Source organism: Streptosporangium jomthongense, assembly GCF_042650425.1.
In the GTDB taxonomy this organism is placed as follows: Bacteria; Actinomycetota; Actinomycetes; order Streptosporangiales; family Streptosporangiaceae; genus Streptosporangium.
In genome coordinates this window covers 120353-235695 of sequence record NZ_JBHSBC010000012.1, presented here as the reverse complement: position 1 = coordinate 235695, position 115343 = coordinate 120353, and the positions used below count along the sequence as shown (strand labels likewise).

The 115343-nt window shown below is 71.9% G+C and carries 101 protein-coding genes and 2 riboswitches (1 of these 103 cut by a window edge); of the genes, 49 read left to right on the top strand and 52 right to left on the bottom strand.

Going from position 1 to position 115343, the window contains the following annotated elements; translation table 11 throughout:
* Window positions 1-218: the beginning of a hypothetical protein gene (locus tag ACFOYY_RS12805; RefSeq protein ID WP_386189894.1), read on the bottom strand. The gene continues 340 nt to the left of window position 1, outside the view; 218 of the gene's 558 nt are visible here — the first part of the coding sequence; its start codon is at window positions 216-218; its stop codon lies beyond the left edge, outside the window.
* A gap of 146 nt (window positions 219-364) precedes the next feature.
* Here ACFOYY_RS12805 and ACFOYY_RS12800 point away from each other — a divergent pair, with 146 nt between their 5' ends.
* Entirely contained in the window at window positions 365-799 is a 435-nt protein-coding gene (locus tag ACFOYY_RS12800; RefSeq protein WP_352009170.1) for a CBS domain-containing protein, read from the top strand.
* Between the two features lie 67 nt (window positions 800-866).
* On the opposite strand, the gene ACFOYY_RS12795 is transcribed toward ACFOYY_RS12800, so the two are convergent.
* Together ACFOYY_RS12795 and ACFOYY_RS12790 are read right to left on the bottom strand one after the other, a co-directional pair.
* Entirely contained in the window at window positions 867-1124 is a 258-nt protein-coding gene (locus tag ACFOYY_RS12795; protein WP_352009171.1) for a dsRBD fold-containing protein, read from the bottom strand.
* Between the two features lie 448 nt (window positions 1125-1572).
* Window positions 1573-2001: a hypothetical protein gene (locus tag ACFOYY_RS12790; RefSeq protein WP_362771692.1), complete on the bottom strand. Its 429-nt coding sequence runs from the start codon at window positions 1999-2001 to the stop codon at window positions 1573-1575.
* Between the two features lie 349 nt (window positions 2002-2350).
* Window positions 2351-2580: riboswitch (cobalamin riboswitch) on the top strand.
* Between the two features lie 129 nt (window positions 2581-2709).
* Here ACFOYY_RS12790 and metE point away from each other — a divergent pair.
* Window positions 2710-5010, top strand: a complete 2301-nt coding sequence (gene metE, locus ACFOYY_RS12785; RefSeq protein WP_386189893.1) for a 5-methyltetrahydropteroyltriglutamate--homocysteine S-methyltransferase — start codon at window positions 2710-2712, stop codon at window positions 5008-5010.
* 44 nt (window positions 5011-5054) lie between these two features.
* Here metE and ACFOYY_RS12780 read toward each other — a convergent pair whose 3' ends face one another.
* Window positions 5055-6878 (bottom strand): AMP-binding protein, encoded by a 1824-nt coding sequence (locus ACFOYY_RS12780; RefSeq protein ID WP_386189892.1) that lies wholly within the window; start codon window positions 6876-6878, stop codon window positions 5055-5057.
* Between the two features lie 969 nt (window positions 6879-7847).
* On the opposite strand from ACFOYY_RS12780, the gene ACFOYY_RS12775 reads away from it, so the two are divergent.
* From ACFOYY_RS12775 to ACFOYY_RS12710, 14 genes are all read left to right on the top strand, one after another.
* Entirely contained in the window at window positions 7848-8495 is a 648-nt protein-coding gene (locus tag ACFOYY_RS12775) for a Phenylacetic acid catabolic protein (protein ID WP_362916860.1), read from the top strand.
* A gap of 2 nt (window positions 8496-8497) precedes the next feature.
* Window positions 8498-9646, top strand: a complete 1149-nt coding sequence (locus ACFOYY_RS12770) for a radical SAM protein (protein WP_352009176.1) — start codon at window positions 8498-8500, stop codon at window positions 9644-9646.
* 34 nt (window positions 9647-9680) lie between these two features.
* Window positions 9681-9956, top strand: coding sequence for an acyl carrier protein (locus ACFOYY_RS12765; protein WP_352009177.1), 276 nt, complete (start codon window positions 9681-9683; stop codon window positions 9954-9956).
* 65 nt (window positions 9957-10021) lie between these two features.
* Window positions 10022-10840 carry an enoyl-ACP reductase FabI gene (gene fabI, locus ACFOYY_RS12760; protein ID WP_352009178.1) on the top strand — a complete coding sequence of 273 codons (819 nt, stop codon included), beginning with the start codon at window positions 10022-10024 and terminating at the stop codon, window positions 10838-10840.
* 76 nt (window positions 10841-10916) lie between these two features.
* A complete protein-coding gene (gene aroA, locus ACFOYY_RS12755) occupies window positions 10917-13907 on the top strand; it encodes a 3-phosphoshikimate 1-carboxyvinyltransferase (RefSeq protein WP_386189891.1) in 2991 nt (996 codons plus the stop codon).
* Entirely contained in the window at window positions 13907-15052 is a 1146-nt protein-coding gene (locus ACFOYY_RS12750; protein ID WP_386189890.1) for an acyl-CoA dehydrogenase family protein, read from the top strand. Before aroA ends, ACFOYY_RS12750 begins: the two co-directional genes overlap by 1 nt.
* Window positions 15049-15852, top strand: a complete 804-nt coding sequence (locus ACFOYY_RS12745; protein ID WP_362771703.1) for an SDR family oxidoreductase — start codon at window positions 15049-15051, stop codon at window positions 15850-15852. Before ACFOYY_RS12750 ends, ACFOYY_RS12745 begins: the two co-directional genes overlap by 4 nt.
* A complete protein-coding gene (locus ACFOYY_RS12740; RefSeq protein WP_386189889.1) occupies window positions 15845-17923 on the top strand; it encodes an oxidoreductase in 2079 nt (692 codons plus the stop codon). Before ACFOYY_RS12745 ends, ACFOYY_RS12740 begins: the two co-directional genes overlap by 8 nt.
* A complete protein-coding gene (locus ACFOYY_RS12735; RefSeq protein ID WP_362771707.1) occupies window positions 17916-19160 on the top strand; it encodes a beta-ketoacyl-[acyl-carrier-protein] synthase family protein in 1245 nt (414 codons plus the stop codon). The genes ACFOYY_RS12740 and ACFOYY_RS12735 overlap by 8 nt, the downstream gene beginning before the upstream one ends.
* A gap of 24 nt (window positions 19161-19184) precedes the next feature.
* Window positions 19185-20270: a branched-chain amino acid aminotransferase gene (locus tag ACFOYY_RS12730; RefSeq protein WP_386189888.1), complete on the top strand. Its 1086-nt coding sequence runs from the start codon at window positions 19185-19187 to the stop codon at window positions 20268-20270.
* Between the two features lie 2 nt (window positions 20271-20272).
* Window positions 20273-21949, top strand: a complete 1677-nt coding sequence (locus ACFOYY_RS12725; RefSeq protein ID WP_386189887.1) for a beta-ketoacyl [acyl carrier protein] synthase domain-containing protein — start codon at window positions 20273-20275, stop codon at window positions 21947-21949.
* Window positions 21946-22413 carry a PaaI family thioesterase gene (locus ACFOYY_RS12720; RefSeq protein WP_386189886.1) on the top strand — a complete coding sequence of 156 codons (468 nt, stop codon included), beginning with the start codon at window positions 21946-21948 and terminating at the stop codon, window positions 22411-22413. The genes ACFOYY_RS12725 and ACFOYY_RS12720 overlap by 4 nt, the downstream gene beginning before the upstream one ends.
* A gap of 214 nt (window positions 22414-22627) precedes the next feature.
* Window positions 22628-24979 (top strand): phosphoketolase family protein, encoded by a 2352-nt coding sequence (locus ACFOYY_RS12715; protein ID WP_386189885.1) that lies wholly within the window; start codon window positions 22628-22630, stop codon window positions 24977-24979.
* Window positions 24980-25081: 102 nt separating this feature from the next.
* The gene (locus ACFOYY_RS12710) at window positions 25082-25522 is read left to right on the top strand and encodes an Hsp20/alpha crystallin family protein (RefSeq protein WP_352009188.1); all 441 of its coding nucleotides are present in this window, start codon (window positions 25082-25084) and stop codon (window positions 25520-25522) included.
* A 69-nt stretch (window positions 25523-25591) separates the two neighbouring features.
* Here the strand turns inward: ACFOYY_RS12710 and ftsH are convergent, their stop codons facing one another.
* The 12 genes from ftsH to ACFOYY_RS12650 all read right to left on the bottom strand — a co-directional run bounded on the left by ftsH (window position 25592) and on the right by ACFOYY_RS12650 (window position 41949).
* The gene (gene ftsH / locus ACFOYY_RS12705; protein WP_362916844.1) at window positions 25592-27523 is read right to left on the bottom strand and encodes an ATP-dependent zinc metalloprotease FtsH; all 1932 of its coding nucleotides are present in this window, start codon (window positions 27521-27523) and stop codon (window positions 25592-25594) included.
* An 81-nt stretch (window positions 27524-27604) separates the two neighbouring features.
* Entirely contained in the window at window positions 27605-28201 is a 597-nt protein-coding gene (locus tag ACFOYY_RS12700; RefSeq protein ID WP_352009467.1) for a CBS domain-containing protein, read from the bottom strand.
* Between the two features lie 92 nt (window positions 28202-28293).
* The gene (locus tag ACFOYY_RS12695; protein WP_386189884.1) at window positions 28294-29913 is read right to left on the bottom strand and encodes an alpha/beta fold hydrolase; all 1620 of its coding nucleotides are present in this window, start codon (window positions 29911-29913) and stop codon (window positions 28294-28296) included.
* Window positions 29914-30174: 261 nt separating this feature from the next.
* Complete coding sequence (locus ACFOYY_RS12690) at window positions 30175-31233, bottom strand: tellurite resistance/C4-dicarboxylate transporter family protein (RefSeq protein WP_386189883.1); 1059 nt, start codon at window positions 31231-31233, stop codon at window positions 30175-30177.
* Window position 31234: 1 nt separating this feature from the next.
* Complete coding sequence (gene narI / locus ACFOYY_RS12685) at window positions 31235-31987, bottom strand: respiratory nitrate reductase subunit gamma (RefSeq protein ID WP_386189882.1); 753 nt, start codon at window positions 31985-31987, stop codon at window positions 31235-31237.
* Window positions 31984-32613 carry a nitrate reductase molybdenum cofactor assembly chaperone gene (gene narJ / locus ACFOYY_RS12680; protein ID WP_362916836.1) on the bottom strand — a complete coding sequence of 210 codons (630 nt, stop codon included), beginning with the start codon at window positions 32611-32613 and terminating at the stop codon, window positions 31984-31986. The genes narI and narJ overlap by 4 nt, the downstream gene beginning before the upstream one ends.
* A complete protein-coding gene (gene narH, locus ACFOYY_RS12675) occupies window positions 32610-34253 on the bottom strand; it encodes a nitrate reductase subunit beta (protein ID WP_386189881.1) in 1644 nt (547 codons plus the stop codon). Before narH ends, narJ begins: the two co-directional genes overlap by 4 nt.
* Window positions 34253-37948 (bottom strand): nitrate reductase subunit alpha, encoded by a 3696-nt coding sequence (locus ACFOYY_RS12670; protein ID WP_352009195.1) that lies wholly within the window; start codon window positions 37946-37948, stop codon window positions 34253-34255. Before ACFOYY_RS12670 ends, narH begins: the two co-directional genes overlap by 1 nt.
* Window positions 37949-38249: 301 nt before the next feature.
* Window positions 38250-38765 (bottom strand): lytic polysaccharide monooxygenase auxiliary activity family 9 protein, encoded by a 516-nt coding sequence (locus ACFOYY_RS12665; RefSeq protein WP_352009196.1) that lies wholly within the window; start codon window positions 38763-38765, stop codon window positions 38250-38252.
* Between the two features lie 247 nt (window positions 38766-39012).
* Window positions 39013-40482 carry a SulP family inorganic anion transporter gene (locus tag ACFOYY_RS12660; RefSeq protein WP_352009197.1) on the bottom strand — a complete coding sequence of 490 codons (1470 nt, stop codon included), beginning with the start codon at window positions 40480-40482 and terminating at the stop codon, window positions 39013-39015.
* 11 nt (window positions 40483-40493) lie between these two features.
* Window positions 40494-41078, bottom strand: a complete 585-nt coding sequence (locus tag ACFOYY_RS12655) for a carbonic anhydrase (RefSeq protein WP_386189880.1) — start codon at window positions 41076-41078, stop codon at window positions 40494-40496.
* A 397-nt stretch (window positions 41079-41475) separates the two neighbouring features.
* Window positions 41476-41949: a hypothetical protein gene (locus ACFOYY_RS12650; protein WP_386189879.1), complete on the bottom strand. Its 474-nt coding sequence runs from the start codon at window positions 41947-41949 to the stop codon at window positions 41476-41478.
* 581 nt (window positions 41950-42530) lie between these two features.
* Here ACFOYY_RS12650 and ACFOYY_RS12645 point away from each other — a divergent pair.
* The gene (locus ACFOYY_RS12645; protein WP_386189878.1) at window positions 42531-45119 is read left to right on the top strand and encodes a DUF7824 domain-containing protein; all 2589 of its coding nucleotides are present in this window, start codon (window positions 42531-42533) and stop codon (window positions 45117-45119) included.
* 2 nt (window positions 45120-45121) lie between these two features.
* Complete coding sequence (locus ACFOYY_RS12640) at window positions 45122-46012, top strand: hypothetical protein (protein WP_362916822.1); 891 nt, start codon at window positions 45122-45124, stop codon at window positions 46010-46012.
* A gap of 3 nt (window positions 46013-46015) precedes the next feature.
* Here ACFOYY_RS12640 and ACFOYY_RS12635 read toward each other — a convergent pair whose 3' ends face one another.
* From ACFOYY_RS12635 to ACFOYY_RS12625, 3 genes are all read right to left on the bottom strand, one after another.
* On the bottom strand, window positions 46016-46669 hold the full coding sequence (locus ACFOYY_RS12635; protein WP_386189877.1) for a response regulator: 654 nt from the start codon (window positions 46667-46669) through the stop codon (window positions 46016-46018).
* Window positions 46657-47907 (bottom strand): sensor histidine kinase, encoded by a 1251-nt coding sequence (locus tag ACFOYY_RS12630; protein ID WP_386189876.1) that lies wholly within the window; start codon window positions 47905-47907, stop codon window positions 46657-46659. The genes ACFOYY_RS12635 and ACFOYY_RS12630 overlap by 13 nt, the downstream gene beginning before the upstream one ends.
* A 226-nt stretch (window positions 47908-48133) precedes the next feature.
* Window positions 48134-49411, bottom strand: coding sequence for an alpha/beta hydrolase family protein (locus ACFOYY_RS12625; protein ID WP_386189875.1), 1278 nt, complete (start codon window positions 49409-49411; stop codon window positions 48134-48136).
* 173 nt (window positions 49412-49584) lie between these two features.
* Between ACFOYY_RS12625 and ACFOYY_RS12620 the strand changes: the two genes are divergently transcribed.
* A complete protein-coding gene (locus tag ACFOYY_RS12620) occupies window positions 49585-50766 on the top strand; it encodes a sensor histidine kinase (protein ID WP_386189874.1) in 1182 nt (393 codons plus the stop codon).
* The gene (locus ACFOYY_RS12615) at window positions 50763-51434 is read left to right on the top strand and encodes a response regulator (RefSeq protein ID WP_386189873.1); all 672 of its coding nucleotides are present in this window, start codon (window positions 50763-50765) and stop codon (window positions 51432-51434) included. The genes ACFOYY_RS12620 and ACFOYY_RS12615 overlap by 4 nt, the downstream gene beginning before the upstream one ends.
* Window positions 51435-51444: 10 nt before the next feature.
* Here ACFOYY_RS12615 and ACFOYY_RS12610 read toward each other — a convergent pair whose 3' ends face one another.
* Window positions 51445-52923, bottom strand: coding sequence for an IclR family transcriptional regulator domain-containing protein (locus tag ACFOYY_RS12610; RefSeq protein WP_386189872.1), 1479 nt, complete (start codon window positions 52921-52923; stop codon window positions 51445-51447).
* A gap of 131 nt (window positions 52924-53054) precedes the next feature.
* Here ACFOYY_RS12610 and ACFOYY_RS12605 point away from each other — a divergent pair, with 131 nt between their 5' ends.
* On the top strand, window positions 53055-53804 hold the full coding sequence (locus ACFOYY_RS12605; protein WP_352009208.1) for a CoA transferase subunit A: 750 nt from the start codon (window positions 53055-53057) through the stop codon (window positions 53802-53804).
* Between the two features lie 16 nt (window positions 53805-53820).
* On the top strand, window positions 53821-54450 hold the full coding sequence (locus tag ACFOYY_RS12600; protein WP_352009209.1) for a CoA transferase subunit B: 630 nt from the start codon (window positions 53821-53823) through the stop codon (window positions 54448-54450).
* A gap of 33 nt (window positions 54451-54483) precedes the next feature.
* On the opposite strand, the gene ACFOYY_RS12595 is transcribed toward ACFOYY_RS12600, so the two are convergent.
* From ACFOYY_RS12595 to cobF, 6 genes are all read right to left on the bottom strand, one after another.
* Window positions 54484-55938 (bottom strand): alpha/beta hydrolase family protein, encoded by a 1455-nt coding sequence (locus ACFOYY_RS12595; protein WP_386189871.1) that lies wholly within the window; start codon window positions 55936-55938, stop codon window positions 54484-54486.
* A 420-nt stretch (window positions 55939-56358) separates the two neighbouring features.
* Window positions 56359-56589: a hypothetical protein gene (locus tag ACFOYY_RS12590; protein WP_352009211.1), complete on the bottom strand. Its 231-nt coding sequence runs from the start codon at window positions 56587-56589 to the stop codon at window positions 56359-56361.
* 225 nt (window positions 56590-56814) lie between these two features.
* A complete protein-coding gene (gene crcB, locus ACFOYY_RS12585; protein ID WP_386189870.1) occupies window positions 56815-57189 on the bottom strand; it encodes a fluoride efflux transporter CrcB in 375 nt (124 codons plus the stop codon).
* A gap of 49 nt (window positions 57190-57238) precedes the next feature.
* Window positions 57239-57577 (bottom strand): DUF190 domain-containing protein, encoded by a 339-nt coding sequence (locus ACFOYY_RS12580; protein WP_386189869.1) that lies wholly within the window; start codon window positions 57575-57577, stop codon window positions 57239-57241.
* A gap of 2 nt (window positions 57578-57579) precedes the next feature.
* Entirely contained in the window at window positions 57580-58089 is a 510-nt protein-coding gene (gene crcB / locus ACFOYY_RS12575) for a fluoride efflux transporter CrcB (RefSeq protein ID WP_352009214.1), read from the bottom strand.
* Window positions 58090-58727: 638 nt separating this feature from the next.
* On the bottom strand, window positions 58728-59492 hold the full coding sequence (gene cobF / locus ACFOYY_RS12570; RefSeq protein ID WP_386189868.1) for a precorrin-6A synthase (deacetylating): 765 nt from the start codon (window positions 59490-59492) through the stop codon (window positions 58728-58730).
* Between the two features lie 127 nt (window positions 59493-59619).
* Window positions 59620-59717, top strand: a riboswitch (cobalamin riboswitch).
* Window positions 59718-59781: 64 nt separating this feature from the next.
* Here cobF and ACFOYY_RS12565 point away from each other — a divergent pair.
* Window positions 59782-60567, top strand: coding sequence for a (2Fe-2S)-binding protein (locus tag ACFOYY_RS12565; RefSeq protein WP_362771747.1), 786 nt, complete (start codon window positions 59782-59784; stop codon window positions 60565-60567).
* Between the two features lie 7 nt (window positions 60568-60574).
* On the opposite strand, the gene ACFOYY_RS12560 is transcribed toward ACFOYY_RS12565, so the two are convergent.
* Window positions 60575-61633, bottom strand: a complete 1059-nt coding sequence (locus tag ACFOYY_RS12560; protein WP_386189867.1) for an enoyl-CoA hydratase/isomerase family protein — start codon at window positions 61631-61633, stop codon at window positions 60575-60577.
* Window positions 61634-61796: 163 nt separating this feature from the next.
* Here ACFOYY_RS12560 and tsaD point away from each other — a divergent pair, with 163 nt between their 5' ends.
* A complete protein-coding gene (tsaD, locus tag ACFOYY_RS12555) occupies window positions 61797-62816 on the top strand; it encodes a tRNA (adenosine(37)-N6)-threonylcarbamoyltransferase complex transferase subunit TsaD (RefSeq protein WP_386189866.1) in 1020 nt (339 codons plus the stop codon).
* Between the two features lie 68 nt (window positions 62817-62884).
* Here the strand turns inward: tsaD and ACFOYY_RS12550 are convergent, their stop codons facing one another.
* Together ACFOYY_RS12550 and arfB are read right to left on the bottom strand one after the other, a co-directional pair.
* A complete protein-coding gene (locus tag ACFOYY_RS12550; protein ID WP_352009219.1) occupies window positions 62885-63334 on the bottom strand; it encodes an NUDIX hydrolase in 450 nt (149 codons plus the stop codon).
* Between the two features lie 31 nt (window positions 63335-63365).
* Window positions 63366-63788 carry an alternative ribosome rescue aminoacyl-tRNA hydrolase ArfB gene (gene arfB / locus ACFOYY_RS12545; RefSeq protein WP_386189865.1) on the bottom strand — a complete coding sequence of 141 codons (423 nt, stop codon included), beginning with the start codon at window positions 63786-63788 and terminating at the stop codon, window positions 63366-63368.
* Between the two features lie 204 nt (window positions 63789-63992).
* Between arfB and ACFOYY_RS12540 the strand changes: the two genes are divergently transcribed.
* The 4 genes from ACFOYY_RS12540 (at window position 63993) to ACFOYY_RS12525 (ending at window position 68414) form a co-directional block, all read left to right on the top strand.
* The gene (locus ACFOYY_RS12540) at window positions 63993-64829 is read left to right on the top strand and encodes a hypothetical protein (RefSeq protein WP_352009221.1); all 837 of its coding nucleotides are present in this window, start codon (window positions 63993-63995) and stop codon (window positions 64827-64829) included.
* 142 nt (window positions 64830-64971) lie between these two features.
* Complete coding sequence (locus ACFOYY_RS12535; RefSeq protein WP_386189864.1) at window positions 64972-66540, top strand: alkaline phosphatase D family protein; 1569 nt, start codon at window positions 64972-64974, stop codon at window positions 66538-66540.
* Between the two features lie 41 nt (window positions 66541-66581).
* Window positions 66582-67091 carry a hypothetical protein gene (locus ACFOYY_RS12530; RefSeq protein ID WP_352009223.1) on the top strand — a complete coding sequence of 170 codons (510 nt, stop codon included), beginning with the start codon at window positions 66582-66584 and terminating at the stop codon, window positions 67089-67091.
* Window positions 67092-67184: 93 nt separating this feature from the next.
* Window positions 67185-68414 carry a cytochrome P450 gene (locus ACFOYY_RS12525; protein WP_386189863.1) on the top strand — a complete coding sequence of 410 codons (1230 nt, stop codon included), beginning with the start codon at window positions 67185-67187 and terminating at the stop codon, window positions 68412-68414.
* A gap of 19 nt (window positions 68415-68433) precedes the next feature.
* Here the strand turns inward: ACFOYY_RS12525 and ACFOYY_RS12520 are convergent, their stop codons facing one another.
* Window positions 68434-69864, bottom strand: a complete 1431-nt coding sequence (locus tag ACFOYY_RS12520; protein ID WP_362771761.1) for an MFS transporter — start codon at window positions 69862-69864, stop codon at window positions 68434-68436.
* A 115-nt stretch (window positions 69865-69979) separates the two neighbouring features.
* Here ACFOYY_RS12520 and ACFOYY_RS12515 point away from each other — a divergent pair, with 115 nt between their 5' ends.
* From ACFOYY_RS12515 to ACFOYY_RS12490, 6 genes are all read left to right on the top strand, one after another.
* Window positions 69980-70936, top strand: a complete 957-nt coding sequence (locus ACFOYY_RS12515) for an STM4015 family protein (RefSeq protein WP_352009226.1) — start codon at window positions 69980-69982, stop codon at window positions 70934-70936.
* A gap of 83 nt (window positions 70937-71019) precedes the next feature.
* Window positions 71020-71967: an STM4015 family protein gene (locus tag ACFOYY_RS12510; protein WP_386189862.1), complete on the top strand. Its 948-nt coding sequence runs from the start codon at window positions 71020-71022 to the stop codon at window positions 71965-71967.
* Entirely contained in the window at window positions 71964-73067 is a 1104-nt protein-coding gene (locus ACFOYY_RS12505; RefSeq protein WP_386189861.1) for an STM4014 family protein, read from the top strand. The genes ACFOYY_RS12510 and ACFOYY_RS12505 overlap by 4 nt, the downstream gene beginning before the upstream one ends.
* Before the next feature lies 1 nt (window position 73068).
* Window positions 73069-73872: an STM4013/SEN3800 family hydrolase gene (locus ACFOYY_RS12500; RefSeq protein ID WP_352009229.1), complete on the top strand. Its 804-nt coding sequence runs from the start codon at window positions 73069-73071 to the stop codon at window positions 73870-73872.
* The gene (locus ACFOYY_RS12495; RefSeq protein WP_362771769.1) at window positions 73869-75188 is read left to right on the top strand and encodes an STM4012 family radical SAM protein; all 1320 of its coding nucleotides are present in this window, start codon (window positions 73869-73871) and stop codon (window positions 75186-75188) included. Before ACFOYY_RS12500 ends, ACFOYY_RS12495 begins: the two co-directional genes overlap by 4 nt.
* A gap of 140 nt (window positions 75189-75328) precedes the next feature.
* A complete protein-coding gene (locus ACFOYY_RS12490) occupies window positions 75329-76225 on the top strand; it encodes an STM4011 family radical SAM protein (protein WP_386189860.1) in 897 nt (298 codons plus the stop codon).
* Here ACFOYY_RS12490 and ACFOYY_RS12485 read toward each other — a convergent pair.
* Window positions 76201-77301, bottom strand: a complete 1101-nt coding sequence (locus ACFOYY_RS12485; protein ID WP_386189859.1) for a DUF6745 domain-containing protein — start codon at window positions 77299-77301, stop codon at window positions 76201-76203. The genes ACFOYY_RS12490 and ACFOYY_RS12485 overlap by 25 nt on opposite strands.
* Window positions 77302-77334: 33 nt before the next feature.
* Window positions 77335-77661: a hypothetical protein gene (locus tag ACFOYY_RS12480; RefSeq protein WP_352009233.1), complete on the bottom strand. Its 327-nt coding sequence runs from the start codon at window positions 77659-77661 to the stop codon at window positions 77335-77337.
* A 167-nt stretch (window positions 77662-77828) separates the two neighbouring features.
* Between ACFOYY_RS12480 and ACFOYY_RS12475 the strand changes: the two genes are divergently transcribed.
* Together ACFOYY_RS12475 and ACFOYY_RS12470 are read left to right on the top strand one after the other, a co-directional pair.
* A complete protein-coding gene (locus ACFOYY_RS12475) occupies window positions 77829-78338 on the top strand; it encodes an RNA polymerase sigma factor (RefSeq protein ID WP_352009234.1) in 510 nt (169 codons plus the stop codon).
* Window positions 78335-79372, top strand: coding sequence for a hypothetical protein (locus ACFOYY_RS12470; protein ID WP_386189858.1), 1038 nt, complete (start codon window positions 78335-78337; stop codon window positions 79370-79372). Before ACFOYY_RS12475 ends, ACFOYY_RS12470 begins: the two co-directional genes overlap by 4 nt.
* Window positions 79373-79448: 76 nt before the next feature.
* Here ACFOYY_RS12470 and ACFOYY_RS12465 read toward each other — a convergent pair whose 3' ends face one another.
* The 6 genes from ACFOYY_RS12465 to ACFOYY_RS12440 form a co-directional block, all read right to left on the bottom strand.
* On the bottom strand, window positions 79449-80051 hold the full coding sequence (locus ACFOYY_RS12465; RefSeq protein ID WP_352009236.1) for a TetR/AcrR family transcriptional regulator: 603 nt from the start codon (window positions 80049-80051) through the stop codon (window positions 79449-79451).
* A gap of 31 nt (window positions 80052-80082) precedes the next feature.
* Entirely contained in the window at window positions 80083-80736 is a 654-nt protein-coding gene (locus ACFOYY_RS12460) for a biliverdin-producing heme oxygenase (protein WP_362916777.1), read from the bottom strand.
* Between the two features lie 92 nt (window positions 80737-80828).
* A complete protein-coding gene (locus ACFOYY_RS12455) occupies window positions 80829-80993 on the bottom strand; it encodes a hypothetical protein (RefSeq protein WP_386189857.1) in 165 nt (54 codons plus the stop codon).
* A 44-nt stretch (window positions 80994-81037) separates the two neighbouring features.
* Window positions 81038-81187, bottom strand: coding sequence for a hypothetical protein (locus tag ACFOYY_RS12450; protein ID WP_386189856.1), 150 nt, complete (start codon window positions 81185-81187; stop codon window positions 81038-81040).
* Window positions 81188-81276: 89 nt separating this feature from the next.
* Window positions 81277-81930, bottom strand: coding sequence for a response regulator transcription factor (locus tag ACFOYY_RS12445; RefSeq protein WP_362916773.1), 654 nt, complete (start codon window positions 81928-81930; stop codon window positions 81277-81279).
* Window positions 81927-83243, bottom strand: coding sequence for a sensor histidine kinase (locus tag ACFOYY_RS12440; protein ID WP_386189855.1), 1317 nt, complete (start codon window positions 83241-83243; stop codon window positions 81927-81929). Before ACFOYY_RS12440 ends, ACFOYY_RS12445 begins: the two co-directional genes overlap by 4 nt.
* Before the next feature lie 280 nt (window positions 83244-83523).
* On the opposite strand from ACFOYY_RS12440, the gene lon reads away from it, so the two are divergent.
* The 10 genes from lon to ACFOYY_RS12390 all read left to right on the top strand — a co-directional run bounded on the left by lon (window position 83524) and on the right by ACFOYY_RS12390 (window position 94111).
* A complete protein-coding gene (gene lon, locus ACFOYY_RS12435; protein ID WP_352009242.1) occupies window positions 83524-85893 on the top strand; it encodes an endopeptidase La in 2370 nt (789 codons plus the stop codon).
* A 435-nt stretch (window positions 85894-86328) separates the two neighbouring features.
* Window positions 86329-87324: a methionine ABC transporter ATP-binding protein gene (locus ACFOYY_RS12430; RefSeq protein ID WP_352009243.1), complete on the top strand. Its 996-nt coding sequence runs from the start codon at window positions 86329-86331 to the stop codon at window positions 87322-87324.
* Window positions 87321-87977 carry a methionine ABC transporter permease gene (locus tag ACFOYY_RS12425; RefSeq protein WP_386189854.1) on the top strand — a complete coding sequence of 219 codons (657 nt, stop codon included), beginning with the start codon at window positions 87321-87323 and terminating at the stop codon, window positions 87975-87977. The genes ACFOYY_RS12430 and ACFOYY_RS12425 overlap by 4 nt, the downstream gene beginning before the upstream one ends.
* 71 nt (window positions 87978-88048) lie before the next feature.
* Window positions 88049-88900: a MetQ/NlpA family ABC transporter substrate-binding protein gene (locus ACFOYY_RS12420; RefSeq protein ID WP_386189853.1), complete on the top strand. Its 852-nt coding sequence runs from the start codon at window positions 88049-88051 to the stop codon at window positions 88898-88900.
* A gap of 78 nt (window positions 88901-88978) precedes the next feature.
* Window positions 88979-89197: a hypothetical protein gene (locus tag ACFOYY_RS12415; protein ID WP_352009246.1), complete on the top strand. Its 219-nt coding sequence runs from the start codon at window positions 88979-88981 to the stop codon at window positions 89195-89197.
* Between the two features lie 157 nt (window positions 89198-89354).
* Window positions 89355-89522, top strand: coding sequence for a hypothetical protein (locus tag ACFOYY_RS12410; RefSeq protein ID WP_352009247.1), 168 nt, complete (start codon window positions 89355-89357; stop codon window positions 89520-89522).
* A 93-nt stretch (window positions 89523-89615) separates the two neighbouring features.
* Window positions 89616-90392: a DUF732 domain-containing protein gene (locus tag ACFOYY_RS12405; protein ID WP_386189852.1), complete on the top strand. Its 777-nt coding sequence runs from the start codon at window positions 89616-89618 to the stop codon at window positions 90390-90392.
* 340 nt (window positions 90393-90732) lie between these two features.
* Window positions 90733-91065, top strand: a complete 333-nt coding sequence (locus ACFOYY_RS12400) for a hypothetical protein (protein WP_362916763.1) — start codon at window positions 90733-90735, stop codon at window positions 91063-91065.
* Between the two features lie 515 nt (window positions 91066-91580).
* A complete protein-coding gene (locus ACFOYY_RS12395) occupies window positions 91581-92348 on the top strand; it encodes a DUF6585 family protein (protein ID WP_386189851.1) in 768 nt (255 codons plus the stop codon).
* A gap of 440 nt (window positions 92349-92788) precedes the next feature.
* Window positions 92789-94111, top strand: a complete 1323-nt coding sequence (locus tag ACFOYY_RS12390) for a S1C family serine protease (RefSeq protein WP_386189850.1) — start codon at window positions 92789-92791, stop codon at window positions 94109-94111.
* 173 nt (window positions 94112-94284) lie between these two features.
* Here the strand turns inward: ACFOYY_RS12390 and cydC are convergent, their stop codons facing one another.
* The 4 genes from cydC to ACFOYY_RS12370 are packed head-to-tail and all read right to left on the bottom strand — an operon-like array spanning window position 94285 to window position 99622.
* Window positions 94285-95973, bottom strand: coding sequence for a thiol reductant ABC exporter subunit CydC (gene cydC, locus ACFOYY_RS12385; RefSeq protein WP_386189849.1), 1689 nt, complete (start codon window positions 95971-95973; stop codon window positions 94285-94287).
* Window positions 95970-97640 (bottom strand): thiol reductant ABC exporter subunit CydD, encoded by a 1671-nt coding sequence (gene cydD, locus ACFOYY_RS12380; RefSeq protein ID WP_386189848.1) that lies wholly within the window; start codon window positions 97638-97640, stop codon window positions 95970-95972. Before cydD ends, cydC begins: the two co-directional genes overlap by 4 nt.
* Before the next feature lie 7 nt (window positions 97641-97647).
* Entirely contained in the window at window positions 97648-98415 is a 768-nt protein-coding gene (locus ACFOYY_RS12375) for a cytochrome d ubiquinol oxidase subunit II (RefSeq protein ID WP_386189847.1), read from the bottom strand.
* Between the two features lie 28 nt (window positions 98416-98443).
* On the bottom strand, window positions 98444-99622 hold the full coding sequence (locus tag ACFOYY_RS12370; protein WP_362916751.1) for a cytochrome ubiquinol oxidase subunit I: 1179 nt from the start codon (window positions 99620-99622) through the stop codon (window positions 98444-98446).
* Window positions 99623-99756: 134 nt separating this feature from the next.
* On the opposite strand from ACFOYY_RS12370, the gene ACFOYY_RS12365 reads away from it, so the two are divergent.
* Window positions 99757-100101 (top strand): PadR family transcriptional regulator, encoded by a 345-nt coding sequence (locus ACFOYY_RS12365; protein ID WP_386189846.1) that lies wholly within the window; start codon window positions 99757-99759, stop codon window positions 100099-100101.
* Here ACFOYY_RS12365 and ACFOYY_RS12360 read toward each other — a convergent pair.
* Window positions 100098-100802, bottom strand: a complete 705-nt coding sequence (locus tag ACFOYY_RS12360) for a permease prefix domain 1-containing protein (RefSeq protein ID WP_352009319.1) — start codon at window positions 100800-100802, stop codon at window positions 100098-100100. The two genes, ACFOYY_RS12365 and ACFOYY_RS12360, sit on opposite strands and share 4 nt — an antisense overlap.
* Before the next feature lie 162 nt (window positions 100803-100964).
* A complete protein-coding gene (locus ACFOYY_RS12355; protein ID WP_386189845.1) occupies window positions 100965-102389 on the bottom strand; it encodes a pentapeptide repeat-containing protein in 1425 nt (474 codons plus the stop codon).
* A 161-nt stretch (window positions 102390-102550) separates the two neighbouring features.
* On the opposite strand from ACFOYY_RS12355, the gene ACFOYY_RS12350 reads away from it, so the two are divergent.
* Together ACFOYY_RS12350 and ACFOYY_RS12345 are read left to right on the top strand one after the other, a co-directional pair.
* Window positions 102551-104917, top strand: coding sequence for an ExeM/NucH family extracellular endonuclease (locus ACFOYY_RS12350; protein ID WP_386189844.1), 2367 nt, complete (start codon window positions 102551-102553; stop codon window positions 104915-104917).
* A 353-nt stretch (window positions 104918-105270) separates the two neighbouring features.
* Complete coding sequence (locus ACFOYY_RS12345) at window positions 105271-105642, top strand: thioredoxin family protein (protein WP_352009322.1); 372 nt, start codon at window positions 105271-105273, stop codon at window positions 105640-105642.
* Window positions 105643-105717: 75 nt separating this feature from the next.
* On the opposite strand, the gene ACFOYY_RS12340 is transcribed toward ACFOYY_RS12345, so the two are convergent.
* From ACFOYY_RS12340 to ACFOYY_RS12305, 8 genes are all read right to left on the bottom strand, one after another.
* Window positions 105718-107049, bottom strand: coding sequence for a class II 3-deoxy-7-phosphoheptulonate synthase (locus ACFOYY_RS12340; RefSeq protein ID WP_352009323.1), 1332 nt, complete (start codon window positions 107047-107049; stop codon window positions 105718-105720).
* Between the two features lie 136 nt (window positions 107050-107185).
* Window positions 107186-108388 (bottom strand): FAD-dependent oxidoreductase, encoded by a 1203-nt coding sequence (locus ACFOYY_RS12335; RefSeq protein WP_386189843.1) that lies wholly within the window; start codon window positions 108386-108388, stop codon window positions 107186-107188.
* A 101-nt stretch (window positions 108389-108489) separates the two neighbouring features.
* Window positions 108490-109371 carry an aldose 1-epimerase family protein gene (locus ACFOYY_RS12330; RefSeq protein ID WP_386189842.1) on the bottom strand — a complete coding sequence of 294 codons (882 nt, stop codon included), beginning with the start codon at window positions 109369-109371 and terminating at the stop codon, window positions 108490-108492.
* Between the two features lie 10 nt (window positions 109372-109381).
* Window positions 109382-110389 carry a LacI family DNA-binding transcriptional regulator gene (locus tag ACFOYY_RS12325; RefSeq protein WP_352009468.1) on the bottom strand — a complete coding sequence of 336 codons (1008 nt, stop codon included), beginning with the start codon at window positions 110387-110389 and terminating at the stop codon, window positions 109382-109384.
* 32 nt (window positions 110390-110421) lie between these two features.
* Entirely contained in the window at window positions 110422-111855 is a 1434-nt protein-coding gene (locus ACFOYY_RS12320) for a GH1 family beta-glucosidase (RefSeq protein WP_386189841.1), read from the bottom strand.
* Window positions 111852-112685 (bottom strand): carbohydrate ABC transporter permease, encoded by an 834-nt coding sequence (locus ACFOYY_RS12315; protein ID WP_362916735.1) that lies wholly within the window; start codon window positions 112683-112685, stop codon window positions 111852-111854. The genes ACFOYY_RS12320 and ACFOYY_RS12315 overlap by 4 nt, the downstream gene beginning before the upstream one ends.
* On the bottom strand, window positions 112682-113650 hold the full coding sequence (locus tag ACFOYY_RS12310) for a carbohydrate ABC transporter permease (protein ID WP_386189840.1): 969 nt from the start codon (window positions 113648-113650) through the stop codon (window positions 112682-112684). The genes ACFOYY_RS12315 and ACFOYY_RS12310 overlap by 4 nt, the downstream gene beginning before the upstream one ends.
* An 86-nt stretch (window positions 113651-113736) precedes the next feature.
* A complete protein-coding gene (locus tag ACFOYY_RS12305; protein ID WP_386189839.1) occupies window positions 113737-115071 on the bottom strand; it encodes an ABC transporter substrate-binding protein in 1335 nt (444 codons plus the stop codon).
* Window positions 115072-115343: the final 272 nt, after the last annotated feature.

Genomic DNA, 115343 nt, shown 5'->3' with positions numbered 1-115343 from the left:
TGCACGCCACCGGTGGCCGTGAGCACCACCTCGGGGCCGCGTTCACGACCGCCGAGCGGGTAGGCGACGTAGAAGGAGACGACGACGCCGAGAATCCCGAGGAACGGCGGGACGAGACCGCCTCCGGCCAGGGCGTGGCCGCCCGCGGAGACCACGGTGCACAGCGTCGCGAAGACGATGGCACGTGGCACGCGAAGCGCCGACGCCGCGAGGGTCACACCCGACATCCTGACATCCGGGTGGCCCGCCGAGAAGGCCGTGATCGTGGATCACAGTCTTTCTCTCCAGAATCGCCCCACTGAATCCGAATTTATCGGGCATAGGGCTATAGAGGCCCACAAACCTACCGTCAGGAGGGGTGACGATGACGAGAACGGAGACAGGCAGGACGGTCCGGGACCTGATGCACCCGGACGCGCGGTGCGTCGGTGAACACGACAGTCTGCGTACGGCCGCGCGGATGATGCGCGACCTGGATGTGGGCGCGCTGCCGGTCTGCGGGGACGACGACCGGCTCAAGGGGATCATCACCGACCGTGACATCGTGATCAAGTGCTGCGCAGAGGGCGGGAACCTCGACGAGACGACGGCGAGTGAGCTCGCCCAGGGGCTGATCTGGATCGACGTCGAAGGCAGCGTCGACGAGGCGCTGACCATGATGGAACGGCACCGGATCAAGCGTCTGCCCGTGATCGAGAACCACCGCATCGTCGGCATGATCAGTGAGGCCGACCTGGCCAAGGGCCTGCCCGACGACAAGCTCGCCGAGTTCGTCCACCAGGTCTACGGCCGGCGGTGAACCGGGGCCCGTCCGCCGGAGTCCGTGAGGGCGACGGCGGGCGGGCCGGTCCGTGCGCGGGGCCCCCTCACCACGAGGTAGGGCCGGTCAGCTGGGCGATGTCCGCCGAGGTGACGCTCATCAGCCTGCCGGACAGGTCGGCCAGCGCCCTGGCGGCGGCGAGCTCGTCGCCGATCTCGGCCACCGGATCGTCGGACGGGTTGCGGCGTGCCCGGCCGATCCCCGCCAGTTCCCCGGCGCCCGCGATGGGCAGGACCGCCCTGGCGAAGGTCTCGTCGCCGTCCTCGGTGATGGAGACCCGTACGTCCCACTGCTTGGATCGCATGATCTGAACCCCCGTTCTTCGTGACGGTGGCGGCGCCCGCTCTCCGGGCGCGAAGCCGTCACCTCCAGTGTCGGAGCCGTACGGCGTGACCATCAGGGACGAAGGTCCCGCCCTTGGGGGACGGGCTCCCCTAGGACCTGTTTTGCGGATCTTTCCGCCTGCCGCGGTCGCCCAGGCGGCGCCCCGCCGCGTTGTCGCCCCACCCCACGAAAACGCTCCGCGTTTGCCGCGGGGGCCCGGGGAGAATCTGTCGCCCATAACTCCGTTATGAGCTCCTCCTCCGCCTCGCGGGGCATCCACCTGGACGATCCTCGCCACGGCGAAGATCCACAAAACAGGTCCTGGGCGGGGCGTCGTGCCCTTGGGGAAACGGGAAACGGAGCGATCCCGTTTCCCGTTTCCCGGCACTCGTTCTCCGTGAGCCCGCGACGGGCTCGTCGCGAGTTCTCTAACGCGAGGTGGTGGAAACCGGCAGGCGGGACTCCTCCCGCTGTTCCTCGTGCCCCTCGCGCCGGGGGAGGGTCGCGGCGACGACCAATGTCCCGGCGATCAGGACGACGTTCTTGACGACGAACTCGCCCTCCATTGTGAGCATGAGCGGGTTTCCGTCCTTGAACGCGACACCCGGGTGGAGCACCAGGACCAGGAACGTGCCGACGAGGTGGAGCAGGAGCACGGGCAGGAACGGGCGCAGCCACCGGCCGGTGAACAGCGCCAGGGCCACCGCGACCTCGAACACGCCCAGGGCGGGCACCACGAACGACGCGGGCAGCGGCACGAAGGACAGGGTGTCGGCGACCAGGGCGCCGACCGGGCTGACGTTCGCCACCTTCAGCACGCCGAACCACAGGAACACCAGGCCAAGCGTCCCTCGCATGATGACCGGGAAACGCCGGTGGAGAATGGCGGCGACTCGCGACTTGACATCGGTTAGGGCGCTTGGTATACGCCCTTGATGGAGATGTGACCCTTTAGTCCGATACATGGTTAACTCCGATGGCTGGGGGGTTTGCCGGGTCTAATATAGCCTGCCCTTTTCTTTCGGAAATTGTAGGAAATGGGGTCTTAGGTCACGGTTGTTGAGTCGCGAAAGCGGGGGACGGAGATTTTCCCGCGACCCGCGAATTCCCCCGTACGGTTTCAGGCGGCCCGGGGCGACGGGAGAACGATCCCGCGAACCCGCCGGCGGGCCCGAATATGGTTGTCGCTCCGCCATCGGATGCGCGTAGGGTTGGGGACGCAGTCGGTTCGCCCTGCCCGCCAGGCAGACGCGTCGTAAGAGGGAACCCGGTGTGACTCCGGGACTGCCCCGCAGCGGTGAGTGGGAACGACCGCCGTCAAACGCACTGGATCCGGCAGATTGGGTCCGGGAAGCGACGGCCACTAGGTGTCAGGGCGAGACAACGGCCCGGACGTGCCCGCGAGTCCGAAGACCTGCCACTGCCCGCGTGCGACCACGCACGCGGTGACCTCGGTGACCTCGCGGGTGGGTCGGCGGCATGGGACGGGCCTGGTGCGCCCGCCTCTCCTTCGTCTCTCCCCTCGGGGCACCGGAGTCCTTTCGTGACTCGCGAAGGAGAGTTCCGTGACCGAGACTTCCTCCCCCACCGTGTACGGCTACCCCCGTCAGGGGCCGGACCGTGAGCTGAAGAAGGCGATCGAGGGCCACTGGGCGGGCCGGGTGACCGAGCGTGACCTGCTGGACGTCGCGGCCGGGCTGCGCGCAGGCAACTGGCGGCACCTGACGGAGGCGGGGGTGCGGGAGGTGCCGACCGGCGACTTCTCGCTGTACGACCACGTCCTCGACACCACCGTCATGGTCGGCGCCGTCCCCCCGCGTCACCGAGCCGTCGTGGAGACGGAAGGCCCCCTGGCGGGATACTTCGCCATGGCCCGGGGCACCCAGGAGGTCGCCCCGCTGGAGATGACCAAGTGGTTCGACACCAACTACCACTACCTGGTGCCGGAGCTGGGACCTGACACCGTCTTCGCCGCGGACCCGGCAAAACAGGTCGGCGAACTGCGCGAGGCCGTCGCGCTCGGGCACACCGCGCGCCCCGTGCTCGTCGGCCCCGTCACCTACCTGCTGCTGGCCAAGCCCGCCCCCGGCGCGGACCCGGCCTTCGAACCCATCGGCCTGCTCGACCGGCTGCTGCCCGTCTACGCCGAGGTGCTCGCCGCCCTGCGCGCGGCCGGTGCCGAGTGGGTGCAGCTCGACGAGCCCGCGCTGGCGCAGGACCGCGACCGGGCGGTGCTCGACGCCGCCGCCCACGCCTACCGTGAGCTCGGCGCCCTGACCGACCGGCCGAAGATCCTCGTCGCCGGTTACTTCGACCGGCTCGGAGACGCGCTGCCGGTCCTGGCCAGGGCGCCGATCGAGGGCCTGGGACTGGACTTCACCGGCCCGGCCGCGGCCAACCTGGAGGACCTGGCCCGCGCGGGCGGTCTGCCCGGCAAGCGCCTGATCGCCGGTGTCGTGGACGGCCGCAACGTGTGGATCAACGACCTGGGCGGGTCGCTGGCGACCCTGGCCACCCTGCTCGGCCTGGCCGGCCGGGTGGACGTCGCGCCCTCCTGCTCGCTGCTGCACGTCCCCGTCGACCTCGGGCTCGAACACGGCCTCGACCCGCGGGTCGGCCGCTGGCTCGCCTTCGCCAGGCAGAAGGTCGCCGAGGTCGTCACCCTGGCCACCGGGCTCAGCGAGGGAACCGGGGCCGTCGCCGGACGACTGGCCGCCAACCGGGCCGACCTGGCCTCACGCGAGGCCTCCGCGCTCACCCACGACCCCGGGGTCAGGGCCCGCGCCGCCGCGGTCACCCCCGCCGACACCCGCAGGCCCCAGCCGTACGGTGAGCGGGCGGCGGCCCAGCGCGCCCGCCTCGGCCTGCCGGAGCTGCCCACGACCACCATCGGCTCCTTCCCGCAGACCGGGCGGCTGCGGGCGGCCCGCGCCGACCTGCGCGCCGGGCGGATCGACCAGGACGCCTACGACGAGCTGATCGCCTCGGAGATCCGCTCGGTCCTGGTCTTCCAGGAGCGGGCGGGTATTGACGTCCTGGTGCACGGAGAGCCGGAACGCAACGACATGGTCCAGTACTTCGCCGAGCGGCTCAACGGCTACCTGGCCACCCAGCACGGCTGGGTGCAGTCGTACGGCACCCGCTACGTGCGCCCGCCGATCCTGGCCGGGGACGTCTCCCGCCCCAGGCCGATGACGCTGCGCTGGACGACCTACGCCCAGTCCCAGACGAGGCGTCCGGTCAAGGGCATGCTGACCGGCCCGGTCACCATGCTCGCCTGGTCCTTCGTCCGCGACGACCAGCCGCAGGCCGAGACCGCCCGCCAGGTCGCCCTCGCCCTGCGCGACGAGGTCGCCGACCTGGAGGCCTCGGGCATCGCCGTCATCCAGGTGGACGAGCCCGCGCTGCGGGAGACGCTGCCGCTGCGCGCGGCCGACCGGCCCGCCTACCTGGCCTGGGCGACGGAGGCCTTCCGCCTGGCCACGAGCGGGGTGCGGGCCGACACCCAGATCCACACCCACATGTGCTACGCCGAGTTCGGTGAGATCCTGGCCGCCATCGACGACCTCGACGCCGACGTGATCAGCCTGGAGGCCGCCCGCTCCCACATGCGGGTCGCCGGCGAACTGGCCGGGGCCGGGTATCCCCGCGAGGTGGGGCCGGGCGTCTACGACATCCACTCCCCGAGGGTGCCGGACGTCGAGGAGGTCGCCTCCCTGCTGCGCGAGGGACTCGGCGGCATCCCGGCCGGGCGGCTGTGGGTCAACCCCGACTGCGGCCTGAAGACCCGTGGCTGGGGCGAGGTCCGTGTCTCCCTGGACAACATGGTCGCCGCGGCCCGGGTGGTCAGGGCGGAGGCCGGCTGACCCCTTCTCCGGGCCCGGCGCGCGCCGGGCCCGGAGGCTCCCGGTCACGACAGGCGTCCGCCCGCGAGCCGCCGCACCTCAGACCGCACGATCTTGCCCAGCGGGGTTCTCGGGAAGGCGTCCAGGCCCAGGTCCTCGACGGGGACGAACCTGCGCGGCACCTTGAAGGTGCTGACGAACCTCAGCAGCGTCGCGCGCCAGCCGTCGACGCGGGCGACGGCACCGGGCAGCAGCGTGTAGACGAGCACCGGCTCGGCCCCCGTCACCGGGTGCGGCAGCGCCACCAGGACGGCGTCCTCGACGCCTTCGAGGTGCGGGACGAGGTTTTCGACCTCGGCGGGGTAGAGGTTCTCGCCGTTGACGACGACCATGCCGTCGAGGCGGTCGACGATCGACAGCTCCCCGCGTTCGTCGAGGCGTCCCAGGTCGCCGGTGCGTATCCAGCCGTCGTCGACCCGCTCCCCGGTGAGACCGGGGGCGTCCTGGTAACGGGTGAACACGTTGTCCCCGCTCAGCAGCACCTCGCCGCTCTCACCGGTCGCGACGTTCCGCCCGTCCCGGCCGGCCACGCGGACCCGGGAGCAGTCCAGGGGCAGCCCGGCGCTCCTGGGGTCGCCGCTCTTTCTCCCGCGTGGTTCGACCGTGGCGATCGAGGCCGTCTCGGTCATGCCGTACACCTGGTGGACGGGCAGGCCGAAGGTGGCCTCGAAGCGGTGGATCAGCTCGACGGCGAGAGGGGAGCCTCCGGCGAGGACCCCCTTCAACCGGCCTGTGACCGGTCGTTCCGGCCGTTCGACCAGGTGGGCGAGGTAGGCGTTGACCACAAGCGTCCACGTTGGCTCGTAGCGGTCGACGTAGGTCCAGAACCGCGCCAGCGCCGCCTCCGGGCGCACGCACACGGTACGGCCGCCGCACCACAGCGGGGTCAGCGTCGGGAAGACCTGCCCGCCGGCGTGGAAGAGCGGGCCCACGTTGAGGAAGACGTCGTCCTGGCCCGCCCGCGCCCATCCGGCCAGGGACCGGGAACCCGACAGCAGGCTCCGGTGCGACAGGACGACCCCCTTCGGGGTGCCGGTGGAACCGGAGGTGTAGACGATCTCGGCGTCGGCCGCGCCGTCGCCGCCGGAGAGGATCGGCCGCCTGCCGTACGCCTCACCCCGCGCGAGCAGGCCGGTCAGCAGGGACTCCTCGTCGTCGGTGCCGATCCACTCCGGGCGTCGCCGCAGCTTCACGGCCGTGGCCTCGCGGCCGAGGACGAGCGCGGGCCCGCAGTGCGTCAGGAGCGTTTCGAGTTCGGCGGCGCCCGCCTTCGGGTTCAGCGGCACCAGCACCCGCCCTGAGGCGACGACGCCGAGGAAAAGCAGCGCCGCCAGCGACGAGTTGTGCATGACCGTCACCACCCGCGCCCCGGCGGGGACGCCGCGTTCCTCGAACAGGGTCGCGCATCCCCTGGTGAAGGTCAGGACGTCCGCGAAGGAGAAGACGCGGCTCTCCGGCTCGACGGGCAGCAGGTAGGGGCGCTCGCCGTACCTGGCGGCGGCCGAGGTGACGAGGCCGAGCAGGGTCGTCGCCGCGGGGAGGGACGGCCCGGTCGCGGCCGGCGGGGCGGGTCCGGGCAGGGCGACGCTCCGTGACCCCTCCCGCAGGGCACGTCGTACGGCGGCGCACAGGTGGCTGACCGTGGGCGTCTCGAAGACGACGTCGACGACGTCCGCGCCGAAGGACAGTTCGAGGCGCGTCACGATCTCCACGGCGGCCAGTGAGTCCATCCCGGCCTCCATGAGGTCGTCGTCGGGACCGAGACGGGAACGGTTGAGGGCCTCGGCGCAGATGGAGGTCACCCGCGCCTCAAGATCGGTCGTGGCCACCGAAGAACGCCTCCGTTCAATTCACGGACCGTTCTGCCGCCGCGCCGGTCCCCTTTTCTCTCCCGCGGTGATATTCATCCGTCGCCCCACGGACGGTCAGAAGTGACGTCGCGATGATCCGCGGATAACCGGGATCATGTGCGGTGGTTCTTCGCGGCGGTGTCACACCGCCCTCGGAGAATGCGCCCGAAACGGCCCGCTGTCAACGACGGAACAGTTCCCGCGGTGCTGATTCGGGTTTTCGTTTCTTTCTTTCCGCATGGGGTACGCCGGGCCGGTGAAATCCGGGGAGCAGGGGTACGGGCCGACACGAAGACCATTTCGACCCTGGGGCGGGGTAATGGCCACGGCACCGCTCGGCGGCGATTTCGACCCCTTCTCGCCGGAGATCACGGCGGGTCCTTATCCCGCCTGCGCCGGCCTCCTCTGTTCCGGCGAACCCGATCGCGCGCCCGCCGCGCGCCTGAAACCCCGTCGTACCCGACGCCCGCCGGGTCCGGGTCCGCGGGGCGGGAATTCCGGTCCCGGGGCGGACCGGAAAAGGCGGAGCCGAATATCGGAATAAAAAGCCGCCCGAAACCAGGGGTCCCGGAATCCCCGGCTTTTTGTGTTACCTGTGAAACGTGTGTTACCAGAGTGGCCTGATGGATTCGGTATTCCGTGACGGATCGAGCACCGTACGACGGTTTCGGGCGCTCCCTGGTATCGGTCTTGACCGTGTGTTAGCATTCCTCCGACTAAAGGCCTGTAAGAGAATTTTATGGCCGTTGACCGCGAGGACGCCGGCTGGTCGGTTCGGTTTCCTGTGTTGTAAGAATTACCGCTCGCGTACTTTTTCTGGAGAAAGCATCAGGCCTGTTTCGGCATTGGAGGGTGACGGTGACCCGGAAAGTCGCGGTTCTGGACGACGAATTGCTTGTGGTGCGAACACCCGAAGAATTCCATCGTGCGCCGGGCGACTATCAGAAGATGCTGATCAGCCAGGTCATGATCAACACAGAGGGTGAGCTGTCCGGCGGCGACGACTACACCATGGTCTTCCTCCCGCTGGCGCCGAACGCCGAGGAACGCCAGGTCTGCGCCGAGCGCGCGGTCGAGGAGTACGACCACTACAAGATCGGAAAGCGGATCCTCGCCGAGATCGGCGTCGACACCACCTACATGGAGCAGCAGTCGCTCGACGAGCGCAACCTGTTCGCCGACCAGGGACTGCACACCTGCACCACCTGGGCCGAGCGGGGCGTGTTCTCCTACATCGGCGAGGAGGCGGCGCTGCTGATGATCCGCGAGTTCGCCGAGAGCAGCTACAAACCGTGGGCGGAGGCGGTGCGCACCATCATCCTCGACGAGAAGGTGCACATCGCCCACGGCGCCCGGGTGTGCAGGAACCTCGCCACCACCGAGGAGGGCAGGCAGCAGCTGCAGGCCGCGCTCGACCGGCTGTGGCCCACCTTCATCGGCGTCTTCGGCAACCCCAACTCCAAACGCGCCGACCTGGCCATCAGGTACGGCCTGCGCCAGACCACGAACGCCGAGGCCCGCGACCAGTGGATCAAGACCGTCTCGGCCCGCGCGATCAACCTCGGGTTGCGCGTACCGACGACCCAGGCGGGCTGACCATGGCCACGGTTCCGCTCACCCTCGCTCCCTACAACCCTCCGGAGCCGGAACGGCGCGCCGCCAAGGTACGGCTGCGCGAACTGCTCGCCGACCGGCCGGACCTCGCCGAACGTGTCCAGGCCATCCGTGAGATGGGACGCCGGGTCCGCGCCTGCGAGGTCCACCTGACCACCACCTGCAACATCCGCTGCAAGGGGTGCTGGTACTTCGAGGGCGGCTTCGACGCCGCCGTGCCCGAGACCTCCGACATCGGCCTGATCAGGGCGTTCGTCGAACGGCTCGACGCCTCGGGGGTGACCCAGGCCACGCTGATCGGTGGCGAGCCGACCCTGGTGCTGAACCGGGTCCAGCCGTTCGTCGAGCTGCTGCCGTACATCACCATCTCCACCAACGGGCTGCGCCCGCTGCCGAGGGAGGGCTTCGAGAACGTCGCCGTCGCGATCAGCCTCTTCGGCGGCGGCCCGCTCGACGACGACCTGCGCGCGCACCGGCCCAACGGCTCGACGTTCACCGGCCTCTTCGACAAGGCGCTCGGGCACTACCGGGACGACCCGCGTGTGACGTTCGTCTTCGCGCTGTCGGAGGACGGCCTGCGCCACGTCGAACCGACCGTGCGGGCCATCGCCGACAACGGCAACCAGGTCACCTTCAACTTCTACAGCGCGCACGGCACGGACCATCCGCTGCGCATCGAGAACGAGAAGAGAACCCTGGCCGAGGCGCTGCGGGTCAAGGAGCTGTTCCCGGAGACCGTGGTCTCCCACCCCTACTTCATCGAGACCCTCATCACCGGGCGCACCCACTGGGGAGGCCGGTTCGGCTACGACGTCTGCCCGAGCATCAGCGTCGAACTGCCCGAGCACGCCGCGCGGGTCGGCAACGGCCACCCGGTCATCGACGGGTTCGCGGTCTACGGCGCCGACTACAAGACGCTGCAGTTCTGCTGCACCTCGGGAGACTGCGGCGGCTGCCGCGACAGCCAGGCCGTCTACACCTGGCTGGTCGTCAGCCTCAACCGGTTCCTGGACAGCCCCGAGCGGCTGGAGACGTGGACCGGCCTGGCCGAGGCCTACTGGCGGCAGTGGTACTGGTCGCAGCGTCACTCGCCGAACTTCGCGCGCCGTACCGCATCCGCATCCGCCGAGTGAGACAGGCCCAGTGAGACAGAAGGGAAAGACAGGCATGACGAGTGAGGCCGCCCCGTCCGCCATCCGGGACTTCATCAACAAGGAACTCGTCGACCTCGGGGTCGAGGAGGACGCGCTCGACGCCGACGCCAGGTTCGACGAACTGGACATCGACTCCCTCGACGTCGCCGACCTGATGACGTCGATCAAACGTGACTACGGCGTCGTGATCCCGCGCCGCGACCTGGTCGGGATCACGCTCGGCCAGCTGGTCGACCGCGTCGTCTCCGAGCGGGCCGCGGCCGTGCAGGAGGCCGCCGAGGCGGGGTGACCGGCACCGGGTGAGGACACCGGCGGCGCGCAGGAGAACGAGAACCCCCGAACGGAGACATGCAGGTGTCCGGACTTTTCACGGGCAGGAAGTACCTCATCACCGGAGTGCTCAACGAGGAGTCCATCGCCTGGCACGTCGCCGCCGCGCTGCAGGCGCAGGGCGCGGACGTCGTGCTCACCTCCTTCGGGCGTGCCCTGCGCGTCACCCGCAAGGCGGCGGCCCTGCTGCCGTCGCCCGCGGACGTCCTCGAACTGGACATGACCGACGACACGCACTTCCAGGCGGTCGCCGAGGAGGCCGCGGAGTGGGACCGCCTCGACGGTGTGCTGCACAGCGTCGCCCACGCGCCCGCCGACGCGCTCGGCTCGGGTTTCCTGACCACCCCGGCGGCCAGCGCGCTCGACGGTTTTCGCGTCTCCGCCTACTCCCTGCAGCAGCTCGCCCAGGCCCTGGCCCCCGTGCTCGCACGGGCGGAGAACGGCGGCGCGATCGCCGGGATGACCGTGGACACCGGCAGGGCGCTGCCCGGCTACGATTGGATGGGCGTCTACAAGACGGCCCTTGAGTCCGTCGCCCAGTACCTGGCCCTCTATCTCGGCCCGTCGGGAATCCGGGTGAACCTGGTCGCCGCGGGCCCGGTCGAGACGGTCTCGGCCTCGGGGGTGAGCAGCTTCGGGCGGCTGGCCGACCACTACGAGCGGTGGGCGCCGCTCGGCTGGGACCGCAACGACCCGTCGCGGGTGGTCGGCGCGGTGCTGTTCCTGCTCTCCGACCTCGCCAGGTACACGACCGGACAGGTGCTGTACGCCGACGGCGGGATGCACGCGGTGACCGGCGGCGTCGGCGTCCCCGGCCCCGCGGCCCCCTCCGGGCGGCGGTGAGCGCCGCACACGGGCCGAAGCCACCGACGACCGGTCGCGGGGCGTCGGCCGCCACGACTGGTTGAAGGAGGTCGGCATGCGTCTCCTCGTCAAGGGAACGGCCGGACCGCTCGCCGGGGAGCTGGACATCCCGGTCTCGAAATACCACGCGCACCGCGCCCTCATCCTGGCCTCCCTGGCGCCGGGGACCAGCCGCATCCACGGCCTGACCGACGCCGGGCACGTCCGGCACACCGTCGCCGCGCTGCGGAGCCTCGGCACGTCCATCAGGGTGGAGGGGGACACCTTCGTCGTCGAGGGCGGGCCGTACCGGCCGAGGGACGGCGTGGTCTCGGTCGGCAGTTCGGGCACCACCCTGTACTTCCTGACCCCGCTGGCCTGCCTGGCCGAGGCGCCCGTCACGATCACCGGGCAGCGCTACTTCCGGCGCAGGCCGATCAGGCCGCTGCTCGCCGCGCTCGCCGCACTCGGCGTGACCGTCGAGGCGCCGACGGGCTGCCCGCCCATCTCGGTCCTGCCGCACCGCCCCTCGGGAGGGCGGGTGAGCGTGCCGGGCACGCTGTCGCAGTGGATCTCCGGCCTGCTGCTCCTGGCGCCCTTCGCGACGGGCCCCAGCCTCATCGAGGTCACCGGGCCGTTCAACGAACGCTCCTACGTGGACCTGACCGTGTCGATGATGCGGACCTTCGGCCTGACCGTCGAGGTCGGCGACGACGGCCGCGCCTTCGCCGTCGAACCGGGCCAGCGGGCGCGTCCCGCGACGGTCACCCTGCCGCCGGACATCGGCTCGGCCGCCTTTGGGATCGCGGCCACCGCGCTGCACCCGTCGGACGTGCTGCTGCGCGGTCTGCGCACGACGAGCGCCGCGGAGACCGACCACCCGGAGGCGGACCTGCTGGACATCCTCACCCGCATGGGGGTGCCGTTGCTCCGCGACCCGGACAGCGGGTTCGTGCGGGTGCGTCACGACGGGCTGCGCCTTGCCCCCGTCACGGTCGACTGCCGTACGGTCCCGGACGCGCTGCCGGTGCTGAGCGCCCTCGCCTGCCACGCCGAGGGCACCTCGGTGCTGGAGAACGTGGCCCACGTGCGGCTCAAGGAGTCCGACCGGGTGACCGCGATGCTGCAGCTCAACCGGATGGGGGCACGGCTCGGGCTGCGCGGCGAACGGCTGGTCTGCCACGGGGTGGAGAGCCTCGCCGCGGCCGACCTGTCCTCCTTCAACGACCACCGGGTGCTGATGGCGCTGGCGGTGGCCGCGTCGAGGGCCGACGGGGAGAGCAGGCTGACCTACCCCAACGCCTACCGGATCTCCTACCCGCGCTTCCTCAACGAGATGAACACGGTCGGCATGTCCATGACGGTGCAGGCCCCGGAACGGGGGCCCCGGGCGACACAGGGGACACAGGAGACACGGACTCCGCGGGTCGATCCCGGCAGGACGGCCGCCACGACCGTCGGCGCGCTCGTGCGCCGCAGGGCGGGGGAGCGACCGGACGACGTCGCCGTGGTCGAGACCGCCTCGGAGGGCCGCGGGGAGCGCGTCCTCACCTGGCGGGAGCTCGACGAGCGCGCCGACGCCGCCGCCGCACTGCTGCTCGACCTCGGCGTCGAACCGGGCGAGCCGGTCGCCTGGCAGCTGCCGAACTGGGCGGAGTTCCCCGTCCTGGCCCTGGCGACGGCCCGCGTCGGGGCGCTGTGCTGCCCGCTCATGCCGATCTTCCGTGAGCGGGAGATGTCCTTCATGCTGGGTGCCTCCCGGGCGAGGGTCCTCGTCGTCGCGGAGCGGTTCCGGGGGCGTGACCACGCCGCCGAGATCGCCGGGCTGCTCGCGCTGCCGGGCGCGCCACGGCTCGACCACGTCGTGGTGGCCGGTGGCGAGGGGCCCCTGCCGTACGGCACGGGCACGACCGCGTGGCACCGCTGGGAGGAGGCGACGGCCGGGCGTTCCCCCGGCCGCGCCGTGATCGACGCGCGCGGGCCCGCGCCGACCGTGCTGGCCCAGCTGCTGTTCACCTCGGGCACCTCCGGCACGCCCAAGGGGGTGCTGCACCGGATGGACGCGCTGACCAGGGCCGCCATGATGGAGGTCAGGCACCTTGGCCTCACCCGGCGGGACCGGGTCTTCGTCCCCTCCCCGCTGGCCCACCAGACCGGGTTCCTCTACGGCATGTGGCTGGCGATGGCGCTGGGCGTCCCGCAGGTCCTGCAACCCGTCTGGGACGGCCGGGCCGCGCTGGACGCGCTGCGCCGCTGGGAGTGCACCTTCACCCAGGCGGCGACCCCGTTCCTCGGCGACCTGCTGGGCGCGGTCGAGGAGACCGGACGACGCCCGGAGGCGCTGCGGATCTTCGTGGCGACCGGCGCCGCGGTCCCGCGCGCGCTGGCGGAACGGGCCACCCGGACGCTGGGCGCCGCGGTGTGCGGCGCGTGGGGCACGACCGAGACCGGCCTGGGCACCCTGTCGGCGCCCGGCGACGAGGAGGCCCTGGTGTGGGGGACCGACGGACGGGCCCTGACCGGGGTGCGCGTCCGGGTCACCGACGACGCTGGCCGGGTCCTCGGCCCCGGCCAGGAGGGCAACTTCGAGGTCAGCGGCAAATGCCTGTTCGAGGGCTACCTCGACCAGCCGGAGCAGACCGCGCAGGCCATGACCCCCGACGGGTGGTACCGCAGCGGCGACCTCGCCGTGATCGACGAGGCCGGGTTCGTCCGGATCACCGGGCGGGTCAAGGACGTGATCAACCGGGGCGGGGAGAAGGTGCCCGTCGCCGAGATCGAGCAGCTGCTGCACACCCACCCGGCGATCGGCGACGTGGCGATCGTCGCGATGCCCGACGAACGGCTCGGCGAACGGGCCTGCGCCTACGTCGTGGCGACCGGCGAGATGGACCTCGGCGAGATGCGGCGCTTCCTCGACGAACGCCGGGTGGCCAAGCAGTACTGGCCGGAACGCCTTGAGCTCGTCGGGGAACTGCCCCGCAACCCCGCGGGCAAGGTGCAGAAGTTCCTGCTGCGCGAACGGGCGAGACAGCTTGACGGTGTCGACAGTGAGGTGCATGGGTGATGTGGAGCGGTGAGAGCGCCTTCCCGGCGTTGCTCAGGGAGGCCGAGGCGTTCGTCCGCGGCCCGGGCGAGGAGTACGCGGCCGAGATCGAACGGACCCGCGCCGTCCCCGCGCGGCTCTGGGAGGACCTGCGCGAACGCGGCTTCCTGCGCCTGGCCGCGCCGGTGGAGTACGGCGGGCACGGCGTCCCCTTCTCCCGCTACCTGGAGGTCCTCGAACTGATCTCCATGTCGCACGCCTCGGTGCGGATGATCGTGCACGTGTGCAACGGGGTGTGGCGGTCCATGGACCGTTTCGCCACCGACGAGCAGCGCAAGGAGTTCGTGCTGCCGCAGATCGCCGGGGACATCAGGGTCGCCTTCACACTGACCGAACCGGACGCGGGAACCGGCGCGGACCTGCGCGCCAGCGTGACCAGGCAGGGGGACACCTACTTCCTGTCCGGCAGGAAGCACCTGATCACCTTCGGGGTGAGCTGCGACTACTGGCTGCTGTTCGCGCGCCTTGAGGGCACCGCGGGCAAGGAGGGCACGGTCGCGCTGCTGGTCGAGCGCGGGGCGCCGGGCGTGACGGTCGAGGCCATGCCGGACACCATGGGCGTGCGCGGCACCGACCACGCCAGGCTGACCTTCGACCGCACGCCGGTCCCGGTCGCCAACCGGCTCGGCGAGGAGGGCCAGGGGCTGGAGGTCGCGCTCGGCGGATTCCTCACCCCCAGCAGGATCGCGGTCGCGACGACCTGCGTCGGGCTGGCGAGGAGGGCGCAGGAACTGGCGGCCGAGCACGCGCGGGAACGCCACACCTTCGGCAAGCCCCTCGCCGCCCGGCAGGCGATCGCGTTCGCCCTCGCCGAGAACGCCGCCGACATCGAGGCGGCCCGCCAGCTCACCCTGTACGCGGCCCGCCGGTGGGAGGACGGCGACGAACGGGCGGGCACGCTGTCGTCGATGGCCAAGCTCACCGCGGTCGACATGCTGACCAGGGTCACCGACAAGGCGCTGCAGGTGCACGGCGGCATCGGGTACTGGGAGTCGAGTCCCATCGAACGGGTCTACCGGGACGCCCGGGCCCAGCGGTTCGAGGAGGGCACCAACGAGATCCAGAAGACCGTGATCGCCAGGGACGTACTGAGGGCGGGAAATTGAGCATCTATCAGGACAAGATCGTCGTGATCACGGGAAGCTCGCGCGGCATCGGGCGGGCCCTGGCGCTCACGCTCGCCGCAGGCGGCGCGACCGTCGTGGTCAACTACAAGAAGAACACCGCCCTGGCCGAGCAGACCTGCAAGGAGATCGAGCAGGCGGGCGGCAGGGCGCTGGCCGTGCGGGCCGACGTCGAGCAGCCGGAGGAGATCGACAGGCTCTTCGGCACGGTCGGCGAGACCTTCGGCAGGCTGGACCACTTCGTGTGCAACGCGGCGGCCAGCGCGTTCAAGAACATCGCCGACCTCAGGCAGCACCACCTCGACCGCTCCTACGCGATGAACGTGCGCTCCTTCGTGCTCGGCGCGCAGCACGCCGTACGGCTGATGACCGGCGGCGGGCGGATCGTCGCGCTGTCCAGCTACGGCAGCATCCGCGCCTACCCGACCTACGCCAACCTCGGCGCGGCCAAGGCGGCGATCGAGGCGTGGGTGCGCTACATGGCGGTGGAGTTCGCGCCGAAGGGCGTCAACGTCAACGCGGTCAACGGCGGCATCATCGAGTCCGACTCCTCGGAGTACTTCTACAACATCCCCGGCATGGCGCCGCTGCCCGGAGTGCTGTCCAAGATCCCCAAGGCGCGGATGGGAACCGCGCGGGAGGTCGCCGACTGCGTCGCGTTCCTGCTCTCGCCCGCCTCCGAGTACGTCACCGGGCAGACCCTCGTGGTCGACGGCGGCCTTTCGGTGATCGCGCCGCCCTTCCACGAGGACCTGACACCCCCGCTGGCCTGGGATGACTGACCTGCGGCACGTCCTGTCCCCGGGGCGGATCGGGCGGCTCGAACTCCCGCACCGCGTCGTCATGGGCGCGATGCACCTCGGCTTCGAGGCGCGCGACGACGACGGCGCCGCGCTGGCCGCGTTCTACGCCGAACGGGCCAGGGGCGGCGCCGGGCTGATGGTCACCGGCGGCGCGGCGGTGAGCGCCGAGGGCGCGGGAGGCCCCGGGTACGGCGTGCTCGGCGACGCCGCCTTCCACGCCCGGCTGCGGCGGGTCACCCGGCGGGTGCACCGGGAGGGCGGGCTGATCGCGCTGCAGCTGTTCCACGCGGGCCGTTACGCGCGGCCCGCGCCCTCCGGGCCGCCGCCGGTCGCGCCGTCCGCCGTGCACAGCCGCTTCTCGGGGCGCGAGCCGTACGCCATGACCCCGCAGCGGGTCCGCGGGACCGTCGAGGACTTCGCACGCGGCGCCGCCCTCGCGCGTGACCTCGGGTTCGACGCCGTCGAGGTGATGGGGTCCGAGGGATACCTGGTCGACCAGTTCCTCTCGCCGCTGACCAACCTCCGCGACGACGAGTGGGGCGGCGACGCCGTACGGCGCGGGCGTTTCGGCGCCGAGGTCACCCGGGCGGTCCGCACGGCCGTGGGGGAGGACTTCCCGGTCGTCGTCCGTTTCACCGGGATCGACCTGATGGACGGCGGCACCCCGCAGGAGGACGTCCTGGCCTTCGCCAGGGCGCTCGCCGCGGCCGGGGCGGACGCGCTCAACGTCGGCGTCGGCTGGCACGAGTCCCCGGTGCCCAGCGTGCAGGCCGTCGTGCCGCCCGGGGTGTGGACACCGTTCGCCGTCCGGGTGAAGGAGGTCGTCGGCGACCTTCCGGTCATCGCGGGCAACCGGGTGAACCGCCTGGAGACCGCCGAGGCGATCCTCGCGGGGACCCCGATCGATCTGGTCTCCATGGCCCGCCCCTTCCTCGCCGACGCCGGCCTGGTCTCCGCCGCGCGGCGGGGCCGGCCGGTGAACGTCTGCCTGGCCTGCAACCAGGCGTGCGTCGACCACTCGCTGACCGAGCGCGAGGTGTCGTGCATGGTCAACCCCAGGGCGGGCCGGGAGTCCGTCCCCCGGTGGTCCGTCCGCCCGGTACGGCCCCGCACCGTCGCGGTCGTCGGCGGCGGGCCCGCCGGGCTGCAGGCCGCCAGGAGGGCGGCGCTGGCCGGGCACCGGGTCGAGCTCTACGAGGCGGCCGAGGCCCTCGGCGGCCAGTTCCGCATGGCGCGCCAGGTGCCGGGCAAGGCCGACTACGGCGGGACGATCGCCTACTTCGCCGCGGAACTGGCCCGGCTCGGCGTCCGCGTCCACCTCGGCCGCGCGATCGGGGCCGCCGACCTCGGCCTGCTGCGCTCCCACGACGGTGTGATCGTCGCCAGCGGCACCCGCCCCCGCCGGGTGGACGTCCCCGGCGCCGACCTGCCGAACGTGCTCACCTACCCCGAGGCGTTCGCCCGCCATGCCCGGGAGGGCCTGGAGGGGCGGGTGGCGATCGTCGGCGGTGGCGGCGTCGCCGCCGACCTGGCCCACCTCCTCAGCAGAGGTCACGGCCCGCTGGGGGAGGACGAGCGCTTCCTGCGCCGCCACGGCCTGGCCGCCGGTCCCGTGCCGGTCACCGCGCGGACCGAGGTCACCCTCGTGCAGCGCGGCGCCCGCACCGCCGGGCGCACCGGCAGGTCGACCCGGTGGGCGGTGCTGGCGGAGCTGCGCGAACAGGGCGTGCGCGTCCTGCGTGAGACGGCCTGCCTGCGGATCACCCCGGCCGGGGTGTGGATCGCCGGGCCGGACGGCGCCGAACGGCTCGTCGAGGCCGAGACGGTCGTCGTCGCCGCAGGCCAGGTCACCGACCGGGCGGTCCCCGCGCTCGCCGGGGACGCCGGGGTGTGGCACCGCCTCGCCGGCGGGGCGAGGGACGCCGAAGGGCTCGACGCGGTGCGGGCCTTCGCCGAGGGGTTCGCCGCCGCGGCCGAGTTCGACGAGCGGGGGCCGGGCGCGCTTGAGCCCGCCGGTCCGGGAAACCGTGGAGGGACTGTCAATGGGTAACGGGCACGAGGTGGTGATAACCGGGATCGGCGCGGTCACCCCGGTCGGGATCGGCAGGGAGGAGACCTGGCGCAACCTGCTGGCCGGGCGTTCCGGCGTCGGCCCCGTCACCGCGTTCGACGCGAGCGGGCTGCCGACCAGGATCGCGGCGGAGGTCAAGGGCTTCGACCCGGCCGCCTACCTCGACGCCAAACGGGTCCGCCGCTCGGCCCGCTTCTCCCAGTTCGCGGTCGCCGCGGCGCGCGAGGCCGTCGCCGACGCGAAACTGGAGATCGGCCGGGACAACGCCGCCAGGGTCGGGGTGGTGGTCAACGCCGCCGTCGCCGGGTTCGACACGGTCGAGACGGCGACCAGGGGGTTGCTGTCCCCCTCGCCGGTCACGCCCAACAGCTACTTCGTCCCGTCCTCGCTGACGAACATGCCCGCCTGCGAGACGGCCATCGACCTCGGCGCGCACGGCCCGGTCAACGCCAGCGCGCTGGCCTGCGCCAGCGGCCTGTACGCCCTGCTCGACGCGCGGCGGCTCATCCTCTCCGGTGAGGCGGACGCGGTCGTCTGCGGGGGGACGGACGCCGCGATCACCCCGGTGATGTTCGCGGGCCTGGTCGGCATGGGCGCGATGTCGGAGCGCAACGACGACCCCCGGGGCGCCAGCAGGCCCTTCTCCGCGGACCGGGACGGGTTCGTGTTCGGGGAGGGGGCGGTGATCATGGTCGTCGAGTCGGCCGAGCACGCCGCAGGACGTGGGGTCACACCGTACGCCGCCGTCGCGGGCGGGGCGCTGACCTGCGACGCCTTCCACATCAGCGCGCCCGACCCGTACGGCGGGCACGCGGCGGAGGCGATCGGCCAGGCGCTGCGGCGCGCGGGGGTCCAGCCGGGGGACCTCGACTACGTCTGCGCGCACGGCACCTCGACCGCAGCCAACGACGCGACCGAGACCAGGGCCATCCGCACGGCGCTCGGCTCGGCCGCGGACCGGGTCGCCGTCAGCGCCCCCAAGTCGATGGTCGGCCACCTCATCGGGGCGGCGGGCTCCCTGGGGGCGATGGTGTGCGCGATGGCGATCCGCGACGGGGTCGTGCCGCCGACCATCAACCTGGAGGTGCCCGACCCCGCCTGCGACCTCGACTACGTGCCAGGCGCCGCGCGGCGGACACCGGTCCGCGTCGCGGCCACCAACGCCTTCGGGTTCGGGGGGCAGAACTGCGTGGCCGTGTTCAGCGGCCTAGAATAAGTCGACACCCGACAGGAGGCATTCATGAACGATGGTTTCCAGCTCCTTCGCACAACACATCCCCTTCCCGCGGCCGAACGGGAGGAAATCCTCGCTGCTCCGGGTTTCGGTCGTTTCTTCACCGACCACATGGCCTCCGCGACGTGGACGCAGGAGACCGGCTGGCATGACTTTCGGGTAACCGCTCTCGAACCAATTCCAATGCACCCCGGCGCGGCCGTCCTGCATTACGCCCAGGAGATTTTCGAGGGCCTCAAGGCATTCAGGCACGACGACGGGAGCATCTGGCTCTTCCGGCCCGACCTGAACGCGCGCCGTTTCGTGAACTCGGCCAGGAGGCTGGCCCTGCCCGTGCTGTCCGAGGAGCTCTTCGTCGCCAGCGTCGAGGCGCTGGTGCGCGCGGACGAGGCGTGGGTGCCGCCGTACGAGGGCGGGCGGAGCCTGTACCTCCGGCCGTTCATGTTCGGCTCCGAGGCCTTCCTCGGGGTGCGCCCGGCCGCGCACGTCACCTACGGCGTCATCGCCTGCCCCGCGGCCTCCTACTTCTCCTCCGGTCTCAGCGGCGTCAAGCTGTGGGTCAGCGAGAACTACGCGCGGGCGGGCAAGGGCGGCACCGGCGCCGCCAAGTGCGGCGGCAACTACGCCTCCAGCCTCGCCGCCCAGGTCGAGGCCCAGGAGCAGGGCTGCGACCAGGTGCTCTACCTCAGCGACGACGAGGAGCGCTACCTGGAGGAGTCGGGCACGATGAACCTCTTCCTGGTCACCGCGGACGGCGAGCTGGTCACGCCGGGCCTGGGCACGATCCTCGACGGCGTCACCAGGGACAGCGTGCTCGAACTGGCCGACGAGCACGGCCTGAAGCCGGCGCAGCGGCAGGTCGGCCTGGCCGAGCTGCGTGAGGGCTGCGCGAGCGGGGCGATCACCGAGATGTTCGCCTCGGGAACCGCCGCGGTCATCAACCCGATTCTCGGATTCAAGGGAAGAGAATACGAGCAGACCGTCGGCGGCGGCGTTCCCGGGGAAGTGACGACAAGTATGAGGAATCACATTCTGAACATTCAGTACGGCCTGGCCCCCGACACCCGCAACTGGCTTCGCCGGGTGATTTAAAGGTGGCGTCCGCCTTATCGGGCCGGGAAACGGAGAATACGCCCTCAGGACGTGTCGCCGTCATCGGGATCGGAATACGCGCGCCGGGCGGCGTGACGGACACCGCGTCATATTGGGACGCCATTGTCCGGGCCCGCGACCTGACCGGTGACTTACCGGCCGACCGTCGTGAGGCCTTCGGTGCCGAATGGGATGACGTGGTGACCCGAGGCGGTTACCTGGACAATCCCTTCGATTTCGACGCACGGTTCTTCGGCATGTCGCCGCGTGAGGCCCGCACGGTGGACCCCCAGCACAGGCTGCTGCTCGAAGTCGTCTGGGAGGCGTTCGAGGACGCGGGCACACCGCCGGGCGCCGGGGCGGAGGCGACCGGTGTGTTCGTGGGCATAACCGGCCAGGACTACCGGCACTGGCTGTCCGGGGAGCCCAACTCGTACTGGACGGTCGGCAACGGCCACAGCTTCTCCGCCGGGCGGATCGCGCACACGCTGGGCCTGGGCGGCCCCGCCGTCGCCATGGACACCGCCTGCTCCTCCTCCCTCGTCGCGATCCACACCGCCTGCCGGGCCCTCACCGCGGGCGACTGCGACCTGGCCGTCGCCGCCGGGGTCAACCTGGTCCTGTCCCCCCGCACGACCCGGGAGGTCGGCAGGACCGGGGCGCTGTCCCCGGACGGCGTCTCCCGGCCGTTCGACGCCGCCGCGAACGGGTTCGTGCGCGGTGAGGCGTGCGGGGCGGTCGTCCTCAAACGGCTGGACGACGCGCTCCGCGACCGTGACCGCGTCCACGCGGTGATCGACGGCAGCGCGATCAACCAGGACGGCCGCTCGGCCACCTTCACCGCCCCCAACGGCGACTCCCAGGCCAGGCTCATCGGGTCGCTGCTGGCCAGGATCGGCCTGACCGGCGCGGACATCGGCTACCACGAGGCGCACGGCACCGGGACCCAGCTCGGCGACCCGGTCGAGATGCGGGCCGTGACCACCGCGCTGCGCACCGGCGGAGGCGTTCTCCACGTCGGCTCGGTCAAGGCCAACCTCGGCCACACCGAGTCCGCAGCCGGGGTGATGGGACTGGTCAAGGCCGTCCTGTGCCTGGAGAACCGGTTGATCCCCCCGCAGGCGGGCTTCGAGACGCTCAACCCGCGCATCGACCTGACGGGGACAGGCGTGGTCGTCCCGGGACGGGCCCTGCCCTGGGGCCCGGAGGCGGGCGCGCGGGCCTCGGTCTGCTCGTACGGCATGAGCGGAACCAACGCCTACGCGGTGCTCTCCGCGGCGCCCGCCCCCGACCCGGTCCCCGCCCGGGACACCGGTCCCGTGCCCGGGTTCACGATCTCCGCCCGCACCCCGGCCGCGCTCGGGGAACTCGCCGGCCGGTACGGCGAGCACCTGGCGGGGCTCGCCGAGGACGGCTACCCGGCCTTCGCCCACACCGCGACCCACGGCAGGACACGCCACGCCCGCACGGTGTGGGTCGGCGCGGACTCGGCGGCGGCGGCGTGCGAGGCCGCCGAGGCGTTCGCGCACGGCCTCGACCATCCGGCCGTGCGCCCGCTCGCCGAGGACGAGCCAGCACCGTGGCCCGCCCCGGCCGGCGCGCGCGTCGTCGCGTCGCTGCCGTCCTATCCCTGGCAGCACGTCCGGCACGTCGTCGAGAGAGACGGGGGACAGGCATGACACGGCCACAGGAACGGGTGGGGGAGCACGCGCCCCTGAGCCCGCGCCTCTCCCTCGACGAGGTGCGCGGGCTGGTCACGGAGTTCTGGCCGGACTCCGGGCTGTGGGTGAGCGAGGTCTCGCCGCACCGGGTGGTCGTCACGGCGGGACCGGAGGGGCTGGAGTGCAGGCCGGGCGGCACCCTGTCCGGCCCGGCGATCTTCAAGGCGGCCGACCTGTCGTCCTTCCTGGCGATAAACGCCTACGCGGGCAGGGTGCTGACCGGGGTGCTGACGCACGGCAGCGTCAGCCTGCTCGAAGCGGCGGAACCCGGCCCGCTCACGGTCGTCGTCGAGGTGGTCAGGCTGGGCCGCCGGACGGCGGTGGCGAACGGGCGGATCAGCGACGCCGAGGGCGGGCTGATCGCCGTGACGACCATGCAGTTCGCGCTGCCCTCCCGGCAGGTGCTCAGCCCCGGTCCCTGAGGAGGCGCGGACCGACGTGGTGTCGGCGCTCCGGACGAGCCGCTCCAGCCCTTCCTGACCGGTGTGCGGCCCAGGCCGCCCGGTGTCGTCGTGCGTCCGGCCACGGGGATCTCCCCGCCAGGGCCGTACGACCCGGATGACGGGGTAGGGGCGCGGTACGGAAGAGGACGCAAGAGGGGACCAAGGTCCCTGGCCGACCACGTGAAGGACGGAAATGCTCATGGACATGGACACGCTGCGGGAAGTCGACATGTACTGGCGGGCGGCGAACTATCTGTCGGTCGGGCAGATCTACCTGCTGGACAACCCCCTATTGACCGAGCCCCTGGCTCCGGAGCACATCAAACCCCGGCTGCTTGGGCACTGGGGCACGACCCCCGGCCTGAACTTCTGCTTCGCCCACCTCAACCGGATCATCACCGGCAGGGACCAGGACATGATCTACATCGCCGGACCCGGGCACGGGGGGCCTGCGGCGGTGGCGCACGCCTGGCTTGAGGGCACCTACACCGAGCGCTACCCGGCCGTCACCCGTGACGAGGCCGGGATGCGGCGGCTGTTCCGCCAGTTCTCCTTCCCCGGCGGCATCCCCAGCCACGTCGCCCCGGAGACCCCCGGCTCGATCCACGAGGGCGGCGAACTCGGCTACAGCCTGGCCCACGCCCACGGCGCGGCCTTCGACAACCCGGACCTGGTGGTGGCCTGTGTGATCGGGGACGGCGAGGCCGAGACCGGCCCGCTCGCCGCGAGCTGGCACTCCAACAAGTTCACCGACCCCGTCCGCGACGGGGTGGTGCTGCCGATCCTGCACCTGAACGGCTACAAGATCGCCAACCCCACGGTCCTGGCCAGGATTCCCGAGAGTGACCTGGTCAAGCTGCTCGAAGGGTACGGCTACCGCCCGCACCTGGTCTCCGGGGACGACCCGGCCGCCATGCACGAGCTGATGGCCGCGACCATGGAGACGGTGTTCGACGAGATCGCCGCCTACAAGGAGGACCGGGGCGGCAGGCTGCCGATGATCGTGCTGCGCTCCCCGAAGGGATGGACCGGGCCCGCGGTCGTGGACGGGCTGCCGGTCGAGGGCACCTGGCGGGCGCACCAGGTGCCGCTGGCCGCGGTCCGCGACGACGCCGGGCACCGGGCGATGCTTGAGGAGTGGATGCGCTCCTACCGGCCGGAGGAACTGTTCGACGAGCTGGGCCGTCCGGTGGCCGAGATCACCGTCACCGTGCCGGAGGGCGAGCGGCGGATGAGCGCCAGCCCGCACGCCAACGGCGGTGTGCTGCTGCGCCCGCTGACGCTGCCCGACTTCCGTGACCACGCGGTGCAGGTCAAGTCCCCGGCCGTCGAGTCGTCCGAGCCGACCCGGGTGCTCGGCGGGTGGCTGCGCGACGTGATCGCCGCCAACCCGGAGACCTTCCGGCTGCTCGGGCCGGACGAGACGGCCTCCAACCGGCTGTCGGCGGTGTTCGAGACCACGGCCAAGGCCTGGGAGGCCGAGATCCTGCCGACGGACGAGCACCTGGCCCCCGGCGGACGCGTGATGGAGGTGCTCAGCGAGCACCTGTGCCAGGGCTGGCTCGAAGGGTATCTGCTGACCGGCAGGCACGGCCTCTTCAACTGCTACGAGGCGTTCATCCACATCGTGGACGCCATGTTCAACCAGCACGCCAAGTGGCTTGAGTCGTCCAGGAAGATCGGCTGGCGGGCGCCGGTCGCGTCGCTGAACTACCTGCTGTCCTCGCACGTGTGGCGTCAGGACCACAACGGGTTCAGCCACCAGGACCCGGGCTTCCTCGACGTGGTGGTGAACAAGAAGGCCGAGGTGGTGCGGGTCTACCTGCCGCCGGACGCCAACACGCTGCTGTCGGTCGCCGACCACTGCCTGCGCTCGCGGGACTACGTGAACGTGGTCGTGGCGGGCAAACAGCCGGTGCTCGACCTGTTCCCCATGGGCGAGGCGATCGCGCACTGCACCAGGGGGCTGGGCATCCTGGAGTGGGCGGGCACCGAGCACCGGCCCCAGCAGGACACGGCCGCCGAGGCCGGGCCGGACGTGGTGCTGGCCTGCGCCGGGGACGTGCCGACCCTGGAGACGCTGGCCGCGGCGGCGCTGCTGCGCGAGCACCTGCCCGAGCTGAGGGTCCGGGTGGTCAACGTGGTCGACCTGATGCGCCTGCAGCAGCCGTCGGAGCACCCGCACGGGATGCCGGACGCGGAGTTCGACGCGCTGTTCACCCCGGACAAACCGGTGATCTTCAACTTCCACGGTTACCCCTGGCTGATCCACCGGCTCACCTACCGGCGTACCAACCACGCCGGGCTGCACGTGCGGGGCTACAAGGAGGAGGGCACGACGACCACCCCGTTCGACATGGCGATGCTCAACGACATCGACCGCTACCACCTGGTGATGGACGTGATCGACCGGGTTCCCGGGCTGGCGGTCAGGGCCGCGTGGCTGCGCCAGCGGATGGCCGACACCCGGCTGCGGGCGCGGGCCCACACGCGGGAGTACGGGGAGGACCTGCCGGAGGTGCGTGACTGGGCCTGGCCGTACTGAACCGTAATCCGGAAAGACCCTTGCTTTAGGGATTTTTGCCGCTATGTCCACCTATGTCGGGAAATGAGAGAGGGGGATGGAACCCACAACAGGGAGGAACCCATGAGCACACCGATGCGCCGTGAGCAGAGAGGCCTCGTTCCGGAGCTGTTCGACTGGCTTGAGCTTCCCTTCGCGGCGCTGCGGCCGCCCGCGGCACAGCCCATCAAGTTCGAGGACTACGTCAAGGACGACCGCTACGTCCTGCGGGCCGAGCTGCCGGGGATCGACCCGGGCAAGGACGTGGAGATCACGGTGTCGAACGGGGTCCTGACCGTACACGCGGAACGGCGCGACGAGCACCGCGACCAGCACAGGACGGAGTTCAGCTACGGCTCCTTCACCCGTTCGGTCAGCCTGCCGCCGGGAGCCGACGAGAACGACATCAAGGCCACCTACGACAAGGGGATCCTGGAGGTCAGCGTCAGACGCGCCGGGCGCGAGCGGGAGGGCAAGCGCATCCCCGTCGAGTCCCAGACACGGCAGCAGCAGAAGAAGAGCTGACCGGGCGAGAGGCGGGGGAGGGCACCGGACGCCTCGCCTCCGCCGGGCGCGGCGGGATCCGGACGGGGTTCACGAGGCCCGGGCGTGCGGGCCCGCCGCGCGCTCCGCGCGCAGCACGCCTCCGACGACCTCGCCGTCGACGGTCTCCTGTTCGAGCAGGATCGCCGCCAGCCGGTCGAGGGCGCCGCGGTGGGTGCGCAGCAGGCCGACCGCGCGCCGCTCCGCCTCGGCGAGCAGGCGGGCCACCTCCTCGTCGATGACCTGCTGGGTCCGCTCCGAGTACGGCCTGCGCGCCAGGGTCTCGGCCTCCTCACCCAGATACTGGGGGCTCGACGAGGAGTAGCCGACGGGGCCGAGGGCCGGGGAGAGGCCGAAGTCGCGCACCATGCGGGTGGCGATCTGGGTCGCGCCCGCCAGGTCGTTGGCCGCGCCGGTCGAACCCTCACCGAAGACGACCAGCTCGGCCGCCCGGCCACCGAGCCGTACGGCCAGCAGGTCGGCCAGGTAGCTCTCGCCGTAGAGGTGCCGTTCGGCCTCGGGAAGCTGCTCGGTGACACCGAGGGTCATGCCCGCGGGCAGGATCGTCACCTTGGCGACCGGGTCGGCGTGCTCGCACAGCGCCGCGAGCAGGGCGTGCCCCGACTCGTGGACGGCGACCGCGTGCCGCTCCTGGGGCAGCAGGGCGTTGGAGGTGTCCCTGCGGCCGAGCAGCACGCGGTCACGCGCCGCGCCGAGGTCGCCGGGGGTGATGGTGGTACGGCCCGCCCTGACCGCGTTGATCGCGGCCTCGTTGACGAGGTTGGCCAGGTCGGCGCCGGAGAAGCCGGGGGTGGCGCGGGCGACGACCCCGAGGTCGGCGTCCGGGGCGAGGTGTTTGCCCGTCGAGTGGACGGTCAGGATCGCCGCCCGCTCGGCCTGGTTGGGCAACGGCACGGTCACCTGACGGTCGAAGCGCCCCGGCCGCAGCAGGGCCGGGTCGAGGGTCTCCGGCCGGTTGGTCGCGGCCAGGACGACGATCCCGCTGCCCTGGTCGAAGCCGTCCATCTCCGCGAGCAGCTGGTTGAGGGTCTGCTCACGCTCGTCGTTGCCCCCGGTCACCGTCCCCGAGCCCCGGCGGCCCCCGATCGCGTCGATCTCGTCGATGAACACGATCGAGGGAGCGCGCTTGCGCGCCTCGTCGAACAGGTCGCGCACCCGGGAGGCGCCGACGCCGACGAACATCTCCACGAACCCCGAGCCGGTGACCGACAGGAACGGCACCTCCGCCTCACCGGCGACGGCCCTGGCGATGAGCGTCTTGCCGGTTCCCGGCGGGCCGACCATGATCACGCCCCGGGGTGGCTTGGCGCCCGCGGCGGCGTACCGCTCGGGCGCCCGCAGGAAGTCGATCATCTCGCTGATCTCCTGCTTGACGCCGTCGTACCCGGCGACGTCGGAGAACCTGGTGGTCGGGCGCTCCGCCTCGATGATCTTCGCCTTGGAGCGGCCGAAGCCGCCGATGCCGCCGATGCCTCCGGAGAGGGACTGCTGCGCCTGCCGGCCCGTCCAGGCGAACAGGCCGATGAGCAGCAGCAGCGGCAGGAATCCGATCAGGGCCGACCAGAGGGAGCCTCCCGACTGGGTCGCCGTGGTCTGGACGTCCTTGGCACGCAGCCGGTTCTCCAGCTGGGCGGAGTTGGGCGCGGTGGGGATCTGGCTGGTGAACCTCGTGCCGTCCTTCAGGGTGCCGGTGACCGCGCCCTGGTCGTCGATGGAGACGGTCTTGACCTGCCCGGCGTCCACCCTGGTCAGCAGGTCGCTGTAGGAGTACGGCGCGGGCGGGTTCCCCCCGAGCAACAGCGGGACCAGCAGCCAGACCAGGATGATCAGCGTGCCGATCGGCAGCAGCCAGCTCCGCCAGCCACCGGAGGGCGGCGTCGCGGGAGGCGGCGGGTCCTTCGAGGGACCCGGGTTCGCCTTGCCCGTCAGGTGCCGGCCGAACAGCCGCATCGGGGTGATCATCCGCAGGCCTCCATGTCGGCTCCCCCCTTAGGGCCAGTCTCCGGCCGGGAGACGGGTTCCGGCAGGGCCGAAAGACCCGAATCAGCCCAGGTGCCTGACCCTGACCACCCCGGGGACCGTACGGGCGAGCAGGTCGGCGATGTCGTCCACGCTCGCGGCGTGACGGCCGCGCAGCTCGACCATCCCGTCACGCACCACGACCTCCCAGGACGGTCCCGCGGGGTAGCGCTCACGCAGCGCGGCCAGTACGTCGGCGCGGATGTCCTCGTCGGGACGGGCCAGCAGGGCAAGCAGGTCACGGCGGCTGAGCATGCCGACCACCCGATCCCCCCTGGTCACCGGCAGGCTCTTGACCCGCCTGCAGATCATCAGGTCGATCGCCGCGGTGACGTCGGTCGTCTCCGTCACGGTCGTGACCTCGGAGGTCATGACGTCGGCGACCGTGTACGGCGCGGGCGCCGAGTGCCCGAGCACGATCCTGGCGCTGGAGCGGGGGTCGCGCTCGAACTCACCGCGCAGCAGGTCCATCTCGCTGACGACCCCCGCCAGGCGGCCGTCGCCGTCCAGCACGGGCGCCGCGGTGACGTCGTGCCCGTACAGGACGCGCACCGCCCGCCGTACCGGATCGGAGGGGCCGACCGTGACCACGTCCGTGGTCATCACCTCCCGGACCAGCATGGTCGTCACCCGCCTCTCGTCACTCCCGCGGTCATGTGTCCTCACCGCCATCCCAGCCCGGAACGCCGGCGGGACGGTAGAGGCGGAGGTCCTCACCCGGGCTTCCGCCAGGGGCGCCGGGAGGGAAGCCCTGCCGGAGCGAACCCGCCCACCGGGGGCGGGCACCCGGCCCGGCCGCGGGAGGAGGAACCACGGAGCCCGAACGCCGGACCCTCCTCCCGCGGCCCGCTCCTACCGTCGTCCGTCGCCGGGCAGCGCAGGCCCCGCGACGGCACGGTCAGTGAGATCAGGTAGTCGTCCATGGCCTTCGTGGTGCACTCGGTCATGCCGTAGACGCCGTGTCCCCAGCCCTCGTAGGTGAGCAGCACGGCCCTGGGGCCGAGCTGGCGGGCCGCGTTGGCCGACCACGTGTACGGCGTGTCGGGGTCGTGCAGGGAGTTGGCGAGCAGCAGCGGCGCGGTGCCCGTGTACCGGAGCCGGTGCTGCGGGTTGTTGACGGGATGGCCCTGGCAGATGGGCATGTCCCCCATCGGCATCGGGTTGTAGCGCATGTCGGGGGCCAGGCGGTTGGCGCCGCGCAGCAGCCGCTCGTACTCGGCGTAGCTCCGCACCGACAGGTCGTGGTCCTCACAGAGGATCGCGGTCGGCAGTTCGGCGAGTTCCCCGTCCACGGGCCCGTTGCCGGGCGGGGGCGGCAGGTCGGACGGCACGGGGCCGCCGTCCAGGGCGAGGATCACCTGGGCCAGCGACTGCCAGGCGGGTCCCTCGTTGAGCACCACACCGAGCCAGAGGAGGTTGTGGGCGCTCAGCGGGCGGTCGGTGACGCCGGGGTAGTAGAGCTCCCCGCGCTGGGCCTTGGCGATCAGCCCCTGCCACACCTGCCGGACGTCGCGTCCGTTCAGCGCGCAGGAGGCGTCCCGGTCGCACCAGGCGACGAACTCGTCGAAGGCGTCCTCGACGCCGGCCGCCTCGGTCTCCTGGAACGCCCTGACACCGAGACTGTGGTCCATGTTGCTGTCCAGCACCATGGCCCGGACCCGCCGCGGGAAGAGCTCGGCGTACATCTGCTGGGCGAGCGTGCCGTAGGAGACCCCGTAGGAGGTGAGCCTGCTCTCCCCGAGGGCGGCGCGGATGGCGTCCATGTCGCGCGCCACGTTGACCGAGTCGACGTGGTCGTACACGGGGCCGGTGCGCTGCCTGCAGTCCGCGCGCAGCGTCCTGTTGTAGGCGATCCACCTGTCGTAGTCGGCCTGGCTCTTCATGATCGGGTCCGGCATCCGGTTGTACACCGACGCCGAGCAGACCACCGCGTTGCTGCGGGCGACGCCCCGGGGGTCGTAGCCGACGACGTCGAAGCGCCGACGGATCTCCTCGCTGAAGCCGGGGGCGCGCAGGACGTCGTTCACGCCCGATCCGCCGGGCCCGCCGGGGTTGGTCAGGAGGGAGCCGATCCTGGCCGAGGGGTCGGTGGCCCTGCGCCGGGCGAGGGCCAGGTCGATTGTGTCCCCGTACGGTTTCGACCAGTCGACCGGGACGGTCAGCGTGCCGCACTCGATGGCCGGGTCCTCCTCGCACGAACCCCAGGTGATGCCGTTCCCTCCGGTGGTGTCGGCCGCCTCGGCCGTCGTGAGGGGGCACAGGGCCGTCATGGCGGGGCACAGGGCCGCCACCGCCACGAGGACGACGGCGAGTTTGGAGAGTCCTCTCCGCAACGTTGCTCCAATCGTCGATTGGCAGATCAAGCCGTTCGTGCGGCGGGGGATCGGTCCTGGCCGTGCCGCGCGTGGCCGCATCGGAGGCTCACCGGATGCCGGCCCCCGGACCGTGGGGGCGATCCCGGGCCGCAACGGGGCCGTTGACATCTGTCTCGTGTTGATCTTCTGGCATGCTACCGACCATTACCGCCATGTGCGATAAATCGCATTTGAAGCTGATATATCGCCACAATGGGTGGTCGTCGGGTGGCGCTCAGGTCAACCGGGGGAACGGGTGAGCGAGCGGGCGGCGCGGGCCAGGTGGACCGCCATCGCGCAGAACGTGAGAACCCAGGCCGCCAGCCCGAACCACACCTCGACGTCGCCGAAGGCCGTCACCAGGCCGAGACCGGTCGCCTCGCCCAGACCGTGGGAGGCGGCGGCGTAGGTGCCCAGCGGGAAGACCAGGCTCCACATCCCGGGCCCGTAGCGCAACGGGACGCCGCGCCGTACGTGCCGCCACCAGCCCGCCAGGAGCAGGGCGAAGAAGACCCAGGTCGCGAACCCCCAGAAGACCACGCCCACGTGCAGGGCGAAGTCATGGACCACCTCGGCGGCGGGCGCCTCCCGCATGCCCGCGATCTTCGCCGCCGCGACGACGCTGATCGCGTTGGCGCCCATCGCGACCCAGTAGGGCGGGTTCAGCTCGTCGGCGTCCATCTCGAACAGCATCAGCCGGAAGCACACGACGACGCCGACCAGCAGATAGAGCCACATGGAGATCGACCAGACCGCCACGGCGAACAGCGCCAGGGCGTCGCGGGGACCGGCCCCGGCGCGTTCGAGCGTCGCGGCGAGGATCGCGACGGACTGCCCGCCGACGACCCAGACGAACCAGGTCCCGTTGGCCCGCGCCAGGGCCTTGACGCTCTCGTGCCGCAGCACGCTCGCCCAGGGAACGAGGTAGGCCAGGACGAGCCAGCTGAGCGCGCCGACGACGAGGAACACCGTCGCGACCCCGAGACGGCCGTCCATGGCGATCCGGGTGCCGAGCAGGTCGGTCGCGGCGACGAAGGTGAAGAAACCGAAGGCCTTCGCCGGGTCGCCCAGGTCGCGGGCCGTCTCCGCCCGGCAGCCGAGCAGCCGCCACCCGGACAGGACCAGCAGCACGGCGTAGCCCGCGATCCCCACCCAGAGCAGGACGGCAGAGGGAACCTTCAGGCCCATGGCGCGCGTGTCGACCGAGATGATGCCCGTCGCCATCACCATGGCGAAGTAGGCGGGCTCCAGATTCCGCACCGCGGCCCGCCGTACGTCCCCCGGGGACGGCAGGCGCATCTCAGGCGGGTCCGCCGATCCTGCGCCATCTGCGGCCCGCCGTACCGGGCTCGGGTGGCAGGATGACCCCGCGGCTGCGGTAGACCACGAACGGCCGCCACAGGTACCACAGCGGGAAGCTCCAGGCGTGGACCAGGCGGCTGAACGGCCAGACCGCCCACAGGACCCAGGCGGCCGTCGCGTGCAGCCGGTAGACCGCGGGCGCGTTCGCCACGGCGGCGACGTCGGGCGAGCCGGTGAACAGGCCGCGGAACCACGGGGCCACGGTGAGCCGGTAGTCGTATCCCGGCCCCAGCAGGTTCCACCAGATGGTGGGCACGACCCCGGTGATCACGATGACCAGCAGCAGCACCAGGGCGACGTAGTCGATCTTCGCCGTCGTGGCCCTGACCCGCCGGACGAGCATCCTGCGGCCGGCGAGGATGACGATGCCGACCACCACCACGACCGCGGCCAGCCCGCCGCCGACGGCGGAGAACCACCGGTAGACCTCCTCGGGAATCCCGAGGGCGTGGGTGAAGGAGGCCGGGACGAGGATGCCCATGACGTGCCCGAGGATCGCGGCGAACGCCCCGTAGTGGAACAGCGGCGCCCCCCATTTGAGCAGCCGGCGTTCGAGGAGCTCGGTCGAGTAGCAGTCCCAGCCGAACCTGTCGTAGCGCCACCGCCACACGTGACCGACCACGAAGACGGTCATCGCGACGTAGGGCAGCACGACCCACCAGAACACGTCCAGGGCGCCGGTGCCGTTCATCGTGCCTCCTGTCCGCCGGTCAGGCCGGAGAGGTACTCCGGGGGCGCGAACGGTTCGAGCCCGACCTCCTCACTGGGCGGGCCGCTCTCCCACAGCGCCCGCACCGCCCTCAGCTCCGCGCGCCGCAGCCCGGGAAGCAGTGCGCAGACCGCCTCGACGACATGCGTGTACGGCGTGCCCGCCGCCTCAAGCGACCGCCTGAGCAGGTCGAGGTCGGCACGGCGGCGGCGCAGCAGCGCCATCCCCTCCGGGTGGAGGGCGGCGAACTCAAGCACGAGCGGCAGGAAGTCGGGCAGCTCCTCCTCGCAGGGCAGCAGCCCCGCCCGCCGGTAGGCGGCCTTGTAGGCGAGCATCGCCATCCCGCGCCCGCGCGTGTCGCCGTGCCGGTGGTAACTCAGGTAGAGGGCGCAGCGGTGACGCAGGTCGAAGGTCTCCACGTAGTGCCCGACCACCTCACCGGGCGGTTCGGCCCGCAGCCAGGCCAGGAAGGCGGCGAACCCCGCCCGCGCGGCCCTGGGCGTGGCACGGGCGGCCTCGTCGAGCCGGTCGGCCCCCTCGAACAGGGCCGGTCGAGGGTACTGCAGCAGCACCGAGGCCAGCTTGCACGCCGTCTCGGCCGCGTTCACGTCGCCTCCCCCTGAGCCTCGGGGAACTGAGCTTCGGGGAACTGGGCCCCGGGGAACAGCCGCGACGGGTCGCCGGTGCCGTCCCAGCCGAGCAGGTTGGCGTGCAGCCGCCCGTCCTGCCCGCGGAAGACGGGCGCCTCCCCGGCCGGGGCGGAAGGCGGTCCGTGACCGCCCATGCCGGGCCCGCCCTCACCGTCGAGGCTGCAGAACAGCTCCTGGTGCTGGGCGCTCAGCGCCCCGGCCTCCTCGGCGTGGACCTGCGGGATGACGTAGCGGTCCTCGTACTTGGCGATCGCCAGCAGCCGGTACAGGTCGTCCACGTCGTCGGGGGTCATGCCGACCGAGTGCGGCACCTCCTCCCCGGGGTCCCTGCCGAGCTGTACGGCCCGCATGACCGCCCTGACCGCGGCGAGCCTGCGCAGCACCAGGCGCACGGTCTCCGTCCTGCCCGCGGTGAAGAGGTTGGCCAGATACTCGACGGGCACCCGCAGCGCGTCGATGGCGGCGAAGACCCGGTCGGGGTCGGCCGGGTCGTAGCCCTCGGCGTGCGCGACGTCGGCGACCGGCGACAACGGCGGGATGTACCAGACCATGGGCAGCGTGCGGAACTCGGGATGCAGCGGCAGCGCCACCCGGTGCCGTACGGCCAGCGCGTGCACCGGGGAACGCAGGGCCGCCTCGATCCAGTCGTCCGGGATGCCGCAGCGCGCGGCCTCCGCCCTGACGTGCGGGTCACCCGGGTCGAGGAACACCGACAGCTGCGCCTCGTAGAGGTCCTGCGGGTCCGGCGTCGAGGCGGCGGCGAGCACCGCGTCGGCGTCGTAGAGCAGCAGCCCGAGATAGCGCAGCCGTCCCACGCACGTCTCCGAGCAGATCGTGGGCTGGCCCGACTCGATCCTGGGGAAGCAGAACGTGCACTTCTCGGCCTTGCCGGTCCTGTAGTTGAAGTACACCTTCTTGTACGGGCAGCCGGAGACGCAGAAGCGCCAGCCCCGGCACCGGTTCTGGTCGACCAGGACGATGCCGTCCTCCTGCCGCTTGTACATCGCCCCCGACGGGCACGAGGCCACGCACGAGGGGTTCAGGCAGTGCTCGCAGATGCGCGGCAGGTAGAACATGAAGACCTGCTCGAACTCCATCCGCACCCGCTCCTGGAGCCCTTCGAGGTCGGGGTCGCCCGGGGCGTGCTCGGGCGCGCCCGCCAGGTCGTCGTCGAAGTTGCTGCCCCACCGGATGCGCATGTCCTCACCGGTGAGGGTGGAGACGGAGTGCGCGCTGGGGTTGACCGTGCCCAGCGGCGCGTCGATGACGGTGCGGTAGTCGTAGGTCCACGGCTCGCCGTAGTCGTCGATCGTGGGCAGGTCGGGGTTGTAGAACATCTCCAGCAGGCGGCGCAGCCTGCCGCCCGCCCTGAGGGTGAGCCGCCCCTTTCCGTCCAGTTTCCAGCCGCCCCGCCACTGCCGCTGGTCCTCGTACCGCCTGGGGTAGCCGACCCCCGGCTTGGTCTCGACGTTGTTGAAGTAGACGTACTCCAGGCCCGGCCGGTTGGTCCAGACCTGCTTGCAGGTGACCGAGCAGGTGTGACAGCCGATGCACTTGTCGAGGTTCATCACCATCGCGACCTGCGCCATGACGCGCATCAGAACCGCACCTCCTGTGACCGCCTGCGGATGACGACGAACTCGTCCCGCTGGAACCCCGACGGGCCGTAGTAGTTGAAGGCGAACGTGAGCTGGCCGTACCCGCCGATCATGTGGGTGGGTTTGACGATCACCCTGGTCAGCGAGTTGTCCGCGCCTCCGGGCCAGCCGGAGATCTCCGAGTGGGGGGTCATCAGGTTGCGGTCCTTGGCGTGGTACATGAAGACCGTCCCCTCCGGCATCCGGTGGGTGACCACGGCACGGCAGGCGACCACGCCGTTGCGGTTGTAGGCCTCGATCCAGTCGTTGTCGGCGACCCCGATCCGCTCGGCGTCCTGACGGCTCATCCAGATGACCGGGCCGCCGCGGAACAGCCGCAGCATGTGCAGGTTGTCCTGGTACTCGGAGTGGATCGACCACTTGGAGTGCGGGGTGAGGTAGCGCACCGTCACCTCGGGGCGGCCGTCCTCGCCCAGCCCCTGGGAGCCGAACAGCCGGGCGTAGTTGAGCGGCGGACGGTAGTTCGGCAGCATCTCGCCGTACTCGGCGAGCCAGTCGTGGTCGAGGAGGAAGTGCATGCGCCCGGTCAGCGTGTGCCACGGTTTGCGGCGCTCGACGTTCATCGTGAACGGCGAGTAGCGCCGCCCGCCGTTCTCCAGGCCGGACCACTCGGGGGAGGCGAACACGGTCCTGGGCTGGACCTGGGTGTCGGTGAAGCTGATCCGCCGTCCCGCGTTCTCCTCGGCCAGGTCGGCGAAGCTCACCCCGGTGCGCTCGCCCAGCGCCCGCCACCCCTGGACGCCGACCTGCCCGTTGGTGCTGCAGGAGAGCGCCATGATGGCCTCGGCCATGTTCACGTCGCGTGCCAGCGAGGGACGGCCGTCGCCGGGTCCGCCGCGCACCAGGCCGTTGTCGCGACCGAGCTGACCGACGGCGGCAGAGGGCACCCAGGAGATGCCCTTGCACGCGGTGCCGAGGGTGTCGACGAGCGGGCCGAGCGCCGCCATCTTGCCGGCCACGGCGCCGTAGTCCCGTTCGATCGTGACCAGCTTCGGCATCGTCACACCCGGTACGGGCTCGCACTGCCCCGCCTTCCAGTCGAGCACCCTGCCGCCCGGCTGGGCCAGCTCGTCCGGGGTGTCGTGGGCCAGCGGCGAGGCCACCACGTCGGTGCGGGTGCCCAGGTGCACGGCACCGAGCCGGGACACCTCCTCGGCGATCGTCATGAACGCCTCGAAGTCGCTGCGCGCCTCCCAGGGCGGGGCGATGGCCGGGTTGAAGGAGTGGATGAACGGATGCATGTCCGTGGTGGACAGGTCGTACTTCTCGTACCAGGTCGCCGCGGGCAGCACCACGTCCGAGTAGGTGCAGGTGCCGGTCATCCGGAAGTCGATCGTGACGAGCAGGTCGAGCTTGCCGCGCGGTGCCTCCGCGCGCCAGGTCACCTCCGCGGGCCGTACGGCGGGCGGTGACTCCTCGGCCCTGACCGCGTCGACGGTGCCGAGCAGGTGCCGCATGAAGTACTCCATGCCCTTGCCCGAGGAGCCGAACAGGTTGGCCCGCCAGGCGATCAGGACACGCGGGAAGTTGCGCGGGTCGTCGGGGTCCTCGGCGGCGAAACGCAGCCGTCCCGCCTTCAGCTCCGCCACGACGTGGTCGGCGACGGGCCGTCCCGCCCGCGCGGCCTCGTCGGCGAGGTCGAGCGGGTTGCGGTCGAAGGCGGGGGCCGCGGAGGTCCAGCCGAGCCGCTGGGCCTGCACGACGCAGTCGGCGAAGGAACGGCCCTCGAACAGCCCGGGCCCGAGCGGGCTGGACAGCTCTCCCGCGCCGAACAGCTCGTAGCGCCACTGGTCGGTGTGCAGGTACCAGTACGGCGTCGCGGCCGTCTGCCGGGCGGGCCGCTGCCAGTCGAGCGCGAAGGCGAGCTGCGACCAGCCGGTGAGCGGGCGGATCTTCTCCTGCCCGACGTAGTGGGCCCAGCCGCCGCCGTTGACCCCCTGGCAGCCGCACAGCATGATCAGTGTGAGGAAGGCCCGGTAGGTCTGGTCGGAGTTGCACCACTGGTTGGTGCCGCCGCCCATGCAGATCATCGACCGGCCCCGGGAGACCTCCGCGTTGCGGGCGAACTCCCTGGCCACCCGGGTCGCCGCGGCGGCGGGCACCGAGGTGATCGCCTCCTGCCAGGCGGGGGTGAACGGCTCGGGGTCGTCGTAGCCCGCGGGCCACCGACCGGGCAGGCCGTCGCGCCGTACGGCGTAGTGCGCCATCACCAGGTCGAAGACCGTCGTGACCAGGTGGCCGCCGACCCGCGTCACCGGGACCCCCCGGCGCACGCTCGTGCCGCCCTCGGTCGCCCCGGTGTCGAAGCGGGGCAGGTCGACGGCGAGCGCGTCGGTGTGCCTGCCGTACAGGGTCAGCAGGGGGTCGACCCCGCCCAGGCCGAGGTTCCAGCGGCCCTTTCCCTCCTCGCCGAAGCGGAAGCCGAGCGAGCCGTTGGGCACCTTCGGCGCGCCGTCCGCCGCGTCGAGCAGCACCTGCTTGTGCGCGGCGCCCTCACCGGTCTCGCCGATGTCGGCGGCGGTCAGGAAACGGCCGGGCACGTGGGCGTCACCGCGTTCGGTCAGCGTCACCAGCAGCGGCAGGTCGGTGTAGGACTTGACGTAGTCGGTGAAGTAGGGCACCTGGCGGTCGCGGAAGAACTCCGAGAGCACGACGTGCCCCATGGCCATGGCCAGCGCGCCGTCGGTGCCGGGGCGGGCCGCCAGCCAGTCGTCGGCGAACTTGGTGTGGTCGGAGTAGTCGGGGGAGACCACGACGACCTTCTGCCCCCGGTACCGCGCCTCGGTCATGAAGTGCGCGTCCGGGGTGCGGGTGATGGGCAGGTTCGTCCCCCAGACCATCAGGTAGGAGGAGTTCCACCAGTCACCGGACTCGGGCACGTCCGTCTGGTCGCCGAAGACCTGCGGCGAGGCGATCGGCAGGTCGGCGTACCAGTCGTAGAACGACAGGATGGTGCCGCCGATCAGCGAGAGGAAGCGCGTCCCGGCCGTGTAGGACACCAGCGACATCCCCGGGATGGGGGAGAAGCCCGCCACCCGGTCGGGACCGTACTCCTTGATGGTGTGCACGTGGGCGGCGGCGATCAGCTCGCTCACCTCGGGCCAGGTCGAGCGGACGAACCCGCCCTTGCCCCGCGCCTGCTTGTACCGGGCGGCCCGTTCGGGGTCGCCGGTGATCTCCGCCCAGGCCAGGACCGGGTCGCCGAGCCGCTCGCGCTCCTGCCGCCACATCTCCAGCAGGGGCCCCCGCACGTACGGGTGGCGCACCCGGGAGGGGGAGTAGGTGTACCAGGAGAACGCCGCGCCCCTCGGGCAGCCGCGTGGCTCGTATTCGGGGGAGTCCGTCCCGGTCGAGGGGTAGTCGGTCTGCTGGGTCTCCCAGGTGATGATCCCGTCCTTGACGTAGACCTTCCAGGAGCACGATCCGGTGCAGTTCACCCCGTGGGTCGAACGCACCACCTTGTCGTGGCGCCAGCGCTCGCGGTAGAACTCCTCGGCGCCCCGGCCGTCGACGTGGTACAGGTCGTGCCGATCCCGCGAGGGCGTGCCCGTGGTGAAGAACTGCGCGGCGCGCAGCAGCGCCTCGGCGGGCTTGCCGCCGGGCGGTGGAGGCGGGGAAACCGCCGGTTCTGCCATAAGATCACCCCGATTTAATACGGTATGCCGGAAAGGCAATACCGCTTGATTCTTTGGGTGAAATATGGCGATTAAATTGCTTTAATGGATTTAAGGGGAGATGTTTGGCTTCGGGTTGCTGACCAGGGGAAACGCCGGTTTCCTGGAGGGTGGTTGGCCCTTCCGTGGCCGGTTCCCGCACTGCGGGTTTGCGTTTCCCGCCGGAAGAATTGGCGGCCTCGTTGGGGAGAAGCGGGTGTGGGGGCCGCGATCGGGGAAACGGGAGGGCGGGGCGCACGCCCTCCCGCGGGTCGGGTCCGGGCTAGCGGACCTGGACGTCGACGCAGTTGTAGAAGGCGTTCACGGTGTCGGCGACGTTCCAGACGGCCAGGATCTTGTGGCGGCCGCCGGGAAGCCCGCTGATGGTGTGCGAGATGTTCGACGGCGGCTGGGTGTTGCCCTGGTTGAAGGTCTTGAACAGGGCGCCGTCGACGTAGTACTGCCAGGTGCTGGTGCGGTGGGCGGCGGTCAGCCGCCACTGGAAGGTGACCGTGCTGGAGACGGCCGTCGCGGGCCAGCCCTTGCCCTCGTTGTCAAGGACACGCCATCCGCTGCCGCCGCTGCACAGCCTCGAGCCCTTGGGGGCCTCGACGCTCTGCGGCTCGTACTCGAGTCCACCGCATCCGCTGACCCGCCTGCTGGCGCACATGTCCTGCCTGCTGGGCGGGGAGGTGATCCAGCCGTGGGCGCTGGCCGGGGCCGCGGTGGTGAGAACCACCGTCAGCGGTACGGCCAGCAACACGGACAGGGCGGTGATCAGGCGCTGCCTGATACTCATTGGGGCTCCTTTCAGCCGACGCGCCCGGGGGGTTGTGGCGCGCGCCGTCGGTGCCGTTGGGGGGTGTACGGCGTCACCGGGGGCGGTGACGCCGTCGGCAGCATAACTCGATCCGTGCCTAACTGTTAAGATTCTTGTCAGTTAATTTTGCCTGTTGCCCACTTGCCGGACCCTTCCTGGCGGCCGGTTCCGGAACGGTGCCAGGCCCGTCGAGCCGGTGCCCGGCACCGTTCCGCGCACCGTCCTGTCAGGTGCCGGTCAGGACCGGGGGCACCGAGACCGCGGGGGTTCCCTCCCGGTTGTGCCCGGCGGCCCACGAGGTCAGCGCCGTACGGCAGGCGTGGTCCAGATGCCGCAACCCGGACAGTTCCAGCTCGATGTGCCGGTCACGAGGCAGCGCCTCCAGGGTGTCGAGCATCTTGGGCAGCCGCAGGAAGGTGGCGTTGCCGCTGAGCGTGACCCTGATCGGCCCGTCCGGGGTCTCCTCATCCACCTCCAGATGGATGTGCGAGGTCTCCCAGGCGGTCTTCACCACCGCCATGAGCAACCCGATCAGCACCCCCTCGAACAGGTTGAGGGCGACGACCGCGACCGCGGTGCACACCAGGACCACCGCCTCTCCCCGGTGCCGCCGCCACAGCGAGAGCAGCTGCGTGGTCGGGATGAGCTTCCATCCGGTGTGCACCAGGACGCCCGCGAGCGCGGCCAGCGGGATGACCTCAAGCGCCGCGGGCAGCAGGGCGGCGAACAGCAGCAGCCACAGCCCGTGCAGCACGCGGGACACCTTGGTCCGCGCGCCCGCCCGCACGTTGGCCGAACTGCGCACGATCACCGCCGTCATCGGCAGCGCGCCGAGCGCCCCGCAGACGGCGTTGCCCACTCCCTGGGCCATCAGCTCCTTGTCGTAGTCGGTGCGGGGGCCGTCGTGCATACGGTCGACGGCCGCCGCGCTGAACAGGCTCTCGGCGGAGGAGATCAGGGTGAACGCCACGACAGTGCCGAGGAAGCCGAGCTCGGCGAGCGGTGCCAGATCGTCGAGGCCGGGCGGCCTGATCGCGCCGAGCAGGCCGTTCACCTCAAGCCTGGCCACCGGCAGGCCGAGGAGCGCGACGGCGGCGGTGGCCAGCGCGACCGCGGCGAGCGGCGCGGGGACCATCCGGGCCCGCGCGGGCAGCCGCGGCCACAGCGCCAGCAGCACGACGGTGCCCGTGCCGACGGCGACGGCGGCCAGGACACCGGGTGAGGTGAGGGAGCTCGCGGCCAGCGCGGGCAGGCCCGCCAGCTTGCCGAGACCGGAGCCGGGGGCGGCGACGCCGGCCATCGCGTACAGCTGCCCGGCGATGATGGTCAGCCCGATCCCGGCGAGCATCCCCTCGACGACGGCGATGGAGATGGCACGGAACCAGCGGCCGAACCGCAGCGCCCCGAGCAGCAGTTGCAGGAGCCCGGCCGCCAGGACGAGCGTGCCGAGGGCGGGCAGGCCGTAGAGCCGTACGGCCTCGAAGACCAGGACGGTCAGGCCCGCGGCCGGGCCGCTGACCTGCAGGCTGCTGCCGGGCAGCAGTCCGGTGACCAGGCCGCCGACGATGCCGGTGATCAGCCCGAGCTCGGCGGGCACACCCGAGGCGACGGCGACGCCGACGCACAGCGGCAGGGCGACGAGGAAGACGACGACGGAGGCGGCGACGTCGCCACGCAGGGTCGAGGTTCTCAGCATGGTGGTCACCGTCACAGGGGCAGGAACGTGTCGTGGCCGGGACGGTGGGCGAACACCATGCCCGTGTGCACCTCGTAGAACCAGCCGTGCAGCCGCATCCGGCCCTCCTCGATCCGCCGCCGCACGGCGGGGTAGGCGTGCAGCCGGTCCAGCTGGGCCAGGATGTGCTGCTTCGTCGCCGACCCGAGGTCGGTCCGCTCGTCGCCGAGGGAGTCGGCGGCGTGGGCCAGCCAGCCGCCCATGGCGGGGACGGCGGCCAGGTCGTCGCGGCGGACCACGGCGCCGACCGCGGCGCAGTGCGAGTGACCGCAGACCACGATGTCGCCGATGTCCAGGGCCTCGACCGCGAACTCGACGGTGGCGGCCTCGCCGGAGGGGCGGTCGAGGTCGTAGCGGGGCACGATGCCGCCCGCGGTGCGCAGCTCGAACAGCTCACCGGGGCGCGCGCCGGTGATCAGGGACGGGACGACACGGGAGTCGGAGCAGGTGATGAAGAGCGCGAGCGGGGCCTGACCGGCGGCGTGCCGGTCGAGCCGCTCCCCGGCGACGGCGGCGCGGGCGGGGAAGGAACGGGCGTGCTCGATGAATGCGTGCATGCGAAAGCCCTTCGGACAGTCGTTGCTTCGGACACGTCGGTGAAGCGGAGGTGGTCGTGAGGACCGGGGAGCCGGGCGTGCCCGAGGGCACGCGGGACACGCGGACGTCCGGTGCTCGCGACCGGCGGCGCGGGCCCGTGGGCCGGCTCACTCGCCCGGCCTGGGGGAGGGCCGGGCTCGCTCCCGAGGCGCCTCCGGCCGGTCAGGCGCGGAGGGCGGCAGGGGAGGACGGGCGAGGGGCGGTTACCGCCTTCCTCGCAGGGGGGATTGAGCGGTGCGCGTCGCACCGCGGCGCCGTCTCACGCGGCCCCGGCTCGCGCCTCACACGTCCGCCCGTCCAGCGGGGCGGTGGCGGGGAAGGAGGCCGAGGCGGGCACCCGGGAGACGGCGGGCCCTGTCAGCAGCGGAACACCTGCAGCCGGGACTGTGAGGGAGCCGCGACGGCCGTTTCGCGCCGCCCGGCTCCGGGACGTGAGAGAGACCGCGCCGACGTCTCCGGAGAAGGGAGCGCCGTCGTCGTGTGCTGACCCGGACCGCGCAGCGGGGACAGGCACTGCGGCCCGACCGCCCATCGCGCGGGCGCCTGGTGGCGGCAGCCACGGGTGGGCAGGTCGGTGCCGCCGTGGTCGGGGTTCGGCTCGGCCTCCCGGCCCGGGCCTCTCGGAGTCGCCGAGACTCCCGGGGCGGAGGCGGAGGCGGCCCTGACGGTCCGCGCCGTGCCACCCGTGCCGCCCGAGGTGAAGATCGTCATGAAGGCGGAGACGGCGCTCGGCGGCGCCGTCCTGCGGTCGCCGTCAGGAGCGACGACGACGTTCGTCAACAGGAAGGCGGTCACCACGGCCATGATCCAGGCCGGCACGTGACGCGCCACGACAAACCTCCATGACATTAGCGTTATCGTCGCTGAGACGACTTTCACCGCAAATGCTAATCGACAGAACGGGCCGTTCCCACGATTCATCGCAGGCATAATTCCGTGACCGACTGGTTACGCTGGGCGTAACTATGAATGTCCGGGATGTGCGCGCAAAGCGGGATCGGGGTGGAGAAGTGAAGGGCTGTCCGGGATAAAAGACGAGGTCTGCTCATCTATGCGGCCTCTCCGGGGTTCGGGCCCCGCCGGGAGGGCGCCGCGTTTCCCCGGAGGATGGCGGCCGTTCCCTCTTTGCCCCCGCCTATTTCCACGGCGTTTCCCACCGTCCGGCGCCTCTTTCCTCGGTGTGGTGGGTGTCGTGTGACGGAAATCACACGATATACCACCCCAAAAAGGCGCAGGTATATAGCGATTAGCCAGCACTTATGGCCTTTTAGGTCCCTATCAAGGGGGAAGCGTGTAAAGGGGTATTTGGTGTTTTTGTCAGATGCTTCCCGGGGTCACCCGCGGGCAGAGGCCGTCCCCGGCGGGCCGGCGAAGGTCGAAAGTGTCGGCGTCGCTGGCTAGTGTCCCCAGCCGTGGAGCACTGGGACGAGATCAGGAAACTGATCGAGGAAAGACGCGCCGACCGGCTCGCCGGGCGGATCACGACGCTGGGCGCCGAGGCCCGCAAGGAGGTCGCGACCCGGCTGCCCGGCCTGCTGAAGGAGCTGCGGGGCCGCTCCGACCGGTGGGACGACTCCCTGGTCCGCCACGGCACCGCGCTGCGGGTCGCGGGCGCGGGCACCCTCGGCGGCGCCGCGGCCGTCGCGTCCTGGCTGTACCGGCGCGACTTCGCCCCGCAGTGGGCGGGTCCCGACAACGACGTGCACCTCGTCCTGGCGGTGATCGCCGACCGCCCCGCCGCCTGGCGCGCCGACCTTGCCCGGCGGCTCGCGTTGCGCACCCGCACCCCCGACGACCGGGGAATGACACTCGCCCTGACCCTGCTGCGCGAGACCGGCGTCGAGCCTCCGCCGCACGACCCGCTGGTCGCGGGCTGGGTGAGCCGCAGGCCCACGCGCCTGGCCGCCGACCCGCTGCTCGGTCACCTGCTGCCCAGGTTGTTCGAGGCCCAGGGGGCAGGCCGGGCCCTGCGGGGCGAGAAGGAGCCGGACAGGGGCTGGCTGGCCGCCCTGTCCGGGCTGGCGGAGACGGGCAGGGTGCGGCGCGAGACCCTGGTCGAGGGCTGCCTGCGCCGCTTCCTGCTCGGCGGGACCGCCACCGACCTGCGCTTCTTCGTCCACCTGCACGAGGCGCTCGACCCCTCGCCCGAGGAGGTCGCCTCCCGCACGCGCGACTACCTGCGCCTGTTGGCCGTCTCCCCCGGCCCGGTCGCCACGCTGGCCGTACGGCGCCTGCGCGGGCACGATCTCACCGCGGACGACCTCGCCGAGGCGTGGGACTGCCTGCTGTTCCGCCAGGAACGGGTCCTGGTGCGCGCCGGACTGTCATGGCTCGACCGTTCCGTACGGCGTGACCCCGCCCTGGCCGGGGTGGCGGCCGCGCCACTGGCCAGGGCCTTCGCCGCGGAGTCCGTGGAGCTCCAGGCCAGGGCCGTCGAGCTGGCCCTCGCGCACGCGGGCGCCATGGGTGCGCAGGGACGCTCCCGCGTGCGCGAGTCGGCGGCCCTGCTCGCCCCCCACCTCGCCGACCGGGCCGCCGCCGCCTTCGAGGAGGGCCACGGCACCGGTACGGCTCCGCGTCCCGGGCCCGTGTTCGCTCCGCCGCCGCTGCCCGAGCCCGCGGAAGGTTCCCCCACCCTGCCGCCCCCGCCCGCCTCGGCCGAGGAGCTGGCCGAGCTGCTGGAGCGGCGGGACGACTCCTGGCAGTCGTGGGAACGGCTGCTGGCCGGGTTCGTCACCCTCGCCGTCCGCGACCGGGTGGCGCTGACGGCCGCGCTGCGCCCCTGGCTGCTCGGCGAGCCCGCCTGGCCGTACCGGGAGGAGACCTGGGAGCGGACGGACCAGTGGCTCTGGGGAGCCGTCCGCTCACTGAGCACGACCGGCTCGGGCCGGGGCGCCTGGCGGACCCTCATGCCGTCGAAGGATCTGGCCGCCCCGTACGTCCTGCTGCTGCACCGCGCGGCCGAGGTCCTGCGCGCGGTCGAGGAGGACACCCTGCCGCCGGTACTGCTGGCCACGCCGACCCACGAGACCGGGCACGTGGCGGCGGCCGAGCTGGTCGGGCGGATGGAGGTCGTCGAGGCGGCCGGGGCGCGGCCGCTCGCCGCCGACCTGCAGCAGGCGCTGCTTCGGCTGCCGCGCGTCCCCGACCCCGAGGCGGCGGAGCGGGTGGCCCGGCTGACGTCGGCCGCGGGCGGGATCCTCGCCGGGTGGATCCGCCCCGGGGGCACTGCCGGGGCCGCCACAGGGGCCGCCGTCGAGGCCGAGGTCGAACTCGGCTGGACGACGGAGAACGAGGGCGGGCGGGACGGCACACGCCCGGTCCCGGTGATCACCGCCCCGCCGACCGGCCTGCCACTGGTCGACCTGATGTTCCGCGCCCCCGGGCACGGCGCCGGGGCCGGGCACTCCGGCTGGTGGCCCTCGACCCTGCCCTCGCACCGCGAGGTGGCCGCCGCGCACCTCGTGCCCTACACGCTCAGGCGTTCCTGGGACGCCCCGGCCGCCGGGCCGGAGCAGATCCGCGACCTCGTCAGGGCGGAGGGACCCGCCGGAGCGGCGTTCTCCGCGGTGCTCGCCCGCTTCCTCGCCGACCCGCGGGCACCGGAGGCGGTCGACGCGCTCGTCGAGGCCGCCGCCCGGGACGGGCTGCCCACCGGTGAGATCGGCCGTCAGATCGGGTTCCTGGTGACCGCGGGCGAGGTCAGGGTGACCGACGTGGCCGCCGCGCTCGACACGGCGGCCAGGCGGGGCGCCCACGAGAGCGTGTGGCGGATCGCCGCCGCCGCGCTGCCCGCACTGCTTCCCGCCCCCGGCGAGCGTCCGCGCAACGGGCTGGCCGGGTTCGTCATGCTCGCCGCCACGGTCGCCGGGTGGTGCGGCGCGCGCGGCGAGATCCCCCAGGTGCGCGACATGGCGGCACGCAAGGGCGGCAGCGGGCTGCTCCGCGAGGTCCGGGCGCTGCACGACCTGCTCACCGGCGGCACCGCCAAGAAAGGATGATCATGGAATCCGGATACTGGCGCTCCCGTCACGAGGAGGGGCACGGCATGCGGGCCGCCGTCGGCGACCTCGTCCGCGCCGCGGCGGAGCCCGGCTGGTCACGGCTCACCGTCCGGCACGCCCAGGTCGGCACGCGCACGAGGACCACCGTCCTGCGCGACGGCCACGAGATCACCGTCGAAGGGCTCGCCGAAGACCTCGCGGGGCCGTTCAGGCGGCTGCGTGAGCTGTCACACCGGGCGGGGGAGGGCACCTGGTTCACCTGCGAGCTGTCCTTCTCCCCGGGCGGCAGGGGCTACACCGGTCACGTCGACTCCCGGGCTCAGCCGTTCGAGCGCGTGCCCGCGACGGCGGCGCTGACGGAGCTGACCCTGTTCCCCCGCGACGAACCGCCGGACTGGCTGCTGGCCGCGCTGCCGACCGCCGCGCCCCTCGGGCTCACCGTCGCCTACGGCGGAGACCACGGGCGCCGCAGCCCCGGCGAGCCCCCGCCGCCCTCCCTGCCGGTCACCGGCGAGCTGTCCTACCTCCCCGAGGCCACCATGACCGCCCGCTCCTTCGAGCACACCTGGGAGTACGGCCAGCCGACGGTCTTCCTGCGGGAACGTCCCGGAGACCGGCAGGCCGGGCATCTGCTGGTCTCCCGGCACCGGGACACCTTCTGGATGGCGCGCCACGGCATGCGCGGCAGCGGCGAGGGGCTGCGCGCGGTCACGCTGGACGGCCGGGTGCTCCGGTTCGAGCTGTCCCCCAGGACGGCCGACACCCTGGAGACCGAGACCGTCTTCGAGATCAGCCTCGACCTGCCCCAGGAGACCGTCGGCGAGATGCGCGCCGCCCTGTCCGGCATCCTGCGGGCCGTCACCCGGGCGCCGGAGCTCACCGGGCTGTGATCCTCAGGGCGCCCCCCGTTCCAGATACTGCAGCACCGCGGCCACCCGCCGGTCGGTGCGGTCGCTCGGCGCCAGGTCCAGCTTGGCGAAGATGTTGCGGATGTGCTTGTGCACCGCGCCCTCGGTGACCACCAGCCGCTCGGCGATGGCCGTGTTGCCCAGCCCCTCCGCCATGAGCGCCAGCACGTCCAGCTCACGCGGGCTGAGCCGGTCGAGCCGCCTGCCGGGGCGACTGCGCGACAGCAGCTGCGCGACCACCTCCGGGTCGATGGCCGTCCCGCCGCCCGCCACGCGGCGCAGGGCCGTCATGAACTCCTCGACCCGTCCCACCCGCTCCTTGAGCAGATAGCCGAGGCGGGAGCTGCCGTGGATCAGCAGGTCGGTGGCGAAGGCCTGCTCGACGTAGGCCGACAGCACCAGCACGGCCAGGTCCGGCCTGCGGCGCCTGGCCTCGACGGCGGCGACGATGCCCTCGTCGGTGTGGGTCGGCGGCATGCGCACGTCGACGACGGCCACGTCCGGCTCGTGGGTGTCGACGGCGTCGAGGAAGGCCTTCGGGCCGTCCACGGCGGCCACCACGTCGAGCGACTCGGCGCGCAGCAGTAGCGCGAGGCCCTCGCGCAGCAGGGGGTCGTCCTCGGCGATCACGATCCGCATGGCAGGCTCACCTTCAGCGTGGTCGGTCCCCCCGGGGGGCTGGTCATCATGAACGTCCCGTCGTGGGCCTCGGCCCGGCGGCGGATGCCGACGAGTCCGGACCCGGCGCGCTCGTCGGCGCCGCCGTGACCGTCGTCGGTGATCTGGACGAGCAGCCGGTCGCGCCGCAGGCTCAGGGCGACGGAGACACGGCCCGCCCCGCTGTGCCTGGCGACGTTGGTCAGCGCCTCGGCCACCGTGAAGTAGGCGGTGGCCTCGACCGAGGCGGCGCACCTGCCCGGCAGGTCGGCGGTGACCGTACAGGGCACCGGGCAGGCGGCGGCGAGCCCGGACAGGGCGTCGGCCAGGCTCCTGTCCTCAAGGACCGGTGGCAGGATGGTGCGCACCACGGCGCGCAGCTCGGCCAGGGCCTGCTCGGCGGCGCCCTGGGCGCGTTCGAGGATCTCCCCGGCGCTCGCGGGGTCGCGGGCCACCGCCCGGCGGGCGGCGGCGACCAGGGCGGTGACGGCCACGATCCGGTTCTGGGTGCCGTCGTGCAGGGAACGCTCGATCCTCCGCAGCTCGGCGGCGTGCGCGTCCAGCGCCGCGGCCCGGGTCGCGGTGAGGTGCGCGACCCGCAGGGCGAGGTCGCCGCCGGGAGGCGCGCTCAGCAATCGCCGTCCCGGCCAGGACTGCAGCCGCTCCAGGCCCGGGATGACCAGCAACGAGAGCGCGGTCCAGCCGACGGCGAACACGCACACCGCCAGCGCGCTGCGCTGGTCGCCGACCCGCCAGAGGTTCAACGCCGCGTCCTCCGCCTCACCCGGCGGCAGCAGCCGCCACCACAGCGGGAAGGTGAGGTCGCGCACCGCGGCGAGCGGCAGCGACATGGCGACCACACCGGTCAGCAACCCCAGCGTCGAGTGGCAGACGACCCAGCCCAGCTCTCCCCGGACACCCGGGTCGGCCAGGGCGGCGCGCAGCCCCGGAGGCGGCGGCCCGGGGCCGACCAGCTCGGGATCCCGCTGCGACAGCCGGACCCGTTCCCGGTCGGCGACGACGCGCAGCCCGCGCAGCGCGACGGGCGCCATCGGCAGCCCGACCCCGACCAGGCACAGCAGCGCGACCACGGCGAGCCAGAGCAGCGCGGTCAAGGCCAGGATCCCGGTCCCCACCCCGCCGACGAGGTGATCGAGCGCGTCGACGGTGGCGCGGGACCGGGCGAGCAGGCCTTCCAGGCGCGTACGGCGGGCCGTCACGGGAGGCCTCCTGGAGCACGGCCCGCCGGGACACGGCTCGGGTGGGCCGTCGCCGGGTCACCGGGCGCCAGCACGGCCCGTCATATCCTCGTCCGCCTTCTCGTCCCGTCTCTTCGGCCACGCCCGGTGATCCGTCACCGGGATCTTGCGAACCTACATGTCATGATTTAACCAGTCGGCCACGGCGGCCGGGGCTCCATCGCGACCGGTTACCCCGGACGACGGGTCAGGGGATGAGGGAGACCTCGGGGAAGCGGGCGTCGGGGGCCTCGAACAGTGTGGTCGCCTTCCTCCGCAGGTGCAGGTCGAAGAAGGCCGCGACGTAGGCCCGCTGGGCCGCGACGGACCGGACCGGGTCGATCGTGCCGACGAAGTCGGCGACGGGCACCTTCGGCACCGTCTCCGCGATCTTCGGCAGCAACGCCTGCAGGTCGGTGAACGAGCCGTGCGCCGCCCCCTTGAACCGGAGCTCCCGCTTCCAGCCGGTCGAGGCGTCCCAGAAGGACTTCCAGCTCGGCTCGCTCGCCCGGGTGTGCGCCTCGGCCGCCAGCTGCATGAACGGCTTGGCGACGCCGCTGTCCGCGACCCCGCCGACGTAGCCGCCGTCGAGGTTGACGCCCGCGTCCACACGTGGGTCGTCGTGGACGAGCTGCGCCGCGACCGACCCGCCGAGGGACTGGCCGAGCGCCCCGACCCGGGACAGGTCGGGGGCGCCGCGAAGCCCCGCGGGCTCCCCCGCGCCGAGGGCGTCGCCGCGTCCCAGGGCGGCGATCCGGCCGAGGACGAACCGCATGTCCGCCAGACGGGCCCGCGAATGCCGGTCGAGCAGCTTGGCGATGACGCGCGGGGTCAGCTTCGAGGGCAGCGGCAGCGCGCGCACGACCCGCCCGCCGGGGAACTCCACCTGGTCGGCCTCATAGGTGTGGTCGACGGTGACGACCAGATAGCCGCGGGAGGCCAGATCCTCGACGAGGGAGGTGCCGAGGGTGCGCGGCCCGCCGTCCCCGGAACCGAAGAGCACGACGGGCAGCCTGCCCGCGCCGCGGTCGACCGGCGCGCCGGGGCGGGCGTGGGTCGGGGTGGCGGCCCAGTTCACCGCGCCCGCCGGAACACCCATGGGCGGCGCGGAGTGCCGGTCCCAGTCGGCCGCGGCCAGGGGAGCCATGTGGGGGGCCGTGCGCGGGTTCCCGCCGGTGCCCCTGGCCGGGTACCACAGGCTGACCATCAGCTCCCGGTAGGGCTTCGACCTGACCAGCGGGTCGGGGCGGGACCGGTCGACCAGGCGCACGGCGAAGGTGCCGACGGGGTACGGCCCGCCGGGCGCGGGCAGCGTCATCGTGACGGGGGCACCGTCCGAGGCGTGCGCGGCAGGGACGGCGGAGGCGGCGACGGGCGCAGAGAGGGGCGCAGAAAGGGGCGCGGAGACAGGAGTGGCGAGGGGAGCCGCGGCGACCGCGGTCAGCGCCAGACCGGCGACCGCCGAGGCGATCGTGCCGAGGGACATGTGGGACTCCTTACGAGTGGTGGATTCCTGCGCCGACGAGGCTGGCAGCGGGACACGGCCCCGGGCCAGCGGCATACGGCTGATCCACACCTACGACTTCCGGCTGAGGTGCCCGGACGCTCCTCCCTGAGAAGGATGGGGGGAGAACCAGCAGGACAAGTAGGGTGAGCGGCATGAAAAGAGGCGACCGCCCGGTGGCCTGGCCCACGGATCCGATCCGATGGCCGTCCCTGGCCGCCGACGCGCTGCCGGCCGCCGTGATCTTTCTCGTCACGCTCGGACCCGGCCAGGTGCTGTCCCGGGGAGAGCCGTGGACGTTGTTGCTCCAGGTGGCCCTGACGGCGCCGCTGCTGTGGCGGCGTCGCGCGCCGCTGACGGTCTTCTGCGCGGTCGGCGCCGCCGCCGCGATCCAGTGGGCCGCCGGCGTGCAGCTTCCCGCCGACGTCGCACTGCTGGTCGCCCTCTACACGGTCGTCGCCCACCGTCCGTGGCGGTGGGCGCTCACGGCCGCCCTCGTCCTGGAGGCCGGGGTGGTGCTGGCCGCGGCGCGGTGGGCGCCGCCGGGCCAGTTCCCGTTCTCGGTGGCCGCGCTCGCCGCGATGGCCGCCGTCGCCGTCACCACGGGTCTGTGGGCGCGGGCCCGGCGGGCGTACGTCGCCTCGCTGGAACACGACCGTGAGCAGCGGGCCAGGCTCGCGGTCGCCGAGGAACGCGCCAGGATGACCCGCGACATGCACGACATCGTCACCCACAACCTGTCGGTCATGGTGGCCCTGGCCGACGGCGCCGCCCACGTACGGCACCGCGCGCCGGAGCGGGCGGCCGACGCGATGGAGCGGATCGCCGGCATCGGAAGGCAGGCGCTTGAGGACATGCGCCGCTCTCTCGGCGCCGGCGAACCCGGGGCGGGCGAGTTCGGCGCCGGCCCCGCCGAGCGGGCGGACGCCTCGCGCCACCCGGCGCCCGGGATCGACCAGCTGGGTCCCCTGGCCGACCGGATGCGCGCGGCCGGGCTGCCGACCAGCCTGCGGGTCGCCGGAGACCCCGGGACGATCCCCGCCGCCGCCCAGCTCACCGTCTACCGGCTGACCCAGGAGGCGCTGACGAACACGCTCAGGCACGCGCCGGGCGCGACGGCCGAGGTCCGCGTCCGGCTGACGCCTCGGCGCGCCGAGGTGGAGATCGTCGACGACGGCCGCCCCGGACGGACGGCGGACGGGACGCCGGGGCGGGGCCTGACCGGGATGCGCGAACGGGTCGCCGCCTACGACGGGACCCTGCACGCGGGACCGGTGCCCGGCGGCGGCTGGCGGGTGGCGGCCGACCTGAACCTGACAGGGGAGAGAAGACCGTGACGATCCGGTTGCTGATCGCCGATGACGAGTCGCTGCTGCGGATGGCCTTCCGGATGGTGTTCGAGGCCGAGCCGGACATGGAGGTGGCCGGGGAGGCGGGCGAGGGCGAGGAGGCCGTCAGGATGACCCGGCGGCTGCGCCCCGACGTGGTGCTGATGGACGTGCGCATGCCCGGTCTCGACGGGATCGAGGCCACCCGGAGGATCGTCAGGGACTGCCCACGCTCACGTGTGCTCATCCTGACCACCTTCGACCTGGACGAGTACGCCTTCGCCGGACTGAAGGCAGGGGCGGCCGGCTTCCTGCCGAAGAACACCCGGCCCGCCGAGCTGCTCGGCGCGATCCGCGACGTGGCGGCGGGGGAGGCCGCGCTGTCCCCGAGGGTCACCCGCCGCCTGCTTGAGAGGTTCGCCCCCCAGCTCACACCGTCCGCGTCCGAACGCGACGAGCGGCTCGCGCGGCTGACCTCCCGCGAGTACGAGGTGCTGGTCCAGGTGGCGCGCGGACTGTCCAACGCCGAGGCCGCCGTGGCGCTGAACCTGGCCGAGGCCACCGTGAAGACGCACCTCAGCCACGTTCTGCTGAAACTCGGGCTGCGCAGCCGCGCCCAGGTCGTGGTCTTCGCCTACGAGAGCGGCGTCGTGCGCCCCACGACCCTCCACGACTGACGGCCACCGGTCAGCGCTGCGGCGGAGTCACCCGGGCGCAGGCCAGGTCGGCCGACATCCTGGCCGCGGTCTCGACGAGCGCGGGCAGGACCTTCTCGACCAGGGCGGCAGGGGTGGCGCGGTCGACGTGGGTGGCGACGTTGACGGCGGCGACGACCCGGCCGTCCCGGCCGCGCACCGGGACGGCGATGGACCGCACCCCCTCCTCGAGCTCCTGGTCGACCACGGCGTAGCCGTCAACGGCCGCGCGCCGTACGGCGGACGCGAACTCGGCCGGGGAGGTGACCGTGTCCCGGGTCAGCGGGCGCAGGGCGATCGAGGCCAGCCGCTCCTGAGGCAGGTCCGCCAGGAGCACCCTGCCCATCGACGTGGCGTACGCGGGGAAGCGGGTGCCGACGACGATGTCCACCCGCATGATCTTCGTCGTGGGCACCCGGGCCACGTAGACGACGTCGTCGCCGTCGAGCACCGCGACCGATGTCGACTCGTGGATCCTGGCCGCCAGGTCCGCCAGGTGCGGCTGGACGATCTCGCCGAAGGAGAGTCCCGAGAGGTGGGCGTATCCGAGTTCCAGGACCCGGGGCAGCAGGACGGAGCGGGAGCCCTCGGTGCGGGCGTATCCCAGCCGCTCCAAGGTCTGCAACGCCCGTCCCACGGTGGCCCTCGGCAGAGCGGTCACCCTGGCGACGTCGGCGGGGGACAGCCCGCCGGGAACCGTGCCGAGCGCCACGAGCACGGCCAGGCCACGGGCGAGTGACTGCAGGTAGGCCGCCCCCAGCGCCTCCTTCGCCGGGCGCGAGACGTCCACGGCGGGGGGAGGCGGCACGGGACGGGCGGGCGGCGGGACGGCGGCCAGCGCGGCCTCCATCCGGGCGGCCGTCTCACGCAGCCTGGCCACCGCGTGGGCGCGCAGCCCGGCCATGGTGTGCCTGCTGGTGTGGCTGACCACGCTCAGCGCGCAGAGCGCCTGACCCGCGGCGTCCCTGACGGGGACCGCGACCGCGATCAGACCGGGTTCGACGAGCTGGTCGTCCTCGGCCCACGGCGTGCCCTGGTCGTCGAGGAGGGCCAGGCCCGCCGCGCAGCGGTCCGCGGGCAGCAGGTCCCCGACCCGGAAGGCGACCGAGACGGCGCGCCGCCGGGTGAACTGCCCGAAGAAACGCACCCCGTCCCCGTCGGGCACGGCCAGCGAGACCGACTCGTCCAGCTCGGCGGCGAGCCGTTCGGCGTGCGGGGCGAGGACCTCACGCAGGCCCGCGCAGACGAGGTAGGCCTCACCCAGCTCCATCAGGCGCGGGGCGAGCAGCACCTCGCGCTCCTCCGCCCTGAGGTAGCCCAGGTGGACGAGGGTCGCCAGGACACGGTCGACCGTCGACCTGGCCAGGCCGGTGGCGCGGACCAGGTCGGTCGCGCGTGTCCGCCGCCACGGCTCGGTGGTGAGCGCGCGCAGCACGCCCAGCCCCCGCTCCAGGGTTCCGGCCGGTTCCATTCGGTGTCCCTTCTCGGTCCCTTCTCGTCCGTCGCAGGCACTTTGACAGGAACTACTCCGGACCGCATACTCGACACAACAATAGTGAACTAAAGTTCACTCAACGAACATCTCGGGCGGGTGGAACACACGTGCGGAGAGACAAGGTGGTCGCCACGGCGGCGGACGCGCTGGCCGGGGTCGGCGACGGGGCGTCGTTCGCGGTCGGCGGCTTCGGCCTCAGCGGCATCCCGAACGTGCTGATCCAGGCCCTCTACGAGACCGGGGTGACCGGCGTCTCCGTGGTGTCGAACAACTGCGGGGTGGACGGCGGCGGCCTCGGCCTCCTGCTGGCCGCCCGGCGCATCGCCCGGGTGACCGCCTCCTACATCGGCGAGAACAAGGAGTTCGCCCGGCAGTACCTCGCCGGTGACATCGAGGTCGAACTGACCCCGCAGGGCAGCCTGGCCGAACGGCTGCGCGCGGGCGGCAGCGGCATCCCGGCCTTCTACACCCCGGCGGGCGTCGGCACCCCGGTCGCGGACGGCGGCCTGCCGCTGCGCCACGCCCCCGACGGCTCGGTCGCCGTCGCCTCGCCGCCCAAGGAGGTCCGCGAGTTCGACGGCAGGTCATACGTGCTCGAACGCGGCATCACCACCGACTTCGCGCTGGTCAGGGCGGCGAAGGGGGACAGGCACGGCAACCTGGTCTTCAGCAAGGCCGCCAGGAACTTCAACCCGCTGGCCGCGATGGCCGGGCGTGTCACCGTCGCCGAGGTCGAGGAGCTGACCGAGCTCGACCCCGACGAGGTCCACCTGCCGGGCGTGTTCGTCCAGCGCGTGCTGGTGCTCACCCCCGAGCAGGCGGCGGACAAGGCCATCGAGAAGCGGACCACGTCATGACCTTCGAGGAGTCCCGATGAGCTGGAGCCGTGACGAGATGGTCGCGCGGGCGGCGGCCGAACTGCGCGACGGCGACCACGTCAACCTCGGCATCGGCCTGCCCACCCGCATCCCCTCCTTCCTGCCGCCGGACGTCGAGGTCGTCCTGCACTCGGAGAACGGCATCCTGGGCGTCGGCCCCTACCCCGCCGAGGACGAGGTGGACCCGGACCTGATCAACGCGGGCAAGGAGACGGTCACCGTACGGCCGGGCGCGTCGTTCTTCGACTCCGCGCTGTCGTTCGGCATGATCCGCGGCGGCCACATCGACGTGGCGGTGCTGGGGGCGATGCAGGTCTCCGAAGGCGGCGACCTGGCCAACTGGATGGTCCCCGGCAGGCTGGTCAAGGGCATGGGCGGGGCGATGGACCTGGTTCACGGCGTCCGCAAGGTCATCGTGATCACGGACCACACCGCCAAGGACGGTTCCCCGAAGCTCGTACGGCGGTGCTCGCTGCCGCTCACCGGCAGGGCGTGCGTCAACCGGGTCATCACCGACCTCGGCGTCCTCGACGTCACCCCCGAAGGACTGAGGCTCGTCGAGACCGCCCCCGGCGTGAGCGTCGAAGAACTGCGAAGCCGTACGGACGCGGACGTCCTGATCTGACCGTCCGGAGGACGAGGTGTGTTCCGGCGCCGGTCAGCGGCCGTCACCCGGGCGGTGGACGCTGAGGTCGCCGTAGGCCGACAGGTCGCGGGCCAGGTCACCGGGTTCGTGCCGCAGGGTGGCGTCCAGGAAGGCGAGGGTGGCCGCGGCGACGACGCGCGGGCTCTCGGCACGGCCCAGGGAACCGACGATCGACGGCACAGGCGGCAGGTACAGGGGACCGTCCATGAAGGTGAGGTGCGCGGCGCCGGGAACGGTGAGCCGGTAGTTCGTCGCGGTGCCGGACTTGAGGGCCTCGGTGAGGCGGGGGATGTAACGCGGGTCGGTTCCCGGGGTCACGGCCTGGGTCAGCGCGAGCGCCGGCTGGTTGAGGGCGGGGGAGGCGGGGCCGTGGGGGTAGCCGTCCAGGTCGATGACGGCGTCGAACCGGCTGTCCTGCCGGGCGGCCTGCAGGGCGGCGGCACCACCCATGGAGTGGCCGGTGACCGCGACCCGGCCGGTGTCCAGGCGTCCGGCCAGCGGGTCGGTGATCTCGCCTCGATCCAGTCGCTCCAGCTGTGTGAGGACGAAGCCGAGGTCGGAGGCCCGGACGGCCGTCCAGCCGACCGCCAGCCTGTCGTCCTTGTCCCGGTCTCCGGTGGAGGCGGTCCTGGCGTGAATCGTCCGGCCGTCGGCGAGGACGACGGCGGCGGAGTCGTACGGGTGGTCGAGGGTGGCGACCACGTAGCCGTGGCTGGCCAGTTCCTCGGCCCAGGCGGTGTTCTGGGTGCGCACCCCGCCCGACCCGGGAGAGAACAGCACGACCGGGAACCGTTCGCTCCCCCCGGCCACCGGGGCGTCGAAGATCGAACGGGAGCGGGCACGCGGGACGCCGTCGATCAGGAAGCCGGGCAGGCCGACCTGGCGGGCGAGGGTGCCGGAGACGACACGTGCCTCCTGCTCGGTGCGTCCGAGGTACTGGGCCCGCCGCGCGCCCGCGGGGCTCCTCCGCGCGGGATACCAGAGCTGGACCACGACCGTGCGCCGGTCGTCCGGATCGGCGGTGAAGCTCTCGGGCCGGTGCGGGTCGGTCCACTGCGCCACCCGGGTGCCGACCGCGAAACGGCCTGACGGCTCGGGGAACACGGGAACCGGGAAGGCCCAGGCGGCCACCGGACCCCCGGCGATCAGGCAGGCGCAGACCGCCGACCCCGGCAACGCCAGCCACCACCGGGCCCGCCACGCCGACCGGCCGGTACGGCGTCCCAGCAGGGGAGCGAGGGCGAACGGAAACGCCACGGCGGCGCCCGCCAGCACCGGCAACATCTGCCAGCGGAGCCCCGTCACACCCAGCGCGATCGCGGACAGCACGAAGACCGTCCCCGCCGTGATCGTGACGTACGGGCGGGCGGGCGAGGCAAGCCAGCGCGCCACCACCAGCGCGAGGGCGCCCAGCAGGGAAAGAAGTTCCAGCGGGGACATGTACAGCCCCGCGATGATCTCGGTCACCCGGCCATTCTCAGAGCAGGGCACACGGCGCCACATCGACCCCAAGGCTCCATAACGTGCGACCGGAGTCGCACCCGGCGCCTCGCCCGTGCGACCACGGTCTCAAGCACCGGACGAACGGCCGCCCAGCCGGCATCGCACCACCGCCAACCGGTTGGTCACACACCGCTGACGGAGAAGGCGGCGATCGATGCCCTACCGGCCCTCAGCGTGAGGAGTGTCGGCTTGGGCGCCGTCGGTGCTTGGACTGAGGAACGCAGGAGCGCAGCGACGCAGTGACGAGGGAAAGCGCCGACTCGGAGGCGCCCAAGCCCGCGACGCCGTCAGGCGGAGCAAGGAGACACAGTGACGAGGGAAAGCGCCGACCCGGAGGCGCCCAAGCCCCGCGACGCCGTCAGGCGGAGCAAAGAGACACCGCCGTCATCCCGCGCCGGGTCCGGCCGCGCGGGTCCTTGAGCGCCGGTGGCCGCGTTGCAGGAGGGAGGCGAGACCGAGTGGGGAGAGGACACGGTTCACATGCCGGTGAGGACCTGTGGAGACGGGCCGCTGCGGACGCCTGGCCCGGCTGCCCCTGGTCGCCGACAGGACGACCACGACCAGCAGGACCGAGATGAAGGCTCCCGCGAGTACCGCGACGAGCACCGCGAACATATGAACTACCCCAAAAGTCGGAACCTTGCGTATACGCCGCGTCATATCCGCAGCTCACAGAGGTAACGGTGAGAAAAAGGGTCGTTCTTCCTCAATCAAGGAAGAAGGCCTCTTTCTTTACCCGCGGCCGGACCGCGCGGGGCGGACGCGTGGCACGGCAGAGGCGTCTCCGCCGGGGGATCCGTCCGTGGAGGCCGGTTTGAGGGGCGACGAGAGGCCCCGGCGTCAGGCGAAGAGGACCCGGGCGAGGGTCATGCCGACGAAAACGGCGCCGAGACCCGCGACCACCGAGGCGACGACGTTGACCACCGCGTAGAAACGCGCGCCGTTCTCGGCCAGCTGCAACGTCTCGTAGGAGAACGTCGAGTAGGTGGTCAGCGCCCCGCAGAACCCGGTCCCCACCAGCAACTGGATCTCCGTGCCCACCGCGCCGGACAGCGCGGCCCCGGCCAGCAGGCCGAGGACGATGGAGCCGGACACGTTGACGGTGAAGGTCCCCCACGGGAAGACCGTGTCGTGCCGGGCCTGGACCGTCCGGTCGGTCAGATAACGCAGCGGCGCGCCGACGGCGGCGCCGGCCAGCACCAGCAGCCAGTTCACCGTGCCCCCCTCCGCACCGTGTCTCCCACCGTGTCTCCCACCGTGCCTCTCACCGTTCTGCTCGCCCGCCGCGATGGTGGACGATCTCGACCTGGTCGAGCACGGCCACGCCCTCGATGAGCAGGTCGTCGAGCTGGGGCAGGAAGGCGCGGACGGCCTCCTCGGTGTCGATGATCACCACGGCGACCGGCAGGTCGTCGGCCATCGACAGCAGCCGGGTGGTGTGCACGACCTGTGTGGCGCCGAAGCCCTCAAGGCCGTGGAAGACCGACGCCCCGGCCAGCCCGGCGGCGTGGGCGCGGTGCACGATCTCGGTGTACATCGGACGGTGGTGCCAGGTGTCGGTGTCGTCGAGGAAGACGGTCAGTCTCAGCCCTCGCCCAGACATGATCATCGTGTTCTCCCTGCCTTCCGTCTCACCGCCGCCAGGATCAGGCGGGTGATCCACGCTCCGGCCGTGACCGAGGCCATGGCGGCCACGACCGTGACGGCCATGTAGGTCAGCGCCGGGCCGGGCCGTCCGGCTGCGACCAGGCGTTCGATGTCCACGCAGTAGGTGGAGAAGGTGGTGAACCCGCCGAGCACGCCGGTCGCGAAGAACGGCCGCACCCAGACGGGGGCGGTCCAGGCCTCGGTCAGCGTCACGAGGAAGACGCCGATCACCAGGCAGCCGAGGGCGTTGACGCCCAGCGTGGTCCACGGGAAGGCCGCAGGCGGGGTCGGCCACAGCAGAGACGCCCCGTAACGGGCCGCCGCGCCGATCGAGCCTCCGGCGGCGACCGCGGCGAGCACGCGCAGCTGCGAGCGGCGTGCCTGGCGGCGGCGCCGTACGTCGGCGAGATCGACGTCTGGGTCGACGGGCTCGGTCACCGTTGCGGGCCCCACCTCATCCGGGCGCATGATCCTCCCCACACGTGGCGTGCGCCCCGGGTTCCAGGGCGCGAGCTGTCACGAGCAGGGACCGTTGGCGGCGCGCGTGCCGCGGTTCGGGTACGGCGGGCCCCACCGCCGCGAGACGCCCCGGGCGGGCTCGGCGAGCCTGCGCGAGGGTTCCCCCACAGCCTAGCCCGCCCCGGATCGCCCCTTGGCCGCCCCCCGCCCCGAACCGGGGTGTCTCCGGTCGGCGGCGGTCGGCCCGCCGTACCCGGGCCCGGTCCTGCCTCTCGTCCGGGAGGCGAACGCTCCTCGGGGCCGGTATGCCAGGGCCCCGGCCGCATCGTGGTCTCCCGTAGCGTCGAGACCACGATGCGGCGGACGCCGCGCCCGGGGCCCACGTCCGGGCGGCGGCGAGCTTCAGGTAACTTAGGTAAGCCTAAGCTCAGTTTTTGGATTTCGGCGCGCCCTGTCAAGGTGGCGGCCTGTGACCTGGTTCATACCACTGGCCCGTTTGCCTGGCCGCCCAGGGCCTGCTCGCCCCGACCCGGCTGCCCGTGGGCGTGCTGACCGGCGTCATGGGCGGCTGCTCCCTCATCTGGCTGCCGGCCCACGAGTGGCGCGCGGGCCGTACGGGCACGGGGCGGGCGGCAGGGAGCTGAGCCTCACGCCGGGGGCAGGCGCCTGAGCAGGTAGGTGTCCATGATCCAGCCCTTGCGCTCCCGGGCCTGCGCGCGCAGGTCGCGGATGCGCCCCGCCACCTCGGTCACCGGCCCGGAGACCAGGATCTCGTCCGGGGTGCCCAGGTAGGCGCCCCAGTAGATGTGGAACTCCTCCGCCCGGTCCCCCAGGTCGGCGAAGGCGCAGTGCGCGTCGAGCATGACGAGGACGTCGTCGGCCGTCGGCCCCTCCTGTGCCAGGCGGCGGCCGGTGGTGATGTGCACCGGGCGGCCGACCCGGTTCAGGTTGGTACGGTGCCGGGCGGTCAGCGCGGAGACGCTGGTGATGCCCGGGACGACCTCGTGGTCGAAGACGACCGTCCCCCGCCCGGCGACCTCCTCGATCCCGGCGAGCGTGCTGTCGTAGAGGCCGGGGTCGCCCCAGACGAGGATCGCCCCGGTCTCGTCCTCGCCGAGTTCGTCGCGGACGAACGCCTCGTACAGGTCGGCGCGCCGCGAACGCCACGTCTCGACGGCCGAGGCGTAGGCGGGGGTGGTCCTGTCCCGCTCCGGGTCCTGGGCCTGCACCACCCGGTACGGCCGCCGCCCGTGCGCCTCGATCATGTCCCGGCGCAGATCGGACAGGTCGTGTTTGACCTCTCCCTTGTCCACCAGCAGGAAGGCGTCGGCCCGGCCGATGGCCTTGACCGCCTGGAGGGTGAGATGGTCGGGGTCGCCCGCGCCGATGCCGATGATGAGGATTCGCTTCACGGGGAAGAGTCTGCCCTCCCCGCCGTGGGCGGGTCCCGCCGGGCCGGTCCGCCGGAGGTCGGCACCCGGAGCACAGAGAAGTCTCCATCCCCTGTGAGATGATGCCGCCGCGGGCGACGGCGGTCAGAGGAAGCCGGTGCGAGTCCGGCGCGGTCCCGCCACCGTGACCGGCGAGCCGGTCGTGGGCGGATGGCTCACGACGAGTCTCGCCGGGAGCCGGAGACTCACGCGGTCGCCTCCTCAGGCCAGGCCGGGGCGGACCTCCCCGGGAGAGGATCGGTGATTCGTCATGTCCCCCGTCCGGCGCGCCCCCGTGATCGCGCCCGCCGCCCCGGAGGCCGTCTCTGCGGCGATGGCCGAGGTGTCCTCGGTCGGCGGCTACTTCGAGCTCGACGAGGGCGAGGCGGAGCCGGGCTGGCGGCCGCTCACCGACCTGCTCACCGACCGAGCCCTGCTGGAACGGCGCGTCGCCGAGGTCGCCGTGCGCCTGGGCACCGACCAGCCGCGGGTGGCGGCCTCCATCCAGTTCCAGGGGCTCGCGGCCCGCCTGTGGTCGCCGGTCGTCGGGGCCGTGGCCGCCCACGACCTCCTCCTCGACCTGGCCCCCGCCCGGCTGCACTGGTACCCGGCCCCCGCCGGGCCGCTGCCGCTGCGCGCCGTACGGCCCGCGGGGCGGCGTGTGCCCGGCCCCGTCGAGGCGGCCGGGCCGATGTACCGCGGCGTGGTGACCGGGCTGCTCGAACCGCTGGCGCTGGCCGTACGGGAGGTCGTCGGGATCGCGCCGGGCCTGCTGTGGGGCAACGCCGCCTCGGCCCTGGCGGGAGCCGTGTGCGTCCTCGCGGGCCGGCGCCCCGACCTGGCCACGAGGGCCGTCGCGCTCGGCCGGGAGCTGCTGGGGACGGGGCTGCTGCGCGACACCGGTGAGCTGGATGAACCCGTCCCCGGGCGGCCGGTCTTCACCCGGCGCAGCTGCTGCCTGTACTACCGGCTGCCCGGCGGCGGCAAGTGCGGCGACTGTGTCCTGCTCGCCGGCCGCGCGAGAAGCCGGACGGGAGACCGGGAGGGACGCGCCTGAACGGCCGTCACCCCGGCCCCGCGGACAGCCCGAGCTCGTGTTCGCCCAGGGGTGCGAAGAAGCGGTCCACGTCCCGCTCGCTCACCTCTTCGAGACGGGCGGGGGACCAGCGGGGGGAGCGGTCCTTGTCGATCACCTGGGCGCGGATGCCCTCGACCAGGTCGGGCGCGGACGGCATCGCGCAGGCGACGCGGTACTCCTGGTCGAGCGCCTCCTCAAGGGAGCCGAGCCCCCGGGCCAGGCGCAGGGCGCGCAGGGTGACCTTCAGCGCGGTCGGCGACCTGGCCGAGACCAGTTCCGCCGCCCGCTTCGCCTCCTCGGCGCCGTCGCCGAGCAGCCGCTCCACGATCTCCTCGACCGTTTCGGCGGAGTAGCAGGCGTCGATCCATCCGCGTTCGCCGGTCAGCTTCCCGGGCGGCACCGGGCGGGCGAAGGCGGCGACGACCCCCGCCACGTCCCCCGAGGCCAGTTCGGCGGTGAGGGCGCCGAGATCCGCCGAGGGGACGAAGTGGTCGGCGAGCCCGCAGGCGACGGCGTCGCCCGCCCCGATCGCCGCCGAGGTCAGCGCCATGTGGGTGCCGAGCTCGCCGGGCGCCCGCGACAGCAGGTAGGTGCCTCCCACGTCGGTCAGGAAGCCGATCGTGGTCTCCGGCATGGCCAGGGCGGTGCGTTCGGTGACGATCCGCACACCGCCGTGCGCGGAGACGCCCACCCCGCCGCCCATGACGATGCCGTCCATCAGGGCCACGTACGGCTTGCCGTACCGGGCGATGAGGGCGTTGAGGCGGTACTCGTCCCGCCAGAACGCCGGTGAGGCCCCGCCCCCGGTCCTGACGTCCTCGTGGATGGCGCGGATGTCGCCCCCGGCGCACAGGCCGCGCTCGCCCGTCCCCCTGATGAGCACGGCGGAGACGGAGTCGTCGCAGGCCCAGGCCCGCAGGGCGGTGTCGATCCGGCGGATCATGCCGTGGTTCAGGGCGTTCAGGGCGCGGGGCCGGTTGAGGATGATCTGCCCGAGGCGTCCGGTGACCAGGGTCACGACCTCGGCGTCCGGCTGGAGGTTCATCAGGCGGCCCCCACGAGCCCGCGGGTGACGACGACGCGCATGATCTCGTTCGCTCCTCAATGTAGTCGGACGTCCTACTAAATCCAGAGCGTACGGCGTTCGCCCGAAAGAGTCTTGATGCCTATCATTCGTAGTTGCGAATTACTTGCAACAAGGGGGTGGCATGGCGGTCGTCCTGGGGATCGAGACCTCGTGCGACGAGACCGGCGTCGGCATCGTCTCCGGCGGTCGGCTTCTCGGCGCCGCGCTGTCCTCCTCGATGGAGGAACACGCGCGCTTCGGCGGGGTGGTGCCGGAGATCGCCGCCCGCGCCCACCTGGAGTCGCTCGTCCCCTGCGTGCGGGCCGCCTTCGAGCGGGCCGGGGTCGGTCCTTCCGAGATCGACGCGGTCGCGGTCACCTCGGGGCCCGGCCTGGCCACCGCGCTGCAGACCGGGATCGCCGCCGCCAAGGCCTACGCGCTGGCCTGGGACCTCCCCCTGTACGGCGTGCACCACCTGGCCGGGCACGTGGCCGCCGACACCCTGGAGCACGGCCCGCTGCCGCCGCGCTCGGTCGCGCTGATCGTCTCCGGAGGGCACACCTCGCTGCTCCTGCTCGGGGACCTGGCCCGTGACCCGGTCGTCCACCTCGGCGACACCCGTGACGACGCCGCGGGCGAGGCGTTCGACAAGGTCGCCAGGCTCCTCGGGCTCGCCTACCCCGGCGGTCCCGCCGTCGCCGAGGCCGCCCACGACGGCGACCCCGGGGCGGTCGCCTTCCCCCGGGCGATGCTCGGCGACGGCCACGACTTCTCCTTCTCCGGGCTCAAGAGCGCCGTCGCCAGGCATGTGGCGCGGGCGGGCGACTCCCTCGCCGTGCCCGACGTCGCGGCCTCCTTCCAGGAGGCGGTGGCCGACGTGCTGACCCGCAAGGCTGTCGAGGCCTGCCTGGGCGCCGGAGTGGACACCCTCGTGATCGTCGGCGGGGTCGCCGCGAACCGGAGACTGCGCGAACTCGCCGCCGAGCGCTGCCGCGCGGCGGGCCTCACGCTGCGGATCCCGCCCCCGGGGCTGTGCACCGACAACGGCGCGATGATCGCCGCAGTCGGGGACCTGCTGGTCGCCGCGGGAGCACCGCCCTCCTCACGGCACCTGGCGGCCGACCCCTCGGCCCCGCTGAGCCGGGCCCGCACACGAGACTGACGTGTCGGAGGCCGCTCCGGCGCGGGAGGAGCGGGCGGGAGAAGGCCGGCGGAGCGATCGCCGCGCCCTCAGCGGGCTTTGATCTGAGTGGAGAGGCAGGCGATCTCGGCGGCGAGGTAGGCGCCGAGCTCCGGCGGGACGATGTTGACGGCCGTGATCTCCGCGGGGTCGAGCGGCAGCCGTACGACCTCGTAGACGCCCCTGGCGGGGTCGGAGAACTCGGGGCCGCAGCGCAGGGCGGGGTCCATCGAGACCAGGCGGCAGCCGTACACGTGCTGGATCTTGACGCCGTCGTCGCGCACGCACTCAAGGGTGGTCAGCGGGGTGACGTCGGAGACGACCGCGCCCAGCTCCTCAAGCACCTCGCGGTGGAGGGTGTGCTCAAGGGAGGCGTCCTGCGGCTCGACGTGGCCGCCGGGGATCGACCAGTAGAGGTCCTGTCCGGGGACCGTGCGCCGGAACAGCACGAGCCGGTCGTCGTCGAGGATCACCGCGCGGACGCTGGGGACGAGGGGCATCGGCCCATTCTGCCATCGGCCGTTCAGGCGCTCAGAAGTCGCCCCGGCGTAGCCGCTTGAGGTCGGAGCGGTGCTTCTTGGCGGTGATCCGCCGCTCGACGGAGCCCCTGCTCGGCTTGGTCGGACGGCGCCGCTTCGGTGGAGGGGCCACGGCCTCCCGCAGCAGCCGGGCCAGCCGGTCGCGCGCCGCCTCGCGGTTGCGCAGCTGGGAACGGAACTCCGAGGCGACGACGGTGATGACGCCGCCGACCAGCCGGGGACCGAGACGTTCGAGCGCGCGTTCCCTGAGCGGCGGCGGCAGAGCCTCGGTCGCGGCCAGGTCGAAGCTCAGCTCGACCCGGCTGTCGGTGGTGTTGACCCCCTGCCCGCCCGGCCCCGAGGAGCGGGAGAATCGCCAGCGGAGCTCGGCCTCGGGGACGCAGAGCGAGCCGCTGATCTCAAGCGGATCGGACATGGGAGGACTGCTCCTTCGGAATCTCATGGGCTGTGATCCCAGGATATCCACGGCGTGAACTCCCTGATCAAGCGATTTATCCCCCTGTCTGGACGGGAAGGGCCGGGTGATCCGGTCTTGTGGGGCGGTGCGCCTTCCGCCACAGTGACTCCGGGGAAACCCAGGGGGCCGCACCGTGAAGATCCGTACGAGAGGCGGGGGCGCGTGGACAAGATCGTCGGCGTGCATGGGATAGGCAAGTACCACTACTACCGCGACGCGGGTAACTCGGCCGAGGGCGCGGCCGGGGCCGTACGTGAGAAATGGAACCGCTACCTGCACAAGGGGCTGACCGGCGGTGTGCCGTACGCCCAGGAGCGCTACGTCACCGACATCGCCTACTACGCGCACCTGCTGGGCGAGCGGCCCCAGGAACCGTCCGCGCGCGCGGTCCGCGCCATGGACACCCCCTCCCAGGAGGTCTTCGTCGCCTGGGCGAAGCAGTTCGCCACGGTGGGGGAGGGGCTGACCGGCGCGCTGCACGCGATGACCGGCTGGCTGCTGGACCGCCTGCAGGCCAACGCGGCCGACGTCGCGGGACTCTTCTGCCCCGAGGTCGCCGCCTACATGACGGCCGGAGGCCAGGCCAGGGAGAAGGCGCGCGCGGCGGTGGCGCAGACGATCAGGCGCAACCAGCCGAAGGTGGTCATCGCCCACTCGCTCGGCAGCGTGGTGGCCTACGAGACGCTGTGGTCCAACCCCGACCTGAAGGTCGACCTGCTGCTCACCCTCGGCAGCCCGCTCGGCATGCAGAACGTCATCTTCGAACGCCTGCTGCCCGCCCCGATCAACGGCCAGGGCAGGAAGCCGCCGTCGGTCAGGCGCTGGGTCAACGTCGCCGACAAGGACGACATCGTGGCGATCCCCGCCGAACTGCGCAGAAACTTCACCGGCGTCGACCAGGAGACGCTGGTGAACCTCGACTGGATCGACTTCCACAGCGTGCGCAACTACCTGGGGTGCGGAGCGCTCAACGAACACCTCAAGCCTTACCTCCAGTGACCCGTCCCTTCACCGGACCGTCGCCCGGGGGTAGACGGGTGTTCAATGACGGTGGGTAAGGCCCTTGCCTGTGCAACGGTTGTTCATCCCGCCGTGGACCGCAGGCCACGGCGGGGAAAGACGGGCGGGTTGCACTGGTCGCGTGGAGCAGACACCGTCACGCAGGGTGTTCCTTTCCGTCGCCGCCACGGGTGTGGGCGGCCTGTTGCTCACCGGGGCGGGGCTGACGCCGACCGGGAACCGGACGACCTCGCGAACCCTCCGCCGCGACCCGTTCACCCTGGGGATCGCCTCGGGTGACCCGTCGCCGGACGGGGTCGTGCTGTGGACCAGGCTCGCCCCCGACCCGCTCGGCCCGCAGGGGCTGGGCGGGATGCCCGCCAGGGACGTCGAGGTCGAGTGGCAGGTGGCCGCCGACGAGAACTTCACCAGGGTGCTGCGCAACGGCGTGGAGACCGCCCGGCGGGAACGGGCGCACAGCGTCCACGTCGAGCTGGACGGGCTCGAACCCGGCCGGGAGTACTTCTACCGCTTCCGCGCGGAGGGACACCTCTCGCCCGCGGGCCGTACCCGGACCGCCCCGGCGGCCGAGGCGGCGCCGTCCCCGCTGACACTGGCCGTGGCCGCCTGCGCCCACTACGAGCACGGCTACTACACGGCCTACCGCAGGTTGGCCGAGCAGGAGCCCGATCTGGTCGTCCACCTGGGCGACTACATGTACGAGTACGCCCCCCAGGGCTACACCGCGATGGGCGGCGCCGTACGTGAGCACACCGCGGGCAAGTGCGCCACGCTGGCCGACTACCGGATGCGGCACGCGCAGTACAAGAGCGACGCCGACCTGCGGGCCGCGCACGCGGTCGCGCCGTGGCTGGTCGCCTTCGACGACCACGAGGTCGAGAACAACTGGGCCGGGAAGGTCTCCAGCACCGGGGACCCGGAGTTCACCCGCCGCAGGGCCAACGCGTTCCAGGCCTACTACGAGAACATGCCGCTGCGCGGGACGAGTGTGCCCGACGGCGGTTCGATCCGGATCCACCGGCGGGTCGACTGGGGGCCGCTGGCCCGCTTCCACCTACTCGACACCCGGCAGTTCCGCGACGACCAGGCGTGCCAGGACGGGCTCAGGGCCGGATGCGACGACCGGCTCGCGACCCGGCGCACCCTGCTCGGGGAGGACCAGCGGCGCTGGCTGCTGGACGGGCTCGCCTCCTCCCGGGCGCGCTGGAACCTGGTCGCCCAGCAGATCCTGATGGCCCAGCGCGACTACCGGGCCGGGCCGGGCATCGAGGTCAACATGGACTCCTGGGACGGCTACGCCGCCGAGCGCACCCGCCTGCTGACCGGCTTCCGCGACTCGGGCGCCGCCAACCCGGTCGTGCTGACCGGTGACATGCACATGCACCACGCGGCCGACCTCATGCTCGACTTCGACGATCCCGACTCGCCCAAGGTCGGGGTCGAACTGGTCACCTCCTCGATCGCCAGCGACGGGGACGGCTACCGGGACAAGGCCAGGGTGGCCGAGACGATCGCGGAGAACCCGCACATCTCCTATCTCGACCAGCGGCGCGGCTACATCGTCTGCCGGATCACCCAGGAGGAGCTGCAGGCGGACTTCCGCACGCTGGACTACATCAGCCGCCGCGGTGCCCCGGCCAAGACGGGTGCCCGGTTCACCGTCCCCGCCGGACATTCCACCCTGCTGTAAAAACGTGGGGAATTCCTGAAAGTTGTTAGATGATGCGGCATATGAGTGATCTTCTCCCCAGGAGGCTCGCCGCCGCGGCCCTCGCCGCCGCGCTCGGCGGTGCCCTTCTCGTCCAGCCCTCGACCGCGGCGGCGGCCGAGGCCCGGCCTACCGCGGCCTCGGCCCCCTTCCGGTACGAGGTCTTCTTCCCCAAGTACACCTACCGGGGCGGAAACCTCACCTACACCGTCAAGGTGCGCAACAAGCGGGTCAAGGGCCAGCACTACGTGGCGCTCGTCGGTGACTTCTCCACGCACTTCCGCACGGTCAGGGTGATCTCGAAGCCGCGCAGTGTGAAGTGCTCCGTCAAGCGGCGGTCCGTACTGTGCCTGGTCTCCTCCCTCGACAAGGGCGACGCGACGACCATCAAGCTCAGGGGATGGGTCGGCTCACGCAGGGGCACCGCCGTGGCGCGGTTCGGCGCGGCCGTGACCGACAACCCGAACGTCTCCGCCAAGCGGCTCGCCAAGGAGATCCGCAGCCACCTCAGCGCGAAGTCGAAGGTCCTGTGACCCCCTGACAGCCGACCGGAGGTCCGTCACCGGCGGATCTCCGGCGCCCGGCGCGCCGGGCGAGGCGGGTCACGGGCGTGCCAGGATTGGGTCATGGACATCGATCTGGCCGATCTGGGGTTCTGGCGCCGCCCGATCAAGGAGCGCAACGAGGCGTTCGCACGGCTGCGAGAGCTGGACCGGCCGGTGTTCTTCCCGGAACGGCGAGTGCCGCTGCTGCGCTCGGGCAAGGGCTTCTACGCCCTGGTACGGCACGCGGACGTGGTCGAGGCCAGCCGCAACGCCAAGGTCTTCTCCAGCGAGCCTGCGGTGACCAACCCCGAGCCGCCCGGCTGGGTCAAGCACGTGTTCGGCGAGTCCATGGTGAACATGGACGACCCCCGGCACGCCCGTCTGCGCCGCATCGTCTCGCGGGCGTTCAGCCCCAAGATGCTCGCCGGGCTGCAGGACGGCATCGACAGGGCGTGCGCCGGGATCGTCGACGACGTGATCTCCGAGGGCCCCGGCGACTTCGTCCGCCAGGTCGCCGCCCGGCTGCCCATCCACGTCATCTGCGACATGATGGGCATCCCCGACGAGATGCGGGAGCGGGTCCACCGGCACGTCGACGTCTCGACCGCCTACACCGGGGTACGGCCCAGCCTGCCCCAGACGCTCAGGATGGCCGGGCAGAACATGCTGGCGCTGCTCGCCCTGCAGCGCATGGTGATCCAGCTGGGTAGGCGGCGCGCCACGACGCCCGAGGGCGACCTGGTCTCCGCCCTGGTCACCGCCAACGTGGACGGGGAACGGCTCACCGACCGCGAGCTGGGCTCGTTCTTCGCGCTGCTGCTGGTCGCGGGCAACGAGACGGCCCGCAACACCATGGCGCACGGCGTCAAGCTGCTCACCGACAACCCCGAGCAGCGCCGCCTGCTGACCGAGGACTTCGACGCCCACATCGGCGGGGCGATCGAGGAGATGGTCCGTTACGTCTCGCCCATCATGCAGTTCCGCCGCACCGTCACCCAGGACCACGACCTGCGCGGCCTGCACCTGAAGGCCGGGGACAAGGTCGTGCTGTTCTACGGCTCGGCCAACCGCGACGAGGAGGTCTTCCCCGACCCCGACCGCTTCGACATCACCCGCGAGACCAAGGGCCACGTCGGCTTCGGCGGCCCGGGGCCGCACTTCTGCCTGGGCGCCAACCTGGCCCGTCAGGAGATCAGGACCATGTTCCGCGAGCTGTTCACCCGCCTGCCGGGCGTCCGCTCCGTCGGCGAGCCCGAACTCCTCCCCTCCAACTTCGACAACAGCGTCCGCAGCCAGGCCTTCACCTTCTGAGGGCACCTTCTGGGGACTCTCACCTGTCGCCGAGCTGGGGGGCCTCGACCGGGCAGCTGGGGTGGGGGGTCGAGGCGGCCAGGACGTTGCGCCTGATGGTGAGGAAGGTGGTCACGGCCGCGGCGGCCATCATCGCCGCGGCGACCAGCATCGTGGTGCGGAATCCGGCGGTGAAGACCGCGGGGGAGTGGAAGGCCTCACCGGTCAGTCCGGCCAGCGGCGGGATCGCGGCCACCGCCAGCAGCCCTCCGGTCCTGGCCACGGCGTTGTTGACGCCGCTGGCCACGCCCGCGTAGCGCTCGTCCGCGGTGGCCAGCACCGTGGCGGTGAGCGGCGCGACCGCCGCGGACAGGCCCAGGCCGAACAGGGAGACGGGCAGCAGCACTCCCGTCGCGTACGGCGTGCCCTCGCCGATCCGGGACATCAGCACCAGGGCGACGGCACAGACCAGGATGCCCGCCGACATCGGGATCCTCGGGCCGATCCGTTTGGCCAGCTCACCCGCCCCGGCCGACAGCAGCAGCATCAGCAGAGTGATCGGGATCATCGCCGACCCGGCGAGCACGGGGGAGAAGCCCGAGGAGACCTGCAACTGGACGACCAGGAGGAAGAACACCACACCCATCGCGGCGTACATGATCAGCGTGACCACGTTCACCGCGGTGAACTCCTTCGAGGAGAAGAGGCCGACCGGGACGAGCGCGGCGGGCGAGCGCCTGATCTCCAGCCAGACGAACACCACGCCGAGCACCGCGCCCGCGACCAGCGGGACCACCTGAAGGCCGATCAGCCCGTAGGTGATCCCGGCCAGGGAGAACGCGGCCAGCGCGGCGCCCGCGACGTCGAAGCGGCCGGTCGCCTCGGTGTCCCTGCTCTCCGGCACGTGCCGTACGGCGACCGCGATCACCAGCGCGGCCAGCGGCAGGTTGAGCAGGAACACCCAGCGCCACCCGGCCGTCTCGACCAGCCAGCCGCCCAGCAGCGGCCCGACGGCCGCGGCGACCCCGCCGAGCCCCGACCAGGCCCCGATGGCCCTGGGCCGGTCCTCACGGTCGAAGGAGGCCTGGATGATGGCCAGCGAGCCCGGGGTGAGCAACGCTCCGCCTGCCCCCTGCAGGGCGCGGGCGGCGATCAGCGTCTCGATGTTCGGCGCGAGACCGCACAGGGCGGAGGCGGCGGCGAACCAGACGACGCCGGCCAGGAAGATCCTGCGCCTGCCGTACCGGTCACCGAGTGAGCCGCCCAGCAGGATCAGCCCCGCGAGGGTCAGCGTGTAGGCGTTGACCGTCCACTGCAGCCCCGCCATGTCGGCCTTGAGAGCGGAGCCGAGCGCGGGCAGCGCCACGTTGACGACCGTGCCGTCCAGCATGGCCATTCCCGAGCCGAGCACGGTGGTGAGCAGAACCCAGCGGCCCGTGGCCGAACCGAACCGGATATGGCCGTTGTCCATACCCTCCATGATGACCCACCGCCTGTTTTGTCAGGATTTATCTGACGAGGCATGAAATGTCGGCAAGCTCTGGTAGGAAATGGTCTGCCATATTTCGCCGGACGGGAGCCCTGGAATGGACCACGCCGAGTTCAACGACGCCGTCACCGCGCTCCGGGAGGGCGTTTACGCCGGTCTGCCCATCGTGCAGGCGCCCGGGAGCGACGACGGGGACGTGCAGGGACTGCCCGCCCCGCAGGCGGCGGCCTGGCGGATAGGCCTTGACTGGGACGAGGGCGACCTCGAACTCGACTTCCGGCACTTCGTCGACGTCGTCGACACGACCAGGGTCTCCGCGCTCATCGTCGGCAGCTGGGGGGAGTCCTACGAGGACGACTCCTCAAAGATCGTCGGTCTGCTGACGGAGCACGCGGACCGCTTCCCCGCCCTCCGTTCCCTGTTCCTCGGGGCCATGTCGTACGAGGAGTGCGAGATCTCCTGGATCCAGCAGAGTGACGTCACCCCGCTGCTGGCGGCCTTCCCGCTGCTGGAGCGCCTGGAGGTGCGCGGCGGCGAGGGGCTGCTGTTCCCGCCGGTCAGGCACGAGAACCTCAGGGTGCTCAGGTTCGAGAGCGGAGGGCTTCCCGCGTCCGTGGTCCGCGGGGTCGGGGACAGTGACCTGCCCGCGCTCGAATACCTGGAGCTCTGGCTCGGCGTGAGCAACTACGGCGGCGACGCGACCGTGGCGGACCTCGGGGCGATCCTGGGCGGCGAGCGGCTGCCCGCCCTGCGCCACCTGGGCCTGCAGGACAGTGAGATCCAGGACGAGATCGCGGCGGCGGTGGCCTCCGCGCCGATCGTGGCCCGCCTGGAGACGCTGTCCCTGTCGATGGGCTCCCTCGGCGACGACGGGGCGGAGGCGCTGCTGTCCGGCCAGCCGCTGACCCACCTGAGGCGCCTGGACCTGCACCACCATCACCTCACCGACCCCATGGTCGCCAAGGTCGGGGCCGCCCTGGCGGGCGTCGAGGTCGACCTCTCGGGTCAGCTGATGCCGGACGAGACATGGCGCTACGTGGCGGTCACCGAGTGACCCCGCTGTCCAGATGGACATGAAGTGTCGGCGATCTCTGGTAGGAAGTGGTCTGCCGTATTTCGCCTGACAGGAGCTCTGCAATGGACTACGCCGACGACTCGCTCGGGAACGGCGCCTACGCCGGTCTGCCCATCGTGCACGTGCCCGAGGGCGAGGAGCCACGGGAGCTGCCCGCCCCGGAGGCGGCGGCCTGGCGGATCGGGGTGGACCGGAACGGAGGCGGCAAGAGTTTCGAGGAACTCTTCCTGAGCTTCGTCGGCACGGTCGACACGACGAAGGTCACCACGCTCATCATCGGCGACTGGGGGAACGCCTACGAGAGAGACTCCAGTGAGGTGGTGCGGCTGCTGACCGAGCACGCCGAGCGCCTGCCCGCCCTGCGCATGCTGTACCTCGGCGAGATCTCCCGGGAGGAGGCCGAGATCTCCTGGATCCAGCAGAGCGACGTCACCCCGCTGCTGACGGCCTTCCCGCTGCTGGAGCGGCTTGAGGTGCGCGGCGGCTCCGGGCTGGAGCTGAGCCCGGTCAGGCACGAGCACCTCAGGGACCTCACCGTCGAGTCGGGCGGCCTGCCCGCGAGAGTGGTCCGCGGGGTCGCCGAGAGCACCTTCCCCGCCCTGGAGCACCTGGAGCTCTGGCTCGGCGTGGACGAGTACGGCGGGGACGCGACCCTGGCCGACATGGCGGGCATCCTGAGCGGCGAACGCCTGCCCGCCCTGCGCCACCTGGGCCTGCAGAACAGTGAGATCCAGGACGAGATCGCGGCGGCGGTGGCCTCCGCGCCGGTCGTGGCCCGCCTTGAGTCGCTGGCGCTGTCGATGGGCTCCCTCGGGGACGAGGGCGCCGAGGCGTTGCTGTCCGGCCAGCCGCTGACCCACCTGAAGCACCTCGACCTGTGCCACCACTACCTCACCGACCCCATGGTCGCCAGGGTCGAGGAGGCCTTCGCGGGCTCCGGCGTCGAGGTCGACCTGTCGGAGCAGGAGGAGCCCGAGGACGAGTGGCGCTACGTGGCGGTCTCCGAGTGACCTCGCTGACGGTCGTCGGCACTCCGGGGGAGCGCCGGGTCACCCTGTTCGCGCGCGCCTGCGCCGCCCACGGCCTGCCCGAGCCCCGGGTCACGCCGTGGACTCAGGTGCTCGGGAGCGATCGTGCGATCCGGTTCGAACCGGGCACCCTCGTGCGGATCGAGTCCCCCGGCGAGGACGCCGCCGCCGACGCGCTGCTGCGCGGCCCCGGGGAGCCGTCCAGGGTGGGCGGCGGGGCCGCCTGGTACGCCGCCCTCACCGCCGGGATCGAACGTGTCCGCCAGGCCGTGGCGGACGCCCCGGGCGCCGGGTTGCTCGCCGACCCCGGTGAGATCGCGGTGATGTTCGACAAGCGGCTCTGCCACGCGAGGCTGTCGGCGGCCGGGGTTCCCGTACCGCCCGCGCTGGCGGGACCCGTCGGCGGCTACGCCGAACTGCGCGAACGGATGACCGAGGCCGGATGGAACCGGGTGTTCGTCAAACCCGCCCACGGCTCCTCGGCCTCCGGCGTCGTCGCCCTGCAGACCGCCCCGGGCCGGATCAGGGCGGTCACGTCGGCCGAACTGACCGGCGGCGCGCTGTACAACTCGCTGCGGGTGCGCTCCTACGACGACGAGCGCGACGTGGCGGCGATCGTCGGCCTGCTGGCCCCGGACGGCCTGCACGTCGAGAGGTGGTTCCCCAAGGCAACGCTCGGCGGAAGGGCGATCGACCTGCGGGTGGTCACGGTCGACGGCACGCCGACCCACGCGGTGGTGCGCGCCAGCCGTACGCCCATGACGAACCTGCACCTCGGCGGGGAGCGCGGTGATCTCGGCGCGGTGCGGGCCGGGCTGGGGCCCGAGGGCTGGTCGCGGCTCGTCGACGTCTGCGCGCGGGCGGCGGCGTGCTTCCCCGGCAGCCTGTCCACCGGGGTGGACGTCATGGTCGGCACCGGCTGGAGCGACGTCGCGGTGGCCGAGGTCAACGCCTTCGGCGACCTGCTGCCCGGGCTCACCGGCCTGCCCGGCACCGGAGCAGAGGGGCTGGACACCTACCGGGCCCAGGTCGCGGCCATCTTGCGCCGTCACGTCCCCGCGGGGGTCGGCGCCGGTGCGTGACATGAACGAGATCGTGGGCGGCCACGACCTGCTGCTGGTGACGCTCGACACGCTCAGATACGACGTGGCGCGGCAGGCGCTGGCAGCGGGACGGCTGCCGAACCTGGCGCGGGCCCTGCCCGGCGGCCGGTGGGAACGGCGTCACAGTCCGGGAAGCTTCACCTACGCCGCGCACGCCGCGATCCTCGCCGGGTTCCTGCCGACCCCGGCGGCTCCCGGACCGCATCCCCGGCTGTTCGCCGCGACGTTCCCCGGCAGTGAGACGACGGCGACGGGCACCTGGACGTTCGACGCCCCCGACCTGCCCACCGGGCTGGCCGCGGCGGGTTACCACACGATCTGTGTCGGAGGAGTCGGCTTCTTCAACAAGCTGACCCCGCTCGGCTCCACGCTGCCCGGCCTGTTCGCCGAGAGCCACTGGGAGCCGGAGTTCGGGGTGACCTCGCCGACCTCGTTCGAGGCGCAGATCGCGTGCGCGGAGCGGGCGGTCGCCCGGGTGGACGGGCCGGTGTTCCTGTTCGTCAACGTCTCCGCGCTGCACCAGCCGAACTGGTACCACCTGCCCGGAGCCACCCGCGAGCACGGCGACGACCCGCGCAGTCACGCCGCCGCGCTTGAATACGTCGACCGGCACATCGGCGGGCTCTTCGCGCTGATGAGCGCCAGGCGCCCGGCCTTCGCGATCGTCTGCTCCGACCACGGCACCGCCTATGGGGAGGACGGTCACATCGGGCACAGGATCGGCCACGAGGTCGTCTGGACCGTGCCCTACGGGGAGTTCGTCCTGGAGAGGGGACAGTGGTGACGGCCGGACAGCCGGGCCTTGAGGCGGGCCCCTATCAGGGGTACGTCTACGCCTATCCGCACAAGACGGCCTACCGGCCGCTGGACCCCCGGCCCACGCTGCGCCAGGTGTGGGCGCGGGAACCGAAGGGGAGCCTCTTCCTCTACCTGCACATCCCGTTCTGTGAGATGCGCTGCGGGTTCTGCAACCTGTTCACCAGGACCGGCGCCCCCGAGGAACTCGTCACCGCCTACCTCGACGCGCTGGAACGCCAGGCACGGGCCGTACGGGACGCCCTGGACGGGCCGGAGTTCGTGCTCGCGGCCGTCGGGGGCGGCACGCCGACCTACCTGAGCGCGGCCGAGCTGACCCGGCTGTTCGACCTCACCGAGCGGATCACGGGCGCCGACCTGCGAGCCGTGCCGCTTTCCGTGGAGACCTCGCCCGCGACGGCCACGGCCGACCGGCTCGCCGTCCTGGCCGAGCGGGGCACCACCCGGATCTCCATCGGGGTGCAGAGCTTCCTCGACGCCGAGGCCCGCGCGGCGGTCAGGCCGCAGCGGCGGGCGGAGGTCGAGGCGGCGCTCGGCCGGATCAGGGACACCGGCTTCAAGGCGCTCAACATCGACCTGATCTACGGGATCGACGGGCAGACCGAGGAGACCTGGCGCCACTCGCTGGACGCGGCGCTGGCCTGGCGGCCCGAGGAGATCTACCTGTATCCGCTGTACGTCCGCCCGCTGACCGGCCTCGGCCGCCGCGCGCGCGACTGGGACGACCACCGGCTCGGCCTCTACCGTCAGGGCCGCGACCACCTGCTCGCCGCCGGGTACGAACAGGTGTCGATGCGGATGTTCCAGCTGCCCGGCTCCGGCGGCCTGACCGAGTACAGCTGCCAGAGCGACGGCATGGTCGGCCTCGGCTGCGGGGCCCGTTCCTACACCGAGGGCCTGCACTACTCCCACGAGTACGCGGTGGCCGCCCGGCAGGTGCGCGGGATCATCGACGACTACGTACGGCTGCCCGCGGAGGAGTTCGCCTTCGCCAACGTCGGCTTCCACCTGGACGAGGCGGAACGGCGCCGCCGTCACCTCCTGCAGTCGCTGCCGCGGACGGAGGGGCTGGACCTGGACGCCTACCGGGGACGCTTCGGCACCGAGGCGACGGCGGACTTCTCCGGCGAGCTGGAGGTCCTGGCGGGCAGGGGCTGGCTCGGAGATCCCGAAGGGCGCCGGCTGCGGCTGACCCCAGAGGGGCTGGCCCATTCCGACGCGATCGGCCCGTGGCTGTTCTCCGCGCCGGTGCGTGCGCTGATGTCCGAGTACGAGCAGCGATGACGATTTTTCATGAAAAATCCGCTTATGGCGGGGTCGTCCAGGCCGGGGACCCCGAACAGGACCCTGGACGGGAAAGAGACGAGCCCGTGGGCACAGGAGGCGCCGGACGCGTCCTTCCCGGCGGGAAGGGAGACGACCCCGTGGACACGAGCGTGAACCCCCCGGGCGGTGAGCACGAGCCGGGCCACCTGACGATCCTGTACCGGGGGCCGCTGTCCAGCTGCGACTACGACTGCCCCTACTGCCCCTTCGCCAAGCGCCGCGACAGCCCGGAACGGCTACGGCAGGACCGGGCGGCGCTCGAACGGTTCACGGCCTGGACGGCGGAGTGCGGCCACCCCGTCTCGGTGCTGTTCACCCCCTGGGGGGAGGGGCTGGTCCGCTCGTGGTACCGCCGGGCGATGGTCGAGCTGAGCCGGCTCCCGCACGTCCGCAGGGTCGCCATCCAGACCAACCTCAGCTCCCGCACCGGCTGGCTCGCCGAGGCCGACCTGGACACGCTCGCCCTGTGGGCGACCTACCACCCCGACCAGGTCACCCACGAGCGCTTCCTCGGCAGGTGCCGCGAACTGCACGGACTCGGTGTCCGTTTCAGCGTCGGCGTCGTCGGCCTGCCCGAGCACCTGGAGGCGGCCCGGCGCCTGCGCGCCGACCTGCCCCCCGAGGTGTATCTGTGGGTGAACGCCGCCGAGGGACACCTCTACACCGACGAGGAGGCGGCCGGGTGGGCGGCGCTCGACCCGCTGTTCCACCACAGCAGGACCCCGCACCGCAGCGCCGGGCTGCCGTGCCGTACCGGGGAGAGCGTGATCTCCGTGGCGGGCGACGGCACCGTACGGCGCTGCCACTTCGTGCCCGAGGTCCTGGGCAACCTCTACGACGGCTCCTTCCGCGCGGCCCTGCGCCCCCGGGGCTGCCCGCTGGCGGTGTGCGACTGCCACATCGGCTACGTCCACCTGGAGCCGACGGGACTCTACGACGTGTTCGCCGGGGGAGTCCTCGAACGCATCCCTCATGTCTCCTTGAGCGGCCGGTAGTCCTTCTCCGTCTGGCCGAACGTCCACGCGACCCCCTCGCGGGCGGTGCGGGTCCACGGCGGGACCCGCAGCCAGTAGGTGCGGAACGTGCCGTCGGGCTCGGCGGTCGAGTTGACCACCTCGACCATCGCCACCGCCTCGTCGTCGGGCAGGTCGATGCGCCACAGGACGCCGGTCTCGTCGCGGTGCGTCGGCGTCGCCCCCGACTCGGCGAGGTAGCGGTCGTAGCCGAAGTGCTCCAGCATCACCCGGCGCAACTCGGCGTTCTCCTCGGCGCGGATGCGCGCGGGGGTCAGGCCCGTCATGGAGGCGCCGAAGTCGGCGGGCACCGGCATGCCGTGCCAGGCGTGCAGGGCGAAGCCGTCGGGGAAGGAGAGCGCGGCCCCCTCCGCGCGGTGCGGACGGCCCGCGTCGTCGCGGTGCAGCTCGGCGGGGCGCTCACAGAGCAGCGCCACCCGCTCGAAGGGCCACCACCAGCCCGCGGACTCGGCGACCCGGACCAGGCCCTCGACCTCCGGCGCGCCCAGCGCGTCGAACAGCGACAGCCAGGGCGCGTCGTGCTGGCCGAGCACGGCGTCCAGCGTCGAGGCGCGCAGCAGCGCCCCGGCCTCCTCCGAGCCCGCGGACGCGGCGATGCCGCCGCGGATGCGGGTGACCAGGCGGTTCACCTCGTCCCACAACGCGCCCCCGGTCAGCGACCAGGCCAGCGGCCAGCCCTCGGCGCCGAGCCGGGCCAGGGCGTCGGCCCTGGCCCGCTCCCACGGCCGGGTACGGACCTGGTCGCGGACGCACCGGCCCGCGTCGAACTCCGCGGCCCTCTCTCCGGGATCGCCGCCGGGGCCGTCCTGCTCGCCGCCGCCCCTGTTGGCGGCGAGCTTCGCGGCGATCACGGCGCCCTCGGCGGGCGAGGCCGCCCAGATGATCCGCTCGGGCTCGGCCAGGCCGCCGAGCCGGTAGGCGAGCCGTACCCCCTCCTCGGCGCGGGCGCGGTCGGCGGGGCCCGTCCTGAGGGCCACCTCCTCCCAGCGGAGCGCGGCCACGCTCAACGTGTCGGAGAGTTCACTGGTCACGGTCATGTTCGGGTGCTCCTGGGACGTGCGGGGAATCGTTCAGTCGGCGACGACGCGGAAGGCGCCGGGGACGTACTCGCGCTGGCGCAGCACGCGGTACCACCCCTTGGGCAGGGAGATCGCGGCGTGCTCCTCGTGAACCACCCGCCCGCCGGAGGGGAGGTTGAGGAAGGAGGGGTCGGCCGGACGCGCCCCGCGGACCAGGGTGCCCTGGCCGACCACGGCGTGGGCGTGCCCGGTGGCCTCGCCGAGGGCCAGCACCAGGCGGCCCCGCGCGTCACGCGGCACGGACGGCGAGGTGACGACGGAGGCGGGAACGGCCTCCTCCTCGACGGGCACGATCAGGATGTCTCCCTGGCGGTACATCTCACAACTCCTCGGATCGGGATGATCGAAAGTTAGCGGCCGCCACCGACAATCCCGGGCGGGATCATCGCCGCAGCCGGTGAGGGCACGCAGAACCGGCCGCCAAGGCGGATCGTGATTCGTCCCTCTAGCGTGTAATCCACGCCCTCCTCCTGGGACTACTGACCGTGGACCATCCCCAACAACGCTTCACCGAGCTCTACGACCGGCACTACCGGAACGTCCTCGGCTACGCGCTGCTGCGCGCCGACAGGCAGGCAGCGGAGGACGTGGTGAGCGAGACCTTTCTGATCACGTGGCGACGGCTGCGCGAGGTCCCCGACCCGGCGCTGCCGTGGCTGCTCGGCGTGGCCCGCAACCTCCTGCGCAAGCAGCAGGACTCCGGGCTGCGCGGGCGGGCCCTCGCCGCGCGGCTGGCGGATCTCGCCCCCGCGCCCGAGGACGACGTCGCCGAACGTGTCGCCCGGCGGGAGGCCGCCCTCGCGGCCCTCGCCGAACTCGGCGAAAACGACGTCGAGGCCCTGGTTCTGGCGAGTTGGTACGGGCTGACCCCCGCCGAGGCCGCCCGCGTCGCGGGCTGCACCGCCAGGACCTTCAACGTCCGCCTGCACCGCGCTCGCCGCCGCCTGGCGGAGGCGCTCGACCATGACGCACTCACCCTGGAGGAACGACGATGACCCCCGACGACTTCATGCTCGGCCTGCGGCCCGACGCCGTGACCGAGGAGAGCCACCGGCTCAGGCGCGAGCGCGACCTGTCGGCCGCCTTCGCCTCCTCCGGGCGGCCACGCTCGTTGCCGCCCGCGCGGCTGCTCAAGATCGCGCTCGGGCTCGCGGCGGCGGCCGCGGTCGGCGTGCCGTACGTGATCGGCAGCGCCCCCGCCGCGGCGCCCCCGACGGCGGCGAGGAACGTCGTCCCGACCGGGCACGGCACGGTCGACGCCCCCGTCGAGACGGTGGACGCGCGCTCGTTCCTGCTCGCCGGCGCCGAGACCGTGGCCCGAACCCCGGAGCGCAAGGCCCGCTACTGGTTCTCCAGCACCCGCACCTTCGACCCGGTCAAGGGGGGAGGCGTCCTCGCGGTCACCGCCGAGGCCTGGAGCGCCCCGACCGGCGGCCGTCTCGTGACCGGCAAGGACGCCGCCTACGTCCCGGCCCGCCCCGGCGCGCCGCTCCCCGAGGAGAAGTCCGTCGACCACGGGCCCATGGTCCTCAAGACCGCGATCGGCGGCACGCTCGTCTCCGACGAGGACGTGGCCGATCTGCCCGGCGAGGAGAAGGCGCTCGACGCGTGGCTGCGCGAGGCCTACCGCGGCGCGGGCAAGGGCCTGCCCGCCGAGGCGGCGAAGGAGGAGCGGGCGCGGTCCTATCCCGCCTTCGTGCTCGGCGCGGCCCGCTACCTGCTCGACTCCCCGGCGACCCCCGCGACCCGCGCCGCGGTCCTGCGGGTTCTCGCGGCCCAGCCGGGCCTGGCCATGAAGGAGGGCGTCACCGACCCGGCCGGGCGGACCGGCGTGGAGATCGGGCTGACGGGCGGCGACACCCGGCTCGTCATCGACCGGACCGGGGCCAGGCTGCTGTCCTTCGCCTACACCGGGCCGGACAGGGCGGAGAGGCGTGTGGGCGCCTCGGTGCGCTCGGCCGAGGTGAGCGGACGCGAGGTCGCGGTCCTCTCCTCCGGCTGGGTGGACTCCCTGGGCGCCCGTCCCTAGTCCGGTCGGAGGCCCCGTCTCCCGGCGCGGGGGCCGTCGCCGGTCGTGGTCCTGACGGCCGGGCTCGGTCGCCGCGTCAGGGCGTGAGGGCGTCCAGCGCGCGCAGGACGAAGTCGCAGACGACGGCCTCGGCGTCCTCGGCCGTGGTCTCCCCGCTGAGCAGCGGCACCCGCTCCGAGCCGATGACGGCGAGGATGAAGCGGGCGGCGGAGGCCACGTCCGAGGTGCGGAAGGCCCCCGAGGCGACCCCGCCCTCGATGATGCCGGTCAGGATGCGCTGCATCGGCTCGACGTGGTCGGCCAGGCGCTGGTAGGCGTCGGGGCCGAGCGCGGCCGACAGGTCGGCGGGGCCGGGGTGGGGGTGGGCGAGCAGCCCGGCCAGCTGCAGGCGGACGAACACCCGCAGGCGTTCCGCGGGGGAGGCGTCCGGCGGCAGCTCCCGCTCGTAGCCGTCGATGAAGTAGCCCGTCACCCGCTCGGTGAAGGCCAGCAGCAGGGTCGCCTTGTCGGGGAAGTAGTTGTACAGGACGGTGCGGGTGATTCCCGCCTCACCCGCCACTTCCGTCATCGAGATGGCGTCGATGCCCTGGTTCCTGGACAGACGGGAGACCGCCTGCAGAATCCGGTCCCGCGTCTGGGCGCGGTGCTCGCCGATCGTCGCGGCCGAAATGCGAGGCATGCCCCCATCGTCGCACAGGCCGGGGCGGTTCTCAGGCGGGTTGCCCGGCCGGGACCAGCCTGCCGAGGTCGGCCAGCACCTCGGTGTTGAGCCGGTAGGCGAGCCTGGTCTCCTCGATGATCAGCGCCTTCTCCGCCTCGTCGGCCGGAAGCGCGTCGAGCCGGGCGCGGTAGTCGTTCTTGAACCGGGGCAGGCTGCCGATCCCGTCGAAGCGGTAGAAGTCGACGCCGCCGTCCGTCTGGTAGCCGTAGATCTTCTGCAGCTCCATCCGGATGAACTGGCCGCCGGACAGGTCGCCCATGTAGCGGGTGTAGTGGTGGGCGACGTAGCCGCCCGGCCAGGAGGCGGTCCGCTCGATCCTGGCCACCAGCTCCTCGGTCGGCTTCGAGGGCTCGATCCTGGTTCTCCAGCCGGAGCCGTAGATCGTCTCCAGGTCACGGACCAGCGCCTCCTCCCGGTAGAGCTCGGGAAAGACGAAGGGACCCGCGACCGGGTCGCCGGCGAGTGAGCGGGAGACGCCGTCGAGGGCGACGTAGGCGAAGTAGTGCTGGGCGACCATCTCGCCGTAGGCCTCCGCGCTGAGCCGCCCCGCCATGAGGGCCTTGAGGTAGCCCTCGCCCTCCGCGGACTCGTGGTCGCTCCAGGTGGCGTTCCTGAGCGCTTCGGAGAAAGACGGCTCACTCATGATCACTCCGCGATGAAGGGGTCTTATATGACACAGTGTCACAAAGCCTGCCGTTCCCCGTCAACCCGATGATGACACCATGTCATAAAAAATCACTTCTTATTGGGTTGGGCGGCCAGTGCCAGGCAGAGGGCGGCGAACACCGGAGGCCAGGCCGGCCGGAACAGCACCCAGGAGGGCCCGTCCACCGGACCGGGCAGCCAGGGAATCTCCCCAGGGCCGAGCGGCAGCGCGGCCAGGACCGCCACGGTCGGCACGGCCTGGCGTCACAGGAAGACCGCCATGGCGCCCAGGTTGACCGTCACGACCACCGCCCGGAGCCGGGGCCGCCGTCCGCCCGCACCCGCACGCCGCCCAGTTCGGCGGCCGAGGACCGGTGGCCGTGCGGGGCCGGGACGAGCAGGTGGCCGAGGGCTGCGGCGACGGCGAGAACGGACGTGCGGTGTGGCATGCGGGCCTCCTGACCGGTTGGGAACCGGCAAGAGGCTAAAAATCATGGTTTGTCGCTTATATCGCCCTGGAGAGGTCCCCCCACGGGGTTCACTCGCCCGGCCTGACCAGACCCGTCTCGTAGGCGTACACGATCGCCTGGGCCCGGTCGCGCAGGTCCAGCTTGGCCAGGATGCGTCCCAGGTGCGTCTTGACCGTCTGCTCGGACAGCACGAGCTCGGCGGCGATCTCCTGGTTGGAACGGCCCTGGGCGACGAGGACGAGCACCTCGGTCTCGCGTTCGGTGATGCCGTCCGGCCTGATCCGGGGACGGCGCGGGCCGACCCGGGCGAACTCCGCGATCAGCCGTCTGGTCACCGAGGGGGCCAGCAGCGCCTCACCGGAGGCGACCACCCTGACCGCCTCGGCCAGCTGCCGCGCGGAGGCGTCCTTGAGCAGGAACCCGCTGGCCCCGGCGCGCAGCGCCTCGTAGACGTAGTCGTCGAGGTCGAAGGTGGTCAGGATCAGTACCTTCGGCGGGTCCGCCGCGGCCATGATCTCCCTGGTCGCGGCCAGGCCGTCCATGACCGGCATCCGTACGTCCATCAGCACCACGTCGGGACGCAGCCGCATGGCCTCCGTCACGGCCTCACGGCCGTCGGCAGCCTCGCCGACGACCTCGATGTCCGGCTGTGAGCCGAGGAACACGGTGAAACCGGTCCTGACCATGCCCTGGTCGTCGGCGATGAGCACCCGGATCGTCATGTCTCCTCCACTACCGGCAGTATGGCGGTGATCGCGAATCCCGTCCCGGCCGGTCCGGCCCACAGCCTCCCGCCGAGCATGGCGGCCCGCTCCCGCATCCCGACCAGGCCGTGCCCGGGACCCTCCGCGCGCTGCGCCGTACCGGGGGAGGGGCGTCCTGCGTCGTTGGTCACGTTGATGTTCAGCGCGCCGCCGGAACGGGAGATCCGCACCGAGACGTCCGAGCCGGGCGCGTGCCGCATGGCGTTGCTCAGCGCCTCCTGGGCGATCCGGTAGGCCGACAGGCTCACCGCCTCGGGCAGCCCGGTCAGGTCGCCGCTGAGGGAGAGCGCCACGGTGAGACCGGCCGAGCGCGCGTTGCCGACCAGCTCGTCGAGGCGGCCGAGTCCTGGCTGAGGGGCGGTGTCCACCCGTCCCTCGGCGTCCCTGAGCACCCCGATCACCCGGCGCATCTCGGTCATGGCGGACAGCGAGAGCACACGGATCTCCTGCAGCCCCTCCTCAAGGCGCCCGACGTCCCCGGCCGCCTGGAGGGGTACGGCCTCGGCCTGGATGGCGATCACCGACATGTGGTGGGCGACGACGTCGTGCAGCTCCCTGGCGATCCTGGCCCGTTCCTCCAGTGCGGCCTGCGCGGCCAGGGCTCGCTCGCTGCGCTGCTCCTCCTCGGCCAGGCGCCTGGAGGCCAGCCGTCTGGTCCGGACGTTGTAGCCGAGGAGCGCGGTGACGGCCAGCAGGACCGCGGCGGGCAGCGCATCGTTGACGCCGGGGCCGTAGACGACCAGGACGAGCACCGAGACGGCCCACACGCCCAGGGTGGTCCTGCGCTCGCAGCGGACCGCGACGGAGTAGACGACGAGCAGGTGGAGCATCGCCTCGGGGGCCTGCACGGGTCGTCCGCCGTCCTCGAAGGAGGGCATGACGATCACGCTCGCCAGGGCGATCCGCCAGGCGGCCAGCGGCCAGCGCTCGCGCAGCAGCACCGGGACGCAGGAGGTGATGGCGGCCAGGTGGAGCCACCACTCGGGGTAGAGGGGGCGCAGGAGGGCCCGGTCTTCCGGGGAGCCCACCGTGCCCGCGGTCATGTCGTTGGAGTGGACGAGCCGGGACAGGACGCCGCTGTAGACGATCCAGAAGGCCACCACGTTGGCCACCGTCACCAGGTCGACGGCGCGGAACGGCAGCAGCCGCAGGGCCTCGGGCAGCCGGAACCGAAGCCGGGGGGAGCGGGGGAAGGGCGGATCGGCCTGTCCCCTGACCAGCGCCAGGGCCGGCGGCCGCAGGAGCCGTTCCAGACCGGCGGGCAGATTCACCCGGCCAGCCTAGACAACGGGGGCGCGCACGGCGTCACCCTCGGGAGTGATCCACACCGTCACCTCCCAGGGGTACGGCGGTACCGGTGAGCCGTCGTCCCCGGGCCGGCGGGACCGGCGGGCAGGGCGCGCGGGGCACAGCAGGGGGAGCAGCGGGGGGGAGGAGGTACGGCCCGGCGAATTACACGATTACGATCGCTCACAGCGAACACGCTCAACTCCGGGAACAATCACGGGCTCCCATTAATTGAGTCGGTATAACTCAACCTTTGGAGCGCAGATGAGTGAGAGCCTGATCCTCCCGGTCCTGCCCCTCGACGACGAGGTCGTGCTGCCGGGCATGGTCGTCCCGCTTGACCTTTCGGAGGGCGAGGTCCGGGCGGCGATCGATGCCGCTCGGGCACTCGCTGACAACAAGCCCGAGGTGCTGCTCGTTCCCCGGATCGACGGCAAGTACGGTGCCGTGGGCGTCAGGGCCGTCGTCGAGCAGGTCGGCAGACTGCCCGGCGGTGAGCCCGCCGCCGTGGTCCGCGGTGTCGGCCGGGTCCGCGTCGGCTCCGGCACCACGGGCCCTGGCGCGGCCCTGTGGGTGCAGGCGAGCGTGATGGACGTCCCCGAGGCGGGGGAGCGCGCCGAGGAGCTGGCCAGGGAGTACAAGGCGCTGACCACGACCATCCTGCAGAAGCGGGGCGCCTGGCAGGTCGTCGACGCGGTCAACAAGATGGACGACCCGTCGCTGCTGGCCGACAACTCCGGCTACGCCCCCTGGCTGACCACCCAGCGCAAGGTCGAGATCCTGCAGACCGCCGACCCCGCCGACCGGCTCGAACGGCTGGTCGAGTGGGCCCGTGAGCACCTCGCCGAGCTCGACGTGGCCGAGACGATCCGTAAGGACGTCCAGGAGGGCATGGAGAAGCAGCAGCGCGAGTTCCTGCTCCGCCAGCAGCTGGCCGCGGTCCGCAAGGAGCTGGCCGAGCTCAACGGCTCCTCCCCGGAGACCGAGGAGGAGGACTACCGGGCCCGCGTCGAGGCGGCCGACCTGCCGGAGAAGGTGCGCGAGGCCGCGCTCAAGGAGGTCGACAAGCTGGAGCGGACCTCCGACCAGTCTCCCGAGGTCGGCTGGATCCGCACCTGGCTGGACACCGTCCTCGACATCCCGTGGAACGAGCGGACCGAGGACTCCTACGACATCGCCGCGGCCCGCGCCGTCCTCGACGCCGACCACACCGGCCTCGACGACGTCAAGGACCGCATCATCGAGTACCTCGCGGTGCGCGGCCGCAGGGCCGAGAAGGGCCTGGGCGTGGTCGGCGGGCGCCGCAGCGGCGCGGTGCTCGCGCTGGCCGGGCCTCCCGGAGTCGGCAAGACCTCCCTGGGCGAGTCCGTGGCCAGGGCGATGGGCCGCAAGTTCGTCCGTGTCGCCCTCGGCGGCGTCCGCGACGAGGCCGAGATCCGCGGCCACCGGCGCACCTACGTCGGCGCCCAGTCGGGCCGGATCGTGCGCGCGATCCGCGAGGCGGGCTCGATGAACCCGGTCGTGCTGCTCGACGAGGTGGACAAGGTCGGCTCCGACTACCGGGGCGACCCGACCGCGGCCCTGCTCGAGGTGCTCGACCCGGCGCAGAACCACACCTTCCGCGACCACTACCTGGAGGTCGAGCTCGACCTGAGCGACGTGCTCTTCCTGGCCACGGCCAACGTCCTCGAAGCCGTCCCCGGGCCGCTGCTCGACCGGATGGAGGTCGTGACGCTCGACGGCTACACCGAGGACGAGAAGGTCGCGATCGCCCGTGACCACCTGCTGCCGCGCCAGCTCGACAAGGCGGGCCTCACCGCCGAGGACGTCACCCTCGGCGAGGACGCCCTGCGCGCCCTCGCGGGCGAGTACACCCGCGAGGCGGGCGTGCGCTCCCTGGAGCGCTCGATCGCCAGGGTCCTGCGCAAGGTGACCGCGAACGTCGCCCTCGGCGAGGCCGAGCTGCCGGTGACGGTGGAGGACCTGGTCCCCTACCTCGGCCGCCCGCGCCACGTGCCGGAGTCGTCGCTTCCCGAGTCCAGCCGGCGTACGGCGGTGCCCGGCGTGGCCACCGGCCTGGCGGTCACCGGGGCGGGCGGGGACGTGCTGTACGTCGAGGCGTCACTGGCCGACCCGGAGACCGGTGACACCGGGCTGACCCTGACCGGCCAGCTCGGCGACGTCATGAAGGAGTCGGCCAGGATCGCGCTGTCCTACCTGCGCTCGCGGGGCGCGGAGCTCGAACTGCCGGTGACGGCGCTGAAGGACCGTTCGGTGCACATCCACTTCCCCGCGGGGGCGGTGCCCAAGGACGGCCCCTCCGCCGGCGTCACCCTGACCACCGCGCTGGCCTCGCTGCTGTCCGGCCGTACGGTCAGGAACGACGTGGCCATGACCGGTGAGATCTCCCTGACCGGCAGGGTGCTCCCGATCGGCGGGGTCAAGCAGAAGCTGCTGGCCGCCCACCGGGCGGGCATCACCACGGTGCTGATCCCGGCCCGCAACGAGCCCGACCTGGACGACGTCCCCCAGGCGGTCCGCGACGAGCTCACCGTCCACACGGTCAGCGACGTGCGGGAGGTGCTGGAGATCGCGCTCACCCCGGCCAAGGTCGCGGAGAAGGCCGTGGCCTGACCTGGGCGATCCCTCGCACGGCCCGTCCCTCCTCACCGGAGGGGCGGGCCGTTCGCCGTGTCCGGACGGCGAATTCCCCTATGGGGGTGATAGGGATCACATGAAATACCGGGAATCCGGGTAGGCCGACCCCGTGTTGAGGCAGACGTGAACGTGGCGAACCAGGCAGACGCGACCCCGCAGGGCCGGGCCGTCTCCCTCGGCGAGCACATGTGCGGGATGCCCCACATGTGTGTTCCGAGCTGTATGCGCTTCAAGCACTAGCTTCGCCCGCCCGTCCTCACGAAGGCCCGAGACCATGACCTGCCCCGCGGACCATCTCGTCCTGCGCCGCCTGTGCCACCTGCCCTTCGACCCCGGCACGCGCTAGCTCCCTCCCCGCCGTGGAACCCGTCGTAGAACCTTTCGAGGACCCGTTCATGTTGGGGAACAGCTGTGATTGATGTGTCAGGCCTGCGCAAGGTCTACCGCGACCGGGGCCGTGAGGTGACCGCCGTGGAGCGCGTCGACCTCCACGTCCGCGAGGGCGAGATCTTCGGCGTGCTCGGCCAGAGCGGTGCGGGCAAGAGCACCCTGCTGCGCTGCGTCAACCTCCTCGAACGCCCGACCGAGGGCACCGTGACCGTGGCGGGGCAGGAGCTGACCGCGCTCGGGGAGGCCCGGCTGCGCCGGGCCAGGCAGCGGATCGGCATGGTCCACCAGCACTTCGCCCTGCTGTCCTCCCGCACGGTCGCGGGCAACGTGGCCTTCCCGCTTGAGGTCATGGGCACCGGCAGGGCCGAACGAGCCAGGCGGGTGACCGAACTGCTCGAACTGGTCGGGCTCGCGGACAAGGCGAAGGCCCATCCCGCCCAGCTCTCCGGCGGCCAGAAACAGCGCGTCGGGATCGCCAGGGCACTGGCGGGCAACCCCGCCGTGCTGCTGTCCGACGAGGCGACCTCCGCGCTCGACCCGGGCACGACCCAGTCGATCCTGGCCCTGCTCAAGAGCCTCAACCGGGAACTCGGCCTGACGATCCTGCTGATCACCCACGAGATGAACGTCGTCAAGACGATCTGCGACTCGGCCGCCATCATGCGCCACGGCAGGATCGAGGAGTCGGGGACCATCCCCGAACTGTTGGCCACGCCGGGGTCCCGGCTCGCCGCCGAACTGTTCCCCCTGCCCCCCGCGGAGCCGGGCGACGTCACGATCACCTTCACCGGGCAGGCCGACGAGCCCGTGGTCTCCCAGGTGGCGCGCACGTTCGACGTGGACGTCAACATCCTCGGCGGAGCGCTGGAGCAGGTCGCCGGGCTGTCCACGGGGCGCCTGCGCCTGCGCCTGGGCGGCGCCCAGCGCGCCGAGGCCCTGGCCTACCTGACCGGTCGCGGCCTGCTGGTCGAGGAGAGCCCGGTGAACGCGCCCGTAACGCTGGAGGAGAAGGCATGACCTGGGACGAGATGGCCCCCCTGCTGTGGGAGAACACCTGGCAGACCGTCCAGATGGTCCTGTGGTCGACCCTGTTCACCGCGCTGCTCGGCCTGCCGCTCGGTGTCGCCCTCGTCGTCAGCGACCGAGGCGGGCTGTTGCCCTCCTGGCCGCTGAACCGGGTGCTCGCGCTGGTCGTCAACGTCGGGCGCTCACTGCCGTTCATCATCCTGATGATCGCGGTGATCCCGCTGACCCGGATGATCGTGGGCACGACCATCGGCACCGCCGCGACCGTCGTCCCCCTCACCCTGGGCGCGGCGCCGTTCTTCGCCAGGCTGGTGGAGACCTCGCTGCGTGAGGTGGGCTCCGACAAGGTGCAGGCGGCCCACGCGATGGGCGCCAGCCGTACGACGATCATCGGCAAGGTCCTGCTTCCCGAGGCGATGCCGGGCCTGGTCGCGGGGCTCACGGTGACCGTGGTCGCATTGATCTCCTACTCGGCGATGGCCGGGGCGATCGGCGGCGGCGGGCTCGGCGACCTGGCGATCCGCTACGGCTACCAGCGTTTCGAGACCACCCTCATGGTGATCACCGTCGTGGTGCTGGTCGTCATCGTCCAGCTCGTGCAGACCCTGGGCGACACCGTCGCCCGCCGCCTGCAACGCGGCTGATCCCTCCCACTCCCCCCGGGACCCCGTCACAAGCGGGAGCCCTGGTTTTCCACACCCAAAAGGAGCGCACAATGCGTAAATTCCTAGGAATCGCCTCCGCCGTCACGGCCCTGGTCGTCTCGCTGGCGGCCTGCGGCTCCTCCGGGCCCGCCGCGGACGCCGGAGCCGCCGGGGCCAAGGATCCGTCCGGTCCCGCGGCCGAGGTGCTCAAGGTCGGCGCCAGCCCCGTCCCGCACGCGCAGATCCTGAAGTTCGTCAAGGACAAGCTCGCCGCCAAGGAGGGCCTGAACCTGGAGATCGTCGAGTTCACCGACTACGTCCAGCCGAACGTGCAGCTCAGCGAGGGGCGGCTCGGCGCCAACTTCTTCCAGCACAAGCCCTACCTGGACGACTTCAACGCCTCCAAGGGCACCAAGCTGGTCTTCCTGCAGCCGGTCCACCTGGAGCCGCTCGGCCTCTACTCCAAGAAGATCACCAAGGTCGGCGACCTGCCGCAGAACGGGACCGTGGCCGTGCCCAACGACGCGACCAACCTCGGCCGGGCGCTGAAGCTGCTCGCCGACAACGGCGTGATCACCCTCAAGGAGGGGGCGGGAACCGCCGCGACGGAGCGCGACGTCACCGGCAACCCCAAGAGCCTGAAGTTCCAGCCGCTTGAGGCCGCGCAGCTGCCCCGCTCCCTTGAGGACGTGGACGCCGCCGTCATCAACGGCAACTACGCCCTTGAGGCGGGCCTCAACCCCGCGCAGAACGCGCTGGTGCTGGAGAAGGCCCAGGACAACCCCTACGTCAACGGCCTGGTGGTCGCCGAGGGACACGAGCACGACCCGCAGGTGGTCAAGCTCGCCAAGCTGCTGGCCGGTCCCGAGGTGAAGCAGTTCATCGAGCAGACCTACAAGGGGGCGGTCATCCCCGCGAACTGACCCGGGTGACGGCGGGAGCCCACGGGCTCCCGCCTGGGTATGGACCCCGGTAGGGACGAGACTGCAGCGGGGGACGCCATGACCACATACACCCTGTCGATCGTCGAGGGGGACGCCGGGGAGAAGGGGGAGGACATCTTCTCGCCGGACTCCCCGGTCACCTTCGACGACCTGGGGATCGGCATCCTGATGTGGCTGACCGAGCACGGGTACGAGGAGCCGGGCAGGAAGGTCGTGGTGACCCCGGCCGGTGAGGTGCCGCTCGGCGCGCTCGCCTCCCGGGACGTCGACCTCTGAAGCCCTCGAAGTCCCGGTGACCTCTGCGGCCCTGTGAGCTCACGGTCGCGACGCCGTACGGCACGGCGCGGGCGATCGGCGGGACACGGTTCCGGATCGCTCTGCCGGGGCAGGTGACGGGTCCGAGGTGCCGGACGTCTACCGGAGGGATCTCGACATGACGCAATCCCAGCCCCCTGCCTGCAGGACATGCGGCGCGCTGGTGGAACACCCGGGCCGCCACCGTGAGTGGCACGAGGTCCTCGAACGTCTCGTGCCCGGCCTGGGCGCCGAGCTGGACAGGGCGCACGGACCGGGAAGGACCGGCGAGGGCTTCACCTTCTGACCGTCCCCGGCGGCTGTCTCTTTTGTGCATCTATCGCCGGTATTCCGGGGCATTCTCCGGCGAAATGTCAGGGGTACGCCGTATGGTGCGCACGTGCATCCTCCGCAGCAGCCGTATCCACAGGACGGGCCCCAGCCGTATCCGCAGGGTGGGCCCCAGCAGTGGCCGCCGGCGCCGCCCCAACCGCCGTACCAGCCGCAGCAGGGTCCCTACCAGCAGGGGCCGCAGCAGGGCTCACCGTACGGCCAGCAGCCGACGACGCCGTACCCCCAGCAGGGGCCGCCCCAGGGCTGGCAGCAACCTCCTCCCATGGGGCCTCCTCCCGGCTGGCAGCCGGGCCCGCCCCCGCCGCCCTCGGGGGGCGGCGGCAAGGGGGTCGTGATCGCCGTGGTCGCCGTGGTGGCGGTCCTGATCGTCGCGGCCGGTGGCGCGGTCTACCTCTTCAACCGCAACAGCGGCTCCTCGGTCGCGCTGGTCACGAACGCCCCCGAGACCCCCCGGCCGACCGAGTCGTCCCTGTCCACGGACGAGCCGTCCCCCGACCCCACGGACGAGTCCTCCTCCGACGACCCCGACGAGGACGAGCCGGCCCCGACCGCCTCCTCCTCCTTCTCCTTCTCCCAGGACGAGAAGGAGGACCTGTTCCTGAAGACCGTGCGGCAGCGCAAGGAGCTGAGCGGCGTCGCCTCCAGCAGGCTGGTGCAGCTCGGCAAGGACGTCTGCGGCGCGCTCGACACCGGCAAGAACCTCATCCAGGTCACGCTGAGCAGCCCGGTCACCGACGAGTTCGGCGCCGAGACGTCCGGCTACATCGCGGGCGCGGCCGTCGTCCTGCTGTGCCCCGAGCACCGGGCCAAACTCCCGAAGTAACACGACGACCGTCCGCCAGCGCCTCGGCCGTCCGGAGACCGGTACGGCGAACGGCGAGGCGGTGCGGACATGACGCCGGGCACCGATCGCGGTGCCCGGCGTCGCGTTTGCGGCCTGTCCGGGCCATTTCGTGACCAGGGCCTCTCCGGGCGGCCTTTTCGCAGGGGAAAGGCGTGGCCGCGCATCGACACCCATTGCATAGGAAAGTTTCCTATTCAATACTGTGATCAACGCAGCGTGTCCCCGTCGCGCGGAACCTCCCTCGTCCGGCGATGTGTTCCCCCATGCTTCGCCGGCTCCTCCCCGTTCCGCCCGGCTTTCCCGGACTCTGGAGGTCCTCATGCCCCGCCGTTTCGTCGCGCTCGCCACCGCCGCGCTCGCCTGCTTCGGCGCGCTCGCCGTCTCCGCCACCCCCGCCCAGGCGGCGGTCCTCGAAGTCGTCTACAGCCCGCTCTCGCTCGGGGAGTACTGCGCGGCCCAGGTCAACCCCTACTCCACCATCGGCTTCTACAACGGCGGTCTTGGCTGCTACCGCTGGAACAACACCGGCGGCACGACCTACACGGGGAGCGGGAGCGCCTCCGCCGCGTGCGCCCACTTCCACCCCACCTACGTCTCCGCCGGTTACGCCCAGGGCGGCAGCCAGGCGCTGATCTGCAGGTACACGGTCTGACCCGCCCTCCCTCCGGCGTCCCCGCCCGGCCGTGCCACGGCGACGCCGGAGGGATCCGTTCCTCCCGCCCACGGCGCTACCTGTTTGGGAACCGTCGTTCCGGCTGATGGCCGGGGCGGTCGGAGTGGCGCGTTGGTGAGTCCCGGCAAGGCCGGCGGGCCTTCGGGAGATCTCCGCCGGAGCCGCCGCCAATTTTCCACGTGGTTGAGCGTCTCCCGGGCCGTCGACAGGAGGGCGCGGGAAAGGGCCGGTCGTTTCCGCCGGTCTTCGTCAATGCGATTGGGCGTCCGTAAAGGGCTCCGGGTCCGCGGTGTTCACGGATTCGTCATTCCTGGGGCTTCTCCTGTCCGGTCACCTGGATTTTCGTTCTCGTCAGAGCGGGCCACGAGCGGCACCTGGGCGCCCAGGCCACAGGGTCGGCGTCGTTTTCTTTCTCCCAAATACGCGAACCCGGTGAATTCGTGGCCAAATAGAAGGGGAAGTGTCGATGGCATGATTTCGGGAGGCGAATTCTGGTGCCGGATTACCCGCCGAAAATCATCGAGATCGTCGATGAGACCGGCCTGGGTGAGATCGTTGACTGTTTCCGTCAGTCGGTCCTGGCGGAAGCGGGAATTGTCGTCGTTCTCACGCTCCTCGGAGCACCGGGGATTCTGTTCGGTGACGATGTCGGCAGGGTGATGGGTGCCGTGGCCCTCGGGCTGGCCCTGCTCTGCGTCCCGCCCCTCTGGCTGAAGGCCCGCAGGCGGTTGTACCTGTGCTCCAACGGGTTGCTGCTCACGACGGGGGACGCCGTCCTGAAGCGTCTGATCGCCTGGGAGGACGTGGCCTACGTACGAAAGTGGACGACCCGGGTCTATCAACGCGGCGGTTCCCAGGACGTCGAGCGGTGCATCCTGATGCTGAAGAACGGCGGGAAGCTGAACCTGGCCAGACCCCCCTACGCCCGGGACGAGGAGCTCACGGCGGCCATCGAGCACTACATGTCGGAGATCAGCTATCCGCGCAGAGCGATGGAAATCGCCGAAACAGGCAGCTCCACCTTCGGTCCGATCACTGTCACCGCCGAGGGCGTGCGTGACGGCGACCGGCTCGTACGCTGGTCGGAGATCACCGGCCTCGAACGTGCACGAGTGCGATTACGTATTTGGACCGGCTTCGGCAGACCGGCCATTTCCCGTCAGGTCAGGACGATCCCCGATGTGGCGGTGCTGGTGGCTCTCGTGGCGGAGGGCGTGGAACGGCATCGACTCCACCGGCAGGAGCCTTCGGCGGACGTCTAGGACGGCGGACGCCTCGCGCGGGCACCGGCTTCCTGGGCGCGTTCGCAGGAGCCCGCCGACGGTTTCCGGCCCGCCCCGGAGCCCTCACCCGGGGCGGGCCGATGCGATTCGTCCGGGGCGCGGCCGGGCCGGGCTCGATCACGTTCCGGCCGCCGGGAGCCTTCCTGGCGGCCGGAAGGACAACAAAAGGGGTCAAGCCTGGGGCGGCCTGTCATTCGGCCGGTCCCCTGCACGGGCCCGGTCCGGATGTTTTTTCCATGATCCTTCCTCCGGCCGACCGCCTCTGAGCACGGCGGATAAAGGGGGCGTGAGAGAAGGGAAGGGGCTCCGATCATCCTCTTAAGCTGCGCTTACGTCCTGTCAGGCATCGTTCTGGTGTACCGGAACCGCCGGTCGCCGCTCCGACAGTCCACGAGCGGATGCAGGACGTGGGGGAAGACATGGACCCGAACAAGAATGAGCAGGAAAGCACCCCGGCCGAGGCGACCCACGAGAACGAAGGATGGAGCCAGTTCGGCAAGGTGCCGCCGCGTGTCGGAGGTTACTCGGAGGGCCGGGACACCGGGCTGCAGCCGACGCTGATCCACCCGGTTCCGGACGCGGCGGAGTCCCTGCAGATTCCCGCCCAGCGGGGGTCGCTCACCGGCAGGCAGAAGCTGGGGGCCGGTCTGGCGCTGGCCGCGATGGCCGTGGGAGGTGGAGTCGCGGGGGCCTTCATCGCGACCTCGATCGCCGGGGCCGGCACGGTCACGGCCTCGTCCGTCTCCCCCTCGGCCGAGGTGCGCCAGGTCGGCAGCTTCGCCACGGTCGCCGACGTGGCCAAGGCGGTCCAGCCCTCGGTGGTCTCCATCGAGGTCAAGAGCGCCAACGGCAGCGGCGACGGATCGGGCGTGCTGCTCTCGGCCGACGGCCTCATCCTGACCAACAACCACGTGGTCACGCTGGGCGGCCAGGTGGGGACGAACGGCTCGATGACCGTCAAGTTCAGCGACGGCAAGACCGCCTCCGCCAGGGTCGTCGGGACCGACCCGGCGACCGACCTCGCCGTCATCCGGGCGGAGAACGTCTCCAACCTGACCAAGGCCACGATCGGTGACAGCGACAAGGTCAGGGTGGGCGACTCGGTGCTCGCCATCGGCAGTCCGCTGGGCCTGTCCGGCTCGGTCACCGCGGGCATCGTCAGCGCCCTGAACCGTACGGTGACCGTCGGCGGCGAGCAGCGACAGCAGCTCCCGCCGGGCTGGGGCGGCATGCAGCAGCAACAGCAGGGCGGCGGAACGACGACCATCGGCGGGGCCATCCAGACCGACGCGGCGATCAACCCCGGCAACTCGGGCGGTGCCCTGGTCAACGCGGCCGGAGAGGTGGTCGGCATCAACAGCGCCATCGCCACCAACGGCGGCGAGGGCAACATCGGTGTCGGCTTCGCCATCCCGATCAACACCGCCAAGCAGGTCGCCAAGCAGCTCATCGACACCGGCAAGGTCAGCCACGCCTTCCTGGGCGTCAGCCTCGCCGACGCGACCGGCGACGTGGCCGGGGCCCTGGTCAACCAGGTCACCGACGGCAGCCCGGCCGCCCAGGCGGGGATCAGGCAGGGCGACCTGATCACCAAGATCAACGAGACGCCGGTCGACGACGGCGCGACGGTGGTCGGCGCGATCAGGGGGCTCAAGCCGGGGGACAAGGTGACCATCACCTACCTCCGCGACGGCAAGCCCCAGACCGCCACCGCGACCCTCGTCGAGAAGACCGGGCAGTAGCCTCGCCCAGAGCCGATGCGCCGCCGGGGACGCTGCGGACCCCGGCGGCGCATCCGTTTCCCGCCCGCCCGCCTCGGACGGCTTCCGGCATCCCGGGAGCCCCTGTGCTCCTGATCGGGAAATCCGGGCCGCGGCCTCGTGCCCCGGACGAGAGCCCGGCCGGGGAACACGGGTCAGCGCCCGGCGGTCAGCGCCTCGGAGCGCCACAGGTCACGGTAGTAGCCGGGCGCCCCGACCAGCTCCTCGTGGGTTCCCCGCTGCGCGACCGCCCCGTTCTCCAGCACGACGATCTCGTCGACCCCTTCGAGCCCGCGCAGCCGATGGGTGACCAGCAGTGTCGTACGGCCCCGCGTGGCGTCGAGCAGGTCGGCCATGAGCGCGTCCGCGGTGGCCTCGTCCAGTGATTCGGCGGGCTCGTCCAGCAGCAGCACAGGAGGGTCGTTCAGCAGCGCCCTGGCCAGCGCAAGCCGCTGGAGCTGGCCGCCGGAGACCGTCCGCCCGTCCTCCCCGAGCATGGTGTCCCAGCCGGTCCGCTCGACCCACCGGTCGAGCCTGGCCCGCCGTACGGCCTCGGCCAGCTCGTCCTGGTCCGCCTCCGGCCCGGCCAGGCGCAGGTTGTCCCGCAGCGTCGTCCGGAACACGTAGGGGTCCTGGGTCAGTCCCGTCATGACCCGCCTGGCGTCGTCGGAGGTCATCTTCCCGAGGTCGGTCCCGTTCAGCAGGATCGTGCCGGACTCGGGTTCCACCAGCCGCATCAGGGCCGAAAGCAGGGTGCTCTTGCCCGCGCCGCTCGGGCCGACCAGGGCGACCCGCCTGCCCGGGGTGAGGGTCAGGCTGACGCCGTCGAGCGCCACGGGCAGACCGGGGCCGTGCCGGACCACGAGGTCGCGGATCTCCACGGTCGGCGGCTCCTCGGGCACGGGGGCGGGGCTCACCGGCTCGGCGACGGCGGGCGGGGTCGCGCGGACCTCCCGCAACCGGCGCAGGGCGGCGAGCACCCCGGTCAGCCGCTCCGCCGCCGCGGCCATCGGCAGCACCGGCTCGAAGGCGACCAGCGAGACCAGCGCGAGAACCGTCGTGGCGACCCGGCCCGCCTGCGAGCCTCCGGCGATCCAGACGACCGCCAGCACGGTCAGGCCCTGCGTGAGCGTGCCGAGGGCGGCGGCGACCGCGTTGGCCCTGGCCTGGCGGCGTTCCAGCGCGCCCAGCCGGGCGTCGGCCTCGGCGCAGGCGGCCAGCGCGCGCCCTCCCGCCCCGTAGGCGGCCAGGTCGGCCGCGCCGTGGACCAGGTCGGCGACCCGGGCCGCCAGCTCCGCCCGCGCGGGCGCGATCCGCGCCGACCAGCGCCGGGCGGCGGCGGCCGTACCCGCCGGGATCAGCACCCCGGCGACCAGCAGCCCGGCCAGCAGAGCCGACGCCGCGGCGGGCAACAGGAACAGCCCCAGCACGACCGCGGCGACCCCGGTCACCACAGCGGCCGCCGCAGGCAGCAGGCAGCGGACCAGCAGGTCCTGCGCCGCGTCGGTGTCGTCGACCATCCGGCTGAGCAGGTCGGCTCCCCGCCGGTCACGCGGCCCCGCCGGGATGAGCGCCCGGTAGAGCCGCTGCCTGGTCGCCGCCTGCGCCCGCAGCGCGACGTCGTGCCCGGCCAGGCGCTCGCCGTACCTGAAGACGCCCTTGGTGGTCGCGAAGGCCCTGACGCCGACGATCGCCACGCTCAGCGCGGCCAGCGGGGGGTGCTCGGCGGCCCTGGTGATCAGCCAGGCCGCGGACCCGATCAGCCCGAGCCCGGCCAGTTCGGCCGCCGCGCCCGAGGAGATCGCCAGGGCCGTGCGGCCCCTCATGTCCTTGACGCCCGTCATCGGGACCCTCCGATCAGTTCGGCGGAGACCACACGCCCCTCGGCCAGCCGGATCACCCGGTCGGCCAGGTCGATCATCGCGGGCCGGTGCGCCACGATCACCGCGGTTCGTCCCTCGGCCAGCTCACCGGTCGCGGCCACGATCGCCGCCTCGCTGCGGCCGTCGAGCCGCGCGGTCGGTTCGTCGAGGAGCAGCAGGTCGGTGCCGGGGCGGCAGAAGGCGCGGGCGAGCGCGACCCGCTGCCGCTGCCCGGCGGACAGGTTCGCGCCGCGTTCGCCGAGCACCGTCTCGTAGCCCTCGGGCAGCGCCGTCACGAACTCGTCGGCGTGCGCGGCCCCGGCCGCCCGCCGTACCTCCTCGATCGTGGCGCCGGGGAAGCCGAGGCGGACGTTGTCGGCGACCGAGACGGCGAACAGGTGGGGGCGCTGCGGCACGAACGCCAGCCGTTCCCGCCAGGCGTCGTCGGCGGTGAGGGCCACGCCGTCGATCAGGACGCGCCCGCTGTCCGGGACGACGAAGCCGAGCAGCAGGTGCAGCAGGGTGCTCTTGCCCGCCCCGCTCTCGCCGACCAGCGCGACCCGCTCACCCGGTGCGATGGTCAGCGAGACGTTCTCCAGCGCCGCCTCCTGCCGGCCCGGGTAGCGCACGGTGACGTTCTCCAGGCGGATCTCCGGCGCGCGGCCCCCGGCCCGGTCCGCCGCCCCGGCCGGGGCGTCCCGTACGGCGGGGGCGGACGCCTGGCCGTCCAGGACGGCGAACGCCTCGTCGGCGGCGGCGACCCCCTCCATCGCGGCGTGGAACCTGTTGCCCATGGTGCGCAGCGGCAGGTACGCCTCCGGGGCGAGCAGCAGCACCAGCAGCGCCGTGGGCAGTTCCATCGACCCGGACAGCAGCCGCAGCCCGACCGGGACGGCGACCAGCGCCAGGGAGAGCGACGCGGCCAGTTCGAGCACCAGCGACGACAGGAAGGCCACCCGCAGGGTGCGCATCGTGGCCTCCCGGTGCTCCTGGGCCACCCGGCCGATCACCTCGGCCTGGTAGCGGGCCCTGCCGAAGGCGCGCAGCGTGGGCAGGCCCCTGACCACGTCGAGGAAGTGCCCGCCGAGATGGGCCAGCGCCCGCCACTGCCGTTCGGTGACCTCCTTGGTGCGCATCCCCACCAGCGCGCCGAACAGCGGGATGAGGGGCAGCGTGACGAGCACGATCACCGCGCTGGTCAGGTCGGCCGCGAACAGCCGTACCAGCACGGCGACCGGCACGGCGGCCGCGACCGCGGCCGCGGGCAGGTAACCGGACAGGTAGGGGTCGAGGGCGTCCAGGCCGCGACCGGCCAGCGTGACCAGCTCGCCCGAGCGGCGTGAGGCGAGACCGGCCGGGCCGAGCTCCCGCAGCCGCGACAGCAGCCGGTGGCGCAGCGCCGTCTTCACACCGGTGCTCGTGTGCCCCGCGGCCACCCCCTGAACCAGGCCGAGCAGGGCGCGGGCGCCGACGACGAGCGCGAGCACGGTCAGCGCGGCGGGGGCGAAGCGGCCGGAGAGCACCCCGGACAGCACCTCCGCCTGGACCAGCACGAGCAGCCCGGCCACGACCGCGGCGGCCAGGCAGACCGCCAGGTGGCGGCGGACCGCCCGCTCGCCGCGGACCAGCCGAAGGAGATCCTTGTGCATGTGAACCCTAGAAGAACGACGGCAACCGACCGGCCGCACGCTTGGGACCGAACGTGCGCCATGTCCATACTTGCGCACCCGCCATGACCGGCGTCAAAGGCGCGATTATGAGACTGAGCACACCCAGCGTGCCCTCGGGCGCGGCGTGTTCGAGCAGCCACGGCGCCAGTGCGGCCAGCGGCACCGCGGCGGGCAGGGCGGCGGCGCACGCCGAGACCAACAGTGCCCCGCCGCGGCGGCTCCTCCCGGTGACCCGTCCCGGCAGCGCCCAGGAGGCGAAGGTCCAGCCGTGGAAGGCGAACGCCCCGGCGACGACGGCGACGCAGGCGATCCCGGCGAGCGGGGAGGGCGACTCCGGCAGGCCCTGGGCGATCGAGGCCAGGATCATGCCCCAGCTCAGCGCCAGGCCGTACGATCCGGCGCAGACGGCCCAGTCCCAGGCGGCCCGCCAGCCCGTCCCGTCGAGACGGCGGCGGAACCACAGGCCCGCGTCGCGCAGGATCCACGAGATCAGCAGGGTGACGACCAGCGGGTAGAGACCGTACAGCACCCGTCCCTCGACCTCGGGGAAGGCGCCGAAGAGCACGCCCGCGACGGCGACCAGCCACACCTCGTTGGCCAGCACGAACGGGGCCATGGCCGAGACGATCGTGTCACGGTCCCGCTGGGTACGGCCGAGCACGGGCAGTAGCATGCCGAGGCCGATGTCGAACCCCTCCAGGGCGAAGTAGCCGATCAGCAGCAGGGCGAGCACGCCCAGCCAGAGGACGTCCATGGATTCCTCACCTTCCGTGGCGGGATGTCTAGTGGCTGAGCGCGTGTTCGAGAACGGCGGGGGCGGGTTCGTCGTCCGCGCCGAGGGCGACGGTGCCGGGGCCGCGCCGTACGGTTCCGGCGATCAGGAGGTAGTCGGTGACGGCCAGCAGGCCGAGCACCCCGGTGAACCCGACGAGGGAGACGGTGACCATGCCCGGTGTGAGGCCGTGGGACATGGCGTCGGCGACGGTGAGCCTGCCGTTGATCAGCCACGGCTGGCGGCCGACCTCCCGGGCCAGCCAGCCGCAGATCGCGGCCAGGAACGGCGCCGGGGTGAGGATCACCAGCAGCGGCTGCGCCCAGCGCCAGCGCGGCAGCCAGTAGGTCAGGGGCGCCAGCAGGAGCAGGAGGAACTGCACCAGCTGTCCGATCCCCATCATGGCCGCCAGGGCGACCCCGGCCAGCGGGACGCGGAACTTGTCCGGCTGGTAGAGGCCGATCGAGCCGAACTGGGCGTAGCCGAAGGCGACCGTGACCAGCGACCCGCAGAAGGCGACGAGCAGGCCCGTGCGGAGGGCGGAGGTGAAGAACTCCCGCTCGGGGGTCCGGCGGAACAGCTGGTAGGCGGAGGCCCCCATGACCACGGAGCCCGCGGCCCACAGACCGGCGCCGACCACGTGGGGGAGCGAGTTGACCAGCGCCGGGTTGCTCAGCAGCGCGCCGAAGTCGGTCAGCACCAGACGGCCGCCGCGCTCGACGGCCCCCACCGGGTTCTGCAGGAACGAGTTCGCGGCCATGATCCAGAAGGCGGAGACGTAGGCGGTCAGCGTCACCATCCAGATGCACGCCAGGTGCGCCCACCGGTTCAGCCTGTTCCAGCCGAAGATCCACAGGCCGAGGAAGGTGGACTCGATGAAGAAGGCGCCGAGCGTCTCGATCGCCAGGGGGGCGCCGAAGACGTCTCCCGCGTACTCGGACAGGCCACTCCAGCTCAGCCCGAACTGGAACTCCATCACCAGGCCGGTGAAGATGCCGAGCGCGTAGTTGGTCACGTAGATCTGACCCCAGAAGCGGGTGGCGCGCTCGTGCTCGGGCCTGCCGGTCACGGCGTGCCGGGTGTGCATGATCGCGATGATCGGGGCCAGGCCCAGCGTCAGCACGACGAACAGGAAGTGGATGCTTCCCGTAACCGCGAACTGTGTCCGCGCCAGGTCGAGCACGCCCACGGTTCACCTCCATTGTTGTGTCTGTCTACCTATAGGCACTCTACATGTAGAACGGCTACATGTAGCCTGTCTGCGGAAGGGTAAGGTGAGGGCGTGAACGATCGAGGCGCCGTAGGGCGGGCGGAGGGCGCGAGGTGAACGCCGACACGCTTCGCGGGCACATGGACGCCCTGCTGTTGTCCGTGCTTGAGGAGGAACCTCTGCACGGTTACGCGATCATCGAGGCCCTGCAGGCACGCAGCGGCGGCTCACTGAACGTGCCGACCGGCACGGTCTATCCGGCGCTGCGACGGCTCGAACAGGCGGGATACCTCGCCAGCGAGTGGGCGACGGTCAGCGGGCGCAGGCGGCGCACCTACCGGCTGACCTCCTCGGGCCACCGGGCCCTGGCGGGGGAGCGCGCGGCCTGGCGGGAGTTCACCGGTGTGATCGGCGGTGTGCTCGACCCCGGTGGCTCCGGGGAGCGGCTGGGCCGCTAGGACCGGCCGAGGGCCGGGACGCGGCGCCTGCGGGTGATCATCAGGCAGCGGGTGGCGCCGTACAGCTGCAGCAGCGACAGCCCGAGGCTCAGCGTCTCGACGCCGAGGTTCAGCGGGTGGTCGAAGAAGTCGTCACGCTGCGCGCCGTAGGTCAGCAGCAGCCCGAGGGCACCCGTGAGCGGCAGCACGATCAGCACCAGCACTCCCAGCGACCGGGTGACGAGCCTGGGCCGCCTGATCCTGCGCAGCCCCCGGCCGAGCGCGAACAGCCCGGCCCCGCCGAGCAGGGCGACCGCCAGCTGCAGATAGTCCAGGCCGCGGGAGACCGGCATGAACCACGCGGGCCACCGCTCGTAGGCGATCGGGTCCTGGGCGGAGAAGCGCCACACCAGGCTCCAGGCCATGATGGTCAGCGGCACGCTGATGAACAGCAGCGCCGCGAGCCTGCGCCCCGCCGAGATCGACAGCCCCTCCTGGTAGCCCGGCGCGATCTCCTCGACCGGGCCGAACTCCTCGACCGCGACCCGCTCGGCCTCGGCCCTGCCGAGCCCGTCGAGCTCCAGAGCCTCCGCGGTGTCGAGCAGGCTGTCGCGGGCCTCGGTGACCATGTCGAGTTTCGGTCCTCGCGGCCCGCTGAGCGTACGGCTGAGCCTGGCCACGTAGTCGTCGATCACCCCGGCTCCGGCCACGCCCACCTCCACCCCCGTACTCCCTGTGCGGTCATCACCGTACATCGTCGGGGTGGAGGTGGGTTCGGCGCATCCGGGATAACCCGGACACAACCCGGAGTCACCGTCTCGCGCCCCCGCGGACGCCTTCTCCGAGCCCGGGAAATCGCCGATTCCGGGAAAACGGACAGGCCGTTACGGCGACAACTGGATGGAGGGATGCGGCGTCCTCGGCGCGCTCGCCCGGCGGGCCGAGTGCGAGGCCGAACCCATCAGCAGGCTGCCCACGGTGATCGCCGCCAGCAGGGCGAACCAGCCGACGACCCGTCCCATCCGCAGGCCGTACCCGCTGATGATCCAGTGCAGCGACAGCAGCCAGCGGCCGGAGGAACGGCTGGTCGCACGGCGCATCTCCATGGCGCCGAAGGCGAAGTCGGCAGCGGTCGCCTTGTCGTCGATCCCGGCGCGCAGCCGTGAGTACAGGACGGCGAGGCGGTGCGGCGCGGGCACGTCCTGCTCCTCGTCCGACCAGCCGCGCCAGGCGTGCTCGTCGGCCAGCGTCCGCCGGAGGGTCCACCAGCGCAGTGGCGGCCAGTGTGGCGTGATCCGCACGCCGCGCGGGGTCGTGGCGAACACGCAACCGGTCAGCCTGAGCCGTTCCGGGGTGCGGATGCCGGTGAAACGGCAGGTGCTGAGATCGACGGCGCTCAGCTGGAGCGCCTCCGCCTCAAGCCCGCGCACGGAGGTCACCGCGGCCGCGCCGTTCCCGCTGACCGTGGCCTGGCCGCGCAGCGTCGCCTCTTCGAGGTCGGCGACCGCGCCGTCCAGCCGCACGCTCAGACGGCCCGTCACCCGGATACGCCGCAGGTCGACCGGGCAGTCGCGGACCGCCAGGTCGAGGCCGTTGCCCGCCCACGCCCCGGCGAGGGTGAGACGGCGGCCGACCGAGACGGGGGCCAGGTAGCCACCCGCCCAGAACCGTGTCGCCTCGAACCCGGCCAGACCGCCGAACTCCGTCCTCCTGAAGGAGACCGCCCTGCCGAACCGGCAGCCGCGGAAGGTCACATCCCCCTGGAAGAGGGTGCCGTCGAAGGTGGCGAAGTCGTGGAACTCGGCCCCCTCGAAGGAGACGGTCCGGGCGAACCTCGCCGAGCCGAACAGGGCGTCCCGGCCCGCGGACACCCGGTCGAAAGCGGCGTGCCCGGCGACGTGAACGCCGTGCAGGGAGACCTCCCTGACGAACTTGACCTCCCTGAAAGAGACGTTTCCGGCGAACCTTGCGCCGACGAACGAGGCCAGGCGATGGAAGCGAGCCTGGTCGAAGGAGACGTCCCCGCTGAAGACGACGTCGCAGAACCTGACGTCCTCGGGGAAGACGGCCAGGTCGAACCTGGCCCTGCCGAGACGCCCACGGGTCGGGGCGAGGACTCGTTCCAGCAGGTCCTTGCCGATGACGGTGCCCCGCAGATCGATCGCGGAGCCGGGGGAGAGGCCGCGGAGGACCTCGTCGAGCTCGTGATGCTCCAGATGGGCCAGGCAGCGCCCGTACGGCTGCCGGGCCGATCCCGCGCACTCAGGGGAGGCGGCGCAGGTCATCCAACCCACGTCCAGAGTTCTCATAAAACAGTGATACCCCAGACGAAGCCTTACGTGAGATCTACGTCATAGCAAGCTATAACTGATGCCTTTAGTCAGCACTTAGTGTCAAGATTCGTTGATTTCACCATCTGGCCATTTCTAAGTAAGTGTCGGCAGATCAAACCGGTTCTACGCTCCGCCTCATGCGTGCCTTATCCCGAGTCATCTCCGCTCTGGCCGTCCTCGGCACCGCCGCGGCCACGGTCACCGCCCTCCCCCCGGCACCCGCACTGGCCGAACCGGGAACCGTCGTCATCAGCCAGGTCTACGGCGCGGGCGGCAACAGCGGCGCACCACTCGCCAACGACTTCGTCGAACTGTTCAACCGGAGCTCCACGCCGGTCGCACTGGACGGCTGGTCCGTCCAGTACGGCAGCGCGACCGGCACGGGGAACTTCGCCGCCAACCCCGTCGTGCCGCTGTCCGGCACGCTGGAACCCGGCCGCTACCACCTGGTCAAGCTCGCCGGGGGAGGCGCGGGCGCCCCGCTGCCCGCCCCGGACACGACCGGGACGGCCAACATGAGCGCGACCTCGGGCAAGGTCGTCCTGGCCCGCTCCGCGCAGGGACTGGCCTGCAACGGCGGCTCGACCCCCTGCTCACCCGAGCAGAGCGCCCTCATCGCCGATCTCGTCGGGTACGGCACCGCCGACTACGCCGAGGGCGCTCCGGCCCCCGCCCTGTCCACGACCACCGCGGCCCTGCGTGCCGGCCACGGCTGCGCCGACACCGACGTCAACGGCACCGACCTGGTGAGCGCGTCCCCCGCGCCGCGCAACGGGACCACGGCCGCCGCGCCGTGCGGCACCCCGGAGCCCACCCCCACCCCCACGCCGACTCCCACCCCCACGGCCAGTCCCACAGCCAGTCCCACGGTCACGCCGACCGGGGAGCCGTGCCAGACGCCCGCGACCCACCCGATCGCCCAGGTACAGGGCAGCGGGGACACCAGCCCGCTGGCGGGCCGGACCGTACGCGTCCAGGGCGTGGTGACCGGCGACTTCCAGCGGGCCGACCAGCTCGGCGGGTTCTTCCTGCAGGACCCCACCCCCGACGCCGACCCCGCCACCTCGGAAGGCCTGTTCGCCTACGCCCGTGACACGTTCAAGGACGTCAAGGCCGGCGACCGGGTGCTGGTCACCGGCAAGGTCGTGGAGTACAACGGCTGGACCGAGCTCTCACCGGTCACCGCCGTCGACGTCTGCGGCACCGGCACCGTCACTCCGGCCAGGCTGAGCCTGCCGCGCGCCGAGGGCTCGACCCTCGAACCCGTCGAGAGCATGCTCGTCACCGTCACCGGGCCGCTGACCGTCACCGACCACTACAACCTGGGCCGTTTCGGCGAACTCACCCTCTCCTCGGGAGGACGCCTGTTCCAGGCCACCGACAGGACCGGCGTGGACGAGGCCGCCGACCGGCGCCGCAGCCTGCTCCTCGACGACGGCTCGACCAGGGAGAACCCGCAGACCATCCCCTACACCGACCCGCGCGTCGTCCGCCTCGGCGACACCACGCTCGGCGCCACCGGCGTCCTGGGGTACGGCTTCGGCGTCTACCGCCTCCAGCCGACCAAACCGGTCACCTTCCTGCGGACCAACCCCCGCCTGCCCGCGCCGCCGCCGGTGTTCGGCAACGTCAGGGTGGCCAGTCTCAACACCCTCAACTGGTTCACCACCCTGGGTTCACGCGGTGCGGACACCACCGAGGAACAGCAGCGGCAGCTGACCAAACTGGTCGCCACGCTCAAGGGCCTGAACGCCGACGCGGTCGGCCTCATGGAGGTCCAGAACAACGGCCAGACCGCCGTCCAGGCACTGGTCGACGCGCTCAACGCCGAAGTGGGCGCGGGCACCTACGCCGCGCTGACCCACCCCAACCCGGGCACCGACCTGATCCACGTCGCGGTGATCTACAAGCCCGCCAGGCTCAAGCCCGTCGGCCCGGCCCGCTCCTCGGCCGACCCCGTCTTCAGGCGGCCTCCGCTGATCCAGACCTTCCGCCGGGTCCGGGGCGGCCAGCCGTTCACGATGGTCGTCAACCACTTCAAGTCGAAGGGCTGCGACGCGGCCGCCACCGGTCCCGACGCCGACCTGGGCGACGGTCAGGGCTGCTACAACGGTGAACGCGTCCGCCAGGCCAAGGCGACACTGGCCCTCGTCGAGAGCCTCAGGCTGCCCAACGCGCTGGTGCTCGGCGACCTCAACGCCTACGGCGAGGAGGACCCGATCGACACGCTGGAGGCGAGCGGGCTGACCAGCCTCAGCAAGCGGTTCGTCCCCGCGCCGCTGCGCTACAGCTACCTCTTCGAGGGCCGCAGCGGAGAACTCGACCACGCCCTGGCGGGCCGGGGCCTGCTCAGGAAGGTGACCGGCACGACCATCTGGCACGTCAACGCCGACGAGAGCCGCATCCTCGACTACAACACCGAGTACAACCCGCCTCGGCTCTACCGGCCTGACGCGTTCCGGTCCTCGGACCATGATCCTTTGGTGGTCGGGCTGATGTTGTGATTCTTTGCGCCGCCTGGCTGTGTTTCCTTGCGCCGCCTGGCGGCGTCGCGGGGCTTGGGCGCTCCGAGTCGATGTCTTCCCTCGTCGTTCGTCCGCTCCGCTCCCTCACTCCTCAGTCCAGACACCGACGCGTCCAAGCCGACACCCCTCACACACGGCACCGGAAAACCCAAGATCAAAACCCTTCACACCTGAGGCGGGGGATCCCTCGTATCCGGTACGGCGGCGTTCGGATCGGCACCCTTGAACGGGGGCGGTCCGGGCGTCGCCGGGGTGGTCGCCGGGATGGAATGTCCGGGGGAGGGAAGTGGTTATGCGAGCCATACAAGACGTGACGACAAGAGGAGCCACAGGTGGCGACCATTGAGGTAACCGAGAAGAACTTCAACGAAATCGCCGACGAGGGGATCGTCCTGCTGGACTTCTGGGCGTCCTGGTGCGCGCCGTGCCGCACGTTCGGGCCGATTTTCGAGAAGTCCTCGGAGAAGCACGGCGACATCAAGTTCGGGAAGATCGACACCGAGGCCGAGCAGGGGCTCGCGCAGGGCTTCGAGATCACCTCGATCCCCACGGTCATGGCCATCCGGGACGGCATTGTCGTCTTCGCTCAGCCCGGGGTGCTGCCCGCGCCCGCCCTTGAGGACCTCATCGGTCAGGTCCGGGCGCTCGACATGGACGCGATCCGCGCCGAGCTGGCCAACGAGCTCCGCGCGCAGAAGGACTGACCCCGAAACGACGAAGGGTCCCGCACCACAGGCGTGGGACCCTCGTGTGTCTCGCGGCGAACCGCAGCTCAGGGCTCAGGAGGAGCGGTAGAGCTCCGCGACCCGGAAGGCCATGTCGAGCGACTGGCTCCGGTTGAGGCGGGGGTCGCAGGCCGTCTCGTAGCGCAGCGCCAGGTCGCCCTCCGCGACCTCGTCGGCGCCGCCCACGCACTCGGTGACGTCGTCGCCGGTGAACTCGATGTGGATGCCGCCCGGGTGGGTGCCGAGGTCCCGGTGCACCTCGAAGAAGCCCGCGACCTCGTTCAGCACGTCGTCCAGGCTCCGGGTCTTGTGACCGCTGGGGGCCTCGAAGGTGTTGCCGTGCATCGGGTCACAGATCCAGGCGACCTGGGCGCCGTTCGCGGTGACCTTCTCCACCAGCGCGGGCAGGTGCTCGCGGATCTTGGAGGCGCCCATCCTGGTGATGAAGGTCAGGCGGCCGGGCTCGTTGTCGGGGTTCAGCTTCTCGACCAGCGCCAGGGCCTCCTCGGCCGTCGTGGTCGGGCCCAGCTTCACGCCGATCGGGTTGCGGATGCGGGAGAAGAACTCCACGTGAGCGCTGTCGAGCTGGCGGGTGCGCTCGCCGATCCAGACCATGTGCGCCGACACGTCGTACGGCTGGCCGGTCCTGGAGTCGATCCTGGTCAGCGCCCTGTCGTAGTCGAGGATGAGCGCCTCGTGCGAGGAGTAGAACTCCACGCCGTGGAACTCCGCCGGGTCGGCACCGCAGGCGTGCATGAACGCCAGCGCCTGGTCGATCTCCCCGGCCAGCCGCTCGTAGCGCTTGCCCGCGGGGGACTCGCTGACGAAATCCTGGTTCCAGGCGTGCACCTGCCGCAGGTCGGCGTAGCCGCCCTTGGTGAAGGCGCGGATCAGGTTCAGCGTCACCGCGGAGGAGTGGTAGGCGCGCAGCAGCCGTCCCGGGTCCGGCAGACGCGACTCAGGGGTGAAGTCGAGACCGTTGACCATGTCGCCCCGGTAGGCGGGCAGCTCGACGCCGCCGCGCACCTCGGTTCCCTTCGAACGGGGCTTGGCGAACTGCCCCGCTATCCGGCCGATCTTCACCACGGGGACCCTCCCCGCGTAGGTGAGCACGATCGCCATCTGCAGCAGCGTCTTCAGCTTGTTGCGGACGGTGTCGGCGGTGGCGCCGGCGAAGGTCTCGGCGCAGTCACCGCCCTGCAGCACGAAGGCCTCGCCTCGCGTCACCGCCGCGAGTTCGGCCTTGAGGTTGTCGCACTCCCCCGCGAAGACGAGCGGGGGAAGTGCGGAGAGTTCGGCGACGACCTTGTCCAGCTCGCCGCGGTCGGGCCACTCGGGCTGCTGCGCCGCGGGAAGCTCCCGCCAGGAATCGAGGTAGTTGCTCACGACATACCAGGCTATTGCAACCTCGTGGGCGAACCCACCTCAACGTCCACAGATTGAGAACCTCTTTGTCACTGTGGAAGACGTCGCGGTGCCTGTCGGTAGGGGGCCGTGGGCTCGGCGGAGATCCGTTGCGGGCTCACGAGGGGCTCTTGACGTGTTCGGGAAGGACACCGAGGCCGATGAACCGGCGGGTCAGGGCGCCGACCACCGGAAGGTGGGACAGGTCGCGTGGCAGCAGCTCCGGGGCGTCCCGCCCGTTCAGGGCCGGCCGGATCAGCCGGTCCTGCACCACCCGCTGGGCGAACTGGGTCACCACGGTCGGCACCGTACGGCGGCGCTGGATCCTGGCCAGCAGCGACTCGGGGATCTCCGAGCCGGAGGCCAGCGGCCCGGCCAGCAGGTTGGCCGTGGCGACGGCGTCCTGCACGGCCAGGTTGATGCCGACGCCGAAGACCGGCGACATGGCGTGCGCGGCGTCCCCGATGACGAGCAGGCCTGGCCGGTGCCAGCGGCGCAGCCGGTTGAGCGCGACCGAGAGCACGCTGACGTCGTCGAAGCCGGTCAGCAGCCCGGTACGGCCCGCCAGGAACGGCAGCAGGTTCGCCACCTGTTCCCGCAGCGTCTCGATCCCGGCCGCCCGCAACTCCTCGAAGCCGCCCTTGGGGATGGCGTAGGCCAGCTGCCAGTAGGTTCCCCGGTCGATCACCACCATGATCCGGCCCGAGGACAGGCGCAGGAACGTCTCGTCCGGGTCGCTCTCCTCGCGCGGCAGCCGGAACCACACCACGTCCATCGGCGCGCCGTGTTCGATCGGGACGAGCCCGGCGGCACGCCGTACGTCGGAGTGGCGTCCGTCGGCGGCCACGGTCAGTGTGGCTCGAAGCTCGTGCTCGCCGTCGGGGTCGCGGTAGCGGACCCCGCGCACCGCGTTCCCCTCCCGGATCACGCCGTGCACCTCGGCGTTCATGAGGAGACGGAAGGTGGGGTAACGCGCGGCGGCGGTGGTCACCAGGTTGAGGAAGTCCCACTGCGGGACGAAGGCGATGTAGCCATACTCGCCTCCCAGTTTGGACAGGTCGGCGACCGGAACCGTCCCCTCGTCGGTGTGCACGGCCATGCCGTACGCCTTGTGGTGCGGCAGCCGCAGGAACTCCTCGGCCAGGCCGATCTCGTGCAGGACCTGCAGAGTCGAGGGGTGGATGGTGTCGCCCCTGAAGTCACGCAGGAAGTCGGAGTGCTTCTCCAGCAGCGTCACCTGGACGCCGGCTCTGGCCAGCAACAGCGCGAGTACGGCCCCGGCGGGACCGCCCCCCGCGATCACACACGTGTTCCGAGTCATAATTCATCACCCAATGAAATTGTCGCACAACGGGGTCGCCAAGGAAACCGTCCCCCGGAGTCCGGTACGGCACGCGTCAGATCAAGGGTGGGGAAGAGGCCTCAGAGCGGGGAGATCGTCCAGGAGGTCTCGGTCGTCTCGCCCGGCTGGAGCACGATCAGGTCGGTGCCCGAGTTGAAGGCGTCCGGCGGGCAGGTCATCGGCTCGACCGCCAGCCCCCGATAGCCGGACCCGGTGCCGCCGCACACCTGCGCCCACGGCAGGACCGAGGCCCGCCAGCTCACCTCGACCCCGCCCTCCGGGCCGCGTACCCGCACCCTGGTCAGGCCGTCCGCCCCGGGCCTCAGACCGGTGAAGGTGTGGTCGACGACCGTGCCGCCGAGCCGTCTGGGCTCCCTGAAGTCGTACGGCGTGCCGGAGACGTCCTCAAGGGAGGCGGGCAGCATCCGCTCGTCGGGCAGCAGCACCCTGTCCGCGGGCACCAGCAGCTCGTACTCCCCGGCGTCCTCGCCCGCCAGCAGCCAGGGATGCGGCGCGCAGCCGTACGGCGCGGCGTGCTCACCGGTGTTCTCCGCGGTCAGCGTGGTGGTCAGGCCGCCGGAGGTCAGATGGTGGAGCACCCGCAGGGCCAGGGTGAACGGGTAACCGGGCACCGGGGTCACGGTGTGCGCCAGCCGTACGTGGGCGGGGCCGATCTCGACCGGTGACCACCTGACGTCGGCGACCAGCCCGTGCAGGGCGTTGCCCCGGGACTCCTCGTTCGCGGTGAGGCGGTGGGTCACGCCGCCGAAGGTGTAGCGCGCCCCGCCGACCCGGTTGGGCCACGGGGCCAGCAGGGTGCCGCTGTAGAAGGGGGCGGGCCCCTCCGGCGGCCAGTCCGCCACCAGGTCGCGCCCGTCGTGCCTGAGCACGCGCACGGCCGCCGCGAACTGACTGATCTCGGCGTACATGTCGCCGTCGCGAAGGATGAACTGCCTGGGCACGACTGTCCTTTCAGGCGGAGGCCCGCTCGACCAGATGCGTGTCGAGGATCACGACCGGCTGCTCCAGGTGCTCACCGTTGATGCGGGCGACCAGGAGGTGGGCCATCTGACGGCCCATCGCCTCGGTCGGCTGGTGCACGCTGGTCAGCGGGGGAGAGGAGTGGGCCCCGGCGGGGGAGTCGTCGAACCCGATCACCGCCACGTCGCCGGGGACGTCCCTGCCCTCGTGCCGCAGCACCCGCAGCGCGCCCAGCGCCATCGGGTCGGAGGCGGTGAAGACCGCGTCCAGGTCCGGGTGCTCGGCCAGGAGCCCGCACATGGCCCGCGCGCCGCTGTCCTCGCTGAAGTCGCCGTAGGCCACGATCTCCGGCACACCCGTGGCGATCAGCGCGTCGCGGTAGCCCGCGAGCCGGTCGACGCCGACCCCCATGTCCTGCGGGCCCGCGATGGTGGCGATCCGCCTGCGGCCCCTGCCCAGGAGGTACTTCACCGCCTGCCTGGCCCCGGCCCTGTTGTCCACGTCGACGTAACAGTAGGGGTCGAGCCCGACGGGCTTGCCGCCGATGACGGTCGGCACGCCCATCTCCTCCAGCCTGCCGGGCAGCGGGTCGGCCCCGTGCAGCGAGATCAGCAGCACCCCGTCGACGTGCTGGCCCGTCAGGTAGTGCTCAAGACGGTCGTGGTCCTGCCTGGACTGGGCCATCGCCAGGATCAGCTGCAGGCCTGTCTCCGAGAGCGCCGAGCCGATGCCGCGGATGGTCCCGGCGAAGTAGGGCTCGTCGAAGACCCGCAGTTCCGACTCGGAGACGACCAGCGCGACGGTGTCCGTGCGCCGGGTGACCAGGGTGCGGGCGGCCCGGTTCGGGACGTAGCCCAGCTCCCTGATCGCCTGCTGCACCGCGTCGCGAGCCCTCTCGCTCACCTTCGGCGAACCGTTGATCACCCGGGAGACCGTGCCGCGCCCGACTCCGGCCAGGGCCGCGACCGCCTCAAGGGTCGGACGACGGTCGCCGTTCATGTTTCTCGCCCCCATGAAAGATTCTCCGGACTTCATTGTGCAGGACCGGTCAGGCCTCCACGCCTGATTGTCTCGGCATACCAAAGGGCGCTCTCCTTGGGAACTCTGCGCTGCGTCGGGTAGTCGACGCGCACCAGCCCGAAGCGCTTGCCGTACCCCCAGGCCCACTCGAAGTTGTCCAGCAGCGACCAGGCGAAGTAGCCGACGAGCGGTGCCCCCTGCCCGATCGCGGCGTGGCAGGCGCGCAGATGGGCCTCGATGTAGTCCCTGCGCTCCGGGTCCCGCACGAAGCCGCCGGCGTCGGCGACGTCGTCGAAGGCCGCGCCGTTCTCGGAGACCACCAGGGGGATCCGGGGGTAGTCCCCGGCGACCCGCAGCAGGACCTCCCGCAGCCCGTCGTGGTCGATCTCCCAGCCCATGCCGGTCACCGGACGCCCGCTCCCGGCGAACGAGACGTGCTCGCTGCCCACCCAGGGAGAGCCGGTGTCCGTCGGCGCCGCCGCGGCCGAGACCGCGCCCCCCGGGGCCCCGGAGACGGTGAACCGGCTGTAGTAGTTGATCAGCAGCATGTCCATCGGGGCGGAGATGACCCCCATGTCCCCCGTCTCGGCGAGTCCCTCAGCGAGCCCCTCGGCGGCCTCCCCGAGGTCCGCCAGGACGTCCGCCGGATACTCCCCCCTGAGCAGCGCGTCCAGGAAGAGACGGTTCTGCAGGCCGTCGATGCGGCGGGCGGCGTCCAGGTCGGCCGCCGAGCGTGTCAGCGGAGAGACGGCGTAGAGGTTCACGCAGCCGCCGATCCGGCTGCCGGCCCGCTGGGCGCGCATGGCCGCCATGGCCAGCCCGTGGCCGAGCAGCAGGTGGTGGGCGGCCAGGACCGCCCGCGCGGGTTCCCGCCGCCCTGGGGCGTGCTCCCCGGAGGCGTAGCCGAGGAAGGCCGCGCACCACGGCTCGTTGACCGTGCTCCAGTTGCGCACCCGGTCGCCGAGCGCGTCGTGTACGGCCGCCGCGTAGTCGGCGAACCGCAGGGCGGTGTCCCGCGCGGGCCAGCCTCCCGCGTCCTCAAGGGCCTGGGGCAGGTCCCAGTGGTAGAGCGTCACCCACGGGTCGATCCCCTGGCCGAGCAGTTCGTCGACCAGCCTGCGGTAGAAGTCGAGCCCCCGCTGGTTGACCGCCCCCACGCCGTCCGGCTGGACGCGCGGCCAGGAGACGGAGAAGCGGTAGGCGCCCAGGCCGAGCCGGGCCATCAGCCGGACGTCGTCGCGGTAGCGGTGGTAGTGGTCGACGGCCACGTCGGCGTTCTCACCGTTCACCACCCGCCCCGGCAGGCGGGCGAAGGTGTCCCAGATGGACCTGCCGCGCCCGTCCTCGGAGACCGCGCCCTCGATCTGGTAGGCGGAGGTCGCCGCCCCCCAGGCGAAGCCCTCCGGGAACCTCAGTTGCTGATCCTGTGTCTGCTGCGTCGTCATGCCTTGACCGCACCTTCCATGAGGCCGCCGACGATCTGACGGCCGAACACGACGAAAACAATGAAAAGAGGCAGGACCGAGACCGCCGTGCCGGTGAACAACATGACGTAGTCGGTGCCGTGGGCCTGGTTGAGCGCGGCGATCGAGGTCTGCACCACGGGGTTGTCCGGGTCCAGCACGATCAACGGCCACATGAACTCGTTCCAGGTCTGCATGAAGACAAGCAGCGCCAGTACGGCCATGCCCGGCCTGAGCGCGGGCAGGATCACCCGGGCGTAGACGCCCGCCGTCGAGGCGCCGTCGACGCGGGCGGCCTCGACCAGTTCGTCCGGCACCGCCTGGGAGGCGTACTGGGTCATCATGAAGACCCCGAACCCGTTGACGAGGAAGGGCAGGATCACCGCCTTGAGCCGGCCGGTCCAGCCGAGGGTCACCATGAGCTCGTACAGCGGGACCACGCCCATCTGCTGGAGCGGGACCATCATCGTCACCAGGATCAGCCCGAGCAGCGCCCGCCCGCCCCGGAAACGCAGCTTGGCGAAGGCGAACCCGGCCAGCGTGGAGATGAACACGACCGAGACGGTCACGGTGACCGAGACGACGGCCGAGTTGACCAGGCCGGTGAGGAAGTGGGCGTCCTCGGCCGCGAGCAGGCGGGCGACGTTCTCCCCCAGGTGGCCGCCGGGCAGCAGCGGCGGGGGAACGTCGATCGCCTCCTCGTTGGTCCGGGTGGCCATGACGAACATGTAGTAGACGGGAAAGGCGGAGATCACGACGGCGAGGGCGAGCGTGGCCCTCGTCAGCGGTCCAGCGTCCCCTGGGCGGCTCATCCGGCGCCTCCGATGCGGCGGGTGAGCAGGTGGTTGACGAGCGTGCCGAGCAGGATCAGCACGAACAGCAGCCAGGCGGCGGCGGAGGCGTACCCGAGGTCGAAGTCACGGAAGGCCTCCTTGACGACGAACATCGCCACTGTCTGGTACTGGCCGGTCGCCCCGCCGCTCATCGTCGGGTTGCCGTCGAACATGACGGGCTCGGTGAACAGCGTCAGGCCGCCGATGGTCGAGACGAACACGGTGAAGACGATCGTCGGGCGCAGCATCGGGACGGTGATCCGCCAGAACTGCCGTCTGGCGCTCGCGCCGTCGAGGGAGGCCGCCTCGTACAGGTCTCCGGGGATGGTCTGCATGGCGGCCAGCAGGATGATCGCGTTGTAACCGGTCCAGCGCCAGTCGACCATCGTGGAGATCGCGATCCACGCGGACCACTTCTCGTTCTGCCAGCTGACCGCGTCGACTCCGAAGAGGCCGAGGAACCAGTTGACCATGCCGTAGTCGCGCCCGTAGAGCTGGGTGAAGACGACGGCGACCGCGACGACGGAGGTCACCAGCGGCAGCAGTACGCCCATGCGGAGGGCGAGCCTGCCCCGGATGCGCTTGTTGAGGGCGTTGGCCAGCAGCAGCGCCAGCACGAGCTGCGGGACCGTCGAGATGACGAACATCCCGAGCGTGTTGACCACCGCGTTCCAGAAGGCCTCGTCGGCGACCAGGGACAGGTAGTTGCCCGCCCCCACGAAGGCCCTGTCCCCGGCGAGCTCCCAGTCGTGCAGCGAGACCCACAGGGTGTAGCCGAGCGGGAAGACCCCGAAGAGGACGAACAACACGAAGTACGGCGAGACAAAGAGATAGGGGGTGACCAACAGGTCGAACCTGGCGAACAGCGCGCCGTCCCGTCTCCGTACGGCGGGCGGGCGCTCACCGGGCCCGGCCTGGGCCGGGGCTGCGGCGTGCGGGGTCATCGATCGGCCTTTCGGGGGGCTTTCCTGGCTGGTTTCTCTGTGGGCCCCACCGGTCCCGGGGCGACGGGACCGGTGGGGGAAGCGGATCAGCCGGCCGCCTTGACCCCGGCGTCGAGGAACCTCTGCCAGGCCTGGTCGTAGGGGACCGAGCCCTGGTCCATGCCCTCAAGGATCTTCTCGACCGCGGTCTTCACCTGGGCGTGCTTCTCACCCAGGAAGACCGGCTGCAGGTTCTCGACCGACGCGCCGAAGATCCGGCCGGTCGGCGCGTCGTTGAAGAACGGGTTCCTCAGGTCGCCGACCGCCGGGTCCCGCTGGGCGGGCAGGGAACTGGGGAAGGCGGCGGCCTCCTGGAAGGCCATGATCTGGCCGTCCTTGCCGGTGAGGTAGTTCACCACCTCGGCGGCCTCCTTCGGGTGCTTGCTCTGCCTGGGCACGGCCAGGTAGGAGCCGCCCCAGTTACCCGCGCCTCCCGGCACCGTCGCGACGTCCCACTTCCCCTTGCCCGGCTCGCCCGCGGCGCCGGAGACCACGCCGAGCATCCAGGCGGGGCAGCCCATCGTGGCGAAGCCGCCCTTCTTGATGGCGGCGTTCCAGGGCGGGGTGAAGGAGGCCAGCTTGGCGGTGAGCCCGGCCTCGCTGAAGCTCCTGACCGTGTCGAAGGCGGTCTTCACGGCGGGGTTGGTGTCGATGACGAGCTTGTTGGACGTGTCGATGTAGGTGATGTCGCCGTTCCTCTGCGCCTCCTGGGCGAGGATCACGTTGTAGAGGGTGTTCGGGCCGTCCAGGAAGCGCGGCGCGTCCTTTCCGGGATTGGCGGCCTGGAACCTCCTGCCGACGTCCATGAAGGACTTCCAGTCGGGCCAGAGCCCGCCGACCTCCTCGCGGTCCGTGGGCAGGCCCGCCTTCTCGAACAGGTCGGTGCGGTAACACATGGTCATGCCGCCGATGTCGGTGCCGAGAGCGAACAGCTTGCCCTCGGCGTTGACGCCGTTGTCCCACTTGGCAGGGGGGAAGTCGGCCTTGCGGCCTCCGAGGCCGTACTGCCCGAGGTCGGTGAAGAACTGCGGGCGGGCCTTCATCAGGCCCATCGCGCCCTCGTCCAGGGCGACCACGTCGGCCGCGCCGCTGCCCGCCTGCAACCGCTGGAGCAACTGGGGCAGGTAGACGTCCTCGAAGCGGTCGGTCAGGTTCTGGTATCTGATCTGGATGCCGGGGTGGGCGGCGTTCCAGGCCTGGGCGGCCTTGTCGTAGCCGAAGTTCTCGCCGCCGCCGAAGGTGTGCACGGTGACGACGACCGGTTCGGCCGCCGTGGACGCGGGCCCGTCCGTCCCGCCGGAACCGCACGAGGTCAAGGCCAGCGCCGCGGCCGTGACCGTCGTGACCGCGGCGAGCCTGCCGCGCCGCCTGTGGTTCAACATTCCGGACCCCTCTCAGGTCGTTCGCCCGAATCGGTGGGAGGTGTCGTCACGGGCCGGTCCCCGACAGACGCGGCTCTGCGACGAGGCGGTTCCTCAACGTGTTGGGAGCGCTCCCACGAAGCGTGGCCGACGGGTGGGCCGACGTCAATACGACGAGACGCAACCGTTACCCTCCTCCGTTTCCATTGCGACTTATGGGCTCAAGCGACCGCAAAATGGATGTGCTTCTTTTTGGGAGCGCTCCCATATTGACGGAGGGGCGGGACGCCGGG

Excerpts from the sequence above, each read along its gene's own strand:
- ACFOYY_RS12770 (WP_352009176.1), top strand. The coding sequence starts at position 8,498 with ATGGCCACGGTTCCGCTCACCCTCGCTCCCTACAACCCTCCGGAGCCG.
- ACFOYY_RS12350 (WP_386189844.1), top strand. The coding sequence starts at position 102,551 with ATGCGTGCCTTATCCCGAGTCATCTCCGCTCTGGCCGTCCTCGGCACC.
- ACFOYY_RS12560 (WP_386189867.1), bottom strand. The coding sequence starts at position 61,633 with ATGAACCTCCAGCCGGACGCCGAGGTCGTGACCCTGGTCACCGGACGC.
- ACFOYY_RS12315 (WP_362916735.1), bottom strand. The coding sequence starts at position 112,685 with ATGAGCCGCCCAGGGGACGCTGGACCGCTGACGAGGGCCACGCTCGCC.
- ACFOYY_RS12740 (WP_386189889.1), top strand. The coding sequence starts at position 15,845 with ATGACTGACCTGCGGCACGTCCTGTCCCCGGGGCGGATCGGGCGGCTC.
- ACFOYY_RS12335 (WP_386189843.1), bottom strand. The coding sequence starts at position 108,388 with ATGACTCGGAACACGTGTGTGATCGCGGGGGGCGGTCCCGCCGGGGCC.
- ACFOYY_RS12355 (WP_386189845.1), bottom strand. The coding sequence starts at position 102,389 with ATGAGAACTCTGGACGTGGGTTGGATGACCTGCGCCGCCTCCCCTGAG.
- ACFOYY_RS12710 (WP_352009188.1), top strand. The coding sequence starts at position 25,082 with ATGAGCACACCGATGCGCCGTGAGCAGAGAGGCCTCGTTCCGGAGCTG.
- ACFOYY_RS12325 (WP_352009468.1), bottom strand. The coding sequence starts at position 110,389 with ATGAACGGCGACCGTCGTCCGACCCTTGAGGCGGTCGCGGCCCTGGCC.
- ACFOYY_RS12620 (WP_386189874.1), top strand. The coding sequence starts at position 49,585 with ATGAAAAGAGGCGACCGCCCGGTGGCCTGGCCCACGGATCCGATCCGA.
- ACFOYY_RS12700 (WP_352009467.1), bottom strand. The coding sequence starts at position 28,201 with ATGCTGGTCCGGGAGGTGATGACCACGGACGTGGTCACGGTCGGCCCC.
- ACFOYY_RS12510 (WP_386189862.1), top strand. The coding sequence starts at position 71,020 with ATGGACTACGCCGACGACTCGCTCGGGAACGGCGCCTACGCCGGTCTG.
- ACFOYY_RS12720 (WP_386189886.1), top strand. The coding sequence starts at position 21,946 with ATGACACGGCCACAGGAACGGGTGGGGGAGCACGCGCCCCTGAGCCCG.
- ACFOYY_RS12310 (WP_386189840.1), bottom strand. The coding sequence starts at position 113,650 with ATGACCCCGCACGCCGCAGCCCCGGCCCAGGCCGGGCCCGGTGAGCGC.
- ACFOYY_RS12690 (WP_386189883.1), bottom strand. The coding sequence starts at position 31,233 with ATGCGCCTGCCGTCCCCGGGGGACGTACGGCGGGCCGCGGTGCGGAAT.
- cydD (WP_386189848.1), bottom strand. The coding sequence starts at position 97,640 with ATGCACAAGGATCTCCTTCGGCTGGTCCGCGGCGAGCGGGCGGTCCGC.
- ACFOYY_RS12390 (WP_386189850.1), top strand. The coding sequence starts at position 92,789 with ATGGACCCGAACAAGAATGAGCAGGAAAGCACCCCGGCCGAGGCGACC.
- aroA (WP_386189891.1), top strand. The coding sequence starts at position 10,917 with ATGCGTCTCCTCGTCAAGGGAACGGCCGGACCGCTCGCCGGGGAGCTG.
- ACFOYY_RS12795 (WP_352009171.1), bottom strand. The coding sequence starts at position 1,124 with ATGCGATCCAAGCAGTGGGACGTACGGGTCTCCATCACCGAGGACGGC.
- ACFOYY_RS12465 (WP_352009236.1), bottom strand. The coding sequence starts at position 80,051 with ATGCCTCGCATTTCGGCCGCGACGATCGGCGAGCACCGCGCCCAGACG.
- crcB (WP_352009214.1), bottom strand. The coding sequence starts at position 58,089 with ATGCGCCCGGATGAGGTGGGGCCCGCAACGGTGACCGAGCCCGTCGAC.
- ACFOYY_RS12410 (WP_352009247.1), top strand. The coding sequence starts at position 89,355 with ATGACGCAATCCCAGCCCCCTGCCTGCAGGACATGCGGCGCGCTGGTG.
- ACFOYY_RS12580 (WP_386189869.1), bottom strand. The coding sequence starts at position 57,577 with ATGTCTGGGCGAGGGCTGAGACTGACCGTCTTCCTCGACGACACCGAC.
- ACFOYY_RS12425 (WP_386189854.1), top strand. The coding sequence starts at position 87,321 with ATGACCTGGGACGAGATGGCCCCCCTGCTGTGGGAGAACACCTGGCAG.
- ACFOYY_RS12750 (WP_386189890.1), top strand. The coding sequence starts at position 13,907 with ATGTGGAGCGGTGAGAGCGCCTTCCCGGCGTTGCTCAGGGAGGCCGAG.
- narH (WP_386189881.1), bottom strand. The coding sequence starts at position 34,253 with ATGCGCGTCATGGCGCAGGTCGCGATGGTGATGAACCTCGACAAGTGC.
- ACFOYY_RS12610 (WP_386189872.1), bottom strand. The coding sequence starts at position 52,923 with ATGGAACCGGCCGGAACCCTGGAGCGGGGGCTGGGCGTGCTGCGCGCG.
- ACFOYY_RS12530 (WP_352009223.1), top strand. The coding sequence starts at position 66,582 with ATGAGTGATCTTCTCCCCAGGAGGCTCGCCGCCGCGGCCCTCGCCGCC.
- ACFOYY_RS12655 (WP_386189880.1), bottom strand. The coding sequence starts at position 41,078 with ATGCACGCATTCATCGAGCACGCCCGTTCCTTCCCCGCCCGCGCCGCC.
- ACFOYY_RS12400 (WP_362916763.1), top strand. The coding sequence starts at position 90,733 with ATGCCCCGCCGTTTCGTCGCGCTCGCCACCGCCGCGCTCGCCTGCTTC.
- ACFOYY_RS12730 (WP_386189888.1), top strand. The coding sequence starts at position 19,185 with ATGAACGATGGTTTCCAGCTCCTTCGCACAACACATCCCCTTCCCGCG.
- ACFOYY_RS12515 (WP_352009226.1), top strand. The coding sequence starts at position 69,980 with ATGGACCACGCCGAGTTCAACGACGCCGTCACCGCGCTCCGGGAGGGC.
- ACFOYY_RS12520 (WP_362771761.1), bottom strand. The coding sequence starts at position 69,864 with ATGGACAACGGCCATATCCGGTTCGGTTCGGCCACGGGCCGCTGGGTT.
- ACFOYY_RS12735 (WP_362771707.1), top strand. The coding sequence starts at position 17,916 with ATGGGTAACGGGCACGAGGTGGTGATAACCGGGATCGGCGCGGTCACC.
- ACFOYY_RS12775 (WP_362916860.1), top strand. The coding sequence starts at position 7,848 with ATGCTGATCAGCCAGGTCATGATCAACACAGAGGGTGAGCTGTCCGGC.
- ACFOYY_RS12800 (WP_352009170.1), top strand. The coding sequence starts at position 365 with ATGACGAGAACGGAGACAGGCAGGACGGTCCGGGACCTGATGCACCCG.
- ACFOYY_RS12660 (WP_352009197.1), bottom strand. The coding sequence starts at position 40,482 with ATGCTGAGAACCTCGACCCTGCGTGGCGACGTCGCCGCCTCCGTCGTC.
- ACFOYY_RS12625 (WP_386189875.1), bottom strand. The coding sequence starts at position 49,411 with ATGTCCCTCGGCACGATCGCCTCGGCGGTCGCCGGTCTGGCGCTGACC.
- ACFOYY_RS12590 (WP_352009211.1), bottom strand. The coding sequence starts at position 56,589 with ATGTTCGCGGTGCTCGTCGCGGTACTCGCGGGAGCCTTCATCTCGGTC.
- ACFOYY_RS12420 (WP_386189853.1), top strand. The coding sequence starts at position 88,049 with ATGCGTAAATTCCTAGGAATCGCCTCCGCCGTCACGGCCCTGGTCGTC.
- ACFOYY_RS12305 (WP_386189839.1), bottom strand. The coding sequence starts at position 115,071 with ATGTTGAACCACAGGCGGCGCGGCAGGCTCGCCGCGGTCACGACGGTC.
- ACFOYY_RS12525 (WP_386189863.1), top strand. The coding sequence starts at position 67,185 with ATGGACATCGATCTGGCCGATCTGGGGTTCTGGCGCCGCCCGATCAAG.
- ACFOYY_RS12375 (WP_386189847.1), bottom strand. The coding sequence starts at position 98,415 with ATGGACGTCCTCTGGCTGGGCGTGCTCGCCCTGCTGCTGATCGGCTAC.
- tsaD (WP_386189866.1), top strand. The coding sequence starts at position 61,797 with ATGGCGGTCGTCCTGGGGATCGAGACCTCGTGCGACGAGACCGGCGTC.
- ACFOYY_RS12470 (WP_386189858.1), top strand. The coding sequence starts at position 78,335 with ATGACCCCCGACGACTTCATGCTCGGCCTGCGGCCCGACGCCGTGACC.
- ACFOYY_RS12640 (WP_362916822.1), top strand. The coding sequence starts at position 45,122 with ATGGAATCCGGATACTGGCGCTCCCGTCACGAGGAGGGGCACGGCATG.
- ACFOYY_RS12450 (WP_386189856.1), bottom strand. The coding sequence starts at position 81,187 with ATGCCACACCGCACGTCCGTTCTCGCCGTCGCCGCAGCCCTCGGCCAC.
- ACFOYY_RS12765 (WP_352009177.1), top strand. The coding sequence starts at position 9,681 with ATGACGAGTGAGGCCGCCCCGTCCGCCATCCGGGACTTCATCAACAAG.
- ACFOYY_RS12500 (WP_352009229.1), top strand. The coding sequence starts at position 73,069 with ATGAACGAGATCGTGGGCGGCCACGACCTGCTGCTGGTGACGCTCGAC.
- ACFOYY_RS12565 (WP_362771747.1), top strand. The coding sequence starts at position 59,782 with ATGTCCCCCGTCCGGCGCGCCCCCGTGATCGCGCCCGCCGCCCCGGAG.
- ACFOYY_RS12460 (WP_362916777.1), bottom strand. The coding sequence starts at position 80,736 with ATGAGTGAGCCGTCTTTCTCCGAAGCGCTCAGGAACGCCACCTGGAGC.
- ACFOYY_RS12790 (WP_362771692.1), bottom strand. The coding sequence starts at position 2,001 with ATGCGAGGGACGCTTGGCCTGGTGTTCCTGTGGTTCGGCGTGCTGAAG.
- ftsH (WP_362916844.1), bottom strand. The coding sequence starts at position 27,523 with ATGATCACCCCGATGCGGCTGTTCGGCCGGCACCTGACGGGCAAGGCG.
- ACFOYY_RS12485 (WP_386189859.1), bottom strand. The coding sequence starts at position 77,301 with ATGACCGTGACCAGTGAACTCTCCGACACGTTGAGCGTGGCCGCGCTC.
- ACFOYY_RS12550 (WP_352009219.1), bottom strand. The coding sequence starts at position 63,334 with ATGCCCCTCGTCCCCAGCGTCCGCGCGGTGATCCTCGACGACGACCGG.
- lon (WP_352009242.1), top strand. The coding sequence starts at position 83,524 with ATGAGTGAGAGCCTGATCCTCCCGGTCCTGCCCCTCGACGACGAGGTC.
- ACFOYY_RS12715 (WP_386189885.1), top strand. The coding sequence starts at position 22,628 with ATGCTCATGGACATGGACACGCTGCGGGAAGTCGACATGTACTGGCGG.
- arfB (WP_386189865.1), bottom strand. The coding sequence starts at position 63,788 with ATGTCCGATCCGCTTGAGATCAGCGGCTCGCTCTGCGTCCCCGAGGCC.
- ACFOYY_RS12415 (WP_352009246.1), top strand. The coding sequence starts at position 88,979 with ATGACCACATACACCCTGTCGATCGTCGAGGGGGACGCCGGGGAGAAG.
- ACFOYY_RS12600 (WP_352009209.1), top strand. The coding sequence starts at position 53,821 with ATGAGCTGGAGCCGTGACGAGATGGTCGCGCGGGCGGCGGCCGAACTG.
- ACFOYY_RS12445 (WP_362916773.1), bottom strand. The coding sequence starts at position 81,930 with ATGACGATCCGGGTGCTCATCGCCGACGACCAGGGCATGGTCAGGACC.
- ACFOYY_RS12635 (WP_386189877.1), bottom strand. The coding sequence starts at position 46,669 with ATGCGGATCGTGATCGCCGAGGACGACCCCCTGCTGCGCGAGGGCCTC.
- ACFOYY_RS12320 (WP_386189841.1), bottom strand. The coding sequence starts at position 111,855 with ATGACGACGCAGCAGACACAGGATCAGCAACTGAGGTTCCCGGAGGGC.
- ACFOYY_RS12670 (WP_352009195.1), bottom strand. The coding sequence starts at position 37,948 with ATGGCAGAACCGGCGGTTTCCCCGCCTCCACCGCCCGGCGGCAAGCCC.
- narI (WP_386189882.1), bottom strand. The coding sequence starts at position 31,987 with ATGAACGGCACCGGCGCCCTGGACGTGTTCTGGTGGGTCGTGCTGCCC.
- ACFOYY_RS12480 (WP_352009233.1), bottom strand. The coding sequence starts at position 77,661 with ATGTACCGCCAGGGAGACATCCTGATCGTGCCCGTCGAGGAGGAGGCC.
- cydC (WP_386189849.1), bottom strand. The coding sequence starts at position 95,973 with ATGACGGGCGTCAAGGACATGAGGGGCCGCACGGCCCTGGCGATCTCC.
- ACFOYY_RS12665 (WP_352009196.1), bottom strand. The coding sequence starts at position 38,765 with ATGAGTATCAGGCAGCGCCTGATCACCGCCCTGTCCGTGTTGCTGGCC.